This window comes from Streptomyces sp. SS1-1 (assembly GCF_008973465.1).
Taxonomy (GTDB): Bacteria; Actinomycetota; Actinomycetes; order Streptomycetales; family Streptomycetaceae; genus Streptomyces.
The window spans coordinates 5,836,519-5,951,861 of record NZ_WBXN01000004.1 but is presented as its reverse complement, the minus strand read 5'-3'; the positions used below and the strand labels follow the sequence as shown (position 1 = coordinate 5,951,861).

Annotated in this window: 98 protein-coding genes and 7 pseudogenes (2 of these 105 only partly in view); 45 read left to right on the top strand and 60 right to left on the bottom strand. The window is 70.9% G+C overall.

The window, feature by feature from the left end:
* From F8R89_RS28595 to F8R89_RS28555, 9 genes are all read right to left on the bottom strand, one after another.
* Window positions 1-1,288 carry the 5' portion of an NCS1 family nucleobase:cation symporter-1 gene (locus F8R89_RS28595; protein WP_151786638.1) on the bottom strand. The gene continues 260 nt to the left of window position 1, outside the view, so 1,288 of the gene's 1,548 nt are visible here — the first part of the coding sequence; its start codon is at window positions 1,286-1,288; its stop codon lies off the left edge, out of view.
* Between the two features lie 130 nt (window positions 1,289-1,418).
* Window positions 1,419-2,441, bottom strand: a complete 1,023-nt coding sequence (locus tag F8R89_RS28590) for a TIGR03842 family LLM class F420-dependent oxidoreductase (RefSeq protein WP_151786637.1) — start codon at window positions 2,439-2,441, stop codon at window positions 1,419-1,421.
* 11 nt (window positions 2,442-2,452) lie between these two features.
* Entirely contained in the window at window positions 2,453-3,856 is a 1,404-nt protein-coding gene (hydA, locus tag F8R89_RS28585) for a dihydropyrimidinase (protein ID WP_151786636.1), read from the bottom strand.
* 33 nt (window positions 3,857-3,889) lie between these two features.
* Window positions 3,890-4,732 carry a nitrilase-related carbon-nitrogen hydrolase gene (locus F8R89_RS28580; protein WP_062667024.1) on the bottom strand — a complete coding sequence of 281 codons (843 nt, stop codon included), beginning with the start codon at window positions 4,730-4,732 and terminating at the stop codon, window positions 3,890-3,892.
* 155 nt (window positions 4,733-4,887) lie between these two features.
* Window positions 4,888-6,462 carry a PucR family transcriptional regulator gene (locus F8R89_RS28575; RefSeq protein ID WP_151786635.1) on the bottom strand — a complete coding sequence of 525 codons (1,575 nt, stop codon included), beginning with the start codon at window positions 6,460-6,462 and terminating at the stop codon, window positions 4,888-4,890.
* Window positions 6,463-6,500: 38 nt separating this feature from the next.
* Window positions 6,501-7,784: an aspartate aminotransferase family protein gene (locus F8R89_RS28570; protein ID WP_151786634.1), complete on the bottom strand. Its 1,284-nt coding sequence runs from the start codon at window positions 7,782-7,784 to the stop codon at window positions 6,501-6,503.
* Window positions 7,781-8,623 carry a nitrilase-related carbon-nitrogen hydrolase gene (locus F8R89_RS28565; protein ID WP_055619397.1) on the bottom strand — a complete coding sequence of 281 codons (843 nt, stop codon included), beginning with the start codon at window positions 8,621-8,623 and terminating at the stop codon, window positions 7,781-7,783. The genes F8R89_RS28570 and F8R89_RS28565 overlap by 4 nt, the downstream gene beginning before the upstream one ends.
* A 193-nt stretch (window positions 8,624-8,816) precedes the next feature.
* Entirely contained in the window at window positions 8,817-10,190 is a 1,374-nt protein-coding gene (locus F8R89_RS28560; protein ID WP_151786633.1) for a hypothetical protein, read from the bottom strand.
* 128 nt (window positions 10,191-10,318) lie between these two features.
* The gene (locus F8R89_RS28555) at window positions 10,319-10,585 is read right to left on the bottom strand and encodes a helix-turn-helix domain-containing protein (protein ID WP_151786632.1); all 267 of its coding nucleotides are present in this window, start codon (window positions 10,583-10,585) and stop codon (window positions 10,319-10,321) included.
* Between the two features lie 75 nt (window positions 10,586-10,660).
* Between F8R89_RS28555 and map the strand changes: the two genes are divergently transcribed.
* Window positions 10,661-11,428, top strand: coding sequence for a type I methionyl aminopeptidase (gene map / locus F8R89_RS28550; protein WP_151786631.1), 768 nt, complete (start codon window positions 10,661-10,663; stop codon window positions 11,426-11,428).
* 182 nt (window positions 11,429-11,610) lie between these two features.
* On the top strand, window positions 11,611-14,163 hold the full coding sequence (locus tag F8R89_RS28545) for an ATP-dependent Clp protease ATP-binding subunit (RefSeq protein WP_151786630.1): 2,553 nt from the start codon (window positions 11,611-11,613) through the stop codon (window positions 14,161-14,163).
* A gap of 15 nt (window positions 14,164-14,178) precedes the next feature.
* Here the strand turns inward: F8R89_RS28545 and ggt are convergent.
* Window positions 14,179-15,980 (bottom strand): annotated as a pseudogene (gene ggt, locus F8R89_RS28540) (gamma-glutamyltransferase).
* Between the two features lie 142 nt (window positions 15,981-16,122).
* On the opposite strand from ggt, the gene F8R89_RS28535 reads away from it, so the two are divergent.
* Both F8R89_RS28535 and F8R89_RS28530 read left to right on the top strand, forming a co-directional pair.
* On the top strand, window positions 16,123-16,881 hold the full coding sequence (locus tag F8R89_RS28535) for a hypothetical protein (protein WP_192806259.1): 759 nt from the start codon (window positions 16,123-16,125) through the stop codon (window positions 16,879-16,881).
* Between the two features lie 116 nt (window positions 16,882-16,997).
* On the top strand, window positions 16,998-18,566 hold the full coding sequence (locus F8R89_RS28530) for an alpha/beta fold hydrolase (protein WP_151786629.1): 1,569 nt from the start codon (window positions 16,998-17,000) through the stop codon (window positions 18,564-18,566).
* Between the two features lie 423 nt (window positions 18,567-18,989).
* Here the strand turns inward: F8R89_RS28530 and F8R89_RS28525 are convergent, their stop codons facing one another.
* Complete coding sequence (locus tag F8R89_RS28525) at window positions 18,990-19,397, bottom strand: DUF6278 family protein (protein WP_151786628.1); 408 nt, start codon at window positions 19,395-19,397, stop codon at window positions 18,990-18,992.
* 164 nt (window positions 19,398-19,561) lie between these two features.
* On the opposite strand from F8R89_RS28525, the gene F8R89_RS28520 reads away from it, so the two are divergent.
* Window positions 19,562-21,355: an SGNH/GDSL hydrolase family protein gene (locus F8R89_RS28520; protein WP_151786627.1), complete on the top strand. Its 1,794-nt coding sequence runs from the start codon at window positions 19,562-19,564 to the stop codon at window positions 21,353-21,355.
* A gap of 16 nt (window positions 21,356-21,371) precedes the next feature.
* Here the strand turns inward: F8R89_RS28520 and F8R89_RS28515 are convergent, their stop codons facing one another.
* The 7 genes from F8R89_RS28515 to F8R89_RS28485 form a co-directional block, all read right to left on the bottom strand.
* On the bottom strand, window positions 21,372-22,151 hold the full coding sequence (locus F8R89_RS28515; protein ID WP_151786626.1) for an exodeoxyribonuclease III: 780 nt from the start codon (window positions 22,149-22,151) through the stop codon (window positions 21,372-21,374).
* Window positions 22,152-22,207: 56 nt separating this feature from the next.
* On the bottom strand, window positions 22,208-22,843 hold the full coding sequence (locus tag F8R89_RS28510; RefSeq protein WP_151786625.1) for an MBL fold metallo-hydrolase: 636 nt from the start codon (window positions 22,841-22,843) through the stop codon (window positions 22,208-22,210).
* A 33-nt stretch (window positions 22,844-22,876) separates the two neighbouring features.
* Entirely contained in the window at window positions 22,877-24,175 is a 1,299-nt protein-coding gene (gene pcaC / locus F8R89_RS28505) for a 4-carboxymuconolactone decarboxylase (RefSeq protein ID WP_151786624.1), read from the bottom strand.
* A 466-nt stretch (window positions 24,176-24,641) separates the two neighbouring features.
* A complete protein-coding gene (locus tag F8R89_RS28500; protein WP_225994522.1) occupies window positions 24,642-25,847 on the bottom strand; it encodes a site-specific integrase in 1,206 nt (401 codons plus the stop codon).
* Window positions 25,848-26,095: 248 nt separating this feature from the next.
* Window positions 26,096-26,260, bottom strand: a complete 165-nt coding sequence (locus tag F8R89_RS36920) for a hypothetical protein (RefSeq protein ID WP_225994521.1) — start codon at window positions 26,258-26,260, stop codon at window positions 26,096-26,098.
* 783 nt (window positions 26,261-27,043) lie between these two features.
* Window positions 27,044-27,277, bottom strand: a complete 234-nt coding sequence (locus F8R89_RS28490; protein WP_151786623.1) for a DUF397 domain-containing protein — start codon at window positions 27,275-27,277, stop codon at window positions 27,044-27,046.
* Window positions 27,274-28,179: a helix-turn-helix domain-containing protein gene (locus F8R89_RS28485; protein WP_151786622.1), complete on the bottom strand. Its 906-nt coding sequence runs from the start codon at window positions 28,177-28,179 to the stop codon at window positions 27,274-27,276. The genes F8R89_RS28490 and F8R89_RS28485 overlap by 4 nt, the downstream gene beginning before the upstream one ends.
* Before the next feature lie 174 nt (window positions 28,180-28,353).
* On the opposite strand from F8R89_RS28485, the gene F8R89_RS28480 reads away from it, so the two are divergent.
* From F8R89_RS28480 to F8R89_RS28470, 3 genes are all read left to right on the top strand, one after another.
* Window positions 28,354-29,073 carry a hypothetical protein gene (locus tag F8R89_RS28480; protein WP_225994661.1) on the top strand — a complete coding sequence of 240 codons (720 nt, stop codon included), beginning with the start codon at window positions 28,354-28,356 and terminating at the stop codon, window positions 29,071-29,073.
* A gap of 49 nt (window positions 29,074-29,122) precedes the next feature.
* Window positions 29,123-29,890 (top strand): transposase, encoded by a 768-nt coding sequence (locus F8R89_RS28475; RefSeq protein ID WP_151786620.1) that lies wholly within the window; start codon window positions 29,123-29,125, stop codon window positions 29,888-29,890.
* A gap of 37 nt (window positions 29,891-29,927) precedes the next feature.
* A protein-coding gene (locus F8R89_RS28470; protein ID WP_413251273.1) for an IS5 family transposase occupies window positions 29,928-30,775 on the top strand; the annotation gives its coding sequence in 2 pieces (ribosomal slippage) (window positions 29,928-29,951 and window positions 29,954-30,775; 846 coding nt in all).
* 84 nt (window positions 30,776-30,859) lie between these two features.
* On the opposite strand, the pseudogene F8R89_RS36915 reads toward F8R89_RS28470, so the two are convergent.
* Window positions 30,860-31,153, bottom strand: a pseudogene (locus F8R89_RS36915) (transporter); the annotation flags it as partial.
* A gap of 419 nt (window positions 31,154-31,572) precedes the next feature.
* Here F8R89_RS36915 and F8R89_RS28460 point away from each other — a divergent pair.
* From F8R89_RS28460 to F8R89_RS28445, 4 genes are all read left to right on the top strand, one after another.
* Window positions 31,573-31,848 (top strand): helix-turn-helix transcriptional regulator, encoded by a 276-nt coding sequence (locus tag F8R89_RS28460; protein ID WP_151786619.1) that lies wholly within the window; start codon window positions 31,573-31,575, stop codon window positions 31,846-31,848.
* A 157-nt stretch (window positions 31,849-32,005) separates the two neighbouring features.
* Window positions 32,006-33,016 (top strand): SMODS domain-containing nucleotidyltransferase, encoded by a 1,011-nt coding sequence (locus F8R89_RS28455; protein ID WP_225994520.1) that lies wholly within the window; start codon window positions 32,006-32,008, stop codon window positions 33,014-33,016.
* Window positions 33,013-34,740 (top strand): ThiF family adenylyltransferase, encoded by a 1,728-nt coding sequence (locus tag F8R89_RS28450; protein WP_151786618.1) that lies wholly within the window; start codon window positions 33,013-33,015, stop codon window positions 34,738-34,740. Before F8R89_RS28455 ends, F8R89_RS28450 begins: the two co-directional genes overlap by 4 nt.
* A gap of 150 nt (window positions 34,741-34,890) precedes the next feature.
* On the top strand, window positions 34,891-36,051 hold the full coding sequence (locus F8R89_RS28445; RefSeq protein ID WP_225994519.1) for an HNH endonuclease: 1,161 nt from the start codon (window positions 34,891-34,893) through the stop codon (window positions 36,049-36,051).
* Between the two features lie 281 nt (window positions 36,052-36,332).
* On the opposite strand, the gene F8R89_RS28440 is transcribed toward F8R89_RS28445, so the two are convergent.
* Window positions 36,333-37,652 (bottom strand): hypothetical protein, encoded by a 1,320-nt coding sequence (locus tag F8R89_RS28440; RefSeq protein ID WP_225994518.1) that lies wholly within the window; start codon window positions 37,650-37,652, stop codon window positions 36,333-36,335.
* Between the two features lie 1,010 nt (window positions 37,653-38,662).
* On the opposite strand from F8R89_RS28440, the gene F8R89_RS28435 reads away from it, so the two are divergent.
* The 10 genes and pseudogenes from F8R89_RS28435 (at window position 38,663) to F8R89_RS28385 (ending at window position 46,701) form a co-directional block, all read left to right on the top strand.
* Window positions 38,663-39,646 carry a hypothetical protein gene (locus F8R89_RS28435; protein ID WP_151786616.1) on the top strand — a complete coding sequence of 328 codons (984 nt, stop codon included), beginning with the start codon at window positions 38,663-38,665 and terminating at the stop codon, window positions 39,644-39,646.
* Between the two features lie 146 nt (window positions 39,647-39,792).
* Entirely contained in the window at window positions 39,793-39,969 is a 177-nt protein-coding gene (locus F8R89_RS28430; RefSeq protein WP_225994517.1) for a hypothetical protein, read from the top strand.
* A 186-nt stretch (window positions 39,970-40,155) separates the two neighbouring features.
* Window positions 40,156-41,145 (top strand): hypothetical protein, encoded by a 990-nt coding sequence (locus tag F8R89_RS28425; RefSeq protein ID WP_192806257.1) that lies wholly within the window; start codon window positions 40,156-40,158, stop codon window positions 41,143-41,145.
* Window positions 41,046-41,915: an IS5 family transposase gene (locus tag F8R89_RS28420; RefSeq protein WP_151782049.1), complete on the top strand. Its 870-nt coding sequence runs from the start codon at window positions 41,046-41,048 to the stop codon at window positions 41,913-41,915. The genes F8R89_RS28425 and F8R89_RS28420 overlap by 100 nt, the downstream gene beginning before the upstream one ends.
* A 71-nt stretch (window positions 41,916-41,986) precedes the next feature.
* Window positions 41,987-42,316 carry a hypothetical protein gene (locus F8R89_RS28415; protein WP_151782048.1) on the top strand — a complete coding sequence of 110 codons (330 nt, stop codon included), beginning with the start codon at window positions 41,987-41,989 and terminating at the stop codon, window positions 42,314-42,316.
* 156 nt (window positions 42,317-42,472) lie between these two features.
* Window positions 42,473-43,414 (top strand): PIN domain-containing protein, encoded by a 942-nt coding sequence (locus F8R89_RS28410; RefSeq protein ID WP_151786615.1) that lies wholly within the window; start codon window positions 42,473-42,475, stop codon window positions 43,412-43,414.
* 95 nt (window positions 43,415-43,509) lie between these two features.
* Window positions 43,510-44,018: pseudogene (locus tag F8R89_RS28405) on the top strand (NAD(P)/FAD-dependent oxidoreductase); the annotation flags it as partial.
* Between the two features lie 123 nt (window positions 44,019-44,141).
* Entirely contained in the window at window positions 44,142-44,954 is an 813-nt protein-coding gene (locus tag F8R89_RS28400) for a hypothetical protein (RefSeq protein WP_151786614.1), read from the top strand.
* Between the two features lie 53 nt (window positions 44,955-45,007).
* A complete protein-coding gene (locus tag F8R89_RS28395) occupies window positions 45,008-46,027 on the top strand; it encodes a hypothetical protein (RefSeq protein WP_151786613.1) in 1,020 nt (339 codons plus the stop codon).
* 212 nt (window positions 46,028-46,239) lie between these two features.
* Window positions 46,240-46,701 carry a transposase gene (locus F8R89_RS28385; protein ID WP_225994659.1) on the top strand — a complete coding sequence of 154 codons (462 nt, stop codon included), beginning with the start codon at window positions 46,240-46,242 and terminating at the stop codon, window positions 46,699-46,701.
* A gap of 382 nt (window positions 46,702-47,083) precedes the next feature.
* Here F8R89_RS28385 and F8R89_RS28375 read toward each other — a convergent pair whose 3' ends face one another.
* The 6 genes and pseudogenes from F8R89_RS28375 to F8R89_RS28355 form a co-directional block, all read right to left on the bottom strand.
* Window positions 47,084-48,052 carry a hypothetical protein gene (locus F8R89_RS28375; protein ID WP_151786612.1) on the bottom strand — a complete coding sequence of 323 codons (969 nt, stop codon included), beginning with the start codon at window positions 48,050-48,052 and terminating at the stop codon, window positions 47,084-47,086.
* 297 nt (window positions 48,053-48,349) lie between these two features.
* Window positions 48,350-49,177, bottom strand: coding sequence for a hypothetical protein (locus F8R89_RS36340; protein ID WP_225994681.1), 828 nt, complete (start codon window positions 49,175-49,177; stop codon window positions 48,350-48,352).
* Between the two features lie 96 nt (window positions 49,178-49,273).
* A pseudogene (locus F8R89_RS37370) lies at window positions 49,274-49,501 on the bottom strand (HNH endonuclease); the annotation flags it as partial.
* Window positions 49,502-50,034: 533 nt separating this feature from the next.
* Window positions 50,035-51,147 carry an IS110 family transposase gene (locus F8R89_RS28365; RefSeq protein ID WP_151786611.1) on the bottom strand — a complete coding sequence of 371 codons (1,113 nt, stop codon included), beginning with the start codon at window positions 51,145-51,147 and terminating at the stop codon, window positions 50,035-50,037.
* A 688-nt stretch (window positions 51,148-51,835) separates the two neighbouring features.
* Window positions 51,836-53,092 carry an McrC family protein gene (locus tag F8R89_RS28360; RefSeq protein WP_151786610.1) on the bottom strand — a complete coding sequence of 419 codons (1,257 nt, stop codon included), beginning with the start codon at window positions 53,090-53,092 and terminating at the stop codon, window positions 51,836-51,838.
* Complete coding sequence (locus F8R89_RS28355; protein WP_151786609.1) at window positions 53,085-55,187, bottom strand: AAA family ATPase; 2,103 nt, start codon at window positions 55,185-55,187, stop codon at window positions 53,085-53,087. The genes F8R89_RS28360 and F8R89_RS28355 overlap by 8 nt, the downstream gene beginning before the upstream one ends.
* Before the next feature lie 655 nt (window positions 55,188-55,842).
* On the opposite strand from F8R89_RS28355, the gene F8R89_RS28350 reads away from it, so the two are divergent.
* The 3 genes from F8R89_RS28350 (at window position 55,843) to F8R89_RS28340 (ending at window position 59,450) form a co-directional block, all read left to right on the top strand.
* Complete coding sequence (locus F8R89_RS28350) at window positions 55,843-56,826, top strand: hypothetical protein (protein ID WP_151786608.1); 984 nt, start codon at window positions 55,843-55,845, stop codon at window positions 56,824-56,826.
* Between the two features lie 344 nt (window positions 56,827-57,170).
* Window positions 57,171-58,283 (top strand): helix-turn-helix domain-containing protein, encoded by a 1,113-nt coding sequence (locus F8R89_RS28345; protein ID WP_225994516.1) that lies wholly within the window; start codon window positions 57,171-57,173, stop codon window positions 58,281-58,283.
* Window positions 58,284-58,286: 3 nt separating this feature from the next.
* On the top strand, window positions 58,287-59,450 hold the full coding sequence (locus F8R89_RS28340; RefSeq protein ID WP_151786607.1) for a hypothetical protein: 1,164 nt from the start codon (window positions 58,287-58,289) through the stop codon (window positions 59,448-59,450).
* Between the two features lie 19 nt (window positions 59,451-59,469).
* Here the strand turns inward: F8R89_RS28340 and F8R89_RS28335 are convergent, their stop codons facing one another.
* The 11 genes and pseudogenes from F8R89_RS28335 to F8R89_RS37245 form a co-directional block, all read right to left on the bottom strand.
* On the bottom strand, window positions 59,470-60,087 hold the full coding sequence (locus tag F8R89_RS28335) for a hypothetical protein (RefSeq protein ID WP_151786606.1): 618 nt from the start codon (window positions 60,085-60,087) through the stop codon (window positions 59,470-59,472).
* Between the two features lie 662 nt (window positions 60,088-60,749).
* The gene (locus tag F8R89_RS28330; protein WP_151786605.1) at window positions 60,750-61,739 is read right to left on the bottom strand and encodes a hypothetical protein; all 990 of its coding nucleotides are present in this window, start codon (window positions 61,737-61,739) and stop codon (window positions 60,750-60,752) included.
* A 740-nt stretch (window positions 61,740-62,479) separates the two neighbouring features.
* A complete protein-coding gene (locus F8R89_RS28325; RefSeq protein ID WP_151788318.1) occupies window positions 62,480-62,890 on the bottom strand; it encodes a tyrosine-type recombinase/integrase in 411 nt (136 codons plus the stop codon).
* Between the two features lie 37 nt (window positions 62,891-62,927).
* Window positions 62,928-63,926 (bottom strand): class II fumarate hydratase, encoded by a 999-nt coding sequence (locus F8R89_RS37135; RefSeq protein ID WP_264158894.1) that lies wholly within the window; start codon window positions 63,924-63,926, stop codon window positions 62,928-62,930.
* A gap of 131 nt (window positions 63,927-64,057) precedes the next feature.
* Window positions 64,058-64,300: pseudogene (locus F8R89_RS37130) on the bottom strand (lyase family protein); the annotation flags it as partial.
* A gap of 89 nt (window positions 64,301-64,389) precedes the next feature.
* Window positions 64,390-65,996: pseudogene (locus F8R89_RS28315) on the bottom strand (NAD-dependent malic enzyme).
* 263 nt (window positions 65,997-66,259) lie between these two features.
* Window positions 66,260-66,535, bottom strand: coding sequence for a hypothetical protein (locus F8R89_RS28310; RefSeq protein WP_413251272.1), 276 nt, complete (start codon window positions 66,533-66,535; stop codon window positions 66,260-66,262).
* 55 nt (window positions 66,536-66,590) lie between these two features.
* Window positions 66,591-66,914, bottom strand: a complete 324-nt coding sequence (locus F8R89_RS28305) for a hypothetical protein (protein ID WP_225994515.1) — start codon at window positions 66,912-66,914, stop codon at window positions 66,591-66,593.
* Between the two features lie 28 nt (window positions 66,915-66,942).
* Window positions 66,943-67,110: a hypothetical protein gene (locus F8R89_RS36335; RefSeq protein WP_192806256.1), complete on the bottom strand. Its 168-nt coding sequence runs from the start codon at window positions 67,108-67,110 to the stop codon at window positions 66,943-66,945.
* Between the two features lie 317 nt (window positions 67,111-67,427).
* A complete protein-coding gene (locus tag F8R89_RS28300) occupies window positions 67,428-68,453 on the bottom strand; it encodes a DNA topoisomerase IB (protein ID WP_151786604.1) in 1,026 nt (341 codons plus the stop codon).
* Between the two features lie 121 nt (window positions 68,454-68,574).
* A pseudogene (locus tag F8R89_RS37245) lies at window positions 68,575-68,706 on the bottom strand (DUF6766 family protein); the annotation flags it as partial.
* A gap of 184 nt (window positions 68,707-68,890) precedes the next feature.
* On the opposite strand from F8R89_RS37245, the gene F8R89_RS28295 reads away from it, so the two are divergent.
* Window positions 68,891-69,823: a polysaccharide pyruvyl transferase family protein gene (locus F8R89_RS28295; RefSeq protein WP_225994514.1), complete on the top strand. Its 933-nt coding sequence runs from the start codon at window positions 68,891-68,893 to the stop codon at window positions 69,821-69,823.
* Between the two features lie 36 nt (window positions 69,824-69,859).
* Here the strand turns inward: F8R89_RS28295 and F8R89_RS28290 are convergent, their stop codons facing one another.
* The 3 genes from F8R89_RS28290 to F8R89_RS28280 form a co-directional block, all read right to left on the bottom strand.
* Window positions 69,860-70,765: a glycosyltransferase family 2 protein gene (locus F8R89_RS28290; RefSeq protein WP_151786603.1), complete on the bottom strand. Its 906-nt coding sequence runs from the start codon at window positions 70,763-70,765 to the stop codon at window positions 69,860-69,862.
* Window positions 70,762-71,646, bottom strand: coding sequence for a glycosyltransferase family 2 protein (locus tag F8R89_RS28285; RefSeq protein ID WP_151786602.1), 885 nt, complete (start codon window positions 71,644-71,646; stop codon window positions 70,762-70,764). Before F8R89_RS28285 ends, F8R89_RS28290 begins: the two co-directional genes overlap by 4 nt.
* A gap of 187 nt (window positions 71,647-71,833) precedes the next feature.
* Window positions 71,834-72,703 carry a universal stress protein gene (locus tag F8R89_RS28280; protein WP_151786601.1) on the bottom strand — a complete coding sequence of 290 codons (870 nt, stop codon included), beginning with the start codon at window positions 72,701-72,703 and terminating at the stop codon, window positions 71,834-71,836.
* A 265-nt stretch (window positions 72,704-72,968) separates the two neighbouring features.
* Between F8R89_RS28280 and ppdK the strand changes: the two genes are divergently transcribed.
* Both ppdK and F8R89_RS28270 read left to right on the top strand, forming a co-directional pair.
* A complete protein-coding gene (gene ppdK / locus F8R89_RS28275; protein WP_151786600.1) occupies window positions 72,969-75,662 on the top strand; it encodes a pyruvate, phosphate dikinase in 2,694 nt (897 codons plus the stop codon).
* A gap of 51 nt (window positions 75,663-75,713) precedes the next feature.
* On the top strand, window positions 75,714-76,331 hold the full coding sequence (locus F8R89_RS28270; protein WP_151786599.1) for an HPP family protein: 618 nt from the start codon (window positions 75,714-75,716) through the stop codon (window positions 76,329-76,331).
* Here F8R89_RS28270 and F8R89_RS28265 read toward each other — a convergent pair.
* The 5 genes from F8R89_RS28265 to F8R89_RS28245 form a co-directional block, all read right to left on the bottom strand.
* Window positions 76,303-78,312: an SWIM zinc finger family protein gene (locus tag F8R89_RS28265; protein WP_413251299.1), complete on the bottom strand. Its 2,010-nt coding sequence runs from the start codon at window positions 78,310-78,312 to the stop codon at window positions 76,303-76,305. The two genes, F8R89_RS28270 and F8R89_RS28265, sit on opposite strands and share 29 nt — an antisense overlap.
* Window positions 78,313-78,611: 299 nt before the next feature.
* The gene (locus F8R89_RS28260; protein WP_151786597.1) at window positions 78,612-81,434 is read right to left on the bottom strand and encodes a DEAD/DEAH box helicase; all 2,823 of its coding nucleotides are present in this window, start codon (window positions 81,432-81,434) and stop codon (window positions 78,612-78,614) included.
* A 97-nt stretch (window positions 81,435-81,531) separates the two neighbouring features.
* The gene (locus tag F8R89_RS28255) at window positions 81,532-82,113 is read right to left on the bottom strand and encodes a sugar kinase (RefSeq protein WP_151786596.1); all 582 of its coding nucleotides are present in this window, start codon (window positions 82,111-82,113) and stop codon (window positions 81,532-81,534) included.
* Window positions 82,110-83,258 (bottom strand): ROK family glucokinase, encoded by a 1,149-nt coding sequence (locus tag F8R89_RS28250; protein WP_062666976.1) that lies wholly within the window; start codon window positions 83,256-83,258, stop codon window positions 82,110-82,112. The genes F8R89_RS28255 and F8R89_RS28250 overlap by 4 nt, the downstream gene beginning before the upstream one ends.
* A gap of 168 nt (window positions 83,259-83,426) precedes the next feature.
* Complete coding sequence (locus F8R89_RS28245) at window positions 83,427-84,164, bottom strand: GntR family transcriptional regulator (protein ID WP_192806397.1); 738 nt, start codon at window positions 84,162-84,164, stop codon at window positions 83,427-83,429.
* 129 nt (window positions 84,165-84,293) lie between these two features.
* Here F8R89_RS28245 and F8R89_RS28240 point away from each other — a divergent pair, with 129 nt between their 5' ends.
* The gene (locus F8R89_RS28240) at window positions 84,294-85,316 is read left to right on the top strand and encodes a Gfo/Idh/MocA family oxidoreductase (RefSeq protein ID WP_151786595.1); all 1,023 of its coding nucleotides are present in this window, start codon (window positions 84,294-84,296) and stop codon (window positions 85,314-85,316) included.
* A gap of 11 nt (window positions 85,317-85,327) precedes the next feature.
* Here the strand turns inward: F8R89_RS28240 and F8R89_RS28235 are convergent, their stop codons facing one another.
* A complete protein-coding gene (locus tag F8R89_RS28235) occupies window positions 85,328-86,017 on the bottom strand; it encodes a response regulator transcription factor (protein WP_151786594.1) in 690 nt (229 codons plus the stop codon).
* Window positions 86,018-86,087: 70 nt separating this feature from the next.
* The gene (locus tag F8R89_RS28230; protein ID WP_151786593.1) at window positions 86,088-87,332 is read right to left on the bottom strand and encodes a sensor histidine kinase; all 1,245 of its coding nucleotides are present in this window, start codon (window positions 87,330-87,332) and stop codon (window positions 86,088-86,090) included.
* A 202-nt stretch (window positions 87,333-87,534) separates the two neighbouring features.
* On the opposite strand from F8R89_RS28230, the gene F8R89_RS28225 reads away from it, so the two are divergent.
* Together F8R89_RS28225 and F8R89_RS28220 are read left to right on the top strand one after the other, a co-directional pair.
* A complete protein-coding gene (locus F8R89_RS28225; RefSeq protein ID WP_151786592.1) occupies window positions 87,535-87,735 on the top strand; it encodes a hypothetical protein in 201 nt (66 codons plus the stop codon).
* Window positions 87,736-87,842: 107 nt separating this feature from the next.
* Window positions 87,843-88,229 carry a ribonuclease domain-containing protein gene (locus F8R89_RS28220; protein WP_151786591.1) on the top strand — a complete coding sequence of 129 codons (387 nt, stop codon included), beginning with the start codon at window positions 87,843-87,845 and terminating at the stop codon, window positions 88,227-88,229.
* Window positions 88,230-88,326: 97 nt separating this feature from the next.
* On the opposite strand, the gene alc is transcribed toward F8R89_RS28220, so the two are convergent.
* Both alc and allB read right to left on the bottom strand, forming a co-directional pair.
* On the bottom strand, window positions 88,327-89,442 hold the full coding sequence (alc, locus tag F8R89_RS28215; protein WP_151786590.1) for an allantoicase: 1,116 nt from the start codon (window positions 89,440-89,442) through the stop codon (window positions 88,327-88,329).
* Between the two features lie 36 nt (window positions 89,443-89,478).
* Entirely contained in the window at window positions 89,479-90,813 is a 1,335-nt protein-coding gene (gene allB, locus F8R89_RS28210; protein WP_151786589.1) for an allantoinase AllB, read from the bottom strand.
* Window positions 90,814-91,056: 243 nt separating this feature from the next.
* Between allB and F8R89_RS28205 the strand changes: the two genes are divergently transcribed.
* The 4 genes from F8R89_RS28205 to F8R89_RS28190 all read left to right on the top strand — a co-directional run bounded on the left by F8R89_RS28205 (window position 91,057) and on the right by F8R89_RS28190 (window position 94,904).
* Window positions 91,057-91,848, top strand: a complete 792-nt coding sequence (locus F8R89_RS28205) for an IclR family transcriptional regulator (protein ID WP_151786588.1) — start codon at window positions 91,057-91,059, stop codon at window positions 91,846-91,848.
* A gap of 214 nt (window positions 91,849-92,062) precedes the next feature.
* The gene (locus F8R89_RS28200; RefSeq protein WP_151786587.1) at window positions 92,063-92,905 is read left to right on the top strand and encodes a CPBP family intramembrane glutamic endopeptidase; all 843 of its coding nucleotides are present in this window, start codon (window positions 92,063-92,065) and stop codon (window positions 92,903-92,905) included.
* A complete protein-coding gene (locus F8R89_RS28195; protein WP_151786586.1) occupies window positions 92,902-94,227 on the top strand; it encodes a sensor histidine kinase in 1,326 nt (441 codons plus the stop codon). Before F8R89_RS28200 ends, F8R89_RS28195 begins: the two co-directional genes overlap by 4 nt.
* Complete coding sequence (locus F8R89_RS28190) at window positions 94,224-94,904, top strand: response regulator (RefSeq protein ID WP_151786585.1); 681 nt, start codon at window positions 94,224-94,226, stop codon at window positions 94,902-94,904. The genes F8R89_RS28195 and F8R89_RS28190 overlap by 4 nt, the downstream gene beginning before the upstream one ends.
* A 3-nt stretch (window positions 94,905-94,907) precedes the next feature.
* On the opposite strand, the gene F8R89_RS28185 is transcribed toward F8R89_RS28190, so the two are convergent.
* On the bottom strand, window positions 94,908-95,246 hold the full coding sequence (locus F8R89_RS28185) for a DUF5955 family protein (protein ID WP_151786584.1): 339 nt from the start codon (window positions 95,244-95,246) through the stop codon (window positions 94,908-94,910).
* Between the two features lie 176 nt (window positions 95,247-95,422).
* On the opposite strand from F8R89_RS28185, the gene F8R89_RS28180 reads away from it, so the two are divergent.
* Both F8R89_RS28180 and aceB read left to right on the top strand, forming a co-directional pair.
* A complete protein-coding gene (locus tag F8R89_RS28180; RefSeq protein WP_151786583.1) occupies window positions 95,423-96,025 on the top strand; it encodes an NTP transferase domain-containing protein in 603 nt (200 codons plus the stop codon).
* Between the two features lie 211 nt (window positions 96,026-96,236).
* The gene (aceB, locus tag F8R89_RS28175; protein ID WP_151786582.1) at window positions 96,237-97,859 is read left to right on the top strand and encodes a malate synthase A; all 1,623 of its coding nucleotides are present in this window, start codon (window positions 96,237-96,239) and stop codon (window positions 97,857-97,859) included.
* Here aceB and F8R89_RS28170 read toward each other — a convergent pair.
* From F8R89_RS28170 to F8R89_RS28150, 5 genes are all read right to left on the bottom strand, one after another.
* On the bottom strand, window positions 97,849-98,142 hold the full coding sequence (locus F8R89_RS28170) for a SelT/SelW/SelH family protein (protein WP_062666950.1): 294 nt from the start codon (window positions 98,140-98,142) through the stop codon (window positions 97,849-97,851). The two genes, aceB and F8R89_RS28170, sit on opposite strands and share 11 nt — an antisense overlap.
* Window positions 98,139-99,053 (bottom strand): HipA family kinase, encoded by a 915-nt coding sequence (locus F8R89_RS28165; RefSeq protein ID WP_151786581.1) that lies wholly within the window; start codon window positions 99,051-99,053, stop codon window positions 98,139-98,141. The genes F8R89_RS28170 and F8R89_RS28165 overlap by 4 nt, the downstream gene beginning before the upstream one ends.
* A 46-nt stretch (window positions 99,054-99,099) precedes the next feature.
* The gene (locus tag F8R89_RS28160; RefSeq protein ID WP_151786580.1) at window positions 99,100-100,401 is read right to left on the bottom strand and encodes a cation:proton antiporter; all 1,302 of its coding nucleotides are present in this window, start codon (window positions 100,399-100,401) and stop codon (window positions 99,100-99,102) included.
* A 71-nt stretch (window positions 100,402-100,472) separates the two neighbouring features.
* The gene (locus F8R89_RS28155) at window positions 100,473-100,817 is read right to left on the bottom strand and encodes a hypothetical protein (RefSeq protein WP_151786579.1); all 345 of its coding nucleotides are present in this window, start codon (window positions 100,815-100,817) and stop codon (window positions 100,473-100,475) included.
* Window positions 100,818-100,950: 133 nt separating this feature from the next.
* On the bottom strand, window positions 100,951-102,471 hold the full coding sequence (locus F8R89_RS28150; protein WP_151786578.1) for an IucA/IucC family protein: 1,521 nt from the start codon (window positions 102,469-102,471) through the stop codon (window positions 100,951-100,953).
* Window positions 102,472-102,565: 94 nt separating this feature from the next.
* Between F8R89_RS28150 and F8R89_RS28145 the strand changes: the two genes are divergently transcribed.
* Genes F8R89_RS28145 through F8R89_RS28135 form a run of 3 tightly spaced genes read left to right on the top strand, consistent with a single transcriptional unit; the run spans window position 102,566 to window position 106,180 of the window.
* On the top strand, window positions 102,566-104,071 hold the full coding sequence (locus F8R89_RS28145; RefSeq protein ID WP_151786577.1) for an IucA/IucC family protein: 1,506 nt from the start codon (window positions 102,566-102,568) through the stop codon (window positions 104,069-104,071).
* A gap of 43 nt (window positions 104,072-104,114) precedes the next feature.
* Window positions 104,115-105,380, top strand: a complete 1,266-nt coding sequence (locus F8R89_RS28140) for a VWA domain-containing protein (protein ID WP_151786576.1) — start codon at window positions 104,115-104,117, stop codon at window positions 105,378-105,380.
* Window positions 105,380-106,180 carry a hypothetical protein gene (locus F8R89_RS28135; RefSeq protein WP_151786575.1) on the top strand — a complete coding sequence of 267 codons (801 nt, stop codon included), beginning with the start codon at window positions 105,380-105,382 and terminating at the stop codon, window positions 106,178-106,180. The genes F8R89_RS28140 and F8R89_RS28135 overlap by 1 nt, the downstream gene beginning before the upstream one ends.
* A 61-nt stretch (window positions 106,181-106,241) precedes the next feature.
* On the opposite strand, the gene F8R89_RS28130 is transcribed toward F8R89_RS28135, so the two are convergent.
* Window positions 106,242-106,868, bottom strand: coding sequence for a winged helix-turn-helix transcriptional regulator (locus F8R89_RS28130; protein ID WP_151786574.1), 627 nt, complete (start codon window positions 106,866-106,868; stop codon window positions 106,242-106,244).
* 87 nt (window positions 106,869-106,955) lie between these two features.
* Between F8R89_RS28130 and F8R89_RS28125 the strand changes: the two genes are divergently transcribed.
* From F8R89_RS28125 to F8R89_RS28105, 5 genes are all read left to right on the top strand, one after another.
* Window positions 106,956-108,164, top strand: a complete 1,209-nt coding sequence (locus tag F8R89_RS28125; RefSeq protein WP_151786573.1) for a pyridoxal phosphate-dependent aminotransferase — start codon at window positions 106,956-106,958, stop codon at window positions 108,162-108,164.
* Window positions 108,165-108,342: 178 nt separating this feature from the next.
* Window positions 108,343-108,942 carry a histidine phosphatase family protein gene (locus F8R89_RS28120; protein ID WP_151786572.1) on the top strand — a complete coding sequence of 200 codons (600 nt, stop codon included), beginning with the start codon at window positions 108,343-108,345 and terminating at the stop codon, window positions 108,940-108,942.
* A gap of 226 nt (window positions 108,943-109,168) precedes the next feature.
* Window positions 109,169-109,795, top strand: a complete 627-nt coding sequence (locus F8R89_RS28115) for a hypothetical protein (protein ID WP_151786571.1) — start codon at window positions 109,169-109,171, stop codon at window positions 109,793-109,795.
* A gap of 50 nt (window positions 109,796-109,845) precedes the next feature.
* A complete protein-coding gene (locus tag F8R89_RS28110; RefSeq protein ID WP_151786570.1) occupies window positions 109,846-110,268 on the top strand; it encodes an acyl-CoA thioesterase in 423 nt (140 codons plus the stop codon).
* A 128-nt stretch (window positions 110,269-110,396) separates the two neighbouring features.
* On the top strand, window positions 110,397-110,849 hold the full coding sequence (locus F8R89_RS28105) for a spore-associated protein (RefSeq protein ID WP_151786569.1): 453 nt from the start codon (window positions 110,397-110,399) through the stop codon (window positions 110,847-110,849).
* 76 nt (window positions 110,850-110,925) lie between these two features.
* Here the strand turns inward: F8R89_RS28105 and F8R89_RS28100 are convergent, their stop codons facing one another.
* The 4 genes from F8R89_RS28100 to uraH form a co-directional block, all read right to left on the bottom strand.
* A complete protein-coding gene (locus F8R89_RS28100; protein WP_151786568.1) occupies window positions 110,926-112,305 on the bottom strand; it encodes a nucleobase:cation symporter-2 family protein in 1,380 nt (459 codons plus the stop codon).
* Between the two features lie 221 nt (window positions 112,306-112,526).
* Window positions 112,527-113,906 carry an 8-oxoguanine deaminase gene (locus F8R89_RS28095; RefSeq protein ID WP_151786567.1) on the bottom strand — a complete coding sequence of 460 codons (1,380 nt, stop codon included), beginning with the start codon at window positions 113,904-113,906 and terminating at the stop codon, window positions 112,527-112,529.
* 119 nt (window positions 113,907-114,025) lie between these two features.
* On the bottom strand, window positions 114,026-114,967 hold the full coding sequence (gene pucL / locus F8R89_RS28090; RefSeq protein WP_151786566.1) for a factor-independent urate hydroxylase: 942 nt from the start codon (window positions 114,965-114,967) through the stop codon (window positions 114,026-114,028).
* A 4-nt stretch (window positions 114,968-114,971) separates the two neighbouring features.
* Window positions 114,972-115,343: the 3' portion of a hydroxyisourate hydrolase gene (gene uraH / locus F8R89_RS28085; RefSeq protein ID WP_151786565.1), read on the bottom strand. 21 nt of this gene lie beyond the right edge of the window; the window shows 372 of its 393 coding nt (coding positions 22-393); the start codon falls outside the window, past its right edge; it ends in the stop codon at window positions 114,972-114,974.

Genomic DNA, 115,343 nt, shown 5'->3' with positions numbered 1-115,343 from the left:
TGTACAGGTCGGCGAGGTGCAGGACCGTGCGGCGCACGATCCAGTAGTCGGCGATGAGGATGCCCGCGACCGTGCCGAGCAGACCGCCGACCACGCCGAGCCAGGTGAAGATGTAGAACTCGGGCGTGGAGATCAGCTTCCACGGGAAGATCAGGATGCCGACGACACCCGTGATCAGCGCGCCGGTACGGAAGTTGATGAGCTTGGGCGCCAGGTTGGCGAGGTCGTACGCCGGGGAGACGACGTTGGCCGCGATGTTCACCGAGACGGTGGCGATCAGCACGACGACCAGCGCGAACAGCAGGCCGAAGGCGCTGTCGGTCTTCGCGGCCAGCGCGACCGGGTCCCAGATCGCCTCGCCGTAGACCGCCTCGGAGCCCGAGGTGACCAGGACGGCGAGGATGGCGAACAGGGTCATGGTGGTGGGCAGGCCCAGCGACTGGCCCCAGGTCTGGGCGCGCTGGCTGGAGCCGAAGCGGGTGAAGTCGGGGATGTTCAGGGACAGCGTGGCCCAGAAGCCGATCATGCCCATCAGGGAGGGGAAGAAGACCGGCCAGAAGTCGGCGCCCCAGCCGAGCTTGGAGGGCTGGTCGAGCAGCGCGCCGAAGCCGTCCGCCTTGACGGCGATCCAGATCAGCAGCACGAACGCGCCGACGATGACGAAGGGCGCGGCCCAGTTCTCGAAGTGCCGCAGGAAGTCCATGCCGCGGTAGATGATGGCGATCTGGACGGCCCAGAACAGCAGGAAGCAGAGCCACAGCGGCCAGGGGTTGCCGGCGATCTGCCCGGCGTTCTCCCAGTGCCCGCCGGTGAGTTTGGAGCCGAGGGCGAAGATGCCGCTGCCGCCGATCCAGGTCTGGATGCCGAACCAGCCGCAGGCCACGGCCGCCCGGATCATCGCCGGGATGTTGGCGCCGCGCAGCCCGAAGGAGGCGCGCGCGAGCACGGGGAACGGGATGCCGTACTTGGGTCCGGCGTGCCCGGTGGCGAGCATCGGCAGGAGCACGATGACGTTGGCGAGCGCGATGGTGAAGACGGCCTGCTTCCAGTCCATGCCGAGGGCGACCAGACCGGAGGCCAGGGTCCAGCTGGGGATGCAGTGCGCCATGGAGATCCACAGCGCCGCGAAGTTGTACGTCGTCCACTTGCGCTCGGCGACCGGGACCGGGCGCAGGTCCTCGTTGGCGAAGGGGCTGTCGGAGGGGAACGCCCCGGGGGCGAGTTCGACGCGGCCGCCGGGGAGGGCGGTCTGCGGTATGGATGACCCCGTGGGGACTGTGTCTGTCATGGGCAGGCCAATCAATCGGGCGGGACGGGAGAGGCCGTGCGGGGCCCCAGGACCCTCCCCGGAACGGGCGGGGAGGGTGACCAAGGGTGGGGGGTCGGGTGCAGCCGTACTGCGAACGCGCCTGTGGTGACTATGAGTTGACGGCGGGGATGACCGACGAGCCGTACGCGTCGATCACGGCTTCCTGCGCGTCGTGCATGTCGTAGACGGCGAACTGGTCGACGCCGAGGTCACGCAGCGCGTTCAGCTTCTCGATGTGCCGCTCGACCGGCCCGACGAGGCAGAACCGGTCGACGATCTCGTCGGGGACGAAGGCGGTGTCGGGGTTGTCGGCCCGTCCGTGATGGGAGTAGTCGTACCCCTGCCGGGCCTTGATGTAGTCGGTCAGCTCCTCGGGGACGGCCGAGGAGTGCTCGCCGTACTTGGCGACCAGGTCGGCCACGTGGTTGCCGACCATCCCGCCGAACCAGCGGCACTGCTCACGGGCGTGGGCGAGCGCCTCGGGCGAGTCGTCCTCGGTGACGTAGGCGGGGGCGGCGACGCAGATCGTCACCTCGGACGGGTCGCGGCCCGCGGCGGCCGCCGCGTCCTTGACCGCCTTCACCATGTACTCGGTCAGATAGAGGTCGGCCAGCTGGAGGATGAACCCGTCGGCCTCCTCGCCGGTCATCTTCAACGCCTTCGGGCCGTACGCCGCCATCCACACCGGGAGTTCGGCACCCGGCTTGATCCAGGGGAACCGGACGGCCGTGCCGCCGCCGAGGTCGGCCTCCCGCCCGCTGCCGAGCGCCCGGATGACCTTCATGGCCTCGCTGATCCGGGCCAGGGTGTTGGGCTTGCGCCCGGCCACCCGCATCGCCGAGTCACCGCGGCCGATCCCGCACACCGTGCGGTTGCCGAACATGTCGTTCAGCGTGGCGAAGGTCGAGGCGGTCACCTCCCAGGTGCGGGTGCCCGGGTTCGTGACCATCGGGCCGACCTTCAACTGCCGTGTCTGCGCCAGGATCTGGCTGTAGATGACGAACGGCTCCTGCCACAGCACGGCCGAGTCGAAGGTCCAGCCGTGGGTGAACCCGTTGTCCTCGGCGCGCTTCATCAGCTCGACGACCCGAGAGGCCGGCGGGTCCGTCTGCAGGACGAGTCCAAAGTCCATGTGCTCCGCTCCTAGTTCAGGTACTGACAGGTGGAGCGGGGCGTGTAGACACCGTGCCCGGCGCGGCCGGTGTACTCCCGCTCGGTGATGACGGGCTCGCCGCGCGAGAGGACCGTCTCGACCCGGCCGGTGGTCCGCCGGCCCTCGTACGCCGAGTAGTCGACGTTCATGTGGTGGGTCTCGGCGGACATGACCTGCTCGGCGTGCGGGTCGTAGATCACGACGTCCGCGTCCGCGCCCGGCGCGAGGGTGCCCTTCTTCGGGTACATCCCGAACATCCGGGCCGGTGTGGCGCAGGCGATCTCGATCCAGCGGCGGCGCGAGATGTGCCCGTCGACCACGGCCTGGTGCAGCAGGTCCATCCGGTTCTCGACGCCCGGCATCCCGTTGGGGATCTTCGAGAAGTCCCCGCGTCCCAGCTCCTTCTGGCCGACGAAGCAGAACGGGCAGTGGTCGGTGGAGACGACCTGGAGGTCGTTGGTCCGCAGCCCCTTCCAGAGCTGCGCCTGGTGCTCCTTGGGCCGCAGCGGCGTCGAGCACACGTACTTCGCGCCCTCGAAGTCCGGCTCCGCCAGGTTGTCGGTGGACAGGAACAGATACTGCGGGCAGGTCTCGCCGAAGACGTTCAGCCCGTCGTCGCGGGCCCGCGCGAGTTCCGCGACCGCCTCCGTCGCCGAGACGTGCACGACGTACAGCGGCGCGCCCGCGACCTGGGCCAGCCTGATGGCGCGGTGGGTGGCCTCGGCCTCCAGCAGGGCCTTGCGCACCTCGCCGTGGTAGCGGGGGTCGGTCTCGCCGCGGGCCAGCGCCTGCTCGACGAGGACGTCGATGGCGATGCCGTTCTCGGCGTGCATCATGATCAGCCCGCCGTTCTCGGCGGAGCGCTGCATGGCGCGCAGGATCTGGCCGTCGTCCGAGTAGAAGACCCCGGGGTAGGCCATGAACTGCTTGAAGGAGGTGACGCCCTCCTCCACCAGCAGGTCCATCTCCTTGAGCGTCTCCTCGTTCACATCGGAGACGATCATGTGGAACCCGTAGTCGATCGCGCAGTTGCCCTCCGCCTTGGCGTGCCAGGCGTCCAGGCCCTCGCGCAGGGTGTGGCCCACGCTCTGCACGGCGAAGTCGACGATGGTGGTGGTGCCGCCCCAGGCGGCGGCCCGGGTGCCGGTCTCGAACGTGTCGGAGGCGAAGGTGCCGCCGAACGGCAGCTCCATGTGGGTGTGGACGTCGACGCCGCCCGGGATGACGTACTTGCCGGTGGCGTCGATGGTCCGGTCGGCGGTCCAGGCCCCGGCGGCCGGGGTGCCGCTCGCGGCGAGGGCGGCGATCCGGCCGTCCTCGATCAGGACGTCGGCGTGCATCTCGTCGGACGCGGTGATGACGAGACCACCGCGGATGACGGTACGGCTGCTCATTCTCCCTCTCCTACCGTGCTCGGCGCTGGGGTCTTACGGGGCGGTGATCGGTCCGTAGGCGTCGGGCCGGCGGTCCCGGAAGAACTGCCAGCGGTCGCGGACCTCGCGGAGTTTCGCCATGTCCAGGTCGCGCACGACGAGTTCGGTCTCCTTGTCGCTCGCGACCTCGCCCACGAACTGCGCCTCGGGGTCCACGAAGTACGTGGTGCCGTAGAAGTCGTTGTCGCCCAGGTCCTCGACGCCGACCCGGTTGATCGCGCCGACGAAGTACTCGTTGGCCACGGCCGCCGCGGGCTGCTCCAACTGCCAGAGGTAGCGCGAGAGTCCGCGCGAGGTCGCCGACGGGTTGAAGACGATCTCGGCGCCGGCCAGCCCCAGTGCCCGCCAGCCCTCCGGGAAGTGCCGGTCGTAGCAGATGTAGACGCCGATCCGGCCGACGGCCGTGTCGAAGACGGGCCAGCCCAGGTTGCCCGGCCGGAAGTAGAACTTCTCCCAGAAGCCCGGCACTTGGGGGATGTGGTGCTTTCGGTACTTGCCGAGGTACGACCCGTCCGCGTCGATCACGGCGGCCGTGTTGTAGAGGACGCCGGGCTGCTCCTCCTCGTACACGGGCAGGATCAGGACGATGCCCAGCTCGCGGGCGAGGTCCTGGAAGCGGCGGACGATCGGGCCCTCGGGCACCTGCTCGGCGTACTCGTAGAACGCCTTGTCCTGCACCTGGCAGAAGTACGGGCCGTAGAACAGCTCCTGGAAGCAGAGCACTTGGGCGCCCTGGGCGGCCGCGTCCCGGACCGCCTGCTCGTGCACCTGGATCATCGACTCCTTGTCGCCGGTCCAGGCGGTCTGGAAGAGGGCGGCGCGGATCACTGGGCTCATCGGGACCTCCGGTCGCTCGGTGTGCAGCGAGCGTAGGAAGCCCGGTGATCGGCTTTGAGTGGCACCGTGTCACGTCTGCGGGCGTGGGGCGTGCCACGGTGTCACCCTGTCGTGGACCCATGTTTCACCGCCGTTTTCGCAGGTCATTGCATGTTTCAACCGTGTTGCGCGTCATGCGCGAGGAGTGCGATGTGCACCGAGGCGGCCTGCTCGAAGTCGTCGAGGTCGACTCCGAGCCGGCTCTGTATCGCCTCCAGACGGCGGTACAGCGCGGGCCGTGAGACATGGTGGAGCTGGGCGGTGCGGGACTTGTTGCGGCCGGTGGCGAGGTACGTGCGCAGGACGGCGAGGAGGTCCCCGTCGGGGCCGCACAGCAGCCCGTCCAGCTCGCGTTCGGCGAACGACTGCACCTGCGGGTCGTCCCGGAGCAGCCGGATCAGACCGCGCAGATGGACGTCCCGCAGCCGGACGACGGCGGGGAGGTCGAGGGCCGCGGAGGAGTCGGCGACGGCGTCCGCGACGTGCTGGGCCTCCCGCAGCCCGGTGGGCACCTCGTCCCACACGGTCCGGGCGTCGGCGGCGGCCACGACGGTCCGCTCGTCACCCGCCTCCGAGCGCACCCGGGCCGCGAAGTTGGCGGCGAGCACCCCGGCGTCCTGGTCGCGGGCGAGGCTGAGCAGCACGGCGGTGGCCCCGTCGGCGAGTTCGGCGACGATCCCGGACAGTCCCAGCAGGCGCAGGACCCGTTCCAGGCGGGCGGCCTCGCCGTCGCGTACGACGAGCGGGACGAACGTCCGCCGGTTGACGGGCAGTCCGGCGGCCCGCGCCCGGGGCAGCAGCTGCCGGGCCGGTACGACCCCGCTGACCAGGTCGGTGAGCAGGCTCTGCGCGGACTGCTCCTCCCAGCTGTGGGCGGCGGTGCCGCCGAGCATCCGGTGCAGGACGACCGCCTCGGCGGCGCGGTCGGCCAGCAGCCGCCCGGTGGCGGTGTCGCCCCGGTACCCGCACAGCACGAGCCGGCCCCACCGCTCCCCCCGTCCGCCGAGTTCGGCGCGGATCCACCCGTCGCCCTCGCTGCCCCCGGCCTGACGGGCGATGCGCTCCCAGTCGCGCAGCACGTCGTCCACGGCGGACCGCTCCCCCGCCGTGGCGAGGACGCGGTGGGCGAGGTTGCTGACGACGACGGGGCAGGCGCTGTGGGAGGCGATCTCGTCGAGCAGGCTCTGCAGCGGGGCGCCGCCGGTGATGAGCGCCGTCAGCGCGGTCCGCACCGACTCCGAGAGGCTGACGGCGGCGAACTTGCGCCGCACCAGCCGGGACTGGACCTCCTCGGTCAGCTCGGCGAACGGGAAGGGCCGGTGCAGGACGACCATGGGCAGCCCGCACCGCTCGGCGGCGCGGCGCATCACGGCGGGCGGGGCGGGGAAGGCGCGGCCGAGTCCCAGGACGAGGGCGGCTGCCTCCGCCCGGTGCAGCGAGCGGACGTACTCGGCCTGTTTCTCCTCGTCCCCGGCGAGCAGCACCCCGGTGGTCAGCACCATCTCGCCGCCGCTGAGCATCACGCCGACGTCCGGGGCCTCGGCGACGTGCACCCAGCGCACGGGCCGGTCGAGCTGGCCGGCCGCGGCCACCACCTCGGGCTCGCCGGCCAGAACCCGCTCCAGGGTGAGGACCTGACGGACCGACAGCGCGGGCTGGAGGACGTCCCAGGGCTCCGGGGTGGTGGTCATGGCGGTGTTCCCTCGCTCGGGGGTCCGGGCGGCGCCCGCTACAGGCTCCGCAGGGCGCTCTCCAGGATCGCGGCGCCCTCCTCGGCCTCGGCGACGGTGAGCGTCAGCGGCGGGGCGACGCGCAGGGCGCTGGTGTCGTGGCCGCCGCCCTTGCCGATGAGCAGGCCGCCGTCGCGGGCCGCCTCCAGCACGGCGGACGCGGCCGCCGGGTCGGCCTCGTCGGTGCCGGGCCGGGTGAGTTCGACGCCCAGCATCAGACCGCGTCCGCGCACCTCCCGTACGTGGGGCACCTGGGCGGCGACGGCCCGCAGCCGCTCCCGCAGCAGCCCGCCGACGCGCCGGGCGTTGCCCTGCAGGTCGTGCTCCAGCAGGTACGCCAGGTTGGCGAGGCCGGCGGCCATGGTGATCTGGGTGCCGCCGAAGGTGGAGATGCTGTTGGAGTCCAGGCAGTTCATGACCTCGGCGCGGGCGACGACCCCGCCGATGGACATGCCGTTGCCGATGCCCTTGGCGAAGGTCAGGATGTCGGGCGGGCCGGAGCGGGCGTGTGCCTGCCAGCCCCAGAAGTGGTCGCCGGTGCGGCCCCAGCCGGTCTGCACCTCGTCCGCGATCCACAGGACGCCGCGTTCGGCGAGCACCTCGCGGAAGGCGGCGTACAGGCCGTCGGGTCCGGAGGTGAAGCCGCCGACGCCCTGGACGGGTTCGGCGATCAGCGCGGCGGGCGGCCGGGTGTGCCCGAGGACGTCCTTGAGGTCGGCGACGCAGGCGGCGATGAACGCCTCGTCGTCGAGGTGCGCGAACGGGCCGCGGGTGCGCACGCCGCCGTGCACGTAGAGCGTCTGGAGCGGGGAGAGCGAGGTGGGCGACCAGCCGCGGTTGCCGGTGATGCCGACGGCGCTGAAGGAGCGGCCGTGGTAGCTGTTGCGCATCGCCAGGACGGTGTTGCTGCGCCGGTAGGTGGTCGCGAGCAGCAGCGCGGTGTCGTTGGCCTCGGTGCCGGAGGTGGTGAAGAAGACCCGGGCGTCCGGGATGCCGCTCAACTCGGCGATGCGCTCGACGAGTTCCACCATGGGCCGGTTGAGGTAGAGGGTGGAGGAGTGCAGGATGCGGCCGGCCTGCTCGCTGATCGCCTTGGTGACCTCGGGCAGGGCGTGCGCGGTCATCGTGGTGAGGATGCCGCCGAAGAAGTCGAGGTAGCGGTTGCCGTCGGCGTCCCAGACGTGACGGCCCTCGCCGTGGGTGATCTCCAGCGGCTCCTCGTAGTAGAGGGCGAGCCAGTCGGGCAGGACGGCGTGGTGGCGTCCCAGCAGGTCCTTGGTCACGGCTGCACCAGCCCTTCGTAGGCGTCGGGGCGGCGGTCACGGTAGAACGCCCACTGCTGCCGCACTTCCTCGATGACGTCGAAGTCGAGGTCGCGGACGAGGAGTTCCTCGGCCTTGTCGCCGGCGACCTCGCCGACGAACTGCCCGCGCGGGTCGACGAAGTAGGAGGTCCCGTAGAAGTCGTTGTCGCCGTACTCCTCGACGCCGACGCGGTTGATCGCGGCGACGAAGTACTCGTTGGCGACGGCCGCCGCGGGCTGCTCCAGCCGCCAGAGGTAGGAGGACAGGCCCCGGTGGGTGGCGGACGGGTTGTAGACCAGCTGGGCGCCGTTCAGGCCGAGTTGGCGCCAGCCCTCCGGGAAGTGCCGGTCGTAGCAGATGTAGACGCCGACCTTGCCGACGGCGGTGTCGAAGACGGGCCAGCCGAGGTTGCCGGGCTTGAAGTAGTACTTCTCCCAGAAGCCCTTGACCTGGGGGATGTGGTGCTTGCGGTACTTGCCGAGGAAGGTGCCGTCGGCGTCGATCACGGCCGCGGTGTTGTAGTAGAAGCCGGACTGCTCGACCTCGAAGACGGGCACGACGATCACCATGCCGGTCTCGCGGGCGAGGTCCCGCATCCGCCGTACGGTCGGCCCGTCGGGGACCGGCTCGGCCCAGGCGTAGTGCTCCGGCTCCTGGACCTGGCAGAAGTACGGAGCGTTGAAGACCTCCTGGAAGCCGATGATCTTCGCGCCCTGCCGGGCCGCCTCCCGGGCGTGCTCCTCGTGTTTCGCCACCATGGACTCGGTGTCGCCGGTCCAGGTGGCCTGGACCAGAGCGGCACGAACGACGTTGGCCATGAGCTGCTCCTTCGACGGGACGTCAGAGCCTCTACGCCCGTAGAGGGGGCCGTAGAGGCTCGAAAGTAAGCCCCTGGAACAGCCTTGCCAAGACCATCGTCGTTAACCCGCTGACTCCATCTCGTTTCACACTCCTGAGGGTGACGGATGGGGCCGGTGGGAGGGATGCGGCGGATGGTGTCGGGCCTCCCGGTCAGGCGGTGAAGCCCGCGACCCGCAGGGCGTGGACCAGGTCCCAGTACCGCTCGTCGGAGACGCCCCGGGCCGCGTCCAGCAGGAGCGGCACCAGCTCCGCGGGGTCGGCGGCGGCGCTGCGGGCGGCCTCCTCCGGGGTGCGGACACGGACGTACGCGTCGAGCAGCACCCGGACCTCCCGATGCCGTCCCCCGGCGGTCAGGCCCAACACGGCACGCCCTATCTCGGGCGCGGGCCGCACCACGCCCTCCCGCAGGATGCGCTCCCCGTCCTCGGTGTGTCCGGCGGCCGTCAGGGCGTCGGCGGCGGCCACGAGGCGGTCGGCGGGCAGGGAGGCCGCCTCCCACAGCAGGGTCGCCCAGTCGGCGGCGAGCCCGGCGTGCCGCATCTCGGCGGCGAGCAGCGGGAAGCGGGCGGGGGGCCAGTAGGCGATCTCCACGAGCAGGGCGTGCGCCTCGCCCGTGCGTCCGGCGCCACGCAGCCGCCGCAGGGCCTCGACGGTGGCGAGGACGTCCTCGCGGTCGGCCGCGCCGAGTTCCTCGACGGCCGTCCCGGGCCGGGCCTCGGGCGTCTCCTCGGCGACGCCGGCGAACCGGGCGCCCCGTGGCGATCCGCGCCCGCCGGCGGCCGGCGCGGGCAGCGGCTCCTCGACGGCCGGCGGTACGGCGACGGGGCCGGTGTCCTCCTCGACGGCCCCGGCGAAGCGGGCGCCGCCCCGGCGGGGGCGTCGCTGCCTGGGGACGGTCGGGGCGGGGTCGGGGACGGCCGGGGCGGGGCCGGGGGAACGCTGACCCGTGGGTTCCTCGGGCTGTAAGGCCGCCCCGTCGGGCTCCGCTCCCGGGATGTGCCCGCGCGGGGGCAGGTCGCGGTGGTCGAGGGCCGCCATGCGGCGGCGCAGCTCCTCGCAGCGGGCGCTCGCGCGTGCGTGGTCGTCGCGGGCCCAGGCGAGGTCGAGGCGCAGGGCGTCGGCCTCGGCGCGGGTCGTCGCGGAGGCGAGGGCGTGCTCCAGGGCGGTGCGGCGTTCGGCGGCGTACCGCTGTTCGCGGAGCATGACGTCGAGGCGGTCGCCGAGGGCGTCGCGTCCGCCGGGGCGGGCGTCGTGGGCGGCGACGGCGGCGGTGTGCAGTGCGCGGGCCTGTTCGGCGTAGGGGGCCGCGCCGTCCGTGCCGTACCGGGCGGCGAGGTCGCCGAGCAGGGACTCCACGACGTCCCAGGGCGGCACCTCGCGTCCGTCGAGGCAGGCGCGCATGCCCTCCGGGTCGCGTTCCCAGAACACCCCGCACCAGCCGCCGCCCTGGTCGAGGCGTGCCAGAAGGCCGTCCAGACAGTTCGCGAACTCCCGGACCTCGGCCGGGAGTTGTTCCACCGACATTGCCCAACTCCCGCCAGACCGGAACACTCCGGTCCGTCAGGCAACACCAGTCGTGTTACGAACGCGCTACGGGGAGTTTTCCGTCGGGACGCGGAGTGCGCTCGTCCTGCCGGACGGTGACGGACGCGTCAGGCGGCGGCCTCGGTGCCGCCCTCGGGCGCGCACCGGCCGACCAGGTCGTCCATGGACAGGCCGAGGGCGGTCGCGAGCGCGGCGACGGTGAAGAAGGCGGGGGTGGGGGCGCGTCCCGTCTCGATCTTCCGCAGGGTCTCGGCCGAGACGCCGGCGCGCGCCGCGATCTCCGGCATGCTGCGGGCGCCGCGCGCCTCGCGCAGCAACCGGCCGAGCCGCTCGCCGCGTTCGCGCTCTTCGGGGGTGAGAGGGGTGCGCACCATGGCGCCCATTCTAATACCGCCCTCCTGGCACCCGCCCCGCTTTGGACCCATTCAAATACCGGTATAGTAATTGGCATGGTGGAACTGAAGACGGACACGGCGATCGACGAGATGCGGGTGGCGGGACAGGTGGTGGGCCGGGCACTCACCGCGGTGCGCGAGGCGGCCGACGTGGGCGTGTCCCTGCTGGAACTGGACGAGGTGGCGCGCGGGGTGCTCCGGGAGGCCGGTGCGGCGTCGCCCTTCCTCGGGTACCGCCCCTCCTTCGCGCCCGTGCCCTTCCCCGCGGTCATCTGCGCCTCGGTCAACGACGCGATCGTGCACGGCATCCCGGACGGCTACCGGCTGCGCGACGGGGACCTGGTCTCCATCGACTGCGGCGCCCAGCTGGGCGGCTGGGCCGGCGACTCGGCGATCAGCTTCGTCGTCGGCACCCCGCGCCCCGCCGACCTCCGGCTCATCGAGACCGTGGAGCGGGCCCTGGCGGCGGGCATCGAGGCGGCCGTCGTCGGCAACCGCATCGGCGACATCGCGCACGCCATCGGCACGGTGTGCCGATCGGCCGGGTACGGCGTCCCGGACGGCTTCGGCGGGCACGGCATCGGCCGCCGAATGCACGAGGACCCGTCCGTGCCGAACGAGGGCCGGCCGGGCCGGGGCATGCCGCTGCGGCACGGCCTGGTCCTCGCCATCGAGCCCATGGTCACCGCGGGCGGCCGCGACGAGTACCACGCGGCCCCGGACGGCTGGACCCTGCGGACGAACGACGGCTCCCGCGCCGCCCACGCCGAGCACACCGTCGCCATCACCGCGGACGGCCCACGCGTCCTCACGGCCCGCTGACCTCGGACCGGTCACGGGGGTACCTCCGCGGCATCGCCTGGAGGTGCCCCCGCCCATCGATCGTGCGAAGGTGTTCTACGAACGCGGCCAGGTGTAACCGGCGCCCGCCGGGGTTACCCGACTCCGGCAGTCGATCAGCGAGGGCGACCCTGCCCGCGCAGGGACGCCGGATGGGAACGCCCATGACCAGTGGCTTCAGTGGTCCGGACGACTACGACCCCTTCGGAGAATTCCTCGCCCGCTTCTTCGGCGGACCGCGACCGGGGCCCCGCCAGATCGACATCGGACGGCTGCTCAGCCAGCCGGCCCGGGAGCTGGTGAGGGGGGCCGCCCAGTACGCGGCCGAGCACGGCAGCAGGGACCTGGACACCCAGCACCTCCTGCGGGCCGCCCTGTCCGCCGAGCCGACGCGGAGTCTGCTCAGCCGGGCGGGCGCGGACCCCGACTCCCTCGCCACGGAGATCGACGAGCGCTCGGGACCCGTCCAGCACCCGCCGGGCGAGGTCCCGCCGCCCACGTCGCTCTCCCTCACCCCGGCCGCCAAACGGGCGCTCCTCGACGCGCACGACCTGGCCAGGACGCGCGGCGCCGGGTACATCGGCCCGGAGCACGTGCTCAGCGCCCTCGCCGCGAACCCCGACTCGGCCGCCGGGCACATCCTCAACGCGGCCCGCTTCGCCCCCACCGGCGGGCCCCCCGACAGCCCGGAGGCGGCGCAGCCCCGGCCCGGCACCGACCAGCGGCCGCGCGTCGACACCGGCACGCCCACCCTCGACAAGTACGGCCGCGATCTGACGGACCTCGCCCGGCAGGGCCGGATCGACCCGGTCATCGGACGCGACGAGGAGATCGAGCAGACCGTCGAGGTGCTCTCCCGGCGCGGCAAGAACAACCCCGTGCTCATCGGCGACGCCGGCGTCGGCAAGACGGCGATCGTGGAGGGCCTGGCCCAGCGGATCACCGACGGGGACGTGCCGGACGTCCTGAGCGGCCGCCGGGTGATCGCGATGGACCTCACCGGTGTCGTCGCGGGCACCCGCTACCGGGGCGACTTCGAGGAACGCCTGACGACGATCGTGGACGAGATCCGCGCCAACTCCGACCGGCTCATCGTCTTCATCGACGAGCTGCACACCGTCGTCGGGGCCGGAGGCGGCGGCGAGGGCGGCGCCATGGACGCAGGCAACATCCTCAAGCCGGCGCTGGCCCGCGGCGAGCTGCACATCGTCGGCGCGACCACGCTGGAGGAGTACCGCAGGATCGAGAAGGACGCCGCGCTCTCCCGCCGCTTCCAGCCGATCCTCGTGCCCGAGCCGACCACCGCGGACGCCATCGAGATCCTGCGCGGCCTGCGCGACCGCTACGAGGCCCACCACCAGGTCCGCTACAGCGACGAGGCGCTGGTCGCCGCCGTGGAGCTGTCCGACCGCTATCTCACCGACCGCCGGCTGCCCGACAAGGCGATCGACCTGATCGACCAGGCGGGCGCCCGCGTCCGGCTGCGCTCCCGCACCAAGGGCACGGACGTGCGGGCCATGGAGCGCGAGGTCGAGCAGCTGACCCGCGACAAGGACCAGGCCGTCGCCGACGAGCAGTACGAGCAGGCGACGCATCTGCGGGACCGGATCGTCGAGTTGAAGCAGCGCATGGCGGACGCCGGCGGTGACGTCGAGGTCGACGAGGGCATGCATCTGACGGTCACCACGGAGAACATCGCCGAGGTGGTGTCCCGGCAGACCGGCATCCCGGTGAGCAGCCTCACCGAGGAGGAGAAGGACCGGCTGCTCGGCCTGGAGGAGCATCTGCACGAGCGGGTGGTCGGCCAGGACGAGGCGGTGCGCGTGGTCTCCGACGCCGTGCTGCGCTCGCGGGCCGGCCTCGCGAGCCCGGACCGGCCGATCGGCAGCTTCCTGTTCCTCGGCCCGACCGGCGTCGGCAAGACCGAGCTGGCCCGGGCGCTCGCCGAGGCGCTGTTCGGCAGCGAGGACCGCATGGTCCGGCTCGACATGAGCGAGTACCAGGAGCGGCACACCGTCAGCCGGCTGATCGGCGCCCCGCCCGGATACGTCGGGCACGAGGAGGCCGGCCAGCTCACCGAGGTGGTCCGGCGGCACCCGTACTCGCTGCTGCTGCTCGACGAGATCGAGAAGGCCCACCCGGACGTCTTCAACATCCTGCTCCAGGTGCTCGACGACGGCCGGCTCACCGACTCCCAGGGCCGCACGGTGGACTTCACCAACGCGGTCATCGTGATGACCAGCAACCTCGGCTCGGAGGCGATCAGCAGGGGCGGCACCGGGATCGGCTTCGGCTCGGGCGACGGACAGGCCGACGACGAGGCCCGCACCGAGCGCATCCTGCGCCCGCTGCGCCAGCAGTTCCGGCCCGAGTTCCTCAACCGGATCGACGAGATCGTCGTCTTCCGCCAGCTCACCACCGAGCAGCTGAAGAGCATCACCAACCTGATGCTGGACAAGACCCGCCGGATGCTGAACGCCCAGGGCGTCACCGTCGAGTTCACCGACGCGGCCGTGGACTGGCTGTCCGAGCGCGGCTACCAGCCCGAGTACGGCGCCCGCCCGCTGCGCCGCACCATCCAGCGGGAGGTCGACAACCAGCTCTCCCGGCTGCTGCTGGACGGCCGGATCGGCGAGGGCGGCCGGGTCACCGTGGACGTGGCGGACGGGCGGCTGGACTTCCGCACGGAAGAACTGCCGCCCGCCCCCGAGTTGTGAGCGCCGCGTCCGGCGTCAGCGCGCCGGGCGCACCACCATCGCGGAGCCGCCGCCGCGCCGGACCTTCTCGGCGGCGGCGAGCCACCGGCCGTCCGGCAGCCGCTGCACACCGGTGGCCGCGCCGATCTCCGGGTTGAGCCGGAAGGCGTGCCCGATGGCCTCCAGGCGGGCGCGCGTCGGGCTGTCGTACAGGCCCGGTTCCAGTTCGGTGGTGGCCGCGTTGCGCTGGCTGGCGCGGGGCGCGGCGATCGCGTCGACGAGCGGCAGCCCCCGGTCGAGGAAGCCGGTGAGCGTCTGGAGCACGGTGGTGATGATGGTGGCGCCGCCGGGCGATCCGAGCGCCACGACGGGCTTGCCGTGCCGGTCGAGGACGATCGTCGGGGACATCGAGGAGCGCGGCCGCTTGCCGGGGCCCGGCAGGTTCGGGTCGTGGACGGCCGGGCTCGCCGGGGTGAAGGAGAAGTCGGTCAGCTCGTTGTTCAGCAGGAAGCCGCGGCGGGGCACCGTGATGCCGCTGCCGCCGGTCTGCTCGATGGTGAGCGTGTAGGACACGACGTTGCCCCACTTGTCGGCCACCGTGAGGTGGGTGGTGCTGTCACCCTCGTAGGTGGTCGGGGCGGCCGTGCCGCGCGCGTCGCAGGCGGCCGGGTGGCGGGGGTCGCCGGGCGCGACGGGGCTGGTGAGCACCGCGTCGTCCTTGATGAGGCAGGCTCGCGAGTCGGCGTACCGCTGGGACAACAGCTCCTTCGTCGGTACGTCCTCGAAGGCGGGGTCGCCGACCCAGCGGCCGCGGTCCGCGAAGGCGATCCGGCTGGCCTCGAGGTACCGGTGCAGATAGCGGACGTCGCTCGCGCGGGAGAGGTCGGTCCGCTCCAGGATGTTGAGGGCCTCCCCGACGGTCGTGCCGCCGGAGGAGGACGGCGCCATGGAGTAGACGCCGAGACCCCGGTAGGTCGTCTTCGTCGGGGCCTGCGCCCGGACGCGGTAGGTCGCGAGGTCCTTGGCGGTGAGCTCGCCGGGCCGCGCCTTCCAGCCCGAACCGGGGTCCACGGGCGGCTTGTTGACCGTCCGTACGATGTCCCGCGCGAGGTCGCCCCGGTACAGCTCGCCCACGCCCTTGCGGGCGAGTTCGGCGTAGGTGCGGGCGAGGTCGGGGTTCTTGAAGGTGGAACCGACCACGGGCAGACGGCCGTTCGGCAGGAACAGTTCGGCGGTGTCCGGGAAGTAGCGGAACCGCGTCTCGTTGGAGGCGGTCTGCGAACGGAAGGTCTCGTCGACCGTGAAGCCGTCGCGGGCGAGCCGTTCGGCCGGTTTCAGGACCGTGCCGAGGCGCTTGCTGCCCCAGGCGTCCAAGGCCTTCTGCCAGGTGGCGGCCGTGCCGGGGGTACCGACGCTCAGCCCGCTGGTGACGGCGTCGGCGAAGGGGATCGCGGAGCCGTTCTCCGTGAACAGCCCGGAGTCGGCGCTGAGCGGCGCGGTCTCCCGGCCGTCGAGGGTGCGCACGGAACGGGACTTGGCGTCGTAGTAGACGAAGTAGCCGCCTCCGCCGACGCCGGCCGAGTAGGGCTCGGTGACACCGAGCGCGGCGGCGGTGGCGACGGCGGCGTCGACCGCGTTGCCGCCCTTGCGCAGGATCTCGATGCCGGCGGCGGTCGCGTCGGCGTCGACGCTGGCCACCGCTCCGCCGTAGCCGGCGGCCACCGGCACCTTCTCCACGGGCCGTGCGCCCCGGTGCCGGGCGGCGCCGCCGCCCCCACCGAGACCACGGCGGCCGAGACCGCCAGGACCGACAGTTTCCGCGCGACACGGCGACGCATCCGCACCTCCAGTCAGGACTGTCCGCGCAGCGTAACCCGGTCCCCGGGGTCCCGACAGACCCCCTCCGAGGACTGTCACGCGAACGCCATGTGTCGAACACCGGTACGTACCAGGGGCGTCGGCCCGCTAGCATGCGCGCCCATGAACGACGACGTGCGCAACATCGTCCTGGGCGTGGTCGCGGCCGGTATCAGCGCCGCGCTCGGCTGGCTGGCCCGCACCTATCTGTGGAAGCGCAGGCTGCGCCGCAAGCAGGCGTTCTTCGGCCTGCCCGAGAACGCGGAATCGCTCCTCGTGGTCAACCGCGGGGCGGGCGGGCCCGAGCTGACGGTGATGCGCTACGACGTGTTCGCCCTGCTCGAACTCGCGGCCCTGATCAAGGACTGCCACGCCCACGCGCAGATCATCCCGCACGACGCGGCACGGCAGGGCTTCGGTGAGCGCACCGAGTTCTGCGTGGGCGGGCCGGCCTCCAACCGCCGTATGGCCGCGCATCTGGCGTCGCTGCTGCCGGGCGTGCGGGTGAACACGGACGCCGAACCGGGCCCGGAGCGGGGGTCGTTCCAGATCGGCTCCGAGCGCTACCAGGTGGAGCCCGGCAAGGAGGAGTACGCGCTGCTCGCCCGGATCACCGTCGGCCAGAGCCAAGGGCCGCGGCCCGTCTTCCTGTTCTGCGGCCAGACCGCCATCACCAACCAGGCGGCGACCCGTTACCTCGCCCGCAACCACGAGCGGCTGTCCCGCAAGCACGGCAACGGCTCGTTCGTCCTGCTGCTGAAGATAGTCAACTCGCAGGCGTACGGGCCGGACGTGGTGGAGCTGGTCGCGGACGTCACGCGGGCGGCGCAGACGGCGTTGCCCGCGCCCGCGCCCGCACGCAATAGCCACCGCGCCTCTTGAGGTACATCACATTCCATTAACCGTTACCGGCACGTAACTTACCGACGGGTTACTTACGGTAAACGGCCGCGGTTACCGTCGGGTCACTTTGCACGCAGACGAGCGAGGAGTGACCCGTGGGAATCCAACGCCCCGCCCCGCGCACGACCGCCGTGGGCATCGTCGCCGCGACCCTCGTCGCCGGGGGCGTCCTCGGGTCCGCCCCGGCGGCCCAGGCGGCCCCGAACGGCGTCCGGTTCGTGGACATCACCGGCGACGGCGGCATCACCCTGAAGGCCAACGTCGTCACACCGTCCGGCGCCCGCCCCGGCAGCCGCTACCCGCTGCTCGTCCTGCCCACGAGCTGGGGCCTGCCCCAGATCGAGTACGCGGCGCAGGCGCAGAAGCTCGCGGACTCCGGCTATGTCGTGGTCAGTTACAACGTGCGCGGCTTCTGGCAGTCGGGCGGCGAGATAGAAGTCGCCGGGCCACCGGACATAGCCGACGCCTCCCGGGTCATCGACTGGGCCCTGGCCAACACCCCCGCCGACCCGCGGCACATCGGCATGGCGGGCGTGTCGTACGGCGCCGGGATCAGCCTGCTCGCCGCCGCGCACGACAAGCGGGTCCGGGCGGTCGCCGCGCTCAGCGGCTGGGCCGACCTGATCGGCTCGATCTACTCCGGCCGCACCCAGCATGTGCAGGCGGGCGCCCTGCTGGACGGCGCGGGCCGCGTCACCGGACGCGAGGGCGCGGAACTCAAGGGCATCTTCCGCGACTTCTACGCCTCCGATCTGTCCCGCGAACAGGACCTGATCGAGTGGGGGAAGAAGCGTTCGGCCGGGACGTACGTCGACCAGCTGAACGACAGCGGCGCCGCCGTGATGCTGGCCAACGCCTGGGGCGACACCATCTTCCCGCCCAACCAGTACGCGGACTTCTACGAGAAGCTGACGGGCCCGAAGCGCCTGGAGATGCGCCCCGGCGACCACGCCACCCCGGAGATCACGGGCCTGCTCGGCGTGCCCAACGACGTCTGGAAGGACACCGAGCGCTGGTTCGACCGGCATCTGCGGGGCGAGGACAACGGCATCGACCGCGAACCACCCGTCCAGCTCAAGCCCCGTTCCAGCGGCGGCTACGAGGGCTACCCGGACTGGAAGTCCGTCGCCGCGACCGAACGGAAGATCTCCCTCGGCGGCTCGACCACCATCCGGGCGAACGTCGACTCCGGCGCGGACGGCGGTGTCGTGTTCCTCTCCAGCATCCTCGACCAGGTGGCCCAGCTGCCCCCGATGGCCTCGATCCCGCTCCTCCCCCGGCGCTGGGCGGCCGTCTGGCAGTCCGCCAAGTACCCGGCCGCACAGCACATCCGGGGAACGGCGAAGCTGCACACCACCGTCACACCGACCGAGGAGAGCGGCACCCTCGTCGCCTATCTGTACGACGTGGGCCCGCTCGGCCTCGGCAAGCTGGTCAGCAACGCGCCGTACACCTTCCACGGGCGTACGCCCGGGCAGCCGTTCGGTCTCGACCTGGGGCTGTACTCCACGGCCTGGGACGTCCCGGCCGGGCACCGCCTCGCCCTGGTCGTCGACACGGTCGACCCGCTCTACATCGAGCACAACCCGTCCGGCGCGCGGCTGACCTTCTCCTCGCCGGCGGACGACCCGTCGTACGTGTCGATCCCCCTGCGCGAGCAGTGATCTCCGGCCGGCGCCGGGCGGGTATGGCTCTGTGACTGCTGCCCCCTGCCGCCCCGTGATCCCGGGGCCGTGGGGGGTTCCCCACCCGGCAGCAGCGTCCCTGGTCGCGGCCGGGGCCACCTCCATGGCCCGGGGGACGGACGAATCATCGTAGTCGAGGTCGCGGCGGGCGTGGATCGCGGTGGGGGAAAACCCCCGTGACCACGCCCGCGCCGCCCTCCCGTACGGGCGGCTCCCCTTCGTGTGTGTCGACGTCGCGCGGTTCGGCCATCGGATCGCCGGTCATGCCCAGCCCCAGTCCTCTTCAGCTGTGATGCGGTGGCCGCAAACTATCCAGGCCGGAGGGGACTCGACGTACGACACGCACTTTTCGGGCATAAGCCGTATTTACACCGTTCTTATCCGGAAACACAGGTCAAAGCCTTACGTCTCGGCCGCCTCCGCGTACCACTGCGACAGTTCGGGCACGCCGTTCCCCGCCCACTCGTGCCCGGCGGCCACGACGTCGAACTCCCGTCCCGAGGCGAGCCGTACGACCGGCTGGCCGTCGGGCCGGATCATCCAGGCGGCCCCCCGCACCGTGCGCACGAGGACCGTGCCGAGGTAGAGCCCCGCGTCGTTGCCGAGCCACGGCAGGATCTCCGCGTCGTCGCGCCAGCGCGGCTGCAACTGGTCGAGCGCCTCCAACGACTCGGCGCTGTCGTCGAGTCGCACTCCCGCCCGGGAGGCGAGGGACCTCAACAGCTCGCATTCGGCGAGGAGTTCGGCGATGCCCTCGGGGTCGACGGCGCCGCGTCTCTCCGGCCGGCCGCCCAGAAAAGGGATCTTCATACCTCCAGCGTGTCATTCGCACGGCCGAACGCACCACAGGCGCGCGGACCGTCGGTTCGGGTCGAGTTCACGCCGGGTTCGCGCATGGCGCGTTGACGAGTCACCTCCGCCTCTCTACGGTCTCGGTGCGTCACGCGTCTCAGCGGAACCACTCGTCCGAAGTCATGTGCGGCCGTGAACGGGAGGAGTCGAAGGTGCGCCGACGCAGGTGGAGTTCCGCCGCCGTCCTGGCCCTCTTCACCGTGCTGGTGCCCGGCGTCCCGGCGCACGCGGCCACCGCGCGCGGACCCGGACCGCTGCCCCTGGAACGGCTCTTCGACAACACGGCCGTCAGCGACGACACCCGGCCCGCCGAGGCCGACTTCGACGGCTCGGGCGCCTCGCTGTCCGCGCGGGCCCTCACCGCCGCCGGCTGGACACCGGGCCGCGCGCTCACCGTCCAGGGCGCCCGGCTGACCTGGCGCGGGCGCGGCGGCGTCCCGGACAACGTACGGGCCGCCGGGCAGGAGGTGCGGCTGCGGGGCCGGGGCGACGCCCTCGCCTTCCTGGTGGCCGGCACGGCCGGCACCGACGTGACCGGCGCCGGTGCCGTCACCTACGCCGACGGCACCCGGTCCGCGTACGCCCTCACCGCCCCCGACTGGCGCACCGGCCCGCTCGCCACGAAGGCGGTCGCCCTCACGCACCTCAACACACCCGGCGGCCCGCTCGCCGAACGGCCCCGGCTGTACGTCGTGACGGTGCCCCTCGCGGCCGGGCGCGAGGTCGCCTCCGTACGGCTGCCCCGGGCGCCCGCGCTGCATGTGTTCGCGCTCGCCGTGCGCGCCCCCGCGACCGGCTGGACGGGCAGCTGGGCGACCGCCGCCGGGGGCTACCCGGCCGTCGGTCCCTGGACGGACCGGACGCTGCGGCTCGTGGTGCACACCTCGGTGGGCGGGCCACGGGTGCGGCTGCGGTTCGACAACACGTTCGCGGCGGGACCGGTGCGGATCGGGAGCGCGACCGTGTCGGTGCAGGGTGCGGGCGCGGAGGCGGCGGGCCCGCCGGCGCGTGTCTCCTTCGGCGGGGCGCGGGGCGCGCTGATCCCGGCGGGCGCCCAGGCGTACAGCGATCCGCTGGGCTTCCGGGTGCCGGAGGACGCGCGTCTGCTGGTGAGCTTCCACCTGCCCGGGACCGTGCCGGCGGCGCCCGTGCACCGGCTCGCGCAGCAGCGGTCGTACGTGAGCGAGCCGGGGGACCACACGGGGGACGTCTCCGGAGCGGCCTTTCCGACCGTCCTGACCAGCTGGCCGCTGCTGACCGGGGTCGACGTGTCCGGCGGTCCCGGTTCCGTGGTGCTGCTCGGCGACTCCATCACGGACGGCGACCACTCGACGCCGGACGCCGACCGGCGGTGGCCGGACGTCCTCGCGGACCGGCTGCTCGGGCAGAGCGAGGTGCCGCGCTACGGCGTGCTCAACGAGGGGATCTCCGGCAACCGCGTGGTCTCCGACCGGTATCCCGGTGACGGCGTCTCCACCGACACCTCAGGAGTGAGCGCGCTGCACCGCTTCGACCGGGACGTCCTGGCGCAGACGTCGGTGCGGACGGCGGTCGTGTTCGAGGGGATCAACGACGTGCGCTGGCAGGCCACGGCCGAGCAGGTCGTCGCCGGGCTGCGGGCGCTCGCCGAGCGCGGGCACGCGCACGGGCTGCGGATGCTGGCGGCGACGATCCTGCCCTGCGAGGGCGAGGCGCGCTGCACCCCGGCCGTCGACGCCGAGCGGACCAGGATCAACGACTGGATCCGGCAGGCCGGCGTCTTCGACGGGGTGCTCGACTTCGACGCCGTGGTGCGCGACCCGGCGCGTCCGGCGCGGATGCTGCCGGCCTACGACAGCGGCGACCATCTGCACCCGGGGGACGCGGGGCTCGCCGCGCTGGCGGGGTCGGTGGATCTGCGCTCGCTGGTGCCGTGAGGCCCGCGGGGGCCCTCTAGACGTCCAGGTCGACCACGACGGGCGCGTGGTCGGAGGCGCCCTTGCCCTTGCGCTCCTCGCGGTCCACGTAGGAGTCGCCGACGGCCTTCGCGAACGCCTCGTTGCCGTACACGAGGTCGATGCGCATGCCGCGGTTCTTCGGGAAGCCGAGCTGGCGGTAGTCCCAGTACGTGAAAGGCTGGTCGTACTTCAGGGGGCGCGGGACCACGTCGGTCAGGCCCGTCTCGCGCAGGGAGGCGAGCGCGGCGCGCTCGGCCGGGGTGACGTGCGTGGAGCCCTCGAACGCGGCCCGGTCGTAGACGTCGTCGTCCGTCGGCGCCACGTTGTAGTCGCCCATCACCGCGAAGGGGCGGCTGCCGGCCGCGTCCCCGGCGACGGCCGCCTTCAGGGCCTCGAACCACTGGAGCTTGTACGCGAAGTGGGGGTGGTCCACCTCGCGGCCGTTCGGCACGTAGACCGACCAGACGCGGACCGGGCCGCAGGTCGCGGAGATCGCGCGGGGCTCCACGGAGCCGTCGTAGCCGGGGTCGCCGGGCAGGCCCTTGACGACGTCCTCGATGCCGACGCGGGAGAGCACCGCCACCCCGTTCCACCGGCCGGTGGCGTGGACCGCCGCCTCGTAGCCGAGGTCGCGCAGCGCGTCGAAGGGGAACTGCTCCTCGGCGACCTTGGCCTCCTGCAGGCACAGCACGTCGGTGCCGCTGCTCTCCAGCCAGGCGAGCAGCCTGGGCAGGCGGGCGGTGATCGAGTTCACGTTCCAGGTCGCGATACGCATGCCTCACAACCTACCGGGCGGGTCCGACAACGCGGTCCCGCCCGGGGTGCGCCCCCTCACACGTCGGCCGAGTCCCCCGCGCCGAGCCGCAGGTGGTCGGTGCCGCCGAGGGCGCCGATCTGGCGGTCGTAGATCGGGCGGGCCAGGTCGGTGAGGAGGGCGTCGTGGATGTCGTACGCGCGCTGCGGCTTCAGCTCGCGGACGTAGTCGATGACCTCGGAGATCTTGTTCCACGGGGCCATGACGGGGAGCATCAGCGTCTCCACGCGCCGGGACGGCACGGTCAGGGCGTCGCCCGGGTGGAAGACCCTGCCGGCGTCCACGAGGTAGCCGACGTTGGTGATGCGCGGGATGTCCGGGTGGATGACGGCGTGCAGCTCGCCGTGCACCTCGACGTCGAAGCCGGCGGCGGTGAAGGTGTCGCCGTGGCCGACGGTGTGCACACGGCCGGGGAAGGCCGCCGAGAGCTGCTCCGCGACGGACCGCAGGGTCCAGATCTCGGTCGCCGGGTCGGCCTCCAGGGCCGCGCGCAGACGTCCCTCGTCGAAGTGGTCGGGGTGCTCGTGGGTGACGAGGATCGCCTCGGCGCCCGCCGTGGCGTCCCACTCCGTGAACCCGCCGGGGTCGATGACGAGCGTCCGGCCGGACTTCTCCAGCCGGACGCACGCGTGCGACTTCTTCGTGAGCTTCATGGGTCCATCCTGACGCGCCCGGGTGGCGGGCGCTCACCCCTCCGGCGTGGTCTCCTCGCGGATGACCTGCTGGGCGACCTTGAACGCGCTGTTCGCGGCCGGGACACCGCAGTACACGGCGGCCTGGAGCAGCACCTCCTTGATCTCGCCGGGGGTGAGGCCGTTGCGCAGGGCGGCCCGCGTGTGGGCGGCCAGCTCGTCCAGGTGCCCGCCCGCGACGAGCGCGGTGAGGGTGACACAGCTGCGGGTGCGCCGGTCGAGGCCGGGCCGGTCCCAGATCTCCCCCCAGGCGTACCGGGTGAGCAGCTCCTGGAAGTCGCCGGAGAACTCGTCGGCCTGCGCGAGGGTCTGGTCGACGTGCGCGTCGCCGAGGACCTCACGGCGGACCTTGATCCCGGTGTCGTACGGGTCCGGGCGGCCCGCCGTCTGCGCCGGGGCGGCGGCGGCCGAGGCGATCTCGGCGATGGGCGCGGGCTGCGCGGGCGCCACGACCGGGGCCGGCCGGACGGGCGCGGCGACCACGGCCAGCTGCCCTGTGGTGTCGTAGGCGGGCTGCCACGCGGTGGAGAAGTGCCGCACCAGCAGGTCGGTGACGGCAGCGGGCTGCTCGACGGGCACCAGGTGGGAGGCGCCGGGGACGACCGCGAGCCGGGCGTCGGGTATCCCGGCGACCAGCGTGCGCGCCTCGGCGGGCCCGGTGACCTGGTCGTCGGAGCCGACGAGGACGAGAGTGGGCACGGTGACGCCGGGGAGCTGCGGCCGTACGTCGAAGGAGGCGAGGGCCTCGCAGGCGGCGATGTAGCAGCCGGGGTCGGTGGTGCGCACCATCTGGACGGCCCACTCGGTGATGGCGGGCTGCGCGGCCGCGAATCCGGAGGTGAACCAGCGGTCGGGCGAGGTGCGGGCGATCGGGTCGAGGCCGTTCGACCGCACGATCACACCCCGCTGCCGGAACTCGTCGGCGGTGCCGAAGCGCGGGGAGGCGGCGATCAGGGCGAGCGACGCGACGCGCTCCGGGTGGCGCAGCGCCAGCTCGATGCCGACCGCGCCGCCGAGCGCGCACCCCGCGTACCCGAAGCGCTGCACGCCGAGCCCGTCGAGGGTGGCGAGCAGGCGCTGGGCGAGGTCGGTGACGGAACCGGCCGGGTGGGCCGGGGCGCCGCCGTGCCCGGGGAGGTCGAAGCGGAAGACACGCCACTGCTGGGTCAGCTCGGGGACCTGCCGGTCCCACATGTGCCATGTGGTACCCAGTGAGGGACCGAGGATCAGGACCGGGGCGTCTTCTGGCCCGTCAAAGCGGTATTGCAGGGTGTTCGGTGGTGTCTCGCTCACCCGTCTGAGCCTCTCATCTGTCACGAGATGTCACATCGCCGGGGTGAACCTAGTGGGCCTTGCCCCGCTCCGACACTGCCGGACCTCCCGACGAGAGCCCAGGTATACCTTCTCCGGCATGTACTCGTGGCCGTGTCGGCAGTGGGCCTTCCGGGCGCATGCCCTCCTTCAGCCGCTACGAGCAACGCTTTCCTCTTTGATCACGGCCTCCAGGCGGTTCGTGTTGCAGCATCGAGTGTGGTGGCACGGACGAGGCTCGGCGTGACTCACCTGAAAACCTTCCGGATTCCCGCCCAACAGCAGCTTGAACACCACACGGTGAACGCTTGGTAGAAGGCTTGGCCGTAGCCGGATGCTCTCAGTTACAGCCACCGATCCAAAACCAGCAAGCGGACTCCGAATCCACCTCGCCCCAATCCTGCTGGCCATACGGCTCGCAAGTCGCTCGGCTGATAGTCCGCGTGGCTCACTCTTGCCGCTCCGACGCACCCCCGTGCAGGCCATCCCAAGTGGTGGCGGCTCCGCGAAGATCTTCTACATCCGGCTTGACGTACCACCGCTTGGTCGTCTTCACGTTCGTATGTCCGGTCCATCGCGCGAGGATGTGGTCCGGGACGCCGTTGTTGGCCAGGAAGGTGAAGCACGACGAGCGTGCGTCGTAAAGCCTGACGCGACGGAGCCCGAGGAGCTCCATAAGCCGATACGCGCGTCGGCGAAGTTGCTTGATTGTGAAGGCGTCGCCCGCCTCGTGCGCCAGCACGTAGCCCGACACCGTGTACGCCTCCCCCAGAGCGAGCCTCTCCTCGGCTTGGAGAGCCCGGAATGCCTTGAGGGCTCCCAGCACCAGCGCCGGCAGCGGCAGATCCCGCTCACCCGCAAGAGACTTGGTGTCCTTCTCCACCACGTAGCGGTTGCCCATCATCGTGCGCGTGTTGGCAATGACGATCGTGGCGTTCTCCAAGTCAACGTCTTCCCACCGGAGGCCGCAGACTTCAGCTGGACGAAGCCCCATCAGCGAAAGAAGAAGCGCAGCATAGAGCCGCTCACCTCTAATTCCATGTATGAATTTCTGAACCTCCTGGACATTCCAGGGCGGCACCTCCTCTTTAGTCTTCCGCTCTTCCTTGCGCGCCCTCCGGGGAATGGTCACGTACGCAGCAACATTGACATACACCAATCGCCGGGTAACGGCTCTCCCCAGCGCTTCCGTCAGCCGAGCGAGGCTCATATCCACACTCGTGACACTGAGTGGCGTACCGGCCCTTTTACCACGCACGCGGCCATGCGCAAGCGCCCAGTCCCTCCACTCTTCCACGTGCTCTTCAGTAAGGTCCTGGAGACGGATATTGCCGAGCCTCCCTCGAACCCGGTCCAGGGTAATCCTGTAGTTGTAGATGGTGGTTTCTTCGAGGTCCTCCGCTTTCATGGCCAGCCATCGGTCGAGCCACTCATTCACGGTGATCTTGTTGGGCGGCACAAGCGACCCATCATGCCGCCGATTAGTTATGTTCGCGTACTCAGCCCTAGCTTCCTTCAACGAGTCGAAGGTGCGCCTCAACTGCTTACGCTTACCAGTTTCGGGGTCGATTCCTGCGTCGACAACAAACCGGTATCGAACCTTCCCCTTCGAGTTCGGCGGAAGTTTCTTGATGGGATCGGACAGAATACTCACTCTCCTTGAGGGTGTGGAAACTGCACACGAGCGGAGGAGCCACTGCGCTTCAGCGAAGGGTGCCGCGGGCATCACGACTGCGGCAGCCGATGCTCCTTCTCTTCCTCCCCGGTGGTTTGGGGAGCGCTGCCTTCTTCTGTGTCTGCTATGGCTCCACCGCCAAGTACAGCCAAATGCGGACCTGCTCAATGGTCGCGACGATCGCCGGTTTGGCTAACCGGCGATCGTGGTCTATGTTGCGCGCTGCATCACGAACCCGGCGTCTGCTTGGGCTCGCCATCGGCGAGGGAAAGGAGATATGAGCGCAAGGCTCGGGGATTGCCGTCCGAGGCGACCGTCAGCAGGCCGTCGGCCGTGAGCTGGTCGAGATCTCGCGTAGCGCGGCGCTCGGGAATCCTGATGGCCTGTGCCACTTGCCGTGTTGTGGCACCGGGATGCCCCGCAACATAGACGAGGACGACACGATCACCGCAGTACCCTCGTTGCAGGAGATCCTCACCGAATAGGCCAGCCGGGCAGACGCAGAGCCCGGTGGATCCCGCAAGGTAGTCACCCGTCGCTTGGCCGATCCAGGCATTCAGTCCGCCAAGGACAAAGAGTGCCGGTGAAGTGAAGCGGGCAGATCGGATAGCGGAGTCTGACAGACGGGCCTCCCAAGTAGGGGCCACGCCAGCGGGACAACTCACGCAACGCATCATTCCGAGCAGTTTCGGAAACCTGAGCGCAGCCGACGAGCAGCACCGTCTGACCTGGCGTTTCGCGGGACGTTGTACGTTGACATGGTCCCGGCCTAGCTTTCCAGTCTTTCGGCGCCATTCCTTGTCTGCCGTCGGCGAATCCCCTGCTTACCGTCTCATGAGGGGTTGATCCGGTACGGACGCGACGCGGGAAAGGCTCGCCGCAGCATCACGAACGCCCTGGGAAACCGAGGGGAATGATTCGTCCGCTTCCACCCAAATGACGAAGTCAGCGACGGCCGGCGTCGACAGGGCGGGTCCGTCGCGACGAGGAGAGCAACCCGCGGCCGGGCGGTGCTCCGTTGAACGGCATATTAGGTGGCGATGCCTCGGAGACGGCGGCCACGGACTGCGGACGAGATTCGCCGTGTGGCTGGGCCGGGCAGCGGGCAGGAACGCTCGGGCCGGCCCCATCTGCCGTGGGGCCGGCCCTTTGTCGTACGGTGCTTCAGGACGGGATCACAGATCGAGCAGGAAGTCGAAGTCCGTGTCCTTCGCGCCGAGCAGCCACGCCTTGGCCTCGGCCGGGGTGAAGACCTGGGGCGGGCGACCAGGGTTCTGCGAGTCACCGATCAGGACGTACCCGTCCTTGACGGCGACCTGCACGCAGTTCCCGCCGCCGCCGCTGTACTTGGACACCGTCCACTTGACCGACGTGAGGTCGAACGAGGACGGGTCCGGCTTCGCTGTCACTGTTCTAGCTCCTTGATCCTTTTCTTGAGGCGCGTGCGCGTCTCGTCGGGGTCCAGCGCCCGCTCCCACAGGTTGGTGAAAGCCGCGGTGTAGCGCTGCACATCATCTTCCCCGTCGAAGTACAACGAGCTGACCATCGTCTCGACCCACACAACCTGGCGGGCGGCCTCCGGAAAGGCCATTAGGACGAACGGGCCCGCAGACCCCGGGTGCAATCCGACGGCGTCTGGCAGGATTCGGATCGTGTTGCGAGGATCTTCGGACTCCTCCAGAACTCGTTCCAGTTGCCGCCTCGCCACGCTGAGGTCGCCGCCGGTGATATGGAGCGCATGCTCGTCCACCAGGGCGCGAAACTCGGCGAGTGCACCCTCTCGCACCTGCTGCTGGCGGTCCATGCGGACGTCGACGAGTGCCTTGACCTCGGATGGACGCAGATCGGGCCGCATCTGGGCGATAACCGTGTAGGCGTATTCCTCGACCTGGCAGAGGCCCGGCCAGATGTCCCGTTCATAGTTGGACAGCGCAGCGGCCCGGCGCTCCATCTTCAGGAAGCCCTCGAACTGCATGGGTCCCAGCAAGTGTGCGTTGCGTCGCCACAGGGCAGGACGTGGTCGACCGGCCGGAGTGGTGTCCGCCCCCAGTAGTGCCAGGATTTCTGAACTCTCGGAGTCGCTGGCCTGGTAGACCTCAAGCAGCGCTTCGATGAGATCCCGGGCCACACGTCGGCGCTGCCCTCGTTCGAGTCGGCTCAGCCCGCTCTTGTCGATCTTGACTCCGCGCCGGCGCAGCACTTCGTGGCCTGCAACGTCGCCCTGCGTGAGGTCCCGGCGTTCTCGCAAGTCCTCCAGGCGCAGGCCGACTTCACTGAGAGTCAGCGACCACGGCGTCTTCGCTTCTGGCATGGTGGCCAGTCTGACGGCTCGTCGCCCTCCCTACAAGCAATATGGTCGCGCAATTTGCTCGACCATATTGCTAATGGCTTGCCTTTGGGAGCATCCTAAGGGCTGTCCCGCAATGATCGGCTGGTACGCCCGGCTTCAAGGACGCGGAGCCAGGGCGGCATGATGTCATCCGTGATGAACAGTGCAGACCTGCATCCTGCCCGGATAGCGGGTTACGACGGTGGTCCCCTCACGCACCAGGTCGGGCTCTTGGATGAGCCGCTCTTCTGGCTGGGGCACCTCTACTCGTGTATCCAGAGCGAGGAGGCCGAGGAACTGCTGTTCGGCGCGGACTATGACGCGGCCGGCGACTTCCAGCGGCAGCTCTGGGAGCGGGCCGAGTGGCCGGCCTTCACGGTTCCGCTCGCTGCTGATCACCGTCTTCACGTGGTTTACCGGACAGCCGCGGATGACACCGGAACCGACTACCTCATCCACCACCCCGACTGGGGCCAGGCCGAGGTGCTCGCCCGGGATGACGGGCACTTTATGGGTCCGGGCCTGTCCTGGCCTGAACTCATGGCCGCTGCGGACAACATGCTGCCCGGAGGCAGCACCACCGACCCCCACTCCCGTCTTTTGCTCCTGCTGCCTGCGTTCGGCGACGATGCAGTGCCCGACGACGCTGTTGGCCGCCTGGCTGGTGCGCTACGCGCCCGCACACGCGTGGAAGACCCCGAGACCCTCGCCTCTGCTCTCCTGGAGGATCAAGGGGCCCCCGGTCCAGCGCGCTGGACGGTAGCCGGGCACGGATTCTCCGTGAACGATGGCGAGTACTCCTTCCGCAACCCCACCAACCCCTTCGCCTTGTCAGCCGATCGCTTGGCTCAGGTGGCCACCGCGCTGGCGCCTTGACCCACACAACAAGGTTCAACGGGAGGGTGGTGTTTGGAACGATCCAGCCGTGACTGCTGTGATCACGGCTACGCAGCCGGCGTGGATAACTCCCTTCACCGGGCTGAGCCCGCGCTGTTTCAGCAAGTTGGTGAGGATGCTGAGGCACGACGGGGCGGACGCGGTTCGAAGGGGTCGACCGTGGAGTCTGCCGCTGGAAGACCGGGTATTACTGGTCACGACGTACTGGCGCACGAACTTGACAATGCGCCAGCTCGCCCCGCTGTTCGGCATCTCGAAGTCCGCAGCTGACCGCATCATCGACCACCTCGGGCCCCTGCTCGCGCTCCGCCCGCGGAAGCGGTTCCGCAAGGACACCGTGCTCATCGTGGACGGCACCCTGGTCCCCACCCGCGACCACACTGTGGCCGAGCAGTCGAAGAACTACAGGTACTCCACCAACCAGCAGGTCGTCATCGACGCCGGCACCCGCCTGATCGTCGTCGTGGGCCGGCCTCTCGCCGGAAACCGCAACGACTGCAAGGCATGGGAGGAATCCGGCGCCAAGGCCGCCGTCGGCAAGACCATGACGATCGCCGACGGCGGCTACCCGGGCACCGGGCTCGTCATGCCCCACCGCCGACGCAATGGCGAAGACCTGTCCGACTGGAAAAAGGAGCACAACCGCTCCCACAAGCAGGTCCGCGCCCGCGTCGAGCACGTCTTCGCGCGGATGAAGACGTGGAAGATCCTGCGTGACTGCCGGCTCAAGGGTGACGGCATCCATCACGCCATGCTCGGCATCGCCCGGATACACAACCTCGCCCTCACCGGCTAGGCAGTTTCGTTTGGATCAGTTGGTCGTTGGTCCGGGTGTGCCGTTGACTGATGCGCAGTGGGCGCGCGGATCGAGCCGTTGCTCCCGGACCGGACGCCGAAGCGGGGTGGCCGCTGGCGGGACCATCGTGAGGTGATCGATGCGATCGCCTTCAAGTTCCAGACCGGTACGCAGTGGGTGCATCTGCCGGAGAAGTACGGCAACTGGCGAGGCGTCTACAACCGGCTGCGGATGTGGGCCGTCGACGGCACCTGGGAGCGGGTGTTCACCGCCCTGGTGGCCCAGGCCGACGCGGACGAAGACGTCAGCTGGGCCGTGTCGGTGGACTCCACCATCGTGCGGGCTCACCAGCACGCGGCCGGGGCCCGCAAAAAAGGGGCCTCGGCCGACGAGCCGGCCGACCATGCCATCGGCCGCTCCCGCGGCGGACTGACCACAAAGATCCACCTTGCCGCCGACGGCCGGTGTCGGCCGCTGGCGTTCGTCCTCACCGCCGGCCAGGCCGGTGACGCACCTGCCTTCACCGAGGTGATGGCCCGCCTCCGCGTTCCCCGACAGCGCGGTCGTCCGCGCACCAGACCGGACCTGGTCCTGGCCGACAAGGCCTACTCCTCCCGCCAGATCCGCGACCACCTGCGCAGACGCGGTATCCGGGCGGTGATCCCGGAGCGGGCCGATCAGCAGGCCAACCGGATGCGGCGCGGACCGGTCGGTGGCAGACCGCCGGCCTTCGACCGGGAGGCGTACAAGCAGCGCAACACCGTCGAGCGGTGCATCAACCGCTTGAAGCAGTGGCGCGGTATCGCCACCCGCTACGAGAAGACCGCGACCATCTACCTGGCCGGGCTCCACATCGCGGGCATCTTCCTCTGGTCCGCCCGATGATCCAAACGAAACTGCCTAGGGCAGCGACCACACGGCGATCGGCCCTGCCCTGGGTGACTCATAGATCGTTTACGGGACAGCCCTTAGCAGCGTCTCCATGTGCGCCTCGACGAGACCCTGCACATCTGCCTCGACCTCAGCAAGACGCGGCATGACCTCGCTCACTCCGCATTGCGATGCATCCGTCCGGAACAACTTCAAGCCGACCACCCCCGTTATCGCATAGGAGATCGACAACGTCAGACAGGCAGAGATTTGTTTCCGCAACCGGCGCGAGTCACGTGAAGAACGTGTGCCGGAGGCCCGATCGACTGGTTCAGCTGCCCCGGCGCGCAGCACGCAGGCCGGTGGTACCCGTGATTCGTCGGCGTCCAGCACGAATCCAGCACAGTACACGAGATGCGGGGTTGGCGGCAGGTGACGAGGAATCAGAAAATCCAGCCCCATCCAGCACGGTGAGATTTAGGGGGCCTGACCCCGAAGAGCCAGACCTCAATTGACCTGCAGTGGTGCAACAGGGCGAACTGCGACCCATGCAACACAAAACTCATCCGTGGTAACCGTTCGTCACAGTGCTGGGCACTGCAGTGAAGTGCTGGACTCTGCCGACTCCTCGCCGGCATCGTGCCTCACACTGTCAGAGGGAACCCCTCCACGGCGAGCGAGGCAACATAGCCCCAAATCGCCGGTTAGCCAAACCGGCGATAACGCGGAGTATTGGCGGTCACCGCCATGACGGACGCATGCGGTGTCCGTAGGTCCGGCACGGGCTACCCGCCAAGACGAAAGTAATCGGAATGCACACGCAGATCGAAGAGACGGTGGGCCCTCGCTATAGCCCCGCTCACATCCGCGCCACCTGGGACGGAACGGGGAGCGTGGAGGACGCCTCAAAGGCGCTGGGATTCTCACGGGCCAAGGGATACGACCTGATCCGCAACGGGCAGTTTCCGTGCCGTGTGCTACGCATCGGCCGTAAGACGCGTGTTGTCACGGCGTCCCTACTCCGCGTCCTCGAAAGCGGAGATCCGGAGTATAACGATGCGCGCGCCGGATGCCGCCCCACGCCCTAAGCCAGCTTCGACGAGGCTCCGCTTCCGGCGGAGCTTCGTCGTTCCAAGCGCGCCCTTTCACTACCCCGCTCTGAAGGCAGACTGGCCAGCCGTGTCACCGTCGCTGTCGTACCCCCACGCTACGGTGTCATCATCTTCGGTGAAGACGATTTACGGGATGGCGCCAGTGCAGCTCACCACCTGTTTCAACACGCTCCTCACGGACACTGTCAACCTGAGCCGGTTCAAGCTCGACATGCTCGACAACCGAGTGGACAGTGTCTACCGAGCCCTCAAGGCAGACGAGGAGATCGGACACCTCGTCCTCGACAAGATCCCTCAGGGTTCGTGGGCGCAGAGAACCATCATCAACCCGGTCGGCGACAAGGAGTTCGATGCCGACTTCCTCCTTCTGATGGAGGAGAACCCGGACTGGCACGGCAGCCCCAAGACCTACATCGACAAGGTCTACGCGGCACTGGACCGCCACAGCCGTTACCGCGAGATGCCGCACTCGCGCAAGTGCCGTTGCGTGCGTCTGGAATACAAGAACCTGATGCACGTGGACATCGTCCCGTACGTCCAGCTCAGCGACGGCCGCGACGTCATCGTCAACCGGGACGACAACTGCTGGGAGGCGACGGACCCCGAGGGCTTCACGGCCTGGATGCGCAATCAGGACGACATCACCGGCGGGAACCTGCGCAGGGTCATCCGGCTGCTGAAGTACCTGCGCGACCACAAGAACTCCTTCACCGGAACCCGGTCGATCATCCTCACGACTCTGCTCGGAAACCAGGTCAGCGACACCAAGACGCTGATCGATCCGGGCTACTACGCCAACGTCCCCACGACCCTGCTCCACCTGGTCCAGGACCTCAACACCTACCTGCAGGCCAACCCCAACAAGCCGTCCATCGCCGACCCCTCCGGGTCGGGCGTCACGTTTGACCACCGCTGGACCCAGGACACCTACGCCTACTTCCGCGAGCGGATCAGCGTGCACACGGAGGAGATCGAGGCTGCCTACCACCATGCGGACAAGGAGACCAGCATCGAGCTGTGGCAGGGTCTGTTCGGCACGGGCTTCAAGGAGCCCGACGCCCAGCAGAGCAGCGCGAAGTTCCCCGCCGCGACCGCGTCCGTGGCCGCCGTGACGACGACGGGGCGGTCGGGGCGCGCTGGATGAGCAAGCGAAAGCCCGGGCGGTTCGGCGCTCCCACACCGTGGCAGAGACAGGCGCTCGCGGATCTCCGCGCGATCGGCGCCGAGCAGCCGGACACCCTGCGCGTGGTGGGAGTGCCTGACCGTACGGACGACGGCGCCCTGGCAATCACGATCGAGATCGACACGAGGGGGACCGTCTCGGTCGAGGGAGGGATTCGGCTTCAGCCGCGCGAGCGGTTCGTTCTCCGCGTCCCGTCCTCCCCGCTGCTCCCCCCGCAGGTCGACGTCACGCACACCCGGTTCATCGGATACCCCCACGTCCTGCAGGGCCACCGGCTGTGCCTGTACCTGGACCCGGCGCGAGAATGGAACCCGGCAGGCGGCATCCGCTCCAGCCTAAACCGCCTGTGGGCCTGGCTCGGCGATGCCGCCGGCAACCGGTTCAACGCCTCAACCGCCCTCTATCACGCGGTCGGCGGGGTCCTGCATCAGTCCGCAGGAACACCCACCATCGTTGTGCGTGAACCCGTGCTCGGAAAGTGCGTCCAGGCCGCATACCTGATCCCAAGGACCGCTCAGCGCCTGGACCTCACTTTCACTCCGCAAGAACCTCCCACGGCACGCCTGCCGGTCATCATCCTCCCCGCGCCCCTGCCAATGGGAGCCGGCACCACACTCGTCGAACTCCTCCGGCAGATCGATGCGCCACTCGCCAGCCGTGCCCCTACCGCCAGGCCGTTCGCGCCGGCCGTGCTGACCTCCCTCGCGACCAGCGTGGTGAGAAACGCTGAGGACACACCCCAATACCTCCTCCTGGCCGTACCCCACCCCGCCGGCGGCCCACCCCATCTACTCGCGGGCCGAATCCCCGCAAACGCCGCCAACGAACTCCGCAGCCTCGCAAGGCGCCAGCCCGGTTGCCTGAGCACTCTCACCCCCAGCGCGGTCAACCCGGCCCTCCCGATCGAGTGGTGTCGAGTGTCCGACGAACGGCATACCGTCACAACCCGCCGCGACGACAACCGCCCCGTCAACAGCTACCAGCACAAACACATCCACATCTGGGGCTGCGGAGGCATCGGATCCTGGACCGCCGAGTTCATCGCACGCGCAGGAGCAGCACGCATCACGCTGTGCGACCCCAGCGTCGTCACCGGCGGGCTGCTCGTCCGGCAGAACTTCCTCGAGACCGACCTCGGCGCGGCCAAGGCCGCCGCACTGGCTGACCGACTGCGTAACATCGACGACCGCCTGACCGTCGACATCGCTGAGGGCCTCGTCCCCGAGGACGCCGAACAGATCATGAACCACGCCGACCTCGTGATCGACGCCACGGTCAGCCTGGCCATCGGGCAATGCCTCGATGTCCTCGCCCGCACACCCAACCGCAAGGCAACCCTCGCCCAGATCGCCACAGACACCCGCACCGGGACACTTGGCATCCTCACCGTCTGCGCACCGAGAACCCTCCAAGGCCCCCACAGCTTGGACTCCCTGGCTGGCCTTTCGGTACTCGACGACCACCAACTCGAGCTGTACCACGCCCTGTGGCAAGAAGCAGAGCCCGACGACGAACTCATACCGACCCGCGGCTGCTCCGTTCCCACCTTCCACGGATCCTCAGCCGACCTCGCCGCCGTCGCCGCCACGCTCACCACGTTTCTCGGCATGCAGCTGGCCGCGTCGAAGTCGGGAACCCACCTGGTCGCTCTTCCACACGCCCGCAGCGGACCGCATCATCACTAGTCCCCCATGTCCCCTAGCCCGGCCGGTGCGGCCAGACCGAGCGCCCATACCCCATACTTCCGCTGCACGGCACCACAGCAACAGACCGGTGTCCCCGAACCAAGGCCCGCGACACACTCAACCCCCGCGTGTGCCAAGAGGAGTCGACCAGTGGCACGCAAGTCCATCCCCGACGTCGAGCGGCTCAAGGTCTGGGTCCGCGCCGGCGGACGATGTGAACTTTGCGGAATCTACCTTCTCGAGGGAAAACTCACCTATCAGGACTTCACCCTGGGAGAGCTCGCCCACATCGTGGGGCAGGACGCAACGCCGAAGTCGCCGCGCGGTATGGACCCCCTCCCGAAGGACCAGCGCGACCTGGCTGACAACCTCATGCTGCTGTGCCGCGGCGAGCATAACGAAATCGACCGCAAGGGCTCTCTCGACGTCATGACGGTCGAACGGCTCCGGCGCATCAAGCGCGATCGGGAGGAGTGGATCCGGCGGCTGACCGCTCTTAACCCGGAAACCGGCACCGTGGTAATCCGGCTGATCGGACAAGTCCGCGGCCAGGAAGTCGAACTCACCAAGCCCACCGCCGCCGAGGCCGTCATCCGCTCCGAAGAGCGATTCCCCGACTTCCCCCTCAGCCTGCACGGCGACGGCTTCGAGATCGATCTACGACGCATACCCGGTGAGAAGGCCGGCGGGCCAGCGTACTGGGAGCAGTGCCAGCAGCAAATCGATCGGGTCCTGGAACACAAGCTGGCGGAAGCGCTACGTGAGGACTCAGTGCACCACGTGAGTGCCTTCGCCTTCGCCCGCTTGCCACTGCTTGCCTATTTCGGCTCCCGCTTGGACGACACATTCACCGTCTCCATCTACCAACGGCACCGCAGCACGGAATCCTGGTCCTGGCCCGACACGACGGACCCCATGGTGCGCTTCGTCACCGAGCCGCCTCTCTCTCCTGCCCCTGACGCCTCTGACGGAGTACTGATATTGAACATCTCCGGATCGATCCAGGCAGAAGAGCTACCCCAACAGCTTGCCCTGCTTCCGCGCTGGACGATTCACCCGCACGACGTCACCCCGTCCGTCGACGTGATCAATTCCGTTCCCACGCTCAACGAGTTCACCTCGGTGCTCCGGCGACTGCTCTCCGAACTGGAGGCCAACCACAAGAACCTACGACGACTGCACATACTGGCAGCTATCCCCGTGTCAGCTGCGGTGACGCTCGGCCGTGTCCACGATGCCAACGTTCACCCCGACTTGGTCATCTATGACCGCACCGCCGGCCAGTACACGGCAGCGTTGCGCATCTCTTGACGATCACGCACAAGGCGGCAAAAACCTGCAGCAATGATTGCGTGCCCCAACGCCGTGCGATCAGGACCCGCAGCACCGTGACCGCCGAGTTCCGCTGCCGCGGTGACCGCATCCTCACATGGCCAGCCTTCTCCATACCGAGCGGGCCATCGAAGAGCACTGACCGAGCCAGCGGTGCGCCGATACCCCGCCGCTCTCCCCGGGACCGGCGGCTCAAGTCCGCTTCTTGCCGTGGTGAGGGCGGATCCACCGGTTCACGGTTGACCCCACCCCTCACACTCTCAGCCCGTTAGACCGCCCCTGCGTTCCCGCGTACGTTCGGCCTGGGTCGTGTCGTCGCCGATGAGCCCGGCGAAGACCAGTGCGCGCGAGCCGTCGAGACTCGCCTTGATCTGGGCCTGGATGATGTCACTGGCCCTGCCGCGGGTTCCGATCCAGCCGTCCTGCACGAGTTGGGTGAAGGTCGTGTTGTCGAGATACCGGGGCACCGTGTGGTAGCCGAACAGCTCACCCCCTTTCGGGCCGGTGGCCAGTCCGGGCCGCCCTCGGAGCCACTCGACGTGTTCGCGCGTGAGGTACATCCCGCCGATCAGCGCATCTCCTTTCGGCGCCACTTGTTCGGACTTGCAGAACTTGATCCAGCACGGCTGGTGAACGAAGCGGTAATCGGCCGGCGGATCCTGTTCCAGCCGCATACACGCCTCTTCTACCTGCCTCATGCGCTTAAGTTGGTCGTCAAGATCACCGTCCGGCCGATATCCCCACTCGCTGCGCCCGGCTCCGACCTGGACCATCTTCTTGTACTGAACAAGGATGAAGCTGTCCCGGCTCACATGGTGATAGATCAGGTCGACGCCCAGCGTGTCCTCAGCCGGCAGGCGGTTCACATTGGCGATAAACAGTTTCTGGTCGCCCTTGTGGAATACACGCTTCGCGAGATGCTCCGCGTCACTTCCGATCCAGTCAGAGAAGCGTTGCGCATCGTGAGCGACGAGGTGGTCCTCGTGCGCCGGATGTCCCGGCAGGGTGGCGAGGACGGGGATCTGATCCCCGCCCTCTTCCGGGAACTTCGCCTCTTCAATGATGCTCCGGTCGAATCCGCCCAGTTGAAGTGCCAGTCCGGTGGCATCTCTCTGCTCCAGGAACAGCTCCCGCACTCTGCCGAGGATCCGGACACCGCCCACCCTTTCCTGCAACTGGGCGATGACCGCGGCCAGATCCGCGCGGAGCGTGGTAAGAGCGTTCAGCAACTCTTCGCCGGACCGCTTCGTCAGCACGCCGGACCGGTCGACTGCGTCCCTGTGCCGGGGCGGAAGCTGGTCGGACAAATCTTCCATCGGGACCGGAGGCGCGACTCGATGGAGTTGAGTCACCTCGACCACACGCCGGAAGGTCCCGGCAGGGCGACCGCTCCGGGCCTGCCCCACGTATTCGACTCGCGGTCGACCTCTCTCCTGCCCGGTCACCAGCAGGACGACATGTCTGCTCTTCCACTCGTCCCGTTCTCCGACCGACTCCCAGCCGGCATCGAGTTGCTCCTGCCGCTTCCGGTTGTCGAGGAACTTGGCCTCGCCGGGGGTGCACCGCAGTATCGCCACCATTCGATCACCGTACGCCGCCCTTCCTGCGGATTTCCACGACTCGTCGCCAGCATCGGATATATCGCCAACCCGTGGGAGAGCAAAGGGAATCGGACCTTGGCACTCCGCACCTCATACGGGCGTCCCTGCTCTCTCCGATCGACGCCCGTGACCGCTCTGCCACTCCGTACGACCCGAAGAACAACAGCTCGTCCAAGAGGTCGAGGATCTGCGAACGGCGCCCGGATCGAGCGGCCTTGAACCGCACAGGACGACAGGTGCTTCGCCCACCCCGCCTCGTCGGTAGGTACTCCCGGAGGCTGCGAGCGTGCCACCTGATCACTCCGTCGCGCCAGAACGAGCGCGAGCTCGGCGTGTTGGCGAACGCGTTCGCCGACGTTCTGGCCCGGCACGTCAAGGTGACGGGCATCGACGACGTACTGACCTTCTGCAGCACGTGCTAAGACGAGATCCACGCGGCCCGCAACTCGGTCTGGCTGTGGGCGTGGGTCTTGAACCGGGTGCGCAGCACCCTGCCGCTGCTGCGCGAGGGGGAAGGACGCGGCGACCGTCTTCATCCGCGACGGCACGGACCAGGCCCAGGCCCGTTCGAGTGCGGCCCGCTGCGGCGGCACCAGCATCGAACTGCGCCGCCGAGAGAACGGCACCTAATATTCGCGCTGTTAACACACGGTCTGCAATACGAAGCCGAACGGCCAGAGCAGCCCCTGGAACCAGGACATCAGGTAGGCGGGGGCAGGAGTTGAGGGACCGGGCAACGCCCGCCCCGACTCAGGATTTCGCGAACTCACTGGCGTCCCCGGCACCTTCTGTGGCAGGCTTCCGCGTGCCAGCAACGGGATCTCGCTCGTAGCCAGATCACCAGCTGCGCTTTAGCCAAGGAGTCTGCGGACGCACCGGGGCCACCGGCTTGTCTCTCACCTCATCTTTCACGTAGCAGGCACGAGTCTGCGGCGGTGTTCCCTACCGTGCCCGCACTCGTTGCCCGCGCACCACACGGAGGCTCAGCCATGCCGGCACATTCCGCACCGTCGCATCTCTTCTTCCTGACCCAGCCCAAGGGCAACGGTGCCATCCTCTTCAGCATGCAGGGGACGCCCCGCGGACCGGAACTCTCGAAGATCGGGACGTTCGAGGATCACGACGAATCCCAGCTGCTCGCCGCCACGCTCAACGCGGCTCTCCAGGGAGGAGCAGGCGCCCTCGCGAAGGTTCACGGGTGCTCAGCTTCCCTGCCTGGCCCCCTCAGGAAGGCGATCACTGACATCGCGGATGAGATCGAGGACACACATGGTGACGCTCCACGAGCCCGGGCCGTGCGCAGGGCCGCGCGGGCCGTCACGGAGAACCTGGGACAGCTCAACGCGGCCGTGTTCTCGCTTTTCAGCGCATCCGACTGCGGGAGCTGCCTAAGCTGCGGCTGCAATGTTGCCGAGGACTGCGCGAAGTGCGCCGTCTGCGGCTCGTCCCCCCGGGGCCGCGGCTGTGGGGACTGCGGCGGCGTTGGGGTAACGCCCAGGACCGCATTCGTTCTCCATCGGCAGCTGAGGGATCTTGCGGACAAGACGTACCGTGCCGCTTATGACCCCGACTTCTGGGAGCACAGCGTTCCGGTCAGCGCGGGGACTCAGTCGGACTGGTTCCTTCTTCACTGCGCTCGTGCGTACGACGACCTCGCGGCCGATCTACTTGCCGGCGGTATCCCGGAGCCGCGCTGTCTGGCCGAGAGCGTGCTATTCGGCTACGCCGTGGACGGCATCGGCGGGTTCAGTATCGAGTCCGTCCACGCGGACGAGGTCTATCAGACCCTTCCGACCTCTCGGTTCGACTATGACTGGGAGTTCCTCGCTAATGAGAGCGGGCTGCTCGACGTCGGCGACAGGGCGCACGACTTCCTGGAAGCAGACGTGGCCGAAGAAGACCTGTGGGACGAGTGGTTCAAGCCTTACACGGACGTCGAACCCCGGGCCACGACCCGCAGGTTCTGCTGCTGACGGTCGCCCGAAACCAAGCCATTGCTGGAACGGGCGTCCAGTCTGCTCGACTGGGCGCCCGCCCACGAGGACTCCATACCGAGCGGGCCACCGAGGAGCGCTGACCGAGCCGGCAGCGCGCCGGTAACCTAAAGGGCACCACGATCATGGTCGACGGCACCCGACTCCCGGCGCCGTACGAGCGGATCTCCGCCGAAGAGTTCGCGGCCTACGAGCTGACCTCGATCGAAGACTCCACGGACGAGGACTGCGCGACCGGCGCCTGCCCGGTTCGGGTTGATGGGGTTATACGAATTTTGTTCTGGTCGCGATTTCGTGAATGATCTCGGACTTCTGGCTTGGCCTGCCCAGCTCTTGCTCCCGATCGGAAGACGGCAGCGTTCTGAGGTGGCGGAGTCGCCCGCCTCCCCGTGTCCAGCCGGGGCTCCCCGCCAAGGGTGCCTTCGGCGTCACTCACGCGATGGTGGCTTCACCCCCGTGCTGTCAGTGCCGCCTCCTACAGTGCTTCCATGTCTGACAACGAACGGCCGCCCAACCGCAGGCTTGTTGAGGCCGTGTATCCCGCCGGCACCCACCTCGACCACTCCCGCGTCTCCTCCAACGGGATGCGCGGCAACGTACGCGACGACCGGGACAACTCGCTCATCGGCCAGGCCGAACTCTTCGACGTCCCCGACCGGTACGCCGCTGGCTACCAGGACGGCTACGACCACCGGTCCCACGACGACGAGTTCCTCCGTTACCTCGGGGACCTGCTCGCCCGCGAGGTGGTCCAGTGGTTGGGGGACCTCGCATATGACGCGGCGGCCCGCGGCTTCGCCACCGCCCGCCCTCGCGTCAACGCCTGGGTGCGCCAACGCGTGGACAAGCTGCGCAGCCGCTCACCGAGGGTCGCTGCAGCCACCCGCCCCGAGCCCGCCCAGGAATCCGGTCCCGAGCACGTACCGCCGCGACCGGCCGCCGCGACCACGGGCCACCACCGGGTGGACCCCGTGCTGCGCGCCGACCAAGGCGATGCCTGCGCGAACGCCGCCCTGGAGCGGATCAGCGCTCGGGCGGTCGAGGTCCACGGGATGGCCGCGCGCTACGCCGCTGACCTGCCTGCGGCCGATGCCGCCGACGAGGCCATGCGCCAGGCCGTGGCTGCGGCTGCGCCAGGACTAGCCGCCGCCGCCCTTCAACTCATCGCTTCTGACGAGGCGCTGGGACTGACCCCTGAGCAGCAGATGTACATGTGGGAGCGTGCCGCCGAACTCGACCTCGCCGTAGTCGAAGACCTCACTGGCACTCACACCACGCCGGCAGAGGACGTCACGCTGCAGAGCCTTGGTGCGCGAGGGGCTAGGCCGTGTTTTAGAAGTGGGCTTCGCCCCTTGCCCTGTGCCGTGATGATCGCGGTGTGGGGCGAGGGGATCTTTCTGACGGGCAGTGGGCCGTGCTGGAGCCGCTGTTGCCGGTCGCGGTGCTGGGGCGGCCATCGTTGGGTCGGCGGAGGCTGATCGACGGGATCCGTTGGCGGGTGCGGACCGGTGCTCCGTGGCGGGATCTGCCGTCGAGGTACGGGCCGTGGCAGACCGTCTACGGGCTCTTTCGCCGCTGGCAACGTGACGGCACCTGGCCCGAACTGCTGACCCGGCTGCAGGCCCGGGCGGATGCGGACGGGCTGATCACGTGGGAGGTCAACGTGGACTCCACGATCTGCCGAGCCCATCAACACGCCGCAGGCGCCCGCCGTGACGGACAGGCCCAGAAGGAACCGCCGGGCGGAATCCGCACCGAGCCCGACGACCACGGCCTGGGCCGGTCACGGGGAGGCTTCACCACCAAGATCCATCTGGCCTGCGAGCAAGGCCAACGGCCGCTGTCGTTGCTGGTCACCGCAGGTCAGCGTGGTGACAGTCCTCAGTTCGCCGCCGTCCTGGAAGGCATCCGGGTGCCCCGCACCGGACCGGGCCGTCCTCGTGTCCGGCCGCTGCGGGTACGGGGCGACAAGGCGTACTCCTCCCGCGCCAACCGGGCCTACCTTCGAAAGCGCGGAATCCGCTGCACGATCCCGGAGCCCGCCGACCAGGCCGCCAACCGCAGACGGCGCGGCAAAGCCGGCGGGCGGCCTCCAGCGTTCGACCGCGAGGACTACAAGGCCCGGCACGCGGTCGAGTGCGGAATCAACCGGCTCAAGCGCAACCGCGCGGTCGCCACCAGGTTCGACAAACTCGCCGTCCGCTTCGAAGCCACCGTTCTGATCGCCGCCATCGGCGAATGGTTATGACCGGCCTGAACTGTCGGTGCCACGTGCCATGCTGACCGCGACCAGGTGCTCAGGGTGAGGGAGAGGCAACGATGGGGGCTCAGTACTACGGCGCCGACAGCGAGAACGGCGACCGCATCGACGACCCCTCTGAAGACGCGCTGTTCATGATGATCAGCGACCTCAACGACTCCGACAACACGTTCGTGGTCGTCCAGCCGGACGAGGACGATCCTGTCTGGTTCGCCTCCGTGGCCGTCGTCGGTGAAGGCGGTTACGAGATCGTCCGCCGTGACACCTCCCGCAACGAGCACGAGGTCACCACGGCCACGAGTGTCAACGGCATCGCCCGCGACCTCACCATCTGGATGGCCGCCCGCGACTTCCCCGGACGGCCCACCAAGCAGGTCAGCGAGTTCTAAAACACGCCCTAGAGGCTCGGCCAGCGAACCAACTCAGCCCTGATCGCTCTCAAGGCTCGCGGATCTCGGTGGCCGCCTGCCGGGATCGGCTGCCACGATGTGGCTGGCGAAGTCGCCCGCAACGGTGCGGCAGCCCGAGAAGCAAGGGAGTCGTCCATGTTGCTGCGGCCCGGGGTCACCTGCGAGAAGGCGATCAGGTTCCTGGACGACCTGGTCCAGGGCGGCCTCAACGACGTCCGCAACTCCGTCCCGAACTTCGCCCAGCCGATGCTGGCGGGCGTGGAACCCTCGAAGCTGGCCGGGCCCGACCTGGTGGTGACGCTACGGCAGTACGCCGAGTGGACCGCGACGACCGCCCGGCAACTGGCGGATGTCTTCGCCGACCCGGCGGTGCCAGCGCGGCTGCGCGGCGAGCACTACAGCCACATCGTGCACAGCCCCCTGACGCCCTACCGAACCGCGCTGCTGCTGCACTGGGAGTTGGACGAGCTGGCGACGTACTTCATGGAACTGCAGAACCAGATGCGGCAGACCGTGGAGGAGTACCGCAGCTACCGGCAGCGTGTGCTGGTCGTGGACGCGAACACCCTGCTGCACTGTCAGCGCTTCGACAAAATCCCGTGGTCTCGGGTGTGCGGGAAGGGCCCGGCGACGCTGGTAATCCCGCACGTGGTGGTGGAAGAGATCGACACCAAGTCCTACTCCGAGGGCAGCGAAAAGATCAGGAAACGGGCGCGCGGGGTCTACGAGCTGCTGGGCGACGTCCTCAAGGGGCTGTCCACCGAAGGTCGCTTCGAACTGCACGACGGCACGGAGGTCCAGGTCCTACGCGACGAGCTTGGGCACCGACGCCTGCCGAACAATGACGACGAAGCCGTGGCCCGCGCGGCCCACCTGCAGCAGGCCATCGCACCGCGTCAGATCACCGTCATCACGCGCGACAACGGGATGCGCGGCAAGGCCATGACCTGGTGCCTGCCCTGGGGCTTCCCACCGGACAAGTACCTGATCCCCGAGGACGGCTTCGGTGCGAAGCACCGAGAGGCGAATCTCGCGAGTATCAGCGTCACCGTCCTCGAGGACGGTGACGACACGTAGTCCCGCCCGGGACCGTGGCCTTCCGTGACGGCTACGACCGGTGCTTCATCGGCCCGCGCCTCCGAGTGGACCATTCACGGCGTCGCGGTCAGAACGTCGGCGGGGGCGACACCGCCATGGAGGAAGCCACTTTCCGCACCCGCTTCGCCCGCTCCTTGACCGTCGTCCACCGCCGCTCCACCCTGCGCGCCTCTCAGGTCATGCAGAGCCCAGCATTCTCGGACGACAAGATCTCCTTCTCGTTCGACACGGAGATCGCGGAGGTCAAGGACGAGAAGGGCATGCTGGCGGGAGTCGTTCTGCGCGACGTCTTCAGCGGCGCCACCCGCGCGTTGGACGTGACTGGCCTGTTCATCGCCATCGGCCGCGACCCGCGCACGGAGTAGTTCAGTTGGAGCTGGATGACGACGACTACATCAAGGTCGCCTCGCCCTCAACCCGCACCAACATCCCCGACGTCTTCCGCCGGCAAGTCTTTGACCACACCTACCGCCAGGCCAGCACCGCCGCCAGTGGCTGCCACGCCGCACTCGACGCAGAGCGGTACCTCGCCGCGCTTGCCGACAGCAGGACCGAGAAGGTGTTGACCGTCGCACCGTCCTGACGGACTCGGGCTCCCGGGGCGGCCTCGCTCGTACGTCAAGCTGCCCGGTCATCCCGACTTGACGGTTAGGCGAGATACGTAAATCCCGTGCACTAGTTCGACTTTCACTCATATCCTCAAGTCGTGACAACCACCACTGAGGAAGATCAATACCTCAGACGGATCCTTGCACTGCTGGACAGCGCCAGGCGGTACGAGAGCCTCACCCAATCCGATTCCAGGCAGTGGCAGGTACAGCCGGGCAGCGCCCTAGCCGGGGACGACGCCAAGACTGACCCCTACCAGGTGTCGCACAACGCTTGGAACGCTCTGGGCGTGGCCGTCGACCACCTCCACTGCTTCCGCTCCACGTTTGCGGACGACCCGCAGGACAACTCGGTTTCGATCACGCTCCACACCCACGGGCAGTACTCATTACTGCGAGGCGCTTTCGAGAACAGCGCCCGTGCTGTATGGATGCTCGGGCCCAACCAGCGCCTCGTCCGCGTGCAGCGGCGGCTGTGCATGCAGGCTGCTGAGAACAAGAACTCCGACCGCATGAACGCACTGCTCCAGCAACACCCCAGGCGACCGCTGGACGTACGGATGCAGCAGCTGACCGACCTCGTCATCAAGGCGGGGACTGACCCGGCCGACGCCAAGAGGGTCCTCAAGCCCGCGACGTACTCGGAAATCGTGCGGGAAGCGGGGGCCCTGACTCCCATGGGATCTGCTGAGGCCGAAATCGTGTGGAGCAGCTGCAGCTCGCTGGCACACGGCGACATCTACGGCACCCTCAGCATCCTGGAGCGCAACATCGTGGGCACCCAGGGACGGGTGAGCCTCGCACAAATCACCAGTTCTCCGAGGGTGCTTTTCTGGGCGACAGACCGCACGGTCGCGATGATGCAGCGCGGCTTCGAGCTCTTCAAGGAACGCATCACCTGTCACCGCTGACCAGCGGCGCATGCACAGAAGCCACTGTCAGCACCGAAGGGAACAATCAACTCATGCGTGACCACCGCAGATTTAGATTGGCCGATGGTGCGGAACTCGTCGGCAGACAGGGCGACTCGTTCGAGATGCGGGTCAGCATTCCTTCCGATGACAACGGGTTCTTCGGCCGCCAGTGCCCGGAGTGTTCGCTGGTCTTCCGCATGGACGTTCAGCAGTACGAGGCACTGCCCGACAACCTCGCCCTCTGGTGCGTCTACTGCGGACACCACGCAGAGCACTCGGAGTTCATGACCGAGCAGCAACGCGATCGCATCATGCGCGCCGCAGGTGACTTCGCCATGCAGATGGTCAGCCAGGAGTTTGACAAGATGTTCGGCGGGCTCGCACGCAGCTCGCGCGGCGGCAGCATCTCCTTCTCCTATAGGTCGCAGCCCTTCTACCCCCGCCCGCTGCCGGGCATCGACGAGGAGCAACTCGTCCGTGTCCGCACCTGCGCGGGATGCCAGAACAACTACGCGGTCTTCGGAGAACATCGATACTGCCCCGTGTGCGGTCAGCTGCCGGCCGCATCGGTCGCCTTCGACGCCCTCCAAGCCGATACCGCCCGCCTGAACGCGTTGGAAGCCCTGCCCACGGACGCGAAGGCACTGCTCCGGGAACAGGGAGTGTTCACGCGCAACTGGGTCGACACCGTAGAGAACGTGGTCGGAGTAGTGGAAGCCTTGGCTTCCTCCCTCTTCCGTGCGGCCGTGCCGAACGCGGCCAGCCTCCTCAACGGCAAGGGGGCCATCTTCCAGCGTCTCGACCACATGGCCGACCTCATCGTCACCGCCGGCTTCCCCGACCTTCGGACCGCTCTCGGCTCGCAAACGTGGCAGCACCTCCTCGAAACGTGGGCCGCTCGACACGTCTTCACCCATAACGACGGCATCGTGGACGAGAAGTACCTGATCAAGGTGCCTGGTTCATCCGCACAGATCGGGCAGCGTCTCGTACTGACCGAAACCATGTGCCGCAGCGCCCTGAACGATGCCAAGGCCCTGTGCGAAACCCTCGTGGACGTGCTGCGCTAGAGGCGCGCGAGGGCACATCTAAGTCACATGAGCCAGGGAAACAGCCGACCGACTCGATCAGCTGCCGCACCGTCGTGAGCAGGGCCTCGCCCGGCCGCGGGGTGCCGCGGTTGCGGTAGGAGGGGCGCAGCAGGCCGATGCCCCGGGCGGCGAGGGAGCGGTGAGACTGCGGGCCAAGGGCTACCTCGGCCACTATCAGCGGGTGAAGATGGCTGTCGCACCCCTGCGGCGGGGACTGCCCCTGGACACCACGCGAACGCCCGCCCTCTCCGCGCGAGACCGCACGCTGGATCACCACCCGCCCGGACCGCCGCAGCCCCCACTCCACCGAGCGGCTGCACCGGCTCCTCGCACACTGCCCGGAACTCCAGCGCACCCACGGCCTGGTCCGCCAGTTCACCGCCATGCTCAACCACCGCGACGCCGCACCTCTGTCGACCTGGCTCGATGAGCTCTCCCGCAGTGGCCTGGCGCCCCTTATCGGTATCGCCGGGGCCCTGCGCGAAGACCGGCACGCAGTCACCCAGGACATCACCACCCGCTACAACAACTCCGGCGTCAACGAAGGCCGCATCACCGACCTCAAACTCCAAAAACGCCTGATGGCCGGACGCGCCGGCGTCCCCCTCCTCCGCCACCGGGTCGTCCTGATCGCCCATCTCCGCCGCCGCTAGGCGGACCGGCGGACCCCCGCGCCGAGGTGATCTCCGACTACGAGAATCTTGCCAGAGCCACGTCCACGTGTACGCCGATACCAGCGGCAGTGCGGCCCGCAGACGCTTGTTGTAAGCCGGGCGCTGGGGCAGATGCGGAAACAGGGCCCGCAGATGGGCGTGGGCGAAGCGCAGCCAGCGGGCCTCGCCGTGGAAGCCCAACACCGCCTGGGTCACGGTCAGAGTGACCAGTTCCGCGTCGGTCAGCCGGGACGGCTGGCCCCGCCATCGCGGGGTCTTCAAGCGGTCGTCGACATGCACGTACAGTGCGGTCAAGAGGGTGTCTAGCTCGGTCGTCACGACCCGATGCTGGACGCCCTCCCCCACATACGGAACTACTGGTCTAGGCCAGGACGTCGACGCGCCCCGAGCACGCCCGCTGAATGGCCTGCAGGTCCGCCCGCGCAGGGCCGGCGCTTCCGCCGTGGACGGCTGTCCGCACCTTCGCCTCAATCTCAGCCACCACCTCGTCGGTGAGGAACGGCAGGCCGATGCGGCGGTAGCCGGTGTCCACGGGCGTGGACAGGCCGAGCTTGACGGCGTCCCAGGCCCGCAGCGCCGCCTTCTGCTCGTCGGCGTGGCCGCCGCCCGCCTGCCGCTCGCCGCGCAGCCGCCGGATCCAGGGCTTCGCCGTGCTCGTCGTGCTGCGGCTGCGTGCCTGGTCGAGCTCGTCGAGGTCTCTCAGCAGGGTCTGCGTGTCGGCGTGGATCTGCGTGCACAGCTTCCGCGCCCGGGCAAATGTCTTGTGGGTGACCACCGCGGCGGCCACCACGAGCGTCAGGCCAGTGGAAATCAGAGGCACCGGGTGCGTGGCGACGAACCGTGCCCCCAGGAAGGCCACCACGGCGAAGATGCCGGTCACGTTCGCCAGCGCCCGGAAGACAGCCGCTCGCTGGATACGGCTCGCGAGCCGCTCCAGGACGTGGTCCTTCGGCTCGGCGATCCGAGACGTGATCGTCAGCGCGATGTAGATCAGTGCCAGCGAGAGCGCGGCCTGCCGGTAGTTGACCGGCTGCGCCGTGCCGCCGAAGACCTTGACCAGACTGACGATCGGGCCGGGGACCGCGAAGCTCCCGACGATGAACAGGATCACGAAGATTTTGAGGATGCCTTCACGGAGATGGTTCGCCTTCAGGTAGCGGTTCAGGGCTGGCATCCCGGAAAGCGCCACCACCCATCCGCTGATGAAGAGGAACTTGCCGAGCCCCTGCTGGCCGTCCCGGAAGAGCAGGTCGCCGTACATGATGCTCGCGAACCCGAGGGGAAGCAGAGCGAGTTGCCCGTAGGTGCGCACGGTGCGGACCGTTGTCATGAGCCCACTGTGTGAGACCGCACCGGTCGGCCGTGCTGATTTGAGGTAGGCCAGAGGGTTCCGGCGCCGTACGACGGTTGTTGTTCGCTTACCTGCCCGCGCCGCACTCGGATTGCGCGTGCCGTCAGCCGCTGCTCGGAGACATGCCTGCCCCGACCCGCCCGCGCGTGGGCTTTCGCAGGCCCAGTGACCGGCTGGTGAGTGATTGGCCGACGACTTACTACCAACCCATTGACTGTTCCGAGCCGAACGGCGGTGATCGAACCCGAGGGATCCCGCTGACACCGGTACAGCTCGTCACGACTGCCGATCAGGTACGGGCTCTTTCCCGGATTGCTGCCCGCTGTTCTCAGAGGAGCTGGTGGGGCCGCCCGCCGATAGCCGCGACTTTCCGTGCAGCCAGTTCCACACGGTCTTGGAGTCGGTGCCCAGCCGTGCGGCTAGCGACACGGTGGACGGCCGCTGCTTCGTGGGCATGCTCCAGTATGTCTCGCGCAGTTCGCGCACCCGAGCGTCGGAAATCTTCACCATGCGGTGGGCTTCGCCGCGTGCATGGTTTGTCCGTGCCTCCGCCTCGGGCTCCAGTTCGCCGGTGGGGCCGCCTGCTTCTTGGCGGCCGGCCCCGCGCAACCAACGGTGAATGGTCCCCCAGTACACGCCATGCCGCTGGGCAAGGACTTCGAGCTTAGGCCGCTTCCCATGAGGAGCGTTCCAGTACTCCTCCCGCAATGCCCTGACCTCCCGGTTGGACACCTTGGTCGCGAAGTGGTCATCTCCCCGGTCATACTTGCCCTGCGCCAGACGATCATGCATGTTCTGCTTTTGTGTCCCCAGCTTGAGATGGCGCGGGTTGCAGCAGCCCGGATTACTGCCCCCAGGACACAGATGCCGAACAACAAGATCACTGTCGATACACGCCAGGGTCAGACCGTGGTGCAGGACATAAGCGACCCGGGCAGCCTGCGTGTGGCGACCTTCCCAGTACACGAAGCCGTATCCGAAGTCATGCCGACTCGCCGCCATCCAAGGCCAGCACACGGCATCGCCGCCGCTGCGGTCTATCTTCCGCCAGAACTCCGCCTCGAGTGCCTTTCGTGCCAGCTCTTTCAGGTCGCCGCTCGTCACCCTCCACCCGCCGGGAGGCGGTGGGATCAAGGTTCGCACCGCGTGGGGGCCAGGCCGGTCCCGATGAAGGCGAAAGCGGTCCGTCATGTTGTCTCGCTGCGAGCCAACCGTCAGGTGTGCCGGATTGCAGCAGGGGGGATTGGCGCATAGATGCCGAACGAGCCTGTGTGCGGGAAGGTTCGAGGCCAGGCCATGAGCCAGCACATACGCAACCCGATGGGCACTGACGGTACCGATCAGAGTCCGTCCGGCATAGTACTGGCCGTAGCCGTCGATGTTGAGCGCGCCGAGGAAGGGCCAGCATTCAGTCTCGCCCGGTGACATGTCCACTGATGTCCAGAACTGTGCCTCCCGCAAGGCTCTGCGCTCTGGCGTTTCTGCGCTGCCGCGGTAGGTGCGCGGTCGTGGTAGCGGCAGGGACGTAGGCCGGGGGAGGTGACGGTAGCTCCGGCCCCCGACGATGCCGTCGATCACAGCACGCGATACACCCAGTTCTTCTGCAGCCTCCGCCCTGGTGGTGTGGCCGCCGGCCATGGACTGGAGTACCCACTGGGCTTGTTGGTCGCTCAAGGAGCGCTGGTTGCGTGGCACATCCGGACGGTACAAGGGGGCACTGACAACACACGCCCGGAATACATGGACTCCTCTCCCAACGAGTGCAATCGCAAAGTAGGCGAACCCTAGAAGCGTCACAGGAACACGGACCGCATGAAGCGCCAACCGCATCGTGCGCGCCAGCGTAGCCGGTCTCTGACGAAGCCGCACCGAAGCGCTCTGATGCACTTCGTCGTCTCACGGCTCGGCTCAAAGTCCCGTCAGGACGGACCCCGGCGGGGCCTCGCCGTATCACACAGCCCCTATGAGCGGGGTGCCGACTGTAGCTGTTTGACCAGGTGGAAGACCTCGCGTGCCGCGTAGCGTTTGAGGCAACGGACGACTTCACGAAGGGTCTTGCCCTCCTTGATCCGGCGCTCGTAGTAGTCCTGGGTACGCGCGTCGACCCGCAGGCGGGTGAACACGATGCGGTGGAGCGCGGCGTTGGCCTGCCGGTCACCAACGCGGTTGAGGCGACGGTACCGCCGGCGTCCCGAGGAACGCTCAACAGGGCTGACACCGCACAGCGCGGCGAACGACGCCTCGCTGTCCAGCCGTTCCGGGTTGTCCCCCACCGTGATCAGCAAAGCGACCGCCGTGTCCGGACCGATCCCGACCACGTCCAGCAGCTGCGGAGCATGCCGTTCCACGAGCCGGGTCAGACGAGCCTCTACATCCCGGATCTGCTCGGAGAGCTGGCCGATCCGGTGAGCCAGCAGGCCCAGCGTGATCCGGGTGGCCTGCACCACCGACTCCGCGCCGGCATCCTCGCGACTGCTCACACCGGTGAACTGCGCACAGGTACGGAAGAGTTCGGCATTGCCCAGTCCGGCCAGTTCCTCCCGCAAGACGGGATCGGCAGTGACGAGTACGGCCTTGAGCTGGTTGATGGCCTGCGTGCGGGCTTTGACGGCCGACACTTTCGTGAGTTTGTACATTCTCGCGATCTGCACCGACCCGTCGCCCGTTTTGGCCCGGGCACGGGCTCGCCCGCTCAACACGGCTCGCGCCGCGTTCTGGGCATCGAGCGGATCCGACTTGCCGCGACGCCGACGATCCGCCCGATCCATCCGATTCACGTCAAACACGTCTATGCCCTGGGCCAGCAGATAGCGGGACAACGACGCTCCGTATGAGCCGGTCCCCTCCACCCCAGCCCGTCTCACGGTTCCCCACCTCCTGGCGCGCTTCAGCAGATCGCGGTAGCCGGCCGCGGTGGCCGGGAACTCATCGGTAGCAAGGACCGCCCCCGACACGGAGAGCACCGCAGCCATGTGAACATCCCGGTGCGTATCCACTCCCAGCACCACCTCCCCAGCAGGGCGGCGACGGGTTCGCGGAGCCGACAACGTACTGGGCACGGTCGAACTGGACATGCCCGTTCCTCTCCTTCCGGTCCGAGGACATCGCGTTGCCGGTACCGGGCCGCGTCAGACGGTCAGAATCGTGAGGACGCCACAACTATCGGCAGGCCCCTATCGGGACACACCCCGCCAGCCCGGCACCGACAACGCACCATCCCCGACCGCCGGCCGACACCGTGTGATCGAGACACTTCGGTCAGAGAAATCATGAGTCAGACCATGGGCCCGGGACAGCACCCGCCCATCCTGCTGCCCCCCATCTCGCTACCGCCCAGGAACCGCAGGACATGCTCAAACCCCTTCGCACAACACCCCGAACCTGATCCCGGCCGAGCACAACAGCACACAAAGGCGAGCGGCGCGATCAGGGGGCGCCAGCCGCAAGAGCGGCGACCTGGACGCCGACGTCGTCGGCTACCTCACCGATGGCCTCGAGCCAAAGCCTGTCCGCACACGATCGCGGGTGTCGTTGCCAAGCTCTCCATCCATCAGCTCGGCCAGGGCGATCACCGAGGTGGCTCCCCGCTGGGCCGCCACTGGCCATAGCTCCCTGATGTCGTCACGCGGTACCGTCTGCGCGCCGGAGGCTGAACCGAGCGCGGCGCGCTTCGCGGGCTTGCAACGCTTCAAGCGCTCGGCACGCCCACGCCTGTGAGCGACATGGGACCGCAGCACCTCGGCTGGCGTGGGCGGGCGGCGGTCACCAGTCGGACCAGGGCAGTGCCGACCGGACCCACAGGGCCGCCTGGTGCGGGGACGCGTGCGTGTCGACACCGAGGACGTGGATGCTTCCGAGTGCACCCCGCGGTCCACTGGCCTGGAGGGTCCGGTGGGAGTGCCCACCGGAACACGGGTGGACGATCACTGCACGCGGGTCGGCGCTCGGAGTGTAGCCGGCACCGTAGGTGAGGAGTTGGTGGACGTCGCCCGCGCCGACGCCATAGCGGTCGTAGCGCTTGTACTTGGCGTCCACCGGCAGCAGGGTGCGCGCGGACGGGGCACGCCCCGGAAGGCTGAGCAGCACGTCGGGCCGGAAGGTCGAGGTGCTGCCGAGGTCGCCCCGGACGGTAATGCCTGTCGCACCGCCGCTGGGGACGGCGTGCCCGCCGTGAGGGGCGGCGGCCTCGGTGGCCAGACGTCGGACGACGGCTTCCCAGAGGGCGGGCATGGCCAGCAGGAGGCCGTCCGCCGTCATGCCGTCGTCGGTGAGGAGGTCGGTCACACCGCCGCCACACAGGAGCAGGCGGGCCCAGGTGTGCGCTGCGCGGTAGCGGGCGTTCAGGCGTGTGTACCGGGTGCGGTCCAGGGAGCGCAGGGCGGCGTCGGGGGTCGGGGCCTGCGGAAAAGCGTCGGCGATAGTGTGAAGGTCGCGGGCCAGGTCGGGTTGTGTGGCCAGGGTGCGGGCCACCCGCAGCGCGGTTCCCAGGACGCGGTTGTCCTCGATGTCCGCCTCCCGGTCGAAGGTGCGGACGTGCAGTTGATCGAGTTGCCCATAGCGCCGGAACACTTGTGCCGCGACGTCCAGGCGTCCCCGCAGGACCGGTTGCAGGCTCTGGCGGCGTACGTAGTCCCGGCGCAGCCCTTCCCGGACCAGTTGCTCGCACTGCTCCAGCAGGGCCGCGGCCACGAGGTCGGCGTAGCCTTCCGGGCCGGTGGCCCAGCGCCGTGCCGTCGCCGGGAGCGGCGCGGGCGCGCCGAGGGCGTAGGCGAGCCAGATCATGAGTTGCTCGCCCGGGATGGCGAACTTGGGCTTGATGACCAGGCGGATGCGGTCGAGCACCAGGATGCCGACGGTCGCGTCGGCCTTGAGCCGCCATCCGGACGGGGCCTGGTCCAGGCTGAGGCAGGCGCGCGTCTGGAGGGCGCGCAGCCGCTCGACGTCCCGGGGTGTGAGCTGGTCGGCCCCCAGCAGTGCGGATCCGTACTCTGCGAGCCGGACCTCGGTGTGGTCAGGCATCGGGGCCCGGCGTGCCGCTGGTGAACTCGGTCGCCAGGGCGGCGGCGAGGTCCTGCGGCGGCATCAGCGCGGGGCGTCCGGTGTCCGCGTCGACGAGGCTGCCGAGGATGCGGTGCAGCAGGTCGGCGCGGCCGAGGCAGTAGTCCTCCAGGAGCGGGATCACCTCGTGGTGGAAGGCAGCGGCCAGGTCGTCCTCGGTGGCGATCGGCTCGCCGTTGCGCAGCAGGTAGGCGTGCCCTATCTGGTGGTCGGCGTCGAGGTGACGGGCGATGCGGGTGTTGAGGGACTCGAAGAACTGTGCCAGGTCCAGGGGGCCGACGGTGCCGGACACGGCGTCCGGGTCGGGGCCGACCGGGAGGAAGGCGAAGCGGCGGCGTACGGCGGCGTCCAGGTGGCTGATGCTGCGGTCCGCCGTGTTCATGGTCCCGATGATCCGCACGTTCGGCGGCACGGAGAAGGTGCGCCTGCTGACGGACAGCGCGAGGGGCAGGCCGCGCTTGTCGAGTTCGAGCAGGGTGACCAATTCGCCGAAGATGCGCGGCAGATCGCCCCGGTTGATCTCGTCGATGATCAGCAGGAAGGTCTCGTCCGGGCGTGCGATGGCCTGGGCACACAGGGTGTGGAACACACCGTCGGTGAGCGCCAGGGTCAGCCCGGGGCCGGTGGCGCTCAGGTCCGGCTTGAAGCCCTCCACGAAGTCCTCGTAGCCGTAGGACGGATGGAAGGTCACCATGTGGATGCGGCCGTCCCGCAGCGTCTCGGCCTGGGCCGCGGCCCGCTGGTCCGGCGTGGAGTTGAGCGCGTCCGCACGACCGGCGAGGGCGAGGGCGGCGCCGAGTGCGAGCCGGGTCTTTCCGGTGCCGGGAGGTCCGTGCAGGATCACCTGCCCCTTGCGCTCCAGCGCCTCCAGTACGCCTGCGACATCCTCGGGCAGCGTGACGGGGCCGCCGGTGTACGACTCCGTCGACTCCGCGCCCGTATCCGCGAGGCCCGCGGTGATCCTGGCGAAAAGCGTCGGCTGCACCTTGGCGAACGTGGACCGCCAGCCGTGCTGGGGCTTCGACAGTTTCCGCGCGTGGGAGACGTCCCAGGACACCGGGACGACGTGCTGGTACTCGGAGTGGTCGGCCTCGAAGCGGTAACTTCCGCTGACGGTCCCGGTGGCCAGAACCTCGTCCATCCCGCGGTTGGCCACGATCCGGTCCCCCGCCTCCAGGTCCCGGAACGCCAGCAGTCGCCGGGCGAGCGTCAGGCTGCCCCCGCTGCTGCGCGGCCAGTACGCGTCGAGCGCCTGCTTCAGCTCGGAGTCGCTCTGGTACTGGCCGAGGTCGCCGAGTTCGTCCCACCCGACGCGGATCACCCCGCCGTCACGGCACTCTTCCCACAGCCGTCCTCGTTCACCGGGGGCGATCTTCCAGACGGCGCGCTGCTGCGGTCGCGGATCGAACTTCGCGTACAGGAAGTGCATGACCTCCTGTCCGCTCCAGCCATCGAACTCCGGCTTCGCGCGGACGAGTTCCAGCAGCCGACGGTTGTTGCGCCAGGCCGGCGCGTCGGGCTGCGAAGAGCCGCCCAGCAGAGTGACGAACCGACGCAGGTGCTCGCCGGCGTAGATGGGCAGGAAGTGCTCGGGGAAGTAGGTGGCCAGAGACTTGGTCACCAGCGTCGGACCGAACCGCAGCGCCTCAAGATCGTCCACGGCCTCGAAGTCCGCTGCAGCTACGGCCTCGAAGGCCCGCACGAACTGTCCGCGCAGCTCCTCCCACGCCTCCTGCGGCGCCATCCCGCGCAGCGGCGCGGCCACCCGCCACTCGCCGGAGTTGTGGTGGTACATGATGTGCTTCGCCGCGCTGCCGCCCTTGATGCTGCCGAGGTTCGGGGTACCGAACTCCATCAGCCTGCAGTACGCCGGTCCGCTCCCGGACTCGGCCGCCTGCCCCAGGGCGTAGCGCGACAGGGGCAGTGTCGGCCACTCCTCCAGGGGGAACTGAGAGAGCACCTGCTTGCGTTCGTCCTCGGCGGCTGTCTCGCTCTCCGGCACGCTGCTCCGGTCGAATGCCGCCGCTGCCGCCCGTAGGTCCATTTCGTCCGCCATGAAGGTCATCATGCCGGATCATCGGCATTTTGAGCGCGTACCAGGGCAGTTGAGGGCGAGCCTGGGAGGCGCTGAAAAGCGGGGGGCGGTTCTGGGAAGGGGATGGTTGGGGTGGATCCCGCCCCTGCCCAGAGCGGGCAGGCGTCGGCTGGCTAACCACGGTTGGAGTCGTAGCCCCATCGAGCCCGGCCGTCGCTGCCCATGAAGCACTTGGCGGGCCTTCCGTCCTCCGCGGCGCCCAGAGCGCCGACGGGGGAGCAGGCGTATCCGAACTGGATGCCTGTCTTGCCGCCAGAGCCGCTCCCGCCGCTCGTCCCGCTACTGCCGGAGCCGCCACCGCTGCTTCGCCGACGAGTTCGCGCAGGAGGCCGTTGCTCCAGAAGACGAGCCGCGGTGCGGTGTCGGAAGAGCCGTGACGTGGAGCAACTACGGTGTCGCGTTGTTACCCTCCGCACCATGCATCATGCGGCGCGGGAGATGCGCTCTCCGATCCTTTCGATCCACCCGTACATACCGGCCATTGGGCAACACCAGAACGTGATCTGTTCCATGGCCTCGCGCGGCGACTGCGTGGACGGTGACTACCACTAGGCCAGGATTTGATTCCAACTTCTCTTCGATCCACCCCACTTGGCCCTCAAAGAGGAGGCAGACCTTGGAGATCAGACCCCGGAACCGCCGTGAACCCCTCGGCAGCCAGCCAGACGTCGACTTCCCGCCGGTCCAGAACGGCATCGACTACCTCCTGAGCGTCACCGACCACCTCACCCACGGCGATCCGCCCGAGCCTCGGGACCTGAAGTACGCGATCCTGCACCTCCAGGCCGCCGTGGAAGTACTCCTCAAGGCCCGCCTGCAACGCGAGCACTGGTCCCAAGTCTTCAAGAACCCCCGTGCCGCCACCCGCGCGCGGTTCGAGTCCGGTGACTTCGAGAGCTGTACCACCGATGCTGCGCTCGACCGGCTGGCGGGCATCGCCGGCGTCACCATCGCGGACAAGGCCGTGAAGACGCTCGGCGTGCTGACCAAGTCCCGCAACGCATTGCAGCACTATGGGCTGACCACCTCCGCCCCTGCTGTCGAGGCCCGCGCCGCCGAAGTGCTCACCTTCCTCATGGAGTTCTTCACCACCGAACTCCAGCCCGACCTGAGCATGGACGAGGACAAGCTCGTGCAGCGGGACCTGGCCGTCATCCGGGCCCGGCTGGGCACCATCACGTCCTACCTGAAGCAGCGTCACAACGAGATCCGCGCGGAGCTGGCCCCGGTGGCGGACAGCGTCGTCGAGTGCCCGGTGTGCGCGCAGTTCGCCGTCCAGGTCGGCTTCCCCGACCCACAGTGCAGCTTCTGCCACATGGGCTGGGTCCACTCCTACGGGCTGCTGTTCGACTACCTCAGGGCCTTCGACCGGCCCGGCCTGCTCACCGGGGAGTGTCCTGACTGCGGCCACGAGGAGATGCTCCGCCAGACCCGCGTTGCGGCCGCCCCCGCCAGCCCGCGCACCCTGTGCTTCGGCTGTGCCACCTCCCTCGGCCCGCAGACCGCGACGTGTACCAACTGCGCTGCCCTGTACGAGCCCGGTGAGGACGATCTCGGCATGTGCCCGCGATGCCTGGCTCAACGGTTCGAGAAGCTCTGACCCCAGACCACGCCCTCCTTAAGGACGACCATGCCGCTCATCGAGTACGACCCCGCCGCGGCGCTGCCCGTCGCCGTTCTCCACAAGACCTCCACCGGCACTTCCGGGCGGGGCCCCAGCGCGCGCAGGCACTGAGCGGCAGGCGCCGCCGTTCAGCCCGGCATCGGGTTTCGGGCTGAGGCACCAATGAGCCCCAACAACGGTCGGCCCCGTCCCAGTTGGATTGTCAGTGGAGCGTGGTATCCCTGGAGGCAGTGCACTCCGAGGATCATGTTCGGAATATTCTGAGGCATAAAATCGTGTATCCTCAGCGGAGTCGAGACTTGTCAGGGATGGAGGTGGCCGTGAGTGATCACAAGGAGTTGGTCGCAGACCCCTCCATGCTCGCCCTCGCACGCGACTCGCGCGGTTGGACCCAATCCGAGCTTGCCGAGCAGATGTCGCGCGTTGACGGCAGCCGCGTCACGCAGGGGTACGTGAGCCGGGCCGAAGCCGGACGCATCCCAGTCCGGGCTGAGCGGGTGCGCCTGTTCGCCGCCGCACTTCGCTTCACGCCCGAAATGCTGTGCCAGGGCGCTGATACAACCGGGGTCGGCATCGGGCTGATACATCACCGCAAGCGCGCCTCTCTGGGAGCCCCCGCGCTGCGCCGGATCCATGCCACGTTGGCACTTACCCGCTACCAGGTCGAAGCGGTGACCCAGGCGGCTGCCCTCCGCCATGTCAACCTGTTCAGGCACATTGAGGTCAATGACTTCGACACTCCCGCGGACGCCGCCGAGACGGTACGCGAAGAGTGGGACGTTCCCGCCGGCCCCGTCGACAACCTGGTCGCGCTGCTCGAAGATGCCGGCGCGCAGGTCGTCGTCCGCGACCTTGGCACCACCGATCTCGACGCCGTGAGCCAGTGGCCGCCCGGCAGGGCGCCGCTGATACTCCTCAACTCCGCAGTGCCTGGCGATCGTTCACGGTTCAGCCTCGCGCATGAGCTGGGCCACCTGATCATGCACCGCGAGCCCGGTGAGGGGCGCGTCCAAGAGGCACAGGCCGACCGGTTCGCTGCCGAGTTCCTCATGCCACACGAGGTGATCCTGAGCGAGCTGAAGCCCGGCATCGACGTCGCTCGCCTCATGGATCTCAAAGCCAGGTGGGGGGTTTCGATGGCCGCTCTCATCCGGCGGGCCGTCGACCTGGGGGTCATCAGCGAGTGGCAGTACCGCACGCTCATGGTCGAGTTGTCCGCACTCGGCTACCGCACGAACGAACCGACGATCATCCGGCGCGAAACCCCGCGCCATATCGCTCAGGCCGTCACCCGGCTTGAGGAGCAGCTCCACCTCAGTCCGACCGAGACCGCCCACCTGGCGGGCCTGGGTCGCGAGGAGTTCCACGAGATCTACGTGCGCGCTTATTCTCCGTCCGGACACAAGGACGTGCCGGACCCTTCTGCGAGGTGATTCATGAGCAACGCCCCCGATCCGAGGCGGCGGCCGCCCGCCTTGAAGACGCTCGACCACACGGTGGCGGCTGTGCCGCTCCTGCAGGGACGCGTGCTGCTGCACGAGCATGCCCGCAACATTCCTCGACCCCGCCGCGCCCTGGATGATGAGCTGAGCGGCGTGGTCATGACCGGCGCCAACGCCGACGCTCGAGCGTTCCAGCTCCGCACCGACGTTGGTTACGAGGGCACTCTGCTGATAGACAGCGCCGCCTACAGCACCTACACGGCAACGGCGGAAGAGCCGTTCATGGCGCCTCCCGACGAACTGTTCGCCACCGTGGACGACTCCTTGAACTTCCAGAAGGCTCGAGGGGCAACCGCAGCGCTGACTCCCACCGGGTACATACCGCCGGCGAGCTCCCGCGCCCTCAAAGCAGTGATGCGGGACGCCAACCGGATCGAGCGGGATGACACGCTGGTCTCCCTCCCGATCGACGTCACCTGGCTCAATCGGGAGAACATCGGTCAACTCATCGCGGTCTGCGCCAAGATCCGTCACCCCAAAGCCGTAATCCTCTTCCGCCAGTTCGACCCGCTGGAACAGGGGAAGGACGTTCCGGCCAACCTGCGGCGGCTGTTCACCGAGGTCGAGCACATGGCACTGCTGCGCACGGATCTCGCAGCTCTCGATGTGCTGGCGCATGGCGCCCTCTGTGCGGGAATCGGCGTCCAGAGCTCGCTCCGCCACGCGATACCTCCCGACGAGAAGGCCCAGATAGGCAAGCGAGGTGGCGGCCCCACGTACCCGCACGTGCTGATGCCACAGTTGATGTGCTTCAAGGGCGCCGAGTCCCTGTCCAACCTCTACGCCAACGTGGATCCTGCAACCTGCGACTGCGAGGAATGCGACGGGCGCGGTCTCGACCGCTTCTTCCTGCCCGACGGCGACACGCGACGCGAGGCCGACAACCACACCATCATCACCTGGAGCGGCTGGGTCAGCGAAATGGCCAGCTACCGAGCCGGTACCGAGCGCAAGACGTGGTGGCGCAACAAATGCGCTGCGGCCGTCGACCGCTACGCGCTGGAGAACCAGCGCATCGGGCAGGGCGCAAGCTCAAAATCCGGATTCCAGGTACCCCCGCCACTCAAAGCATGGGCGACGCTGCCCGTCGCTCCTTAGCCAGTCGCAAGCAGAGCCCTCAGGGAAGCTGACGGTGGATTTCTTCCAGGAACTTCCAGGCGGCAACCGTGTGGCGCCTGCGCACGAAGGGGCTCGGCGGCACGACAACCTCCACCGCGTCCCCCTGGGTCAGGAACAACCCGATGCCGTAGAAGTCCGCGCGCATCACAGCCTCATCTCTGCGCCGCAGCACACCATCGACCAACACCGAACGAGCAGTGAACGGCGTGAACCGCTCAGCCTGCTCCATCGCCGACTCCCAGCTGCGTCCGGGCACAAACACCATGTCGATGTGCACGGGCTGCGTCGCCTGTCGGGTGATCAATCCGTCGCGGCGAACCACCGCGCCCTTCGGCAGAGACTTCAACACCCGACGTTCCTTCTCACTCAACGAGCCAGCGGGAACTGGCTCACCGAGTGGAAGGGCCATTAGGAGATTCAGTACCTCCGGTCGCGTCAGCGGTGGCATCCCCACGGCTGTCCGTCGCTCCCGCTCTTGCGCCTCGTACCGGTATGCCGCCACAGCCTTCGCCCCGAAAGCTTCGACAACCGCCAGCTTTGCCTCGCGGGGTACGAAATCGCCGGGAGCCAGCGCTCCCGCGACCACATCCATGGGCTCCCGTGCCGCGATCGCCATGAACCATCCCGCTCTCGTCCTGACCTGACGCTCTCCCCAGCGGGGCTGTACGCGCTCATCCTTACCGCTTGCCCTGCACCATCGGAAGCAATTTCGGCCGACCCACTACGAGTCTTCCTCCGCCGCTGTGCCGCAGCGCGGATGACGCGCCGCAGAGCCAACCGACCCAAACCGGTCCAAGACACGGGAACGCTTCCCACGAACACCAAGGCTAGTGCGGACGCTCGTACGATCATGTACCACCTCCCCGGATGACTCCGAACCGGTCATCAGCGGCCCGTCGCCGTCCAAGGCGCGCCCGCAGCAGGGCGCCGACGAACGACTGCGATCGTAGCCGCCCCAGACCACGACGCCTACATTTGTTCGAATATTCGGGCACTTGCCGTCCCGCCAGAAGTTGAAAATTCGATCACCACACGGCAGGCGCGCTCTGTTGCTCCCTGTACATGACCCTGGCCGCTACAGGCCAGACGCGTGACCGGTGCGCCTGAAGCCAAGGTTCAGCCGGAGTCGGCGAAGTCGACGACGAGCGGGGATCCGATGCTGAAGTCGAGGTAGCCGCTGATCAATTCGGTCCCGCTCCGGCACCCTGCGTCAGAAAAATGGGGAACGAGGACATCTGCCGCCTCACCTCGCTGGCAACGGCGGCCAGGAAGTACGCATCAAAGTGGATCCGCTGAGGCGCCAGCGGGAAGCGGCAGACTGCTCACGACGTACTGGTTCAGGATGTCGTCCCGATCCATGAACATGATCTGGCTGCGCTTCGCCGCGTCCAAGGCGTTCCCCAACCAGTTGCGCGCCGCCTTCGTAATCTCCCCGCCGGCCACGATGAACGCGTGGTCCACGAGCACGCGACGGTTGGTCTCCGAGTCGAAGATCTCGTGCGCCAGCATCATCAGCGCCTGATTATGAATCTCCGCGATATTGGCGTTGCCTGTCCTGGACCGCCCTGTCGCATCCAGCTTGCCGCGCTTCACCTGGATCCCGAAGTACAGGAAGTGCTGCGTCGGCAGGGTGTAGCGCATCCAGATGTCTTTCCCGTACTCCAGCGCCTTGTCTCGGTGTCCGGCTGCGGTAATGCGGTGGAAGCCCAGTTGCCGGAACAATGGAAGCAGCACTTCCTCAATGAGAGCGTCCTCGCTGCAGGTGTCCAGGAAAGCAGCCAGGGCCGAACGCCGCTGCGTCTCGGCGACACTCAGGGGGCGGTGCGGGTTCTGGGCCGGCCTCGAGACACTGTTCGTTCCGATATGCCTCAGGTAGCAGTGCTTGTCTTCAGCGTAGAAAGCTTCGAAGCCCTCTCGTGAGAGCACATCGTTCAACTGACGCAAGGCATTGGACCGGTCGCGCCCCTCATTGAGTGCGCTGGCCGGGTCCATCAGGTGGTCGATGACTCGGCAGAACGACTCCGGCGGGTGGGCAGGACCCTCGTGCGACTCCGCCAGCAACTGCTCGAGCACGCCGGCTACCCAGCGATGCCGCGTCGAACCATCATGCTCCCAATCCATGTCGAGCTCGCCGAAGAATTCGGTTAAGTACTTGCTCGATCGATATGAAAAGTAAGGGGGCTCGGTGTCCCCTCGTGGAACGTCGGCACCGAGGTTTCCACAGATGAGGTCGCCGAGCCTCTCCAACGTTCTCTTCCTGAACTCCACGACGCCCCTCCCCAGAGCACAGCGGCTACAAGCAGAAGACCATTCTGCCTCGAAGGAGCAAGGGACCTGCGAGAGAAGCCAGTAGCCGACGCTCAAGGCATCGATGGCAAGCGACGGTCGGCCGATGCGGCACCCCGTCCCTGCCACCAAGACCCCGCCGGAACGAGCCGACGGGGGTCTTATCAGTCACATCCGTGTCACCAACTGAGTCGACGCCCTTGCACCACAAGGTCCTGAGCAGGCCAAACGCCCCCGACTCGGATCACGTGGACGCCAGAAGACGGCTTCTACGACATGTGCCAGGTGGTACCCAGTGAGGGACCCAGGATCAGGACCGGAGCGTCTTCCGGCCCGTCGAAGCGGTATTGCAGGGTGTTCGGGGGTGTCTCACTCACGCCCCAGACCCTCTCACGTCTCACGAAATCTCACATAGCCCGGGGAAGCCTGCCGCTCGACGCACCCGCGGCTCGACTCATCGGGCACTGCAGACGGCCTCGTCGATCGGGTCTGAACCTCTCAGCGTGTACGGGCGCCCCTGCCGCAGCGTGTCCTGCCGGCCGTGCTCGCGCCCGGTCCACACATCGACGTGCTGCTTCCTTCACCAGCACGACTGCCGGCTGTTCCGAGTTTGCGGCAAAGTGTGTGGCATCGTGCCGAAGGTCGGGGACGACATAGCAGGAAACAGTTCGGGCCGCTCCGATCAGCAGCCGACAACCACCCCTTGGGATGCGTCGCCGGCCTCACGCCCGACTGTTCAGCTCACCGTGCAGGCCATCCCATGTGCTGGCGGCTTCGCGGAGGTCTTCCACGTCCGGCTTGACGTACCACTTCTTCGTGGTCTTCACGTTCGTGTGCCCGGCCCACCGGGCGAGGATGTGATCCGGCACACCGTTGTTGGCAAGAAAGGTCAGGCAGGAGGCACGAGCGTCGTAGAGACGTACTCTGCGCAGGCCAAGGACCTCCATGAGCCTGCATGCGCGCCTGCGGAGCTGCTTGATCGTGAAAGCCTCCCCGGTCTCGTGTACCACGACGTACCCGGAGTCCGAGTAAGCCTCACCGAGCGCCAGCCTCTCCTTGGCCTGGAGAGTCTTGAACATCTTGAGGGCCATCAGCACTGGGCCCGACAAAGGAAGATCACGTTCCCCGGCCATGGACTTGGTGGGAGGCAAACGAGTGAGCGCAACGCCCCTACCCGGCGTGTCGGTTCAGGCCGACCATCGTGGAGGGGTCGACGATCCGGTCGAAGTCCTGTTCGCTGACATATCCGCTGGCCAGCGCCGCCTCGCGGAGGGTGGTGCCCTCGTCGTTGGCCTTGTGGGCGATGGCGGAGGCCTTGTCGTACCCGATGGCCGGGGACAGCGCGGTGACCAGCATCAGCGACCTCTCGACGTAGTCCCCGACCCGGTTCCGGTCGAGCTCGACGCCTTCGACGCAGTACTCGCGGAACTTGTCACAGGCGTCGGCGAGGATGCTTGCCATGTGCAGGAAGTTGTTGATGATGACCGGCCGCATGGCGTTGAGCTCGAAGTTGCCCTGCGTACCCGCGAAGGCGATGGCCTGGTCCTCCGAGAGCACCTGGATGCAGACCATGACCATGGCCTCGCACTGGGTCGGGTTGACCTTGCCGGGCATGATCGAGGAACCGGGTTCGTTGGCGGGCAGGACGAGTTCGGCGAATCCGCAGCGGGGCCCGGAGGCGAGCCAGCGGATGTCGTTGGCGATCTTCATCAGCGGGACGGCGAGCGCGCGCACCCCGGCGGAGGCGCCGACCATAGCGTCGAGCCCGCCCTGAGCCGCGAACTTGTTCGCCGCCGTGGTGAACGAGTAGCCGGTGCGCAGGGCTATCTCCTGGGCGACCTGTTCGGCGAAACCCTCGGGGGCGTTGAGGCCGGTGCCGACCGCGGTGCCGCCCATGGCGATCTCCAGCAGCCCCTCGGCGGCGCGGCCCGCGCGGTCGCACGCCTGCTCCAACTGGCGTGCGTAGCCGGACCCTTCCTGGCCCACTGTGAGCGGGACGGCGTCCTCGAGATGCGTTCGGCCGATCTTCACGACGTCGTGCCAGCGTTCCGCCTTGTCCGCGATCGTCCGCTGCAACGCGCGCACGCTGGGCAGCAGATACTCCTGGACGCCCTGAACGGCAGCGATGTGCATGGCGGTCGGGAACGTGTCGTTGGAGGATTGCCCCATGTTGACGTGGTCGTTGGGGTGGACCGGCGTCTTGCTGCCGAGTTCGCCGTTGACGAGCTGATCGCGCGGTTGCCGATCACCTCGTTGGTGTTCATGTTGGACTGCGTGCCCGAGCCCGTCTGCCAGACGTACAGCGGGAAGTGCTCGTCCAGGTCGCCCGCGATGACCTCTTCGGCGACCCGCTCGATGAGGCTCGCTTTCCAGGCGGGCAGCCGGCCCGCACGGCCGTTGACGACCGCGGCCGCCCGCTTCACGTGGCCGTAGGCGTGGTAGACGGCCTTCGGCATGTGGTCGTCGCCGATGGAGAAGTGGATGAGAGAGCGCTGGGTCTGGGCCCCCCAGTAACGGTCGGCGGGCACGTTCACGGCTCCCATGGAATCGGTCTCGCGCCGGGTGCCGGTCGCCACGATACCGATGGGCAGATCCCGCACCTCGGGGACATCGTCGTCATGCTTGGGGGAGTTCATGCGCTGCCTCCCCGCATCGGCTCGTAGACGGGCTCCCACATCCGCTCGCGGACGGAGCGCTCGGGGTCTGCGCGGCGCTGGGCCGCGACGCCCTCCGCCATGGCGGCCTCCACCACGGCGGTGGCCGTACGGGCAGACGACTCCCACAGGTCCTCGACCGGCGGCAGCAGAGAGGCTCCGGGCGCGGTGGGGTCGACCTGGTCGGCGACGGCCTGCGCGGCGGCACGCAGCATGCCGTCGGTGACGTGTTCAGCGCCCGCGACGATGGTGCCGAGTCCGAGGCCCGGGTAGAGCAAGGCATTGTTGGCCTGGCCGATCCGGTAGGTGACGCCCTCGTAGACGACGGGGTCCACCGGGATGCCGGTGGCGACCAGCGCCTTCCCGCGGGTCCAGGCGATGATGTCATCGGGCATGGCCTCGATCTGCGAGGTCGGGTTGGACAGCGGCAGGACGATCGGGCGCTCGCAGGAGGCGGCCATGGCCTCGACGACCTCCTGGGTGAAGGCCCCCGGCACGGTCGAGGTGCCCAGCAGAATGGTGGGCCCCGCCCGGCGGACGGTCTCCAGCAGTGAGATGCCGCCGTCGCGGTTCCAGCCGTTGGTCTCCGCCGGGTCGCGGGCGTAGCGCTGCTGGAAGTCGCGCAGGTCCGTCATGTCGCTGGTGAGCAGGCCCTGCTTGTCGACCAGCCAGATCCGCGCCTCGGCGTCCTCCTCGCGCGCGCCGTCGCGGACCATGGCGTCCCGGATGTGGTCGGCGATGCCGACACCGGCCGTGCCGGAGCCGAAGACGACCAGTCGCTGCTCGCGCAGGGCACACCGCTGACCTTCACCGCGGACAGGGCGGCGGCCAGGGCGATAGCGCCGGTGCCCTGGACGTCGTCGTTGAAGATCCGGTAGCGGTCGCGGTAGGTGTCAAGGATGCGGCGGGCGGTGCTCGGACCGAAGTCCTCGAAGTGCAGCAGGGCGTGCGGGAAGCGGATCGACGCGGTCCGCAGGTACGCCTCGATGAACGCGTCGTAGGACGCGCCACGCACGCGGGGGAAGCGGTTGCCCAGGTAGAGAGGATCGTCGAGCAGGGCCTGGCGGTCGGTGCCGACGTCCAGGGAGACGGCGATCACCCGGCCGGGGTCGATCCCGGCGGCGGCGGTGTAGACGGCCAGTTCGCCAACGGCGATCTGCACGCCGCCCACGCCCCAGTCTCCGATGCCGAGGATCTCCTCCGCGTCCGAGCAGACGATCAGGTCGACGTCGTTCGGGCCCAGACCCAGGGTGTCGAAGGCCCGGTCCATGTCGTCCGGACGGTCAATGGACAGGAACAGTCCGCGGGGGCTGCGGTACTCCTGCGAGTACTTCTCGATGGCCAGGCCCACAGTGGGGTCGTAGACAATCGGCAGCAGTTCGGGCAGGTGCTCGCGCAGCACCTTGAAGTAGAGGACCTCGTTGCGGTCGTGCAGTTCCTCCAGATAGACGTTCTTCGCCAGGTCGTCCCCCGCCCCCCGCATCTGCCGAAACGCACGCCCCGCCTGCTGCTCCAGCGTCAGTACGGCGGCCGGGAGGCGTCCGGTCAGGCCCCGCGCGTCACGTTCCTCTTGCGTGAACGCCACTCCGTGATTGAGGAGCGGGTTCGTCAGGACGTCCGGAACAACCGGACCGGTTTCGCCGCCTTGCGCCAGTTCCTTCTCCCTGCCTGGCTCGTGGGATCACAACGACCTAGGCACGACCGCGACCTATGTGTGTGGCCTCCTTAAGCCGCAGGTAGTACCGGTGCGGTCATGAGCCACCTACTCATCCAGAGTAGAGACGCCCGAAAAATTCGCACGCCCATCCGCGAGATGTCTAGACCACCATCGCCCCTGCATCATCTGAACTACCGGCAGGTGACGGACGCCTTGGTGAGCAGCCGGCTGAGCCGGAAGGTGGCGATCGCCGTCAGCGCCACGTCCCACGGTTCGGGGCGGTCCGGCACCGGCCGGCCGCGCAGCCGTACGGCGGTCGCCCAGGCCGCCGTGTAGCCGGCGAACCCGGCCATGGCGGCGAGGTAGCCACCCAGCGGGCGGTCGTGCCCCGCCGCGTACTCGGCGCGGGTGCGCCGCAGCAGCCCGTGCAGACGTCCTGTGCGCTGACCATCGACTGCCGTGTCCATGGGCTCCCTTCTCCATGCCTCGTTCGTGGGGGGGTTCCGCGGGCTCCGGGACACGTCAGCCGGTGTCGGTGTCGTCGGCGACGTCTCCGGCGTCGATCGTGTTCGCGCGCTCGGACGGGTCCACCGTGCCGTCGCGGTCCGGGGCGATGCCGGGGCTGCCGCCGGGCTGACCGCCGCCGGTGCTGCCGTAGCCGCCGGGGACGCCGGGTGTGAGGTCGGCGTCCGCCTCCTCCCGCGAGATGCGGCGGGTGGCGCGGACGTTCGCGCGGCGCTCCGGGTACGGGTAGGCGAACGGCTGGGACCGCGCGCGTTCCTCCTCCTCGGCGAGGGCCTTCCGTGCGGCCCGGACGGAGTCGTCGTTCTCGTGGTGCTGCGTCATGGCCGTTCCCTGTCGGTGGGGTCGCGGGTCACTTCTCCTCGAAGTCCTCGGGGCTGACGCCCGCCTCTTCGAGGGCTTCCCTGACCGTGCGTCCGGTGGCCCCGGCGTCCGGGGTGCCGGCCTCCGAGGCGTTCTTCTCGGTGAGGACCTCGTCGGTCGTGTCGGTCTTCGGACGGTTCTCTTCGGGAGTGGTCATCACGGCCCCTTGTCGCGTCGCGGATCTGGCCGGCCCGTCCTGCGGCTCCCGGATCGGGCGAGCGGCCGGGACGAGCGGCGGGACAGACCGACTCACCTCAGCGGTCCGGGCTAAACACCTGCTCCCGCCATGAACCGGGAGGTTTCGCCCGCCGCCCGGCGACGGCGCGCTGCCGTTCGTGCGCATGATCTCCGACGCCGGATCGGACCGGTTCGACGGCCCGAACGAGGTGCAGAAGGCCCTATTCGGCAACGGGTGACCCGCGGCCGAGACACGGCCGGGGCCGCACGCCGAGGGTGGTCGGCCCCGGCCCTGTGTCAGCCGGTGGATCCGTTGCGGAGCATGCGCAGGACCGCGCGTTCGGCGGGGCCGTGCGTTGCGGGCGTGCCGGGGGTGCCCTCGTCGCCCAGTTGAGGCAGCGCGTCGGCGACGGTGATGCCCTCCTCGTAGAGCTCGATCACCCGCGGGTTGATGTACGAGGCGCGGCAGACGGCCGGGGTGTTGCCGAGGTAGCCGGCGACCTCGCGTGCCGCCCGGGCGATGGCGCGTCGCCGGGCGGTCTCGCTGCGGGCGACCGGGTGGGAGACGGCCAGGGCGACGGCGGCCATGACGGTGGCGTGCCAGGTGCGGAAGTCCTTGGCGCTGATCTCGCAGCCCGCGAGTTCCTTGAGGTAGGTGTTGACGTCGTCGCCGGTCACGGGGTGCCAGGAGCGCTGCTCCCAGTAGGCGAGGAGCCGTTCGTCGCCGCCCCGGCGCCGGAGCATCGCGGTGAGGGAGCGGCAGGCGGCGGGGTCCACGACCGTCTGGACGATCTCCTTGCCATGCTTGCCCGTGTAGCTGAACAGGACCGCGTCCGCCTGGCAGCGGGAGTGCTCGCGCAGCAGGGTGGTGAGGCCGTAGCTCTGGTTCAGCTCGGTGTAACGGTCGCTGCCGACGCGGAAGAAGCCCAGGTCGAGCAGGCGTACGGCCGTGGCGAGGACTCGCTGCCGGGTCAGTCCCCGGCCGCCCAGGTGCGCCTCCACGGTCTCGCGCACGGCGGGCAGGGCCTCGGCGACGTCGAGCACGTGCGCGTGCTTGGCCAGCTCCTGTTCGGCCCGGAACCGCGGGTGGTACAGGTACTGGCGGCGGCCCGCCTCGTCCGTGCCGACGGCCTGCAGATGCCCGTTGGGCCTGGCGCAGATCCAGACGTCGCGCCAGGCGGGCGGGATGACGAGGGCACGGACGCGCTGCAGCTCGTCGCGGTCGCGCAGCGGCTCCCCGCGGGTGTCCAGGTAGCGGAAGCCCCGCCCGTGGCGCGGACGGCGGTACCCGGGGTCGGTGGGACGGCTGTGGGTGAGACGCATCCCCACCTCCGGGACGGGTCCGCCGCGCCTCCGGAACGGGTCCGCCGTGTCGGGGGCGGGCGGAAGGCGGCTGTGTGGGTCCGGGGTACCCACCCGCGCCCCGCGCACGCCCGGCGCGCGGTCAGCCCTCGGTCCCGGTGGCGGAGTGGGGCGCGCCGACGGGCTTGGACTCCGGGGAGCCCCGCTGCCGCAGATAGACGGCGAGGACGGCCATGGAGGCGACGGCGAGGAGTTCGGACTGCCAGTTCCGCAGGGGTCACCGGTCACCGCTCCCCCATGAGACACGGGCTCCCCCGGGACCGCAAGCGGCGCGACGGCCCTCGCGGGGCGGGGCGTCGGGGGCGGCGGTGATCGTCCGCGCGCCGGGGCGGCGGTGACGGGCCGCGTGCGGGGGCCGGAGGTGATTGTCCGCGCGCCGGCCGGGGCACCCGGGCGCCGTGACGGAACGGCCACGGATCCTGCTGACGGGATGGTTCTCCTTCCTGCACGGGGAGGCGACCGCCGGGGACGTGCTGGCGCTGGAGCGGGCGCGGGAGGTGCTGCGGGGCGCACGGCTCGCTCACGACGTCGCCTGGAGCCCCGGCTTCCGCCCGGAGGGGCCGTCCCTGGCCGAGGTCCGCCCCGAGGACTACTCCCATCTGGTGTTCGTGTGCGGCCCCCTGCACGGCCCGCAACTGGAGGAACTGCACCGGCGGTTCGCGCACTGTGTGCGGATCGCCGTGGGCACGTCCGTGGTCGACGCCGCCTGCCCGGCCGTCACCGGGTTCCACCGGGTGGTGGCGCGGGACGCGCCCCGTTCGGAACCGAGGCCGGACCTGTCGGCGCGCGCGTCGGCCCTTCCCGCCCGGCCGGTCGTCGGAGTGGTCCTCACCCACGGGCAACGGGAGTACGGCGGACGCAGGCGGCACGCGCGGGTCGCCGAGGAGGTGACCCGGTGGCTGGCGGGGCGGGACTGCGCGCGCCTGGAGCTGGAGACCCGGCTGGACGCGCACGACTGGCGGTTGTGCGCGACACCGGCCCAGTTGGAGGCGGTGCTCTCCCGGCTCGACCTGGTGGTGACGGACCGGCTGCACGGCATGGTGCTCGCGCTGCGGGCGGGCGTTCCGGCACTGGCCGTCGACCCGGTGGAGGGCGGCGCCAAGGTGACGGCCCAGGCCCACGCCTGCGACTGGCCCGCGCTGGTCCCCGCGGAACACGTCGACGCGCCCACGCTGGACCGCTGGTGGGCATGGTGCACGACCGCGGGCCGGGTCCACGCCCGGCAGATCGCGGAGGGCTTCCGCCGGGGGGCGGCCCGCGACGGCACGGAGGAACTGCTCGGGGCTCTGGGAGTGGGCGCGCCGACCGGTGAACCGGGCTCGACCGCGTAGGAGATGACGGAGGGTTCTGCGGGGCGTGGCCCCGGTTCAGCCCACGTAGCGGCGGGCCTTCGAGTGGCGTTGGGTGGTTTCCAGGAGGCGTAGCCGGGACTCCACCTCCGGCGGGAGGACCCGGCGTTCGCGCAGGACCCAGGGGAGGGCGGCCGCCGCCTCCGCGAAGGCCCCGAGCGACGCCCTGTCCCGGGGGACCGTGCGGGCCAGGTGCAGGGTGCGGCTCAGGGCCCGTCCCACCGGGCGGCGGAGCCAGGTGAACCACAGGGTGTTGCGGATGCCGTGCGCGCGGCGCCGGGTGGGGTCCCGGATCACCGACGCCTGGTGATGGATCGTGAGATGGTCGGCGTACGTCAGCCACCAGCCGTCGGCCGCGAGGTCGGCGGCGAGCAGCTCCTCCTCGCCGCCGAGCCACAGCCGGGGGTGGAAGCCGCCGGCGGCCCGGAAGGCGTCGGCGCGCAGCACGGTCGCGGCGGCGAGGAACGAGCCGAGGGCCGGTCCGGGCAGCCAGGCGGGCCCGGTCAGGGGTGAGCCGCGCAGCTCGGTGACGATGGGGTCCTCCGTGCCGTCGGGTTCGACGACGATGCGGGCGGTGACGGTGCCGAGTCCGGCGTGCCGGTCGAGGAGGTCGGCGGCGCCGGTCAGGGAGCCGGGCGCCCACCAGGAGTCGTCGTCGCAGAAGGCCACGTACGGCGTGCGGACGTGCCGCATGGCCAGGTTGCGGCCGATGGCGCCCAGGTTGCGGCCGGGGCGCAGCAGGAGCGCTTCGGGGTGGTGCCGGGTGACCGCGTCGGCGGTGCCGTCGGTGGAGCCGTTGTCGGTGACGATCACGCGGGGCCGTTCCGGCAGTTCGGCCAGCCGGTCGAGGGTGCGCAGCAGTTCCGGGCGGCGGTTGTGGGTGATGACGACGACGGTCGTACGGGGGTCGGTGGGGTCGGTCATGCCGGTGCTCCGACGGCCTCGGCCGTGCTGTCCAGGGTGCGGGCGGCCCGTTCGACGGAGGGGGGCAGCGGCCTGCGCGCCCGCAGGGCCGCCGGCAGGCGGGCGAGGGCGCCGCGCAGGGCCTGGCGGGCGCGGTCGTCGTGGCGGGCCTGACCGGCCAGGTCGCGGGTGAGGGCGAGCGCGTACGGCAGCGGGCGGCGCAGCCACGCGGTGAGCAGGGCGTTGCGCAGGACGGTGACCGGACGGCCGGTGCGGGGCGACACCGCCGGGTGGTGGTGGGCGACGACGTCGGCGCAGTGGGCGACGCCCCAGCCGCGGGCGGCGAGGTCGTAGGCGAGCAGTGTCTCCTCGCCGCCGAAGAACAGCACGGGGTGGAATCCGCCCGCGTCGAGGTAGGCGGTGCGGCGGACGACGCTGGCGCAGGCGAGGAAGCCGAGGACCTGGGTGCCGGGGAGGTCGGTCGCCGGGCCGAGCGGTGACCCGGCCAGCACGTCGTTCAGCGGATCGGGTTCCGCCGCCGGGCCGACCAGGGTGTGCGCGGAGAGCAGGCCGAGCCGCGGGTGCGCGTCGAGCAGTCCGGCGGCGCGGCCCAGCGCGTCCGGTGCCCACCAGGAGTCGTCGTCGCTGAACGCCACGTACGGCGTGTCGAGGGCGCGGACGCCGGCCGTACGGGCGAGGGCTCCGCGGTTGGCGGGCAGCCGCACCACGCGAACCTGCGGGAACTCGCGGGCGAGCAGGGCCGTGGTGTCGTCGGTGGAGGCGTTGTCCACGACGACGACGGGTGGCCGCTCGGGCAGGCGCAGGAGGTGCCGGAGGGTAAGGGCCAGCGAGGGCGCGCGGTTCCGGGTGGCGATGACGACGCCGACGGCCGCGGGGGTCACCGTCCGGCGGCTTTCGGATCGCGGCCGGGGCGGACCACCGGTCCTGCGCCGCCGCGGGGCGGGGTGTGGCGCCACGAGCACCTCATCGGGCCTCCTCACGGGTCGCCGTCCCCCGCCGAGTGCCCGGCGCGCGACGGCGGACACACGAAGGAGCGAGCGGGCTGGAGGAGGCGGTCCGCGGGGGCCGTCACGTCCCGCGGACGACGGCGACCGGGCAGTGCGCGTGATGCAGCATCGCCTGGCTGACCGAGCCGAGCAGCAGGCCGGTGAAGCCGCCGCGCCCCCGCGCGCCGACCACGAGGAGCCGCGCGGAGCGGCTCGCCTCGATCAGGGTCTCCCGCGTGGGGCCCCGTACCGCCTTCGTCGTCACGGCCACGTCGGGGAAGCGCTCCCGGTGCCCGGCGAGCGCCTCGGACACCAGCCGCTCCTCGTCGTGTGCCAGGACGCCCGGCGCGGCGGCGAACGGCCCGCCCTCCGGTGTGGGCAGCGGCGCGTTCCACGTGGTCCAGGCGTGCAGCCCGACGAGCGGGGCGCCGCGCAGGGCGGCCTCGGTGAAGGCGAAGTCCGTCGCCGCCTCCGCTGCGGCCGAGCCGTCGACGCCGAGGATCACCGGGCCGTCGGTCCGTGGCTCCTCGCGGACGACCAGGACCGGGCAGCGGCCGTGGGCGGCGAGGTGTACGGCCGTCGAGCCCACCAGCAGGCCCACGAAGCCGCCCATCCCCCGGGACCCGACGACCACCAGCTCCGCCGTCCGCGACTCGGTCTCCAGGGTGGCCAGGGGTTCACCGCTCACGACGGCGTGGCCGACGTCGATCCCCGGGGCGACCGTCCGCGCCCGTTCGACCGCCTCGGCCACCAGCCGGTCCACCTCCTGGCGCAGCCCGCCGTCCCGCGGGCCCAGCGGGGACGGGCCCAGCGGCACGTGCATGGCCGGCCAGACGAACGCGTGGACGACGCGCAGGGCGGCCCCGCGCAGCCGTGCCTCCGTCGCGGCGGCCTCCACGGCGGCCAGACTCGACGCCGATCCGTCCACGCCCACGACCACCCGACCGCTCACGATGACTCCCTCGCCGTCGTCGCCCCCGCTCCGTCAAGTCTTCACCCGGCGCGCCGCACCCGGCATCCGCGGCCCGTGGCCCACGGCCCGTGTCCATGGTGAGCGGGCCGCCGCGTTGCGCCATGGGGCCGATCGGCCTCACTCCGAGGACGTCCAGCGCCTGCCGCCGGGCCGCCGTACGGCGGAGGCTGGAGGGGTATCGCACACCGGCCGGGCCGCCCCTGGGGTGATCCGGGCACGCGTGACCGGAAGGGAGAGCAGCGCCATGGTCCGTCACGTGTACGCGTTCACCGAGGGCAGCCGGGACATGGCCGCCCTGCTCGGCGGGAAGGGCGCCAACCTCGCCGAGATGACCCGGATGGGGCTGCCCGTGCCGCCGGGGTTCACCGTCACCACCGAGGCCTGCCGTGCGTTCCTCGCGACCGGCACCGAGCCGGAGGGTCTGTCCCGGGAGATCTCCGAGCATCTGACCGCCCTGGAGGAGGCGGCCGGGCGGCGGCTCGGGCAGCCGGACGACCCGCTGCTGCTGTCCGTCCGGTCGGGGGCGCGGTTCTCCATGCCCGGCATGATGGAGACGATCCTCGACGTCGGCCTCAACGACGAGTCCGTGCAGGGCCTCGCCAAGTCCTCCGGGAACGAGCGCTTCGCCTGGGACTCCTACCGCCGCCTCGTGCAGATGTTCGGCACCACGGTGATGGGGGTCGACGGCGCCCTGTTCGAGGACGCCATGACCCGCCTCAAGGAGGACCGGGGCGCGGCGGACGACCTCGGCCTGGACGCGGGCGACCTCGCCGAGCTCGTGGAGGCGTACAAGGAGCTGGTCCACCGGCACACCGGCGACGACTTCCCGCAGTCGCCGGCCGAGCAGCTGCGCCGCGCCGTCCTCGCCGTCTTCTCGTCGTGGAACGTCGAGCGCGCCCGTCTCTACCGGCGCCGCGAGCACATCCCGGACGACCTGGGCACCGCCGTCAACGTGCAGACGATGGTCTTCGGCAACCTGGGCTCCGACTCGGGCAGCGGCGTCGCCTTCACCCGCGATCCGGCCACCGGCCGGCCCGGCCTGTACGGCGACTACCTGCCGAACGCGCAGGGCGAGGACGTCGTCGCCGGAATCCGCAACACCGTCCCGCTGGCCGACCTGGAACGCCTGGACCCGACGTCGTACGCACGACTTCGGTCGCACATGCGGGCGTTGGAGGACCACTACCGGGATCTGTGCGACATCGAGTTCACCATCGAGCGCGGCCGGCTGTGGATGCTGCAGACCCGGGTCGGCAAGCGTACCGCCGAGGCCGCGTTCGCGATCGCCGCGGAACTCGTCGACGAGGGGCTCATCACCGAGGACGAGGCGCTGCGGCGGGTCGGCGGCGAGGGGCTGGCCCGGCTGATGTTCCCCCGGTTCGACACCTCGGGGGTCGGCGAGGCGCTGGCGCGCGGCATCCCGGCCTCGCCGGGGGCGGCGGTCGGGGCCGCCGTGTTCGACTCGGCGGAGGCGGTCCGCCGTGCCGCCGCCGGGGAGAAGGTCGTCCTGGTACGGCAGGAGACGACGCCCGACGACCTGCCGGGGATGGTGGCCGCGCAGGCCGTGCTCACCAGCCGGGGCGGCAAGACCAGCCATGCCGCCGTGGTCGCCCGGGGCATGGGCAAGGTGTGCGTGTGCGGGGCGGAGGAGATCGACGTCGACCCACGCGGCCGTCGCTTCACCGTGGGCGGCACGGTCGTCGAGGAGGGCACGGTCCTGTCCGTGGACGGCTCCTCGGGGGCGGTGTACGCCGGTGCCGCGCCGCTGGTCGACTCCGCCGTCATGCGGTACTTCGAGACCGGCGACCGCTCCGGGCCCTCGGCGGGGCTGGTCGAGGCGGTGGCCCGCGTCATGGAACGGGCCGACGGGGCACGCCGGCTGGGCGTGCGCGCCAACGCCGACACCCCCGAGGACGCGGCGCGCGCCCGCCGGTTCGGCGCGGAGGGCATCGGGCTGTGCCGCACCGAGCACATGTTCCTCGGCGACCGGCGGCCCCTGGTCGAGGCGATGATCCTGGCCCGTACGGACGCCGAACGCGAGCGCGCCCTCGCGGAGTTGCTGCCGCTGCAGCGCCGGGACTTCACCGGCATCCTGGAGGCGATGGACGGTCTGCCCGTCACGATCCGGCTGCTCGATCCGCCGCTGCACGAGTTCCTGCCCGACCGTACCGAACTCGCCGTCCGGCTCGCCGCCGATCAGGCCCGGGGCATCACGCCCAGCGCGCACGACACCGAACTGCTGGACGCCGTCAACCGTATGCACGAGGAGAACCCGATGCTCGGCCTGCGCGGGGTGCGGCTCGGGCTGGTCGCGCCGGGGCTCGTCGCCATGCAGGTGCGGGCGGTCGCCGAGGCGGTCGTCGACCGCAGGCGGGCCGGTGGTGATCCGCGCGCGGAGATCATGGTGCCGCTGATCGACACGGTCGAGGAACTGCGGCTGGTGGGCGAGGAGGTGCGGCAGGTCCTGGCCGAGGTGTCCGAGGAGTCCGGTGTCGTCGTGGACTGCCCCGTCGGCACGATGATCGAGCTGCCGCGCGCCGCCCTGACGGCGGGCCGGATCGCCGGGGAGGCGGAGTTCTTCTCCTTCGGCACGAACGATCTCACCCAGACCACCTGGGGGTTCTCCCGGGACGACGTCGAGGCGGCGTTCTTCTCCGCCTACCTGGACAAGGGCGTCTTCAAGGTCTCCCCGTTCGAGACGATCGACCGGGACGGCGTGGGCCGGCTGGTGGAGATCGCGGTCGCCGAGGGACGCGCCGCCCGGCCCGGCCTGAAGATCGGGGTGTGCGGGGAGCACGGCGGGGACCCGGAGTCGGTGCACTTCTTCCACGCGGCCGGCCTCGACTACGTCTCCTGCTCGCCGTTCCGGGTGCCGGTCGCCCGGCTGGAGGCGGGGCGGGCGGCCCTCACAGGGACGGACGGCAGCGACAGCCGGTGACGGGAGTCCGGTGGCCCGGGCCGAACGGCCCCCGGCGGGAAGGGAGTCGGCATGACGGCACGCACGGTCGGTGAGGTGATGACCGGAGAGGTCGTCGGGGCGCGCCGCGAGACATCGGCCGGGGAACTGGCCCGGCTCCTCGACCGGCACCGCATCGGCGGTCTGCCGGTGCTGGACCACGACGACAAGGTCGTGGGCGTGGTCGCCCGGGCGGACCTGACAGGACGCCAGGCCCGTTGCGCGGCGGCTGAGTTGATGTCGACGCCCGCGGTCACGGTGCATCCCGAGCAGCGGGTCGCGGCGGCGGCGCGGGTGATGGAACGGCACCGGGTCGACCGGCTTCCCGTGGTGGACGAGGAGGACCGGCTGATCGGCATCGCCACGCGCCGGGACCTGCTGCGGGTCTTCCTGCGCACGGACGACGACATCCGCCGCGAGGTGACGGACGACGTCCTGCCGCGCGCGGTGTCCCCGGCGGGGGCGGGCGGCGTGACCGTGTCGGTCCGGGACGGCGTGGTCACCCTGTCGGGACGGCTCGGCGAGCGTGACGCCGTCCCCCTGGTCGTCCAGTCGGCGTGGCGTGTCGACGGGGTGGTCGGAGTGGTGAACGACCTGACGGTGGGCTCTGGGACCGGCGTCGTCACTCCTGGGCGCCACCGAGTCCCGTGAAGGCGCCGACCGGGTCCAGGTCGGGGGTGCCCCTGGGCCACCAGTCGTCGCGGCCCGGCTCGGACTCGTACGGGTACCACAGCCCGTCCCGGCCCAGGCGCACCTGGACATGACCGCGCGGGTGGGTGAGGTGGTTGCGCCAGGGCCGGAAGGCCGGGAGGTCCGCGGCGAGGAGCAGCGGGCGGGCCCGGTCGAAGCGCCCCGCCGGCGGGTCCCAGGGCTCCTCCAGGACGGCCAGGCCCTCCGGGCCGCCCTGCCGCCAGGCGGCGACGGCCCGCGCGAGGTCGGCCGTCGTACGGCCGGCGGCCGACGCGAGGGAGGCGTACAGGGCGCGGCTGCCGGCGGTGAGGCCGGAACCGGGGCGGGCGGCGGCGAGCCGCACCGCGTCCTGCCAGAGCGTCAGACCGCCGACCGGGTCCCGGCCGGTCCCCAGGAGGGCGTGCGCCCGGGCCGCCGCGTCGGTGGCCAGCTGGTCCAGCGCGAACGGGTCCGGGCCGCCCGGCGCCGCCGGGTACACCGGGGGCTGCTCGGGGTGCGGCGGCACCGGCAGCGGGGGTGGCGGCGGCGGGAGCCGGCGCCCCGCGGCCAGCGCCTCCGTGGCGCGTACGCCCGTCAGGGGTTCGGGCTCCCGTTCCTGCGCGGCGCGGGCGGCGCGCGCCGCGTTGCGCCGGGACAGGGCGTCGAGCAGCTCCCGCTCGCCGCGTCCGCGCAGCAGGAACAGGACGAACGGGTCGGCGTCCAGCAGCCGTGCCGTCTGGTAGCAGAGGGCCGCCGCGTGCTTGCAGGGGTGTCCCCGGTCGGGGCAGCTGCACCGGGGGTCGAGGTCGCCGGGGCCGGGCAGCAGCGGCACGTCGCCCTCGGCGAGGGCCTGGGGCATCTCCCTGTCCAGCAGCGCGGCGATGTGCGCGGGGCGTTCCGTCACGGCGTCCAGGAACCGCTCCCAGCCGGCGTCGCCCAGCGTCCGCAGCCGCACCTGCACGCGGTACGGCCGGGGCCGGCTGCCCCGCACGTACGCCAGCACCAGTCCCGGCGTCACCGTGATGGCGTCGACGTGCCCTCGCCGCGCGTAACCCCGGCCCCGGGCCAGTCGCTCGACATCCAGGGCGCCCTCCTCCAGGGCGGCCACCCAGGCATTGCCCCACCAGGTCTCGGCGAACCCGACGCCCCCGGCCGCCCGTGGCGCGAACGCCGGAAAGGTCCGCCGCAGCTCCCCGTCCCGTCCGGGGGCGGCCATGGAGCGGGGCACTTGGGGGGTGGGGGCGGAGCCTGAGGCGGGGGCGTGGGTCGAGTCCGGGGAGGGGGCGGGGGAAGCGGGGGCCGTGCTCAGTGTGTCCCGACCAGGCCGGGGGTCGGGGGACGCAGGGTCCGAGTCCGGCGAAGTGGGGGCAGGGTCTCGACCCGGCCCGGAGGCGCCGGACGGTTCCGCCGGCCTCGCGTCTCCGGCAGCCCGGTCCGTCGCGTGGGCGCGATCCGCCGGGGTTGGGGCGGGACCCGGGGCGTCGGTGTCGTGACCGTCGTAGGGGACGCGGGTTTCGCGACCGTCGTGGGTGTCATGGCCGTCGCGGGCCTCGCCGGCCTCCCAGCCGTCACCGCCATCGCCGCCGTCACCGCCATCACCGCCACCCCGGGCGTCCCAGCCCTCTTGTCCCTCGTCGCCCTCCTCCCACGTCGGCATCCTGAAGGCATCCGCCATCAGGCGCCGTACTTCGCGGGCGCGCTGGGCGGCGGTGTCGTGAGCGGCCTCGGCACTGGGTGCCCGCTCCCCCGCCGGGCCGGTGGACGCGGCCCGTCGGGTGCGGTGTGGGGGTCGTCCCTCGCGCTCGGCCTGTGCCGCGGCTCGGCGTCGGTCCTCCCGGGCGGCGCGCAGCGCCTCCCGGGCTCCCTCGGCCGCACGCCGGGCCGGCGTGGTCCCGGCACCCGTGCCGGCGTCGGCCCGGGGATCCGGTTGCGCCACAGGACCCGCGGACGCGGCCCGCCTCAGAGCCGCGCGGGCGGCGTCTCCGGGGCGTGTCGCGCGGGCACCGTCTCCCGGGCGCGCCTCGGCGGCAGCGGGGTGCCCCTCGGCGGCTGATCCGCCCTCGGCACGGGGGTGCCCCTCGTCAGCGGGTCCGCCCTCGGCACGGGGACGCCCCTCGGCGGCGGGCCCGCCCTCGGCAGGGCGGCGGCCCTCAGCTGCGGATCCGCCCTCGGCGCCCCGCTCCGCCTCGCGCTTCTCCCGGGCGGCCCGCAGCGCCTGACGGGCCGCTTCGGCGGGACTCTGCGCGCGCTCGTCCTCCCCCGTCATGACTCCCTCCTCAGGGACACGAGGTCGGTCAGCTCACGGTCCGTGAGTTCCGTGAGGGCCGACTCGCCGCCGCCGAGGATCGCGTCGGCCAGGGCCCGCTTGGAGGCGAGCATGTCGGCGATGCGGTCCTCGATGGTGCCCTCGGTGATGAGCCGGTGGACCTGGACGGGCTGGGTCTGGCCGATGCGGTAGGCGCGGTCGGTGGCCTGTTCCTCGACGGCCGGGTTCCACCAGCGGTCGAAGTGGACGACGTGGCCCGCGCGGGTCAGGTTGAGCCCGGTGCCCGCCGCCTTCAGGGACAGCACGAGGACCGGGGTGGCGCCGCTCTGGAAGCGGTCCACCATGCGTTCCCGGTCCGGGACCGGGGTGCCTCCGTGGAGCATCTCCACCGGGACCGCCCGGCCGGCGAGATGGGAGGTGATCAGCCGGCCCATCCCCACGTACTGGGTGAAGACGAGCGCCGAGCCGTCCTCGGCGAGCACGGTGTCCAGGAGCTCGTCCAGCAGGGTCAGCTTGCCGGAGCGGACGGCGAGGCGCTCGATCGACGCGGACGGGTCCTCCTTGAGGTACAGGGCGGGGTGGTCGCAGATCTGCTTCAGGGACGTCAGCAGCTTCAGCACCAGGCCCCGGCGGGCCATGCCCTCGGCCGTCTCGATGGCGATCAGCGACTCGCGGACCACGGCCTCGTACAGCGCGGCCTGTTCGCGGGTGAGCGGCACCGGGTGGTCCGTCTCCGTCTTGGGCGGCAGCTCGGGGACGATCCCGGGGTCGGACTTCCTGCGGCGCAGCAGGAACGGCCGGACCAGGCGGGCCAGCCGCTCGACGGCCTCGTCGTCCTCGCCGTTCTCCACGGCGCGCGCGTGGCGGGCGCGGAAGGCCTTCAGGGGGCCGAGCAGGCCGGGGGTCGTCCAGTCGAGGAGGGCCCACAGCTCGGAGAGGTTGTTCTCGACGGGGGTGCCGGTCAGGGCGACGCGCGCCGGGGTCGGGATGGTGCGCAGGGCCTTCGCGGTCGCCGAGTAGGGGTTCTTCACGTGCTGGGCCTCGTCGGCGACGACCATGCCCCAGGTGGCCTCCGCGAGGGTGGGCGCGGCGGAGCGCATGGTGCCGTACGTGGTGAGGACGAAGCCGCCGTCGAGGCCGTCCAGGGTGCGGTCGGGGCCGTGGAAGCGGCGGACGGGGACGCCGGGGGCGAACCGGGTGATCTCCCGCTGCCAGTTGCCGAGCAGGGAGGCCGGGCACACGACCAGGGTGGGGGCCGGGCGGGCCCGCTTGAGGTGCAGGGCGATGACGGTGATCGTCTTGCCGAGCCCCATGTCGTCGGCGAGGCAGCCGCCGAGTCCGAGCGAGGTCATGAGGTCCAGCCAGGCCAGGCCGCGCAGCTGGTAGTCGCGCAGGGTGGCCCGCAGCCCCGCCGGGGGCTCGGCGGGGCGCACGCCGGCGGTGAGCCGGTCGCGGAGGGCGGCGAGCGCGCCGACCGGCACCGCCTCGACGGTCTCGCCGTCGACCTCGGCGCTGCCGGTGAGGGCGACGGACAGCGCGTCGACGGGGTCCAGCAGCCCGAGTTCACGTTTGCGGGCCTTGCGGACCAGCGCCGGGTCCACGAGAACCCACTGGTCCCGGAGCCGGACGACGGGGCGGTGGGCCTCGGCGAGCGCGTCCATCTCGGCCTCGGTCAGCGGGTCGCCCCCGATGGCGAGCTGCCAGCGGAACCGGAGCAGTTCCTCGCTCTCGAAGAAGCCGGTGCCGTCGGTGGCCGAGCCGGGGGCGGACCGGACGACGGCGGCGGCGCTGAGGTCCTGCGCCAGGTCCCGGGGCCAGTGCACGGCGACGCCCGCGGCGGCGAGCCGGGTGGCGGCGACGCCGAGCAGGTCGCCCAGCTCGTCGTCGGACAGGGCGAGGACGTCGGGTACGTCCTGCTCGGAGAGGCGGTCGAGCGGAGGCCACACGCGGGCGGCGCGGCGGACCGCGAGCGCGGCGTCCACGCGCGCGCGGGGCCCGAAGGCGCTGTCGGCCTCGCCGGACCACAGGGCGGCGGCGTCGGCGACGAGGGTGGGGTCGGCGAGGCTGTGGACCTGGACGATCGCGGCGCCCGCGTTGCGTGAGCCGCCCGCGTCCTCGTCGAATAGGGTGTGCGCCGACAGGTCCAGGCGGAGCGAGATACGCACCCCGGCGTCCATCCCGGCGGCGACCTCGGCCGCCCACGCGTGGGCGGTGGGCAGCGGCTGGGCCTCGCGCGCGGCGAAGGGGCGGCCGGTGGCGTAGGGGGCGGCGGGGGTGCGGGGCAGGCTGTCGGCGACGGCGTCGAGGAAGGACCGCAGGAGCGCCTCGGGCTCGGGCAGCCGCAGCGGGCCGGGCCCGGGCAGCGGGACGGCGTGGCCCTCGGGGGGCAGGGCGGCGGCGATCGCCCGCAGGTGCGTGATGTCGTCGGGGTCGAGGGGGCCGGCCCGCCAGGCGTCGTGGCCGGTGGGGGTGAGGCCGGGCAGGAGGCGGCCGCGCGCGGTGAGCCGCAGGGCGTGCAGGGCGGCGGCGCCCCAGCAGGCGGTGGCGGGATGGGCGGCCGGGTCGTGCCGGGCGCGCACGAGCAGCGGCAGGGCCTCGGTGAGGGACAGGGTGCGCGCGGCGGTGGTGCGGCGGCGGACCGTGGAGCCGTGCGGCCGGACGACGGTGAGCTCGCCGTCCTGGACGGGCAGCGGGTCGCCGTCCGGGTCCCAGAAGGCGATGCGGCCCTCGCGCGGGAGCGGCGCGGGCAGGAAGACGGCGGCGAGCCGCGCGGGGACGGTCTCGTCCGTGCGCGCGGTCGCCGCGGGTGTGCTGCTCATACGTCCTGTCACCTCCCTCCCCGACGCCGGACCGACTGTCTCCGACTCTACGGGCGGGGTCTGACAATCGGCCCCGGCCACCGGGGGCGGCCCCCCGCTACGGGACGGTGCGGGCGACGACGTACACGAAGGGCTTTTGCGGGTCGGCGAGGTTCACCACGATGTCGTGGGTGGGTGCCGGGTTCTCCCGCTTGTCGACGACGCCGTACCAGGGGCCCTCGCCGGTGAACTTCCAGCCGGTGATCTTCTGGTCGCGGGCGCTGATCGTGATGTCGTCCCGCTTCAGGTCGTTCCGGTCGAGCCCCATGGTCCTCAGGTACGCGTCGAGGCCGCCGGGGACGGTCTCGAACTGGACGTAGAGCCGGCTGGTCTTCCAGTTGTTGGTCTCGTAGTAGGCGACCTTGTACGAGGGGACCGGGATGGTCACCTTGTAGATGTGCCGCTGCACGCGCGCGGGCCAGCCCGCGGTGAGGCCGGTCGCCGAGTACTTGGCCTCCTTGTCCTTGCCGCTGTCGCGGCTCTGGTTGGCGGAGATGACCAGGTAGCCGGCGGGGACGCCGATGAGCAGCACGATGATGAGCAGCGTGAGCGCCCGGCGGCGGTTGCGGTGGCGGCGGTCCTCGGTGGGCTGCCGCGGCTCGTCCGGGGAGTCGGCCTGACGGGGTACGGACACGGTCACGCCGGCCCCTGGGAGGTCCGGCGGGACTCCGCGAAGCGTGCGTAGCGCTCGTAGCGCTCGACACGGCGCCGGTTGGCGCGGCGGAAGCGCCGGGCGACCAGGCGGGCGAGGTCGGCGGCGCCGACCATGCCGGCCTCGGGTCCGAGCTGGGCGCGGGCGATACGGGCCTCGGGGCGGTAGCCGCGGCCGGTGAGCTGGCGCTTGAAGGCGTCGCGCGCGGGGCCGATCAGCAGGTCGTCCGCGGCGGAGACGCCGCCGCCGATGACGAAGCAGGACGGGTCGAGGGCGGCAGCCAGGTTGGCGATGCCGACGCCGAGCCACTGGCCGATGTCCTGGAGCAGTTCGATGCACATGGCGTCGCCCTCGCGGGCGAGCTCGGTGATCATCGGGCCGGTGATGTCGGAGATCTGGCCCTTGACGTGCTCGATGATCCCGTACGCCACCGGGGAATCGGCGGCGGCGAGCTCGCGGGCCTCGCGCACGAGCGCGTTGCCCGAGCTGTACTGCTCCCAGCAGCCGCGGTTGCCGCACGGGCAGCGGTGGCCGCCGGGCACGACCTGCATATGGCCGAACTCTCCGGCGACGCCGTACTTGCCGCGCTTGACCTGCCCGTCCTCCAGGATCGCGCCGCCGATGCCGGTGCCGAGCGTGATCATGACGAGGTGGTCCTCGCCGCGTCCGGCGCCGAAGCGCCACTCGGCCCAGGCGGCGGAGTTGGCGTCGTTGTCGACCAGGACGGGCACCGCGAGCCGGCCCGCGAGGCGGTCGCGCAGGGGTTCGTTGCGCCAGGACAGGTGGGGGGCGAACAGGACGCGGTTGCGGTCGGCGTCGACCCAGCCGGCCGCGCCGATGCCGACGGCGTGCACGTCGTGGCGGTCGGACAGGTCCAGGACCAGTTCGACGATCGTGTCCTCGACGACCTTCGGGCTCTTGGACTTGTCCGGCGTCTCCGTGCGGAGCTTCTCCAGGATGTTGCCGTCCGCGTCCACGACGCCCGCCATCACCTTGGTGCCGCCGATGTCGATGCCCACCGTGGGCACGCGGGGGGCCGACAGGTGCGAGCGGCGCTCTCTGGAGCCGACCGTGCGCAGCACGGGGGCCCGGCGGGAGCCGATCGGTGCGGTGAAGTCGCGGTAGGTGCTCATCGGGCCCGATTCTGCCGCACGCTCACGCTCGGTGCCGAACGGGGGAACAATGGGACGGTTGCCGCGAGTGGCCGGTTCCGGCCCGGAATGTGCCGTGGGCGGCGGGCTCCGGGGACTCCGAAGCGGGCGTCCATTTGTCCTGACATTGCTACGTACCGGTCGGCGCGGTCAGGACCGTACGAGGAGCTGGAACTCGAACGAGTAGCGGCTGGGCCGGTAGGTGTGGGTGCCGTACTCGACCGCGCGGCCGGTGTCGTCGAACGTCACGCGCTGCATGGTGAGCAGCGGCGCGCCCTCCTTCTCGCCGAGGCGGTCGGCCTCCGCGGCCGTGGCGGCGCGGGCCCCGATGGTCTGGCGGGCGCTGTGCAGGGTGATGCCGGCGGCGCGCATCAGCCGGTACAGGCCGGTCGCCTCCAGCTGGCCGCTGTCCAGGTCGAGCAGACCGGGCGGCAGGAAGTTGCAGAGGTGGGCCATGGGCTCGCCGTGCGCGAGGCGCAGCCGTTCGATCCGGTGGACGTCGCTGCCCTCGGTGACCCCGAGGGCGGCGGCGACCTCGGCGGACGCGGGGACGACGGTGTTGACGAGGACGCGCGTCGCCGGGCGCTGCCCCGCCGACTCCAGGTCGTCATAGAGGCTGCTGAGCTCCAGCGGGCGCTTGACCTGGCTGTGGACGACCTGGGTGCCGACGCCGCGGCGGCGCACCAGCAGCCCCTTGTCGACCAGGGACTGGATGGCCTGGCGGACGGTGGGGCGGGACAGACCGAGGCGCGCGGCGAGTTCGATCTCGTTGCCCAGCAGGCTGCCGGGGGTGAGCGCTCCGTGCTCGATGGCGGCCTCGAGCTGCTGCGAGAGCTGGAAGTACAAGGGCACCGGACTGCTCCGGTCCACGCTGAGCTCGAGTTCCACGGTCGGGTCCATTTCTGGTTTCGGCACGGCCCGACTGTAGTCCCACGGCCTGTTGACGGGAAGTTGTGTAGTTCGATTGTCCGGACATTGTCATTGACAGCGTCCACACCGAACCCCCACTTTGTTTCCATGCGCATCGGGGTCATCGGTACGGGCCGCATCGGCACCATCCACGCGAACACGCTCAGTCGCCATCGTGACGTCGGATCGCTGATCCTCACGGACGCGGATCCGTCGCGGGCCCAGGAGCTGGCGCACCGGCTCGGTGAGACGGCGGCGCCCGGCATGGACGAGATCTTCCGGTGGGGCGTGGACGCGGTGGTGATCACCACGGCGACGTCCGCGCACGCCGAGCTGATCGGGCGGGCGGCCCGCTCGGGTCTGCCCGTGTTCTGCGAGAAGCCGATCGCGCTGGATCTGCCGGGGACATTGCAGGCCATCGCGGAGGTGGAGACGGCCGGGACGATTCTGCAGATGGGGTTCCAGCGCCGGTTCGACGCCGGGTACCTCGGGGCCCGCGAGGCGGTCCGGTCGGGACGGCTGGGGCGGCTGCACACCGTGCGGGCCCTCACCAGCGACCAGGCGCCGCCGCCCGCCGCGTGGCTGCCGCTGTCGGGCGGGCTCTACCGGGACACCCTGATCCACGACTTCGACATGCTGCGCTGGGTGACCGGGCGGGAGGTCGTGGACGTGTACGCGGCCGGTTCGGACGCGGGGCCGGTGATGTTCCGTGAGGCGGGCGACGTGGACACGGCGGCGGCGGTGCTGACCCTGGAGGACGGGACGCTCGCCACCGCGACGGCGACCCGGCTGAACGGCGCCGGGTACGACGTGCGCATGGAGCTGGCCGGCGAGCTGGACCAGGTCGTGGTCGGCCTGGACGACCGTACGCCGATCGCGTCCACCGAGCCGACCGGGCCGCCGGCGGCGGACAAGCCGTGGACCGGGTTCCTGGAGCGGTTCGGGCCCGCCTACGAGTCCGAGCTGAACGCGTTCGTCGAGGTCGTGCGCGGCGAGCGGGCCAACCCCTGCGACGGGCGGGAGGCCCTGCAGGCGCTGCGGATCTCCGAGGCGTGCGAGCTGTCCCGGCGCGAGCGAAGACCGGTGGCGCTCGGCGAGCTGCCGGGGGGCACCACGACCGCGGCCCTCTGAGCCGTCCGGCCCTACCGCCCCTCTCCCCTGAGGTCGTCGAGTTCCTCCAGGAGGCCCGCGTCGTACGCGAGGAGCGCGATCTGCACCCGGTTGTTGAGGTGCAGCTTGGCCAGGACGCGGGAGACGTGGGTCTTCACGGTGGCGACGCTCATGTAGAGCTCCCCGGCGATCTCGGCGTTGGACAGGCCCCGGCCCACGGCGACGGCGACCTCGCGCTCACGGTCGTTCAGGGCGGTCAGCCGCTCGCGCGCGTGGGCGCGGCGGGTGTCGGCGGCCGTACCGGCGGCGTGGTCCATCAGCTGGCGGGTCACGGTGGGCGACAGGACGGGGTCGCCGGCGGCGACCTTGCGCACCGCCTCGACGATCTCGGCGGGCGGGGTGTCCTTCAGTACGAACCCGGCGGCCCCGGCGCGCAGGGCGCGCAGCACCTGCTCGTCGGCGTGGAAGGTGGTGAGCAGCACGACCTGCGGCGGGTCCTGCCGGGCGCGCAGCCGCTCCGTCGCGGTGAGGCCGTCGACGCCGGGCATGCGGATGTCCATCAGGACGACGTCCGGCCGGGTCCGGTCGGCCAGCGGTCCGACGTCGGCGCCGTCGGCCGCCTCGCCGACGATCTCGATGTCGTCGGCGCCGCCCAGCATCAGGGACAGTCCGGCCCGCACCAGCGGGTCGTCGTCGACGAGGAGCAGTCTGATGGCAGTCATGGGCCTCACGTAATCACGGTCGTCCGGGTGCGTGGGAGCGGGCCGGTGCCGGAAGTCCGGACACCCGGGTTCACCCCCACGGCAGCCAGGCCCGGACCGCGAACCCCCCGTCCCCGGCGGGCCCGTGGTCGAGTCGCCCGCCCGTCAGCGTCGCCCGCTCCCGCAGTCCGATGAGTCCCTGGCCGGAGCCGGGCACGGGTGGCACCTCCCCCTCGGGGGCGCCGTTGCGCACCGCCACGGTCAGGCCCTCGCCCGGTGCGCCGGTGACGGTCACCGTGACCTCGGTGCCGGGGGCGTGCTTGCGGGCGTTCGTCAGGCCCTCCTGGGTGATGCGGTAGGCGGTGCGGCCCACGGAGGCCGGTACGGCGGCCTGGTCGGTGACGCGCAGATCGAGGGTGACCTTCATGCCGGCCTCGCGGCACTCGGCGACCAGGGCCTCCAGCGCGGCGAGAGTGGGCTGGGGGCGGCCGGAGTCGTCGGACTCGCCCGCGCGCAGGACGCCGATGATCTCGCGCAGGTCCTGCAGCGCCTCGTGGGCGCTCTCGCGGATGACGCCGGCGGCGCGCTGGACCTCGTCGCGGGGCGCGTCCGGCCGGAACTCCAGGGCCCCCGCGTGCACGCTGAGCAGGGTGAGCCGGTGCGCGAGGACGTCGTGCATCTCCCGGGCGATGGCCTCGCGGGCCAGGCGCTGCGCCTGCTCCGCGCGCAGCCGCGCCTCCGTCTCGGCGCGCCGCGCGCGGTCGCGCAGGCTCACCATGAGCTGCCGCTTGGACCGGACGAACATGCCCCAGCCGACCATCGCGCCGGTGAGCAGGACGACGGAGAAGACGGCCCAGCCGTAGGGGATCTCGGGGTCGGGGCGCAGCCAGAAGAACAGCGGGGTCGCCGCGAGCGAGGCGCCGGCGGCCCAGGCCACGTACCGGAAGGGCCGGTGCACGGCGAGAGTGAACAGGGCGACGATGCCCGCGCCTCCGGCGGTGTTCGACACGAAGCACACGGGCACCATGGCGACGGCGAGCCCGAACGGCCAGCGGCGCCTCAGCCACACCGCGCCGCACGCGAGGGCGCCGAGCAGCTGGTCGAGGGCGACGAGGCCGCCGGGGATGTCCTCCTGCACCAGCGTGTCCGCGGAGAGCAGGCCGAGGAGGACGGCCAGCAGGAAGAAGCCGAAGTCGACCACCCAGTCGCGGGCCGTGCGCCGGGGCCGGCCGGGGCGGTCGGGATCGGGCTCGAACTCGGCGGCCAGGGCGGAGGGCAGCAGCCAGCGCCGCTCCGCGAGGAACTGCGGCGGGGACGGGTGCTGTTCGGTGTTCACGGTCGACAAATCTATGCAGGGACGGCTCCCGAAGGACCTGCCGTGACGGCATCACCGACCAAAGTCGCGGCATCGCAGACTTTGGTGGGCGCGGGGCGCGGACTTCGGTGGACGCGGGGCGCCGGGACCGCCGACTTCGGGCGCGAGGGTCGCGCCCGGTGGCCGATGGGCGCGGGAGGCGCGGCGGGCGAGGCTCGGGGGCATGAAGCAGTTGCTGGAGTTCCTCGGGTTCATCTGTCTCGTCCAGGGCGTGATGGGCCTGGTCCACGAGTTCACCGACTGGCACTGGGGTCTGGTGCAGCGCGTCGGGTTCCTGGACGGCTACGAGATCTACGCGAGCGTGACCCTGCTGGTGCTGGCCTTCGCGCTGTTCGCGGTCGCCGACAGCCGGAAGGCGGAGTGACCGCCTCGCGCGCCGATGGCAACGGCGTGAAAATTGAGGGGACATCCGGCGGAGAACCGCGAGGTTGACGTTGACATGCCATCTTCTACGCGCGTCATCATACGGCCATGAGATTCCCCCCACACCTCACCCGTATCGGCTCCGCGGCGGCCCTGCTGTCCGCGCTGCTCGTCGGCGGCACCGTCACCGCGACCCCGGCGGCGGCCGACGTCGGCAGCATCTGCCAGAGCGCCCTGCCGTCGCAGGCGCACGACACCCTGGACCTCATCGAGCAGGGCGGCCCCTTCCCCTTCGAACAGGACGGCACCGTCTTCCAGAACCGGGAAGGCGTCCTGCCGAGCCGGTCGACCGGCTACTACCACGAGTACACGGTGATCACGCCAGGCTCCGACACCCGGGGCGCGCGGCGCATCGTCACCGGCGAGAAGTCCCAGGAGGACTACTACACGGCCGACCACTACGCGACCTTCGACCTGATCGACTACGGCTGCTGAGGTCCGGCCTCCAGGCCGTACCGCACCACTGAACGCTCGCCCCGCGGACCCCCCACAGCACCACCGGCCGCGGGGCGAGACCGTTCCCCGACGTCTGTCAGCCGCCCAGTTCCTGGTGCCGGGCGCGCAGGCCCGCCGCCCCCTGCTCGGTCAGCGAACCGTGCAGGCGCAGCCGGGAGATGCCGCCGTCGGGATGGATGTCCACGCGCGCGTGCGTGCCGACGGCCGGGGACTCCAGGACGAAGCGGTGGTTGGTGTCGGGCTGCAGACGGGTGCGCGGGACGATCTCCGTCCAGGTGCCGCTCTCGCCGTCCTTGACGGAGACCGACGCCCAGCCCGCGCTGTTGCCCTTGAGGTACGCGGTGTCGATCTCGACGGCCCGGATCTCGGACCGGGCCGCCAGCCGGTAGCGGATCCAGTCGTGGCCCTGGTCGCGGCGCCGGCGGGTCTCCCAGCCGTCGTCCATCTTGCGGGAGCGGCCCGGCTGGATGGTGTTGGTGGCGGGCGAGTAGAACAGGTCCGAGGCGTCCTCGACCTGGCCGCCGTGCTCCAGGGCGACGACGTCGAAGGTGCCGAGCGCCGCCAGCCACGCGGGGTCGGGCACGACCTCGCCGTGGACGCGCAGACGCGCTATGCCGCCGTCGGGGTGCTGGTTGAGCCGCAGATGGGTGAAGCGCTGTTCGGCGCGGACCTCGAAGCCGTTGGCGGCGTGGCCGCCGACCGGGGTGCGCGGGACGAGTGTCGTCCACTTCACGTCGTCGCCGAGCAGTTCCTCGGGCGACGGCGAACCGGGCACACTGGCGCCCTCGACGGACACCGCCTGCGGGTAGTTGCCGCGGAAGTGGGCCGTGTCGACGACGATGCCGCGGATGACGCCTGGGGCGCCGAGGCGCACCAGCGCCCAGTCGTGGTCCTCGGCCGTCGGCCAGGGGTGATCGGCCGAGGCACCGCGGCGCCGGCGGGTCTCCCAGCCGTCCATGACCTTGCCCTTGTGCCCGAAGTGCTCGGGGTCGAACTCGGCGCGCCCGGGCACCAGGAGGTTCTCGCGCTGGGCGAAGAACTCGTCGTTGGCGGCGACGACGGAGGCGCCGAGGCGCCGGTCGGCGAGATCGGCGTACCGGGTGAAGGGGAAGTCGGCGGTGCGGTAGTCCGCGTACGGGTCGCCGCCCTGGTAGGGGCTCGCGTCGCCGGTGAAGCTGGGGATCGCCGTCACGGTGATCAGGTCTGCCTTTCGCGTCGTCGGATGGGGTCAGGGGGTGCGGGTGAGGAGACGTCCCTTCGGTTCGGTGAACTCGCCGTCCGCGTAGACGCGTTGGCCGCGCAGCCAGGTGGACCGCACGACTCCGTGCAGGGTCCGGCCCGCATACGCCGTCACGCGGTTGCGGTGCTGGAGGGCGGCCGGGTCCACGGTGAAGGCCGCGTCGGGGGCGAGCACGGCGAAGTCGGCGTCGCGGCCGGCCTCGATGGCGCCCTTGTGCCCGAGCCCGGCCAGCGCGGCGGTCCGGGCGGACATCCAGCGGACGACGTCCTCCAGGGTGTGCCCGCGCCGGCGCGCCTCGGTCCAGACGGCGGGCAGGCTCAGTTGCAGACCGGAGATGCCGCCCCAGGCGGTGGCGAAGTCGTCGGTCTTCAGGTCGGCCGTGGAGGGCGAGTGGTCGGTGACCACGCAGTCGATCGTGCCGTCGGCCAGCGCCTGCCAGAGCAGGTCCTGGTTGGCGGACTCACGGATGGGCGGGCAGCACTTGAACTCGCTGGCCCCGTCCGGGACCTCCTCGGCGGTCAGGGTGAGGTAGTGCGGGCAGGTCTCGACGGTGATCCGTACGTCCCGCCTGGCCTCGGCGATCAGCGGCAGCGCGTCGGACGACGACAGGTGCAGGACGTGCACGCGCGCGTGGAGGCGTTTCGCCTGGGCGATCAACTGGGCGATCGCCGTGTCCTCGGCGTCCCGCGGACGGGAGGCGAGGAAGTCGGCGTAGCGGGGGCCGCCGTGCTGCGGGGCCGCCGCCAGGTGGTGCGGGTCCTCGGCATGCACGATCAGCAGCCCGTCGAAGGAGGCGATCTCGGCCAGGGACCGGGCGAGTTCGTCCTGTCCGAGGTGCGGGAACTCGTCCACGCCGGACGGCGACAGGAACGCCTTGAAGCCGAAGACGCCGGCCTCGTGCAGCGGGCGCAGGTCCTTGACGTTGTCCGGCAGGGCGCCGCCCCAGAAGCCGACGTCGATGTGCGCCTTGTCGGCGGCGACAGCCTGCTTGGTACGGAGGTGGCCGACCGTGGTGGTCGGCGGCAGGGAGTTGAGCGGCATGTCGACGAGGGTGGTGATGCCGCCGGCCGCCGCGGCGCGCGTGGCGGTCCAGAAGCCCTCCCACTCGGTGCGCCCGGGGTCGTTGACGTGCACGTGCGTGTCGACGAGGCCGGGCAGCAGGACGTCGTCGCCGAGGTCCTCCAGCCGCGCTCCGGGCGGGACGGGGGCGTCGTGCCCGAGGACGGCCGTGATCTTCCCGGCGGCGACCGCGACCGAGGCGGCGCGCGTCCCCTCCGGGGTGATGACGCGCGTCGAGCGCAGCACCAGTTCGACGTCGGACACCCGGACCCCTCTCTGCCGCCTGGTTTTTCAACGTTCTGTTGAAGGAGTCTTCACTCCCGTCGCGGCGCCGTCAAGGGCACACTTCTCCACAGTGCGCCCTGCGCGGCGACTCTGGACAGTTCCACGAAGTGGAAATACACTTCCGTCAAGCAGAACACGAAGACGCCCAGACGCCCTCTCGGGGAGTCGACCGACCGGCGGGTAGGCTTCAGCCCTTCCCTCCGGTCCCGAAAGGAACGCGCCGTGCCGACGTCCAGCGCCAGCACCACCGACTCCGCCCGGTCCAGCGGCGGCGTCCAGTCCCTGGAGCGCGCCTTCGACCTGCTGGAGCGGATGGCGGACGCCGGTGGCGAGGTGGGCCTGAGCGAGCTGTCCGCCAGCAGCGGTCTGCCGCTGCCGACCATCCACCGTCTGATGCGCACCCTGGTGGCCTGCGGATACGTCCGCCAGCAGCCCAACCGGCGGTACGCGCTCGGACCGCGGCTGATCCGGCTCGGCGAGTCCGCCTCCCGGCTGCTGGGCACCTGGGCCCGCCCCTATCTGGCCCGGCTGGTCGAGGAGACCGGCGAGACGGCGAACATGGCCCTGCTCGACGGCGACGAGATCGTGTACGTCGCCCAGGTGCCGTCCAAGCACTCGATGCGCATGTTCACCGAGGTGGGCCGGCGGGTGCTCCCGCACTCCACGGGTGTCGGCAAGGCGCTGCTGGCCTCCTTCCCGCCGGACGAGGTGCGCGCGCTGCTGTCGCGCACCGGCATGCCGGCCGCCACGGACCGGACCATCACCACGCCGGACGGCTTCCTCGCCGCGCTGGAGGACGTGCGGCGCACCGGGTACGCCGTCGACGACAACGAGCAGGAGATCGGGGTGCGCTGCCTCGCGGTCCCCGTGCCCGACTCCCCCACCCCGGCGGCCATCTCGATCTCGGGCCCGGCGGGCCGCGTCACCGAGGCGGCGACGGAACGGATCGTGCCGCTGCTCCAGCAGATCGCCGGCGAACTGGCCGAGGCACTGGCCAGCCAGAACCAGTCCTGACGGAACCGACCCGCCTGGCCCAGTCGTTCGGCGCGCGGGCCCCTTCCGGGGGACGTCCCGCCCCGCTGTCCCCCGCGCGAGCCACAAGCGAGTGTCCACCCCACGGTGACGACTCCCCCCACCCCGCGTTCCTAGTGTTCGAGTCACCGCGGAACGCCGGGCCGCGGGCCGGAGAAGGAACCGGAGTCGGAACCGGCGAAGGGGAGTCCACGTCATGAAAGCCTGGAAGACAGTCCTGCAGATCGTCATCGTCTTCGCGGTCTACGCGCTGTGCGGCGGTCTCGCCAACGGGGTGAAGGACAACCCCTGGCTCTCGCTCCTGGTGGGCGCCCTCACCGTGGCCGTGATGGTCTTCGTCTACCGGTGGGCCGTGGGGCGCACCGAGAACCGCGAGGTGACCGAGCTGCGGGGGGAGGGAGCCGCGAGGGCCGTCTTCTGGGGCCTGGTCCTCGGCACGCTGATGTTCCTCTGCGTCATCGGCAACATCTACTTCCTCGGTGACTACGAGGTGCACGGCATCGACTCGGTGAGCGGGGCCGTCGGGCTGATCGGCTTCATGGCGGCCGCCGCCTCGACGGAGGAGATCATCTTCCGCGGACTGCTGTTCCGGCTGCTGGAGCGCGGCACGGGCACGTACGTCGCCCTGGTACTGTCCGGCCTCGTGTTCGGCGGCATGCACCTCCTCAACGACGACGCCACCGTGGCCGGCGCCCTGGCCATCGCCGTCGAGGCCGGCGCCATGCTGGCCGCCGGTTACGCCGCCACCCGCAATCTGTGGCTGCCGATGGGCGTGCACTTCGCCTGGAACTTCATGGAGTCGGGCGTCTTCAGCACCCAGGTCTCCGGCAACGGCGAGACGCACGGCCTGCTGGACTCCACCCTGTCGGGCAACCACCTGATCACGGGCGGGGAGTTCGGTCCCGAGGCGAGCGTCTACGCGGTGCTCTTCGGCACGCTGCTGACGGTCTGCTTCCTGGTCGTGGCCCACCGCCGCGGCACCATCGTCCCCCGGCGCCGCGCCGAGCGCGCCGACACCCTCGAGGCGCTCGCCCGATGACGGAACAGCGAACCGCCGGTTCGCCGGAGCACCGGCCGATCGGAGCCGCACACCGCGAGAGCGGTGCCGGGCTCCGGACGGCCGGGCTCCGGCTCCGGCCGTCGGCCGACGGGTCCCGCCTGGACGGCGTCCGGCACCGTCTGGGCAGCGTCCGCAAGCGCGTCGGTGGAGTCTGGTACCGGCTGGACGTCGTCGTCCGGGACCTTCCGTTCGGGCTGCTCCTCCTGATCGGTTCGTTCCTCCCGGCGCTCCGCAGCAACGGAACGGTCATCGGGGGCGTTCCCGACCGCCCGCACGACGCCCTGGCCGTCGTCGTGATCCTGCTGGAGTCCCTGCCGCTGGCGGTGCGACGGCGGTGGCCGGCCCTCTCCCTGGCCCTGGTGTCCGGCGGGTTCGCCGCCGACCAGCTCCTCGGCTACCACACGTTCGCGGCCTCCGCGCTGGGCATCGTGCTGGTGAGCACCGGCTCGCACCTGGAACGGCACCGCCGGAGCTTCGTCGCCGGCCTCACCGTGGCGTACGTGGCACTGGCGGTGGGCCTCTCCCACCTCGGCACGGGCGAGACCGCCGCCGAGTTCACGACCTTCTACATGGCGCTGTGCCTGGCCTGGGGCGCCGGAAGCTGGCTGCGCACCACCCGGCGGGCGGAGGCCGAACGCCGCGAGCGGGTCGCGGTGGAGACGCGGAACGCCGAACGCACCCGGATCGCGCGGGAGTTGCACGACGTCGTGACCCACCATGTGACGGCGATGGTGGTGCAGGCGGAAGCCGCCCGCTATCTGACCGCCGCGCCCGAGCGGCTGGAGCAGTCCCTGAGCGCGGTCTCCGACACCGGGCGCCGGGCGATCACCGACCTGCGGCACCTGCTGGACCTGCTCAACCCCGATCACGGCACCGGGAACGGCGACTCGGCCGGGGCCGAGCCGAGGACACCGGCCGTCGGCCGCCTCCTGACCCTCGTGGAGCAGACCCGCCGGGCGGGCCAGCCGGTCGAGTTCACCGAGGAGGGCACCCCGCCGGAGTCCACCGGCAGTTCCGACCTCGTGGCCTACCGGGTGGTGCAGGAAGCACTCACCAACGCCCTCAAGTACGCTCACGGCAGCCGCACTTCGGTCACCGTGCGGCACGGGAAGAGGGAGATCACGGTGGAGGTCGGCACGGAAGGCACCGGCTCACGGGCCGCCGCCGTCGGTGGCAGCGGACGGGGGCTGGCCGGTCTGCGCGAGCGGGTCGACGTGCTCGGCGGGGAGTTCAGCGCGGGCGCCGTCGCGGGCGGCGGCTTCGTGGTCCGGGCGCGGATACCGGCCGGGGGCCGCCCGTGAGCACACCGTCTCCCGCCGGGGCCGCGCCGACCCGGGTGCTCGTCTGCGACGACCAGGCGCTGATCCGCATGGGCCTGGTCACCATCATCGACGCGCAGCCCGACATGGAGGTGGTGGGCGAGTGCGGCGACGGGCGGACCGGTGTCGACCTCGCCCGCAAGCACGACCCGGACGTCGTGGTCATGGACATCCGCATGCCGGTCCTCGACGGCCTCGAAGCCACCCGTCTGCTGGCGGGGGCCGGGGTCGCCGACCCCGTCAAGGTCCTCGTGGTCACCACGTTCAACCTCGACGAGTACGTCTACGAGGCGCTGCGCGCCGGAGCGAGCGGCTTCCTCCTCAAGGACGCGCCGCCCGACCGTCTGCTGCACGGCATCCGCACGGTCGCCATGGGCGCGGCGCTCCTCGACCCCGAGGTCACCCGCCAGCTCGTCGGCCGGTACGCGACGCGCATCCGCCCCACGGAGGGCTCCCCCGAGGACATTCCCCTCACCCCGCGCGAGCTGGAGGTGCTGCGGCTGATCGCGGACGGCCTGTCCAACAGCGAGATCGCCGCCGCCCTCGTCATCAGCCAGGAGACGGTGAAGACGTTCGTCTCCCGCATCCTCACCAAGCTGAACCTGCGCGACCGCGTCCAGGCGGTCGTCTACGCGTTCCGTCACGGCCTGGCGAGCTGAGCCTCACTCCACGGGCGCGCCCTGGCCGCGTCCGCGCGGGGGCGCCCCGAACATCTCCACGGCGTCCCGCACCTGGGTGAGTCCGGGCGCCAGCGCGCTCACCGAGCCGATGGCACCGGCGATCAGCAGTAAGGACCGGCGCAGCCGCGGCGCCTCCGGTGCCCCGCCGGCCGTCATCGCGGCCAGCGCGGCCAGTTCCTCCTCGGCGATCCCCCGGTCGGGGAACTCGGCCGGATGCGCGGCGAGTTCGCGGCGCAGACGGGACACGGCCGTCCGCAGCTCCGCCACCCTCGGGTCCTCGCCCGTACCCGTCACCGACCTCTGCCCCAAGCTCCGCAACAAAGCTCTCCCCCTCGCACGCCGTTGTGCGCCACCAGCCGCGCGCCCTCGCCGAACGCCCCTCCGGGCGCCGGGGACGCGGGTCAGTAAACGCCACCCCGTACCGTTCCGCCACAGCGCGGACGGAAATTCAGCCCTGCGGGTCGGCCCGTCGCGCAGGTGTCAGGTATGCAGGACGCATGACGGACTCACGACCCCTCCCGGTGGCCGGTCTGCTCCTCGCGGCGGGCGGCGGACGACGGCTGGGCGGACGCCCCAAGGCCCTGCTGCCGTATCGCGGCCGGCTCCTGGTCGAGCACGCCGCCGGGGTGCTGCGCGCGGGCGGCTGCGCGCGCGTGCACGTGGTGCTGGGGGCGCGCGCGGCGGACGTACGCCGGCGTGCCGGACTCGACGGATGCGTCCTGGTGGACAACCCGGAGTGGGCCGAGGGGATGGGCTCCTCCCTGCGGGCCGGGCTGGACTCGCTGGCCGCGGCGGACGCGCGTGCGGCGCTCGTGCTGCTGGTCGACCAGCCGGGCATCGGCCCTGAGGCGGTCGCGCGGGTCCTCGCGGCGTACCGGGACGAGTCGTCCCTCGTCTCGGCCGCGTACGACGGCGTGCGCGGGCATCCCGTGCTGTTCGGCGCGGCCCACTGGGCCGGGGTGAGCGCGGCCGCCACCGGGGACCGGGGGGCGCGCGCCTACCTCAAGGAGCACGCCGGTTCGGTCACGCTCGTCGAGTGCGGGGACGTGGCGGAGCCGTACGACATCGACACGGAGGCCGATCTGGCCCACCTGGAGTGACCGGGGTGGCACCCGGCGCCACCCCGGTCCGCCACCGGGAATCTCGACATCAACAAACCATTGAACTTCCACCATGAGGAAACTAGTATCCACTGATCAGAAGCGCCCTGGCCGTCCGGCGGGCGTTTCCCCCGGCCTCCGGGAAGACTGGCACCCGGTGCCTTCCCGCTCGACCGCTCGCCCCACAGCCCGCTGAAGGAAGTGACAGCTCATGTCCGCACCAGCGCCGTCCCCGCTGGCCATCGTCGACGCCGAGCCCCTGCCCCGGCAGGAGGAGGTCCTCACCGACGCGGCCCTCGCCTTCGTGGCCGAGCTGCACCGCCGCTTCACACCCCGCCGTGACGAGCTCCTCGCCCGCCGCGCGGAGCGCCGCGCCGAGATCGCCCGCACCTCCACGCTCGACTTCCTCCCGGAGACCGCCGCGATCCGCGCCGACGACTCCTGGCAGGTGGCCCCGTGCCCGCCGGCGCTCCAGGACCGCCGTGTCGAGATCACCGGCCCGACCGACCGCAAGATGACGATCAACGCCCTGAACTCGGGCGCCCGGATCTGGCTCGCGGACTTCGAGGACGCCTCCGCGCCGACCTGGGAGAACGTCGTCCTCGGCCAGCTCAACCTGATCGACGCCTACCGCCGGACCATCGACTTCACCGACGCCGCCTCCGGCAAGTCGTACGCCCTGCGTCCGGCCGACGAGCTGGCCACCGTCGTGATGCGCCCGCGCGGCTGGCACCTGGACGAGCGGCACCTGCGGCTCGACGGGCAGCCGGTGCCCGGCGCCCTCGTCGACTTCGGCCTGTACTTCTTCCACAACGCCCAGCGGCTGATCGACCTCGGCAAGGGCCCGTACTTCTACCTGCCGAAGACGGAGTCGCACCTCGAGGCCCGCCTGTGGAACGACGTGTTCGTGTTCGCGCAGGACCACGTGGGCGTCCCGCAGGGCACCGTCCGGGCCACGGTCCTGATCGAGACGATCACGGCGGCCTACGAGATGGAGGAGATCCTCTACGAGCTGCGCGACCACGCCTCCGGGCTGAACGCCGGCCGCTGGGACTACCTGTTCTCCATCGTCAAGAACTTCCGGGACGGCGGGCCGAAGTTCGTCCTGCCGGACCGCAACGCGGTCACGATGACCGCCCCGTTCATGCGGGCCTACACCGAACTCCTGGTCCGCACCTGCCACAAGCGCGGCGCGCACGCGATCGGCGGCATGGCGGCGTTCATCCCCTCCCGCCGCGACGCCGAGGTGAACAAGGTGGCGTTCGAGAAGGTCCGCGCCGACAAGGACCGCGAGGCCGCCGACGGCTTCGACGGCTCCTGGGTCGCCCACCCCGACCTGGTCCCGATCGCCATGGAGTCGTTCGACAAGGTCCTCGGGGACAGGCCGAACCAGAAGGACCGGCTGCGCGAGGACGTGCGCGTCGAGGCGGCCGACCTCATCGCGATCGACTCGCTCGACGCCCGGCCGACGTACGCGGGTCTGGTCAACGCCGTGCAGGTCGGCATCCGGTACATCGAGGCCTGGCTGCGCGGGCTCGGCGCGGTCGCCATCTTCAACCTGATGGAGGACGCGGCCACCGCCGAGATCTCCCGCTCCCAGATCTGGCAGTGGATCAACGCGGGCGTCGAGTTCGAGAACGGCGAGAAGGCGACGGCCGAGCTGGCCCGCCGGATCGCCGCCGAGGAACTGCGGAACATCGAGGCCGAGCTCGGCGCGGAGGCGTTCGCGGCCGGCCACTGGCAGGAGGCCCACGACCTGCTGCTGGAGGTGTCCCTGGACGCCGACTACGCCGACTTCCTGACCCTGCCGGCGTACGAGCGGCTCACGGGCTGACGGCGTCCGGACCGGCCTTGTCCGAGTGGCCCAGGGGCTTCCCCGGGGCCACTCGGTCGCGTACGGCGCGCTTGACCGCCGTCGGCTCGGGGAAGCCCTGCTCGCGCCGGTCCCAGACCGGCTCGCCGTCCACCCGGACCACGAAGACACCGCCCTTGCCCGGCCGCAGGGCCAGCTCGGACAGCTCCGCCTCGAAGGTGGTGAGCAGTTCCTGCGCCAGCCAGGCCGCGCGGGGCAGCCAGCCGCACTGGGTGCAGTACTCGATCTCGACGCGGCCGCTCATCCCAGGTGCACCGATCCGTCCTGTTCGACGGCCGGCTTGCCGTGCAGGTCGGGGACCTGCTTGAGCCAGTCCGGCCGGCCTCGCTGTGTCCTCGCCGCCCGCGCGCGGTCCTCGGCGGCGAGTTCCTCCCGGGTCGGGAAGCCGGTGGGCAGCCACGCGGCGGACGCCCGCACGCGGCTGTGCAGATGCGCGACATAGGCGTCACGGGCCTCCTGCGGCGTGGCGAAGCCGGGTTCGGCGGCCAGCCACGCGTCCGGCACCGCGGCCACGACCTCCCGCAGCAGGTCCCCGGTCACCCTGGGCGCCAGCTCCGCGTCGGCGGCGCGCACGTCGGGGCCGTACTGGCCGAGGGCGTGGTGGCGCAGGTCGTAGGCGCGCCGCGGGTCGGAGGCGTCCCAGCGGTGGTGGAAGACGAGGGCCGCGCCGTGGTCGATCAGCCACAGGCGGGGCGGGACGGTGCCGAGGGTGGGCCAGACCATCAGGTTGGAGCTGTGCACGGTCCGGTCGACGTTCGCGGTCAGCGCGTCCAGCCAGACGACCCGGCCCGCCTCCAGCGGGTCCACGCGGAACGTCTTCGCGACCTCGGGGGTGAAGTCCCGGGCACCTGGCAGATAGTCCATGCCGAGATTCACCCCGGCGCTGGCGGCGTGCAGGTCCCGCACCTCCTGGTGCGGCTCGCTGTCGGCGACGGCCGGGTCGAAGTGCACCAGGACCAGTTCGGGGAACCGCAGCCCCAGCGCGCGGGCCAGCTCACCGACGATCACCTCTGCGACGAGGGCCTTGCGGCCCTGCGCGGAGCCGGTGAACTTCACGACGTAGGTGCCGAGGTCGTCGGCCTCGACGACGCCGGGCACGGAGCCGCCGGACGTCAGGGGCTCGATGTAGCGGGTGGCTACGACCTCTCTCAACATCCGACCCCTGCTTCCGGCTGCGGTACGCACCGAGCATAGTCGCCGGTCACCTCGGGCCGGAGCGGGCGGCGGCCCCGGACGGCTCGGCGGCCTCGTCGTCCGCTGGCTCGTCGTCCGCGGGCTCCCGCGGTTCCGGTGGCTCGGGCCGCTCGGGCGGCCGGTCGCCGCGGCGCGGCAGAACGGCCCGCGTGGCCTCCAGGAGGCGGGCGAGCAGGTGTGCGCGCCCGGCCAGGATGGGCCCGAGCACGGCCAGGACGAGGACGTAGCTGGCGATGAACGGGGCGAGCCGCCCGTCGAGTCCGGCGGTGGCGGCCATCGCGGCCAGGATCAGCGCGAACTCCCCGCGGCCGAGGAGCGTGGTGGCGATGTTCGCGGTGGGCTCGGGCCCGTAGCGGTACAGGCGGGCGGCGAACAGGCCCGCGATCACGTTCATCGCGACCGTGAGGGCGACGGCCGCGGCGACCGGACCGGCGACGGACAGGAGGTCCGCCGGGTTGATGGCCAGGCCGAAGGCGAGGAAGAAGATCGCGGCGAAGGCGTCCCGCAGCGGGTGCACCAGACGGCGGATCCGGGGCCCGGAGGGGGTCCCGGCGAGGATGAGGCCGACCATGAAGGCGCCGATGGCGTCCACCACGCCCAGCACCTCGGAGACACCGGCGACGAGGATCGCGGCGCCGAGGAAGCTGATCACGAGCAGTTCGTTGTCCCGTACCGCGATCAGGCGGCCGATCAGCCGGGTCCCGTAGCGGGCCGCGATGGCGAGGACGAGCAGGAAACCGAACGCCTTGGCCGCCTGAAGAATCGTTTCACCCATGCCCTCCGCGCCGCTGATCACGGGCTGGAGCGCGGCGAGGTACAGGGCGAGGAAGATGTCCTCCACCACGGTGACACCCAGGATGAGCCGGGTCTCCGGGCGCCCGATACGGCCGGAGTCCACCAGCACCTTGGTGACGATCGCCGACGAGGAGATGCCGAGGACCCCGGAGAGGACCAGCGCCTCCCGCAGCCCCCAGCCCAGCGCGAACCCGAAGCCCAGGCCCGCGCCGACGTTCAGCAGCAGATAGACGCCGCCCGCCGCGAGCAGCCGTCTCCCCCCGCTGCGGAGGTCGTCGAGCTGGAACTCCAGGCCGAGGTAGAACAGCAGGAGCACCAGGCCGAGCGCGGAGAGCATCTCGAAGTCGTGCGCGTCCCGCACCAGGACCAGGCCGGGGGTGTGCGGACCGAGCAGGATCCCGGCCAGCATGAACAGCGGGATGGTCGGCAGGCCGATCCGGCGGCCGAGGCGTGCGAGGACGGCGGCGGCCACGAACGCGCCGCCCATCGCGAGCAGGGTGTCGGCATGCCCCACGGGTCACCACCTTCCACAGCGGGGCGGACAGGACCACGGCGGCGGGCGCGGGGTGCCGCGCCCGCGTCTCGTCAGGCGTCGTCGGGCGGGCGGTCGGCCGGGGCGTCGGGGCGGGCCGGCTCCGGGAGGCGGGGGCGCGGGGGCTCCGGCTTCTCGGGCGGGGTGAGCATCTGGACCGCCATACCGGCCGCGACCAGGCCGGAGGCGAGGAGCAGGCCCTGCGGGAGCATGGCGCCGGCGGTCAGCATCACCACCGAGGCGGCCAGCAGCGCCCAGGCGCCACGCCGGCCGCGCGGGCCGCCCGGCGGTGGGCGGCCGGTCTCGGGGCCCCGGGTGAAACGGGGGTCGCGGTGCGGGGGTCGGGTACCACGAGGGAGCGGGGGTCGGGCCGGGTGCGGTCGGGTCGGGTGCGGCATACCTCCTCCTTCCGGTGACCGGGAGGCCGGGGGTTCACTCTCACCCTCACATGGGGCAGCGGGCCGGGACCATCGGGTCCAGTACCCATTTCGCGCCATATGCGCCCCGGACCGACGAGGGCCGGGCCGTCGCTCAGCCAGCCGTGGACAGCGGGTTCGGCAGCGGCAGATAGCGGGCGTCGGCACCGTCCGCGCCCGTCCAGCGCAGCAGCAGGTTGGTCTTGCCGGGGAGGGTGGGCGCCGACAGCAGGGCCGGGATCTCGGGGAGGGCGTGCCGGGCCAGCTCGCGGCGGACGGCGGGCCAGGGGTCGTACCGACGGTGGCGGGCGCCGAGGGCCCCGGCGACCTCGGCGAGGTGGTTGACGACCAGGCAGTACACCAGCCGCTCCCAGCCCGCCGCCCGGGACACCTCGCCGAGCAGCTTCACGCCCTCGGCGTCCCGGAACAGGGCCTGTGCGGGGAGGCCGTCCGCGTCGACGGCGACCAGGGTGTTCTGCAGATGCGCCTCCAGGACGACGCCGTGGGTGTCGAACGCCGTCAGGGCGGGCGGGACGACCCGCGCGAGGTACGCCTCCCACCAGGCGGCCGGGTCCACGCCGGCGTCCAGCGGGCTGCCCTCGAAGCCCTCGACCAGCGCGGCGGCCAGCAGCGGTGTCGCCCCCGTCCGGACCCGGCCGCGCAGCCCGTCGCGCACCAGGACCGCCAGCTCCTCGAAGGCGAACGAGGCGGTGCGGTAGCCGCGGTCGCTCAGCCAGGCCGCGTCCTGCCCGGCGAGGGCCGCCGTGGCCGCCGCGTCGGTGCGGCGCAGCCGCATCAGGTCGTGCCGCCACAGCCGGCGGATGTCGTTGGTGATGCGGACGTCGAGGCTGAACTTCAGGAACAGGTCGGGTTCCGGCGCGTACAGCGTGCGGATCGCGGCCGTCGGCCGGGCGTCGAAGGCGGTCGTGCCGAGCCGGACCAGCCGGCCGTCGGCGAAGGCGGGCGCGAGGTCCACGAGGCCGAGCTGCCAGGGGTGGGCGGGCAGCAGCCGGTAGCCGGGCGGGGCCTCGCCGAGGGCGTCCAGGGCGGTCGTGTCGCCCTCCTCGACGACCAGGTCCTCGCGCAGCCCGAGCAGCGTCAGCGGGAAGCGGGCGTACGCCTCGGGCGCGTACGGCAGCCAGGCCGCGACCGGGCCGCCGCCGCGCGCCTTGGGCGCGGGGTGGTACGGGTGGCCGGTGAGGAGCGACTGCTCGGAGCGCAGATAGAGGTCGTCGGGCGGTACGGCCCGCGCGCGGGCGGCGAGCAGGGCGGCCAGCGCGTCCCGGCTGTCGATCATCTCGGCGGGCAGTTCGTGGTTGGACTGCCCGGTGTGCCGGCGCAGCTCGTCGGCGACGAGTTTGACCAGCTCGGCGTGGCCGACGCGGCGCCAGGCGCCGCCGGTGAACACCTCGGGTTCGGCGGGCCGCCGCTCGCCGAGGACGCGCAGGAGGCGGCCGGAGCCGCGCAGCCGGTGCACCCGCCGCTCGTCGTCCGGCGCGTCCGCCCGTGCCGCCCCGTCGCGCTGCGGCTCGGCCACCTCGCGGAGCAGGCAGTTGAGCAGCGGGGCGATCGCCAGGGCGTCGGCGCGGGCCGCCGTGTCCGCGGCGGTCGGCGGGGTGAGGTGCACGCGATCCACTGGTTCCCTACGGTCCGTTCAGGCGGGAGAGGATCAGTATGTCTGTCGTCGGCGGCCGTCCCGACGCCCTACACGTACCCCGAGGAGCCCTCCCGTGCATCGTCCTCCCAGCGCCGAGGCCGAGATCGCCGCCGAACTGGCCGAAGTCACCCCCGCGCTCGTGCCCCGGTACGCGGCCGGGCTGCCGGGGGCCAGGGCCGCGGTGCTGACCCGGCTCTGGCGGGCCCTGGCGTACGAGCCGCTGGCCTGGGTGACCGGCCGGGACGCCGCCGGTGACGGGCTCGTCCTGCGGCTCGGGGACGGCCGCCGGCTGGACGGCCCGCGGGCGGACCCGTACGCCACCGCCGCGTACGTCACCTCCGTGCGGCTGGACGGGACGGTGTACGACGATCCGGTACGGCTGCTGACGGACCTGGCCGTACCGCACGGCGAGGCGTTCACCTCGGAACTCGGGCACGGCGTGGCCTCGTTGGCGCTCGCGCGGGCCGATCGGGAATCTCACCCGGAAGAGTGGCCGGAGCACGACTGGGAGTGGGAGCAGCGGGTGGTGGACGGGCACCCGTTCCACCCCAACTGCCGTTCCCGGCCCGGTTTCTCGGTCGCCGAGCAACTGGCGTACGGGCCGGAGCACCGGCCCCTCGTGCCGCTGGCGCGGGTCGCGGTGCGGGCCGACCGGTGCCTGGTGACGGGCCGATGGCCGGACGAACTGCGGGACGGGGACCGGCTCCTGGTCCCGGTGCACCCGTGGCAGGCCGAGCATGTGCTCAAGCAGCCGTACGGGGACTGGGTGGACGCGCATCCGCTGATGTCGCTGCGGACGCTCGCCGTTCCCGGGGGGCCGCACGTCAAGACGGCGCTCAGCGCGCGGCTGACGTCCTCGGTGCGGGACATCTCACCGTACTCCGTGGGGATCTCGGACACGCTGTCGCGGTTCGCGGAGGACCTCGCGGACCGGCTGGACGGGCTGGTGTGCTTCACGCGCACCCTGGGGGCCGTGGCGGCCGGGTCCGCGGAGCTGGCGGCGGTGCTGCGGGAGCCGCCCGGGCGGTACGCGGGGCGGGGCGAGCGGGTGGTGCCGGTGGCGGCGCTGCCGTACACCGGCCTGCCCGCGTCGGGCGCGTGGCTGGCGGCGTTCGCGCGGCTGGCGCTGACGGCGGGGCTGCGGCTGCTGGACATGGGCGTGGCGCTGGAGGCGCACGGGCAGAACCTGCTGGTGGTGCTGGACGCGGACGGGTCGCCGGTGCGGCTGGTCTACCGCGATCTCGCCGACATCCGGGTCAGCCCGGCCCGGCTGGCGCGGCACGGCGTCCCGGTGCCGGAGCTGGCCGGCCGGATCGTCACGGACGAGGTGACGGCCCTGCGCCGCAAGCTGTTCGGCTCCCTGGTGGCGGGGGCGCTGGCGGGCACCGCGGGGTCGGCCCCGGCGTTGCGCGCGGCGCTCGCGGCGGCCCTCCCGGACCTGCCGGTGACCGGTGATCTGGCGGCCCTGCGCGAGGAGGCGCTGCCCACGAAGGCGCTCACGCTGATGCGGCTGTCGCCTGGCGTGGCCGGGGACCGGTGGACCGTCCTGCCCAACCCCCTGCGGGCCGACGTGTTCTGACCCCGTTTTGGAGTGGGCCGTCCTCGGTCACTAGGATCCGCCGATGATCATACGAACACGGCTGGCGGCCGGGGCGTGCGCCCTGCTCGCCCTGCTCGGGGCCGGGGTGGCGTTCCCGGCCGGAGCGGTCGCCGACGAGGTGAGCGCGACGGCGCCCAAGGTCGATCTCGTCCTGGACGTGAGCGGCTCGATGCGGGCGCGGGACATGGACGGGCAGTCGCGGATGGCCGCGGCGAAACAGGCGTTCAACGAGGTGCTGGACGCCACGCCGGAGGAGGTGCAGCTCGGTATCCGCACGCTCGGCGCGAACTACCCGGGCGACGACCGCAAGACGGGCTGCAAGGACACCGCGCAGCTGTACCCGGTCGGCCCGCTGGACCGCACCGAGGCGAAGGCGGCGGTGGCCACCCTGTCCCCGACCGGCTGGACGCCGATCGGCCCGGGGCTGCTCAAGGCGGCCGAGGACCTGGACGGCGGCGAGGGCTCGAAGCGCATCGTGCTCATCAGCGACGGCGAGGACACCTGCGCGCCGCTCGATCCGTGCGAGGTGGCGCGGGAGATCGCGGCCAAGGGCATCGGGCTGACCATCGACACGCTGGGCCTGGTCCCGAACACCAAGCTGCGGCAGCAGCTGAGCTGCATCGCCGAGGCGACCGGCGGCACGTTCACCTCGGTGGAGCACACCGAGGAACTCACCGACAAGGTGAACCAGTTGGTGGACCGGGCGGCCGATCCGGTGGTCACACCGGTCGCGACCGACGGCGCGGACCGCTGCGAGAAGGCGCCGACGCTGAAGTCCGGCCTTTACACCGACCGCGAGGAGTTCGGGCAGCAGCGCTGGTACCGGGTCGACGTGCGCCCCGGCCAGGAGCTGCGGGCCTCGGTGAGCGTGGCGGCCGACCGGGCGGTGAACCCGTCGTACGGCGTGCTGGTGCGGGCCGTGACGGTCAAGGGCCGGGAGATCGTGCGCGGTGAGGCGGCCGGGACCGGCCGCACGGACGTCGTGTCGGCCGGTCTGCGCTACCCGAAGGCGGAGGCGGACGACGACGAGAACGCGCCCGCGGAGATCGTGTGCCTGCAGGTGACGCACTCCTTCTCCGCGGGTGCGGGGGTGAAGACCGCTCCGGGTCTGCCGCTGGAGCTGACGGTCGACGTCGTGGACGGGCCGTCGCCCGCGCGGGACGTGGCCTCCTTCGGCCTCGGGCGCGGCTGGTGGCTGCTGGGCGCCCTGATCCTCGCCGGTTTCCTCGCCGGTCTCGTCTGGGGCTGGCTGTCGCGCTGGCGCGTCGCGGTCTGGAGGACCAACTGATGCGGATGACACGTGTGCTGGGCGCGGCCCTGCTGACCCTGGGGCTGGCCGCGGGGCCCGCCGCGGCGGACTCCTCTCCGTCGCCGAGCGCGTCCGGGGACGCGGACGCGCCGACGCGGGCGGGCACCTCGTTCCGTACGGCGACCGAGATCGAGCAGGGGCAGACCGCCACGGCGAACGCCTCCACGGGTGACTACCTGTACTGGTCGTTCCCGGCGGACACCGGTCAGCGGCCCACGGTCGAGGCGACGGTGAAGCTGCCGGCCGAACACGCCGCCGAGACCTGGCAGATCGACGTGTACGACGGTCTGCGGCGCCGCCAGGCGTGCCGGTTCGGGGCGCAGACCCGTACGGCGGCGGCCGGTGCCGCGTCGGTCGAGCTGGCGTGCGCGCTGCGGACCGTGCGCGGCTGGGCGGAGCCGTGGTCGGGCGACCCGCTGCCGGGCACCTATTACGTGCGGCTGACGGCCGTGGACGTGCCGACCTCGGCGCTGGGGCAGCCGGTGAGCGCCGAGGTGCGCGTCGGCTCGCAGGACGCCGGCGGCGCCGCGGCGGTCGACGGTTCGCTGGCGCGACCGCTGGTGCCGGGCGCCGGGGTGACCCGGGACGAGGACGAGAAGTCCGGCGGGGAGGCGCTGCTCGCCAGTCTGGAACCCGATGACGGCTGGGCGTCGGGCTGGTGGTCCGACCGCTGGGTGTGGACGGGGCTCGGCGGTGTGCTGGCCGCGCTCGCGGGCATCGGCGGGTACGCGCTGACGCGGGGCGCCGGGCGCCCGCCGAGGGTGCCGCCGTCGGCCTGACGGCCCGTCATGACCGGGAGTGGGGCCCGCCGTACCGCGTGTACGGCGGGCCCCACGGCGTTCACCGGTCGAGCAGCGCCTTGGCCAGGGTGCCGTCCCCGGTCACGGTGGCGCGGCCGTCCCGTACGGCGTCGGTGAGGCTCGCCTCTCCACGTGCGAGGGCCGCGCAGGTCGCGGAGTCCAGGACCAGCCGCGCGTCGGGCTCGCGGGGGGCGGGTCCGTCACCGTAGACGGGGCCGTCCTCGGCGCCGACATGCAGGTGGAAGTCGCCTTCCTCCAGTTGCACTTCGAGCAGTCCCTCGCCCTCCAGGGACGACAGCAGCGGCAGCGCGTACCAGTGCGCGCGCACCGCGTCGGTGGGCCGGCGCTCGCCCAGCTCGGACCGGCCCCACTCCCCCAGCGCCTGGAGCACCGGAAGCAACTGGCGCCCCCTGTCCGTGAGTTCGTAGACGTAGGCCGCGCCGGGCGGGGGCAGCCGGCGGCGGGTGGTGAGGCCGTCGCGCTCCATGTCCTTCAGCCGCGAGGCCAGCACGTCCGTGCTGACCCCGGGCAGGTCGGCGTGCAGGTCGGTGTAGCGCCGCGGACCGGCCAGCAACTCCCGGACGATCAGCAGGGTCCAGCGGTCGCCGACGGCGTCGAGCGCCCGGGCGGCGGAACAGTACTGGTCGTAGCTTCGGCGAGGTGACATGCGACGCAGTCTAGACACGTTGTTGGACTTTCCAAGCTCGCACTTGGTAAAACCAAGCAACACACGAATCCGGAGGGGCGAGCGCGCATGGAGTTCCGGCAGTCGAGCAAGCTGAGCGAGGTCTGCTACGAGATCCGCGGCCCGGTGATCGAGCACGCGAACGCGCTGGAGGAGGCGGGCCACAGCGTGCTGCGCCTCAACACCGGCAACCCCGCCCTGTTCGGGTTCGAGGCGCCGGAGGAGATCCTCCAGGACATGATCCGGATGCTCCCCCAGGCGCACGGCTACACGGACTCGCGCGGCGTCCTGTCCGCCCGCCGGGCCGTGGCGCAGCGCTACCAGACGCTGGGCCTGGAGGTCGACGTGGACGACGTCTTCCTCGGCAACGGCGTCTCCGAGCTGGTCTCCATGGCCGTCCAGGCCCTCCTGGAGGACGGCGACGAGGTCCTGATCCCCGCGCCGGACTTCCCCCTGTGGACCGCGGTGACCAACCTCGCGGGCGGCAGGGCCGTGCACTACCTCTGCGACGAACAGGCCGACTGGTACCCGGACCTGGACGACATGGCCGCGAAGATCACCGACCGCACCAAGGCCGTCGTCATCATCAACCCCAACAACCCGACGGGCGCGGTGTATCCGAAGGAGGTCGTCGAGGGCATCCTCGACCTGGCCCGCCGGCACGGCCTGATGGTGTTCGCCGACGAGATCTACGACCAGATCCTCTACGACGACGCCGTCCACCACTCGGCCGCCGCCCTCGCTCCCGACCTGGTCGTCCTCACCTTCTGCGGTCTGTCGAAGACCTACCGGGTGGCGGGCTTCCGCTCCGGCTGGCTGGTGGTCACCGGGCCGAAGCAGCACGCCAAGGACTACCTGGAGGGCCTGACCATGCTGGCCTCCATGCGCCTGTGCGCCAACGCGCCCGCGCAGTACGCCATCCAGGCCGCGCTCGGCGGCCGGCAGTCCATCCGGGAGCTGACCGCGCCCGGCGGCCGGCTGCGCGAACAGCGGGACGTGGCCTGGGAGAAGCTCAACGAGATCCCCGGCGTCTCGTGCGTGAAGCCCAAGGGCGCGCTGTACGCGTTCCCGCGCATCGACCCCAAGGTGCACCGCATCCACGACGACGAGAAGTTCGTCCTGGACCTGCTGCTGCGCGAGAAGATCCAGGTGGTCCAGGGCACCGGCTTCAACTGGCCCTCCCCCGACCACTTCCGCATCCTGACGCTGCCGTACGCCGACGACCTGGAGGCGGCGATCGGGCGGATCGGTCGGTTCCTGAGCGGCTACCGCCAGTAGGAGGGGACGTGGGCGGATTCGCGGTCGCGGCGGGCCCTCCCCGGGCCCTGACGCGCGGTCCGCGCCGCCGCCTCGGGGACGCCGTCCCGCGCCCGGGACGACCGTCCGGCCCAGTCCGCCCTGCGTCCCCCGGCCGCCGTGTGGCAGGGTGCAGGCAGGCGAGCGGGAAGGGTGCGCGGTGGGTGAGGTCTTTCTGGTCCGGCACGGCGAGACCGAGTGGTCGCGGTCCGGGCGGCACACCGGCTCGACGGACGTGCCGCTGACCGAGCGCGGCCGCGAGGAGGCCCGGCGGCTGGTCCCCCTGGTCCGCTCGCACCGGATCGGGGCCGCGTTCGCCAGTCCGGCGCAGCGGGCCCGGGAGACGGCCGAGCTGATCGGGCTGCAGGACGTGCGCGTCGACGTCGATCTGCGCGAGTGGGACTACGGCGGCTACGAGGGCGTGACGACCGTCGAGATCCAGCGGGAGCGGCCCGGCTGGTTCCTGTTCACGGACGGGGTCGCGCCGGGCCCGCCGGACCACCCCGGGGAGAGCCCGGAGGAGGTCGGGGAGCGCGCCGACCGGATGCTCGCCAAGGTCGACGCGGCGCTCGCCAACACGGAGGGCTGTGTGGTCCTCGTGGCGCACGGGCACTTCCTGCGGGTGCTCACCGCCCGCTACCTCGGCCTGCCGCCCGCCGACGGAGCACTGTTCCAACTGGCCACCGGATCACTGTGCCGCCTCGGCACCGAACACGGCCGCCCGGTGATCACGGGCTGGAACGTCCGACCCGGGTCCTAGCCTCCCGGCGAAGCCGTACGGCCTCCCGCGCGGGCGGGCCGCCCTGCCGGACCCCAGGGAGGAGCACGCCCTGCCGCGACCGCCGACCCCGTCACCGGGCGGCTGAGGTAGCCCCCTGCCCATCACCGGCGGGAATGTCAGACCCGGGTCGTAGCCTTCAGGCGAAGGGGTACGGCGTTCCGCGCGGATGGCGGACCCATGCCGGGCACTCGGGGAGGAGCATGCCGTGACGCGAGCGCCGACCGCCGCGCAGCGGCGGGTCATCGATGCCGCCGACCCCGTCACGGGGCGGCTGCGGGGTACTCCGGCGCAGCTCGCCGCGCTGGTGGGGCGGGGGCTGGCCTTCCGGCATCCGCGGCCGCCGCACGATCACTTCCTGACCCCGGCGGGGCACCGGTTGCGGACGCCGGAGCCGGCGGAGGCCGAGCGTTCGGAAGCGCCTGAGGCCGGGCGGGTCTTCGCCGCGCGGATCGGCGGGGAGGAGCGGCCGGAGGGCGGGCCCGCCCGCGCGCGTGAGGTGCACAGCGCCTGGCAGGGCCTGCTGGAGCTGCGCCGGATGACCAACGCGGACGGGGCCGTGGACCGGCCGTGCGCCTGGGAGCGCGGCCATCTGGTGCAGGCCGCCGCGCTGGCCCTGGAGGCCGCCGGACACCCACCGGCCGAGGGGGACGGTGAGGAGGGGTACCGGGTGCGGTCCACGCCCCAGCCGGACGCCGTCGCGGTGCGCGAGCCGGACGGCGCGCGGCTGCGGGCCTGCGCGGCCACACTGGAAGGGGCGGGCTGGCAGGTCGGGGAGCACACCGAACCACGCACCCGGGCGCGTTATCTGCTGGCCTCCCCGCGCAGGGCGTGAGCGGCGTGCCAGGATCGCTGCATCAGGCATCGACCGTCGAAGGGACAGCAGTGAGCGAGCCGTTCTCCGTCCGGATCACCGTCCGCGGATACGAGACCGACGTGCAGGGGCACGTCAACCAGAGCGTGTACATCAACTACGCCGAGCACGCCCGCTGGTCGCTGCTCCAGGCCGCCGGGATCAGCCAGACCGGGCTGATAGCGAAGGGGGTGGGCCCGGTCGCCCTGGAGACGACCATCCGCTACCGGCGCGAGCTGCTGGCCGGTGACGAGATCGACGTGACGTGCGTCTTCGAGTGGACCGGCAGCAAGACGTTCCGCATCCGGCAGGACATGGTGAAGACGGACGGCACGGTCGCCGCCGAACTCGTCGCGGTGGGCGGCCTGCTGGACCTCAAGGAGCGCCGGATGGTCGCCAACCCGCAGGACTACTTCAAGGAACTGTCCACGGATCCGAGCCTGTTCGGCATCTGACGGCACCCGGCCGGCACCCCGCCGAGAGGATTTGTCGACACGGCGTCAGATCCGAGCACAACCATTCGCATACCCCGCGGGTCACACCATGCAGGAGCAACCGACTCCAATGGACACCAGGGGGAAATATGCGATACGCACGTTCTGTCCTGTCCACCGTGGCGCTCGCGGCGCTGACCGTCGGCGGTACGGCCGCCCTCGCGGCCCCCGCCTCCGCGGCACCCAACACCACCCCGCAGAAGGTCTGCGGCAGCGGCTACAAGACGGTGAACTCGGCACCCGTGGGCTCGCTCGGCACCGTGTACCTGACGTACAACGCCACCAACGGCAAGAACTGTGTGACGACCATCCGCAACACCCCGGGCACCGCCCAGGACATGTCGGCGTGGATCTACGTCAACGGCACCGACGAGTACGACGAGGACTACGGCCGCTTCACCTCGTACGCCGGACCCACCTACGTCTACGGCAAGGGGTACTGCGTGGACTGGGGCGGCCAGATCAAGAACGTGTACGTCCAGGTGACCGGCTCCAACTGCGGTTCCCTGATGAAGGAGAGCCGGGTGACCTTCACCCGCTGATCCGGCACCCGCACGGCCGCGCGCCCCGGCAGGACCGCTCATGTCCCGCCGGGGCGCGCGCTGTTCCGTCCAGAGATCAGGAGCGCGCCGGCGCCCCCGTGAGCTCCTTGCCCGTCTCCATCGGATGGGTCACGTCCTCGGCGTCACGGCCGCCGCGGCCCAGGTGGTTGAAGACCAGGTTCAGCAGCACCGCGGCCACACAGCCGGTCGAGATGCCCGAGTCGAGCACGATCCGCGCGGTCACCGGGAAGGCGTGGTAGAACTCCGGCGCCGTGATCGGGATGATGCCGACGGCGAGCGAGACGGCGACGATCAGGACGTTGTTGTCCTTCTCGAGACCGGCCCGGACCAGGGTCTGGATTCCGCTCGCGGCCACCGACCCGAACAGGACGACGCCCGCGCCGCCGAGCACCGGGCGGGGTACGACCGCGATCAGCGAGGCCGCCATCGGGCACAGTCCCATCAGCACCAGGAAGCCGCCGCCGGCCGCGACGACGTACCGGCTGCGGATCCGCGTCATGGCGACCAGCCCGATGTTCTGGGCGAAGGCGCTGCACATGAACCCGTTGAAGAGCGGGCTGAGCGCGGAGCCGAGGGTGTCGGCGCGCAGCCCCGCCGCGATGGTCCGCTCGTCGGCCGGACGTTCGACGATCTCGCCCAGTGCCAGCATGTCGGCGGTCGACTCGGTCATCGACACCACCATGACGACGCACATGGAGAGGATCGCGGCGAGCTGGAACTGCGGGGCCCCGAAGTGGAACGGCGTCGGGAAGCCGACGACGGCCGCGTCCGCGACCGGAGCGAAGTCGGTTACGCCGAACGGGATGGCGACCAGGGTGCCGGCGACCAGACCGAGCAGGACGGCGATCTGCTTGACGAAGCCGGTGGTGAAGCGGCGCAGCAGCAGCACGATGAGCAGGGTGCCGCCGGCGAGGCCCAGGTTGGTGGCCGAGCCGTAGTCGTGCGCGGCCGGATCGGGGCCCTGGGCCCAGCCGAAGGAGACCGGCAGCAGCGAGATCCCGATGAGGGTGATCACGGTGCCGGTGACGACGGGCGGGAAGAAGCGGATCGCCTTGCAGAAGACGGGCGCGGCGAGGAAACCGAGGAGCCCGGCGACGATGACGGCGCCGAAGATGACCGGCAGCGCGTCGCTCTTGTCGCCGGTGGAGGCGACGATCGCGGTCATCGGGGCGACACCGGCGAAGGTGACGCCGTTGACGAAGGGCAGCCGGGCGCCGATCTTCCAGACGCCGAGCGTCTGGAGGAAGGTGGCGAGGCCGGCCGTGAACAGGCAGGCGCCGGTGAGGAAGGTGAGGTCGGTGGCGGAGAGGCCGATGGCCGCGCCGACGATCAGGGGTGGGGCGACGACGCCCGCGTACATGGCGGCCACGTGCTGGAGGCCGGTCGTCGCCATCTTGAGCGCGGGGAGTTTCTCGTCAACGGGGTGGTCGGCCACGGCGGCTTCCCTCCGGTCGGTTACACGGCCGCGCGGAACGGCTGCCGTGGGTGTCAGGGAGGTGGTGCATGGTCGTGCGGGACCAGTTCTTCGAGGGGACGGTGGACCGGTCCGGGGCGCGCGTGCGCGCGCCCCGGCGACGGCCGCCCCGGGACCCGGGGTCCGGAGCCGCCGGCCGGGAGCCGTCCCTCCCGGCCGGAGTTCATGAGCCCGAGGGCGCGTTACCCGGCGGCGGCGATCTCGGCGAGCCGGCGCGCCTCGTCCCGGGTGGCGCGGGCGATGGCGTCCTCGTCGGCGGTGAGCAGCCGTCCGTTCTCGACGATCTGGCGGCCGTTCACGAAGGAGGCGGTGACGGGGGCGGCCGCGCCGAACACGAGTGCGATGACCGGGTCGGCGATGGAGGCGTGGGCGAGGGTGTCCATCCGCCACAGCACGAGGTCGGCGAGCTTGCCGGGTTCGAGGGAGCCGATCTCGGCCGCCCGGCCGAGGACCTGGGCGCCGCCGTACGTCCCGAGACGCAGGGCCTGGCGGGCGTTCAGGGCGGACTCGCGGTGGGCGCCGAGGCGGTTGATGAGCAGGGCGTTGCGCAGTTCGGTGTGGAGTTCGCCGGACTCGTTGGAGGCGGTGCCGTCGACGCCGAGGCCGACCGGGACGCCGGCGGCGAGCATGTCGGGGACGCGGGCGATCCCGGCGGCGAGGCGGGCGTTGGAGGACGGGCAGTGCGCGACGCCGGTCCCCGTGCGGGCGAAGGCGGCGATGTCGGAGTCGTTCATGTGGACGCAGTGCGCCATCCACACGTCCTCGCCGAGCCAGCCGGTGGACTCGAAGTAGTCGGTCGGGCCCATGCCGAACAGCTCGTGGCAGAACTTCTCCTCCTCCACGGTCTCCGAGCCGTGGGTGTGCATGCGCACCCCGAGGCGCCGGGCCAGTTCGGCGCCCTGGCGGAGCAGTTCGGTGGAGATGGAGAACGGGGAGCAGGGGGCGACGGCGACCTGGGTCATCGCCTCGAAGGAGGTGTCGTGGTACCGCTTCACCGTCTCCTCGGTCGCGGCGAGCGCGCCTTCCAGGGTCTCGACGGCGAAGTCCGGGGGCAGTCCGCCGTCCTTCTCGCTGCGGTCCATGGAGCCGCGGGCGAGGGTGAAGCGCACTCCCATGTCGCGGGCGGCGCCGATGATCGCGCCGGACAGGTCGCCGGAGCCCTTCGGGTGGACGTAGTGGTGGTCCATGGCGGTGGTGACACCGCCGCGGGCCATCATCGCGAGGGAGCCCTGCGCGGCGGCCCGGACCATCGGCTCGTCGATGCGCGCCCAGGTCGGGTAGAGGGCGACGAGCCAGTCGAAGAGGTTGTGGTCGGTGGCCAGGCCCCGGGTGATCCACTGGTAGAAGTGGTGGTGGGTGTTGACCAGACCGGGGGTGACGAGGTGCCCGGTGGCGTCGATGCGGCGGACGACGTTCTCCAGGCCCTCGGGGGCGCGGCCGGCGCCGAGGGACTCGATGCGATGGTCCGCCAGGACGATGTGCCCGGTGGCGTACTCGGTGTCGTGCGCGTCGACGGTCGCGATCGAACAGTTCTCGATGACGATGCGCTGGGCTGCTGCCATGGTGCGTCCTTTGCGCTGCTGGGGAGAGGGCACGGCAGGACCCCGGGAGTTTGAGTGCCGCGGCCGGCGGGCGGGAGGCCCGGCCCGCCGGCCGCGGGTGCCGAAGTGCGTGTGTCGGTCTACAGGTTGGTGAGGTCCGCGGGGATGCGGGCCTCGGCGCCGTCCCGCAGGACGGTGGCCTCGATCAGGCCGTAGGGGCGGTCGGCGGCGAAGTACACGGCTCCGTCGGCGGTGTCGTTCTTCAGCCCGAACGGCTCCAGGTCCACGAGGAAGTGGTGCTTGTTCGGCAGGGAGAAGCGGACCTCGTCGATCTCGGCGCGGTTCTCGATGATGCGGGCGCCCATCTCGTACAGGGTCTGCTGCAGGGAGAGGGAGTAGGTCTCGGCGAAGGCCCGGAGCATGTGCCGCTTCGTCTGCTCGTAGGACGCGTTCCAGTCGGGGGCGGTCTGCTCGCCGTCGGTCCAGTTGAAGCGCCAGCGGGCGGAGACCTCGGTGGCCAGCATGCGGTCGTGGGTCTCGGGGAGCGTCGTGTACTTGTCCTTGACGTAGCCCCAGAACTCGGAGTTCGTCGAGTTCAGTACGGTGAGGTCCTTCAGTCCGGAGACGACCTCCCAGCTCTCGCCGTCGAAGGTGATCTGGGTGAGGCGGGTCTCCTGGCCCTGGCGGACGAAGGAGTGCTTGATCTCCTCGCCGTCGGCTCCGGTGCCCTCGATCCGCTCCCAGGTGTACTCCTCGATGCAGATGCGCGCCCGGTGGATGGGCTCCTGGCTGGTGACGAAGTGCCGGGCGAGGTGGATGCCGAACTGCTCGGCCGACTCGATGCCGTGCTCCTTGGCGAACGCGAACACCGTGTTCTTGGTGGTGTCGGTCGGCAGGACGTTGGCGTTGGAGCCGGAGTAGTGGACGTCGTCCATGTCGCCGGAGAGCGCGACGGAGACGTTCAGGTCCTTGATGTGGTGGGTGGTGCCCTCCCGCGTGATCCTGACGACTCGGTTCTCGGCCTTGCCGTACTGGTTCTGTCCCAGAAGCACAGGGCGGGCAGGGCTGGAAGGGGTGGTCATGTAGCTAGCTCCCTCGGTATACGGAGTAGCCGAACGGGTTGAGCAGCAGCGGTACGTGATAGTGCTCCCCGGGCGTCACGGCGAAGGTGATCGCCACCTCGGGGAAGAACACGGCACCGCTGTCCCGATTCGCGGGGGCGTCCTGCTGCGCATCGGCTTGCTTCTTCTCGAAGTACGGTTCGACGGCGAAGTCGAGCCGGACATGGGTGGTGCCCTCCGGCGGGGCCGGGAGGTCCTTGCACCGCCCGTCCGCGTCGGTCGCGGAGCCGCCGAGCTCCCGCCAGTCCGCGTCCCGGCCCGCGCGGGCGGAGAGGCGGACGGCGACGCCCTCGGCGGGCCGGCCGGCGCTGGTGTCCAGGATGTGCGTGGACACGGA

Excerpts from the sequence above, each read along its gene's own strand:
- F8R89_RS28590 (WP_151786637.1), bottom strand. The coding sequence starts at position 2,441 with ATGGACTTTGGACTCGTCCTGCAGACGGACCCGCCGGCCTCTCGGGTC.
- hydA (WP_151786636.1), bottom strand. The coding sequence starts at position 3,856 with ATGAGCAGCCGTACCGTCATCCGCGGTGGTCTCGTCATCACCGCGTCC.
- F8R89_RS28580 (WP_062667024.1), bottom strand. The coding sequence starts at position 4,732 with ATGAGCCCAGTGATCCGCGCCGCCCTCTTCCAGACCGCCTGGACCGGC.
- F8R89_RS28575 (WP_151786635.1), bottom strand. The coding sequence starts at position 6,462 with ATGACCACCACCCCGGAGCCCTGGGACGTCCTCCAGCCCGCGCTGTCG.
- F8R89_RS28565 (WP_055619397.1), bottom strand. The coding sequence starts at position 8,623 with ATGGCCAACGTCGTTCGTGCCGCTCTGGTCCAGGCCACCTGGACCGGC.
- F8R89_RS28560 (WP_151786633.1), bottom strand. The coding sequence starts at position 10,190 with ATGTCGGTGGAACAACTCCCGGCCGAGGTCCGGGAGTTCGCGAACTGT.
- F8R89_RS28555 (WP_151786632.1), bottom strand. The coding sequence starts at position 10,585 with ATGGTGCGCACCCCTCTCACCCCCGAAGAGCGCGAACGCGGCGAGCGG.
- map (WP_151786631.1), top strand. The coding sequence starts at position 10,661 with ATGGTGGAACTGAAGACGGACACGGCGATCGACGAGATGCGGGTGGCG.
- F8R89_RS28545 (WP_151786630.1), top strand. The coding sequence starts at position 11,611 with ATGACCAGTGGCTTCAGTGGTCCGGACGACTACGACCCCTTCGGAGAA.
- F8R89_RS28535 (WP_192806259.1), top strand. The coding sequence starts at position 16,123 with ATGAACGACGACGTGCGCAACATCGTCCTGGGCGTGGTCGCGGCCGGT.
- F8R89_RS28525 (WP_151786628.1), bottom strand. The coding sequence starts at position 19,397 with ATGAAGATCCCTTTTCTGGGCGGCCGGCCGGAGAGACGCGGCGCCGTC.
- F8R89_RS28520 (WP_151786627.1), top strand. The coding sequence starts at position 19,562 with ATGTGCGGCCGTGAACGGGAGGAGTCGAAGGTGCGCCGACGCAGGTGG.
- F8R89_RS28515 (WP_151786626.1), bottom strand. The coding sequence starts at position 22,151 with ATGCGTATCGCGACCTGGAACGTGAACTCGATCACCGCCCGCCTGCCC.
- F8R89_RS28510 (WP_151786625.1), bottom strand. The coding sequence starts at position 22,843 with ATGAAGCTCACGAAGAAGTCGCACGCGTGCGTCCGGCTGGAGAAGTCC.
- F8R89_RS28485 (WP_151786622.1), bottom strand. The coding sequence starts at position 28,179 with ATGCCAGAAGCGAAGACGCCGTGGTCGCTGACTCTCAGTGAAGTCGGC.
- F8R89_RS28480 (WP_225994661.1), top strand. The coding sequence starts at position 28,354 with ATGAACAGTGCAGACCTGCATCCTGCCCGGATAGCGGGTTACGACGGT.
- F8R89_RS28460 (WP_151786619.1), top strand. The coding sequence starts at position 31,573 with ATGCACACGCAGATCGAAGAGACGGTGGGCCCTCGCTATAGCCCCGCT.
- F8R89_RS28455 (WP_225994520.1), top strand. The coding sequence starts at position 32,006 with ATGGCGCCAGTGCAGCTCACCACCTGTTTCAACACGCTCCTCACGGAC.
- F8R89_RS28450 (WP_151786618.1), top strand. The coding sequence starts at position 33,013 with ATGAGCAAGCGAAAGCCCGGGCGGTTCGGCGCTCCCACACCGTGGCAG.
- F8R89_RS28440 (WP_225994518.1), bottom strand. The coding sequence starts at position 37,652 with ATGGTGGCGATACTGCGGTGCACCCCCGGCGAGGCCAAGTTCCTCGAC.
- F8R89_RS28435 (WP_151786616.1), top strand. The coding sequence starts at position 38,663 with ATGCCGGCACATTCCGCACCGTCGCATCTCTTCTTCCTGACCCAGCCC.
- F8R89_RS28430 (WP_225994517.1), top strand. The coding sequence starts at position 39,793 with ATGGTCGACGGCACCCGACTCCCGGCGCCGTACGAGCGGATCTCCGCC.
- F8R89_RS28425 (WP_192806257.1), top strand. The coding sequence starts at position 40,156 with ATGTCTGACAACGAACGGCCGCCCAACCGCAGGCTTGTTGAGGCCGTG.
- F8R89_RS28415 (WP_151782048.1), top strand. The coding sequence starts at position 41,987 with ATGGGGGCTCAGTACTACGGCGCCGACAGCGAGAACGGCGACCGCATC.
- F8R89_RS28410 (WP_151786615.1), top strand. The coding sequence starts at position 42,473 with ATGTTGCTGCGGCCCGGGGTCACCTGCGAGAAGGCGATCAGGTTCCTG.
- F8R89_RS28395 (WP_151786613.1), top strand. The coding sequence starts at position 45,008 with ATGCGTGACCACCGCAGATTTAGATTGGCCGATGGTGCGGAACTCGTC.
- F8R89_RS28375 (WP_151786612.1), bottom strand. The coding sequence starts at position 48,052 with ATGACAACGGTCCGCACCGTGCGCACCTACGGGCAACTCGCTCTGCTT.
- F8R89_RS28365 (WP_151786611.1), bottom strand. The coding sequence starts at position 51,147 with ATGTCCAGTTCGACCGTGCCCAGTACGTTGTCGGCTCCGCGAACCCGT.
- F8R89_RS28360 (WP_151786610.1), bottom strand. The coding sequence starts at position 53,092 with ATGCCTGACCACACCGAGGTCCGGCTCGCAGAGTACGGATCCGCACTG.
- F8R89_RS28355 (WP_151786609.1), bottom strand. The coding sequence starts at position 55,187 with ATGGCGGACGAAATGGACCTACGGGCGGCAGCGGCGGCATTCGACCGG.
- F8R89_RS28340 (WP_151786607.1), top strand. The coding sequence starts at position 58,287 with ATGAGCAACGCCCCCGATCCGAGGCGGCGGCCGCCCGCCTTGAAGACG.
- F8R89_RS28335 (WP_151786606.1), bottom strand. The coding sequence starts at position 60,087 with ATGGCGATCGCGGCACGGGAGCCCATGGATGTGGTCGCGGGAGCGCTG.
- F8R89_RS28325 (WP_151788318.1), bottom strand. The coding sequence starts at position 62,890 with ATGGCCGGGGAACGTGATCTTCCTTTGTCGGGCCCAGTGCTGATGGCC.
- F8R89_RS37135 (WP_264158894.1), bottom strand. The coding sequence starts at position 63,926 with ATGGGGCAATCCTCCAACGACACGTTCCCGACCGCCATGCACATCGCT.
- F8R89_RS28310 (WP_413251272.1), bottom strand. The coding sequence starts at position 66,535 with ATGGACACGGCAGTCGATGGTCAGCGCACAGGACGTCTGCACGGGCTG.
- F8R89_RS28305 (WP_225994515.1), bottom strand. The coding sequence starts at position 66,914 with ATGACGCAGCACCACGAGAACGACGACTCCGTCCGGGCCGCACGGAAG.
- F8R89_RS36335 (WP_192806256.1), bottom strand. The coding sequence starts at position 67,110 with ATGACCACTCCCGAAGAGAACCGTCCGAAGACCGACACGACCGACGAG.
- F8R89_RS28300 (WP_151786604.1), bottom strand. The coding sequence starts at position 68,453 with ATGCGTCTCACCCACAGCCGTCCCACCGACCCCGGGTACCGCCGTCCG.
- F8R89_RS28290 (WP_151786603.1), bottom strand. The coding sequence starts at position 70,765 with ATGACCGACCCCACCGACCCCCGTACGACCGTCGTCGTCATCACCCAC.
- ppdK (WP_151786600.1), top strand. The coding sequence starts at position 72,969 with ATGGTCCGTCACGTGTACGCGTTCACCGAGGGCAGCCGGGACATGGCC.
- F8R89_RS28270 (WP_151786599.1), top strand. The coding sequence starts at position 75,714 with ATGACGGCACGCACGGTCGGTGAGGTGATGACCGGAGAGGTCGTCGGG.
- F8R89_RS28260 (WP_151786597.1), bottom strand. The coding sequence starts at position 81,434 with ATGAGCAGCACACCCGCGGCGACCGCGCGCACGGACGAGACCGTCCCC.
- F8R89_RS28250 (WP_062666976.1), bottom strand. The coding sequence starts at position 83,258 with ATGAGCACCTACCGCGACTTCACCGCACCGATCGGCTCCCGCCGGGCC.
- F8R89_RS28240 (WP_151786595.1), top strand. The coding sequence starts at position 84,294 with ATGCGCATCGGGGTCATCGGTACGGGCCGCATCGGCACCATCCACGCG.
- F8R89_RS28235 (WP_151786594.1), bottom strand. The coding sequence starts at position 86,017 with ATGACTGCCATCAGACTGCTCCTCGTCGACGACGACCCGCTGGTGCGG.
- F8R89_RS28225 (WP_151786592.1), top strand. The coding sequence starts at position 87,535 with ATGAAGCAGTTGCTGGAGTTCCTCGGGTTCATCTGTCTCGTCCAGGGC.
- F8R89_RS28220 (WP_151786591.1), top strand. The coding sequence starts at position 87,843 with ATGAGATTCCCCCCACACCTCACCCGTATCGGCTCCGCGGCGGCCCTG.
- F8R89_RS28200 (WP_151786587.1), top strand. The coding sequence starts at position 92,063 with ATGAAAGCCTGGAAGACAGTCCTGCAGATCGTCATCGTCTTCGCGGTC.
- F8R89_RS28195 (WP_151786586.1), top strand. The coding sequence starts at position 92,902 with ATGACGGAACAGCGAACCGCCGGTTCGCCGGAGCACCGGCCGATCGGA.
- F8R89_RS28180 (WP_151786583.1), top strand. The coding sequence starts at position 95,423 with ATGACGGACTCACGACCCCTCCCGGTGGCCGGTCTGCTCCTCGCGGCG.
- aceB (WP_151786582.1), top strand. The coding sequence starts at position 96,237 with ATGTCCGCACCAGCGCCGTCCCCGCTGGCCATCGTCGACGCCGAGCCC.
- F8R89_RS28170 (WP_062666950.1), bottom strand. The coding sequence starts at position 98,142 with ATGAGCGGCCGCGTCGAGATCGAGTACTGCACCCAGTGCGGCTGGCTG.
- F8R89_RS28165 (WP_151786581.1), bottom strand. The coding sequence starts at position 99,053 with ATGTTGAGAGAGGTCGTAGCCACCCGCTACATCGAGCCCCTGACGTCC.
- F8R89_RS28155 (WP_151786579.1), bottom strand. The coding sequence starts at position 100,817 with ATGCCGCACCCGACCCGACCGCACCCGGCCCGACCCCCGCTCCCTCGT.
- F8R89_RS28140 (WP_151786576.1), top strand. The coding sequence starts at position 104,115 with ATGATCATACGAACACGGCTGGCGGCCGGGGCGTGCGCCCTGCTCGCC.
- F8R89_RS28135 (WP_151786575.1), top strand. The coding sequence starts at position 105,380 with ATGCGGATGACACGTGTGCTGGGCGCGGCCCTGCTGACCCTGGGGCTG.
- F8R89_RS28130 (WP_151786574.1), bottom strand. The coding sequence starts at position 106,868 with ATGTCACCTCGCCGAAGCTACGACCAGTACTGTTCCGCCGCCCGGGCG.
- F8R89_RS28125 (WP_151786573.1), top strand. The coding sequence starts at position 106,956 with ATGGAGTTCCGGCAGTCGAGCAAGCTGAGCGAGGTCTGCTACGAGATC.
- F8R89_RS28105 (WP_151786569.1), top strand. The coding sequence starts at position 110,397 with ATGCGATACGCACGTTCTGTCCTGTCCACCGTGGCGCTCGCGGCGCTG.
- F8R89_RS28095 (WP_151786567.1), bottom strand. The coding sequence starts at position 113,906 with ATGGCAGCAGCCCAGCGCATCGTCATCGAGAACTGTTCGATCGCGACC.
- pucL (WP_151786566.1), bottom strand. The coding sequence starts at position 114,967 with ATGACCACCCCTTCCAGCCCTGCCCGCCCTGTGCTTCTGGGACAGAAC.